We start from the raw sequence: 113,591 nt of genomic DNA, 5'->3' as shown, positions 1-113,591 counted from the left end.
AGTTATCAGTCCAGTTCCACTGACCAGAACGACAAAGCGGTGTGGGCGCTCGGCGGCCGATGCACGAGCTTCGAGGCGTCCGTGGGTAAGAACACGGATTCTTCCGGTGGCGGCACCGGGCGTTTCGTGGTGATCGGTGACGACCGTGAGCTCTTTTCGGCCGAGGTGGGTCCCAACGACCCGGCGGCAGAGGTGCGGGTGGACATCACCGGAGTGATCCGGCTGACGCTGTTCGACACTCGTCGCCTCCAAGACGCGACCAATGCGTGGGGCAGACCACGGGTGTTGTGCGCGACCGCTCCAGGCACCCCGCGTTGACCGAGTTCTCGTGCAGCACTATGGCAATTCGCATCGAACCGGGGAACCCAGGTGAGCAACGAAATCGACCCGCAAGGCTCTGAGCCCGGCTATGCGACAGACGTAAAACGTTCCGACGGTGTCCTGGTCGGTGCGGGGGTCCAGTTCAATCTCTTCCAGCGCGACGCGGACTCCGGCCTGAAGCTCACCTGGCTCGGGCTCCTCGCCGCTGTCGTCGTAGTGCTGCTCGCTGCCTCCAGCGTGTTCGCGGCGTCCATCGCGCTGACGTCCACCGACGAATCGCTCGGGCCTCCAGAGGTTCTGCTGGAGCCGAACGATCTGCAGGGCGCCAATCCGTTCATGCCGGCGCCGCCCACGGTGTACCGACCGGCAGACGGTATGCCGGCGATCGAGCTGCCCAGCACGACCGGATCCGCTGCCGCCAAGCCATATTCGGGAGATCTGGCCGGGTTGTATGCCGCGCCGAGGGACCAGGCGCTGACCGACCGGGATGAAATGAGCGCCTTCTACAGTGCGAATCCGGAGCAAGCTCGTCGCGTGGCCACCGCGCTCAGCGCCGATTCGTCCCTCGCCTGGTCGGGTGGCAGGCAGCTCTCGGGATCGGATCTGGCGCGGTTCTTGCGGGAGTTGACACCGGCGCTGCTGCGGATCGATCTACGCGTGACCAACTATGCGCTCGTGGAAGGCAATTCGGTGGCACACCAGTCGATCCTGCAGGCGGGCACCGCGGTTCTGGTCGACGCTCGCGGGGTGCCGCGGTTTCGCACTCTCAGCGGATCGCCCTTGACGTTGCCGGCAGCGCTGCCGCATTCGCCGGTATTCACCGGAGCGCCGTGGGCGGGCTTCGAGGCGAAGAAAGTGGGAGCCGTGTCACCGTGTGCCACGGCACTGAGCCGAATCACCCTGATCGACACCGCGACCGGGCTCCCCTTCGACCGGCCGGTCGGGACCGTCGGCGCCGACGATGCCGACCACGTGCAGTGGTCCAGCACCGGCACCTCATCGCCCACGTCGAACCCGCCCGCGCCCAGTACCCGGACACCGGCCATGACCTCCCGGCCCAGCGCGCCGGCCGGCCCCCTGGACCTCTCGGGAGTGTGGGTCCTGCAAAGCTCGTCGCCCACCGGCGGCGGCACCACCATCCTCGGAACGATGCGTCGGACTCCCGGGGGATTCACCTTCCATAAGGAGGAGACCGTCTCGGGTGCGTTTTTCTCCTGGGATTGCAGTCTGCCGGATCGGATGGGCGAATCGGTGACGATGGACTGTCGTAACAGCGGGACGATCGACGGGAAGACCTACGCCACCGACTGGGGTGGCAGCGGCCGGCTGGTGATCGTTCCGTGGGGTGCCGTCACGAAGTTCCGATTCGACGGCACGAGCAGTCCCACAACCGCGGGTTGGGAGCAGTTCACAGTAACGATCGCGCCGCAGTAGGACGCGGTTTACCCGATATTGAATTGCCGGCCGTTCTCACCTATCTGCACGCCGCGGGCATCGGTGAGTTTGACGTTGTACGTCGCGCCCTTCTTACGGCGTTTGGTCTCGGTGGGCTCGGCGCCATCAGGAGGCGCGGGCACCGACTCCGCCGGCGCCGGCGTGCGGGTCTGCGGATCATGTTGCGCAGCAAGCGGTGCCGCGATGGCAGCGGCGATACCCGACCCGTCGAATGCTATTCGGCGTTCCGCGGCGAACTTTGCGACAGCGCGGGCCGCGAGGCGCAGAAACCATGATTTGTCCTGCTCCCTGGTCGAGGTTCGGCCGAGGAACAGCAGCGCGCACCCGGCCAGCGACAAGAAGGTCTGTTCACGCCACCGCTGCTCCAGGCCGGATTCTCGTATCCACGCCCTGGTCTCGGCATCCACGCCCTGCACCAGGGCGCTCAGCCAGCCGGGCAGCAGATGCCCGGGGCCGTTGATCGGATCGAGGAGCAGTTCGATCAGGGCGCTGTGCTGGGCCGGCGCGATGGTTTCCATGGTTCGTGCGATGACATAGAGAACCAGATGAACGGGATCACGGGTCAACGGTCCGACGCTCTCGTACAGCGCGGTATCGATGAGGAAATAGGTGGTCACGTCGACCCGCGGCCGGACCTGGACCAGCGCGTTGTCGGTATGCAGGTCGCCGTGGCAGCGACCTACGAGCGGAGCGATCGAGACGTCGGTGAGCAGCCGGCCCTGTGCCACGGCGAAAGGGTTGGGCAACAGGACGGATTCGCCCTCGACCCGAATCATGTCGGTTTGGTGGTCGCGCGCCCATGACTCGAGCCGTCCGCCCGGGTCGAGTTGGTCGAAGATATGCCTGCCCAGGAAGGTGGCCGGGTCCCACTCCTGGTGCGGCGGAACGAACGGCGGCCCGGCCCACTCGCCCAGCACCCCGGCTACGATCGCGCGGCAGGTGTCGGTGAACGTGCCAGGGGTGCAGGTGATTTCGTCGTACTCCTGCGGATCGTTCTCGCCCGCCACACCGAGCATCCGGCGCAACAGCACTGTCAGGACCTCGGTGCTCTCCAAACTGTGCGCCGCGATCCGCTGAAAGGTGATCCAGCGATGACCGGATGGCACCGGAATGGCATCGTGAAAGAAGGTGCTCAAATGGTCGGCCGCGAACGCCGAATGATCGAGTTCGGCCTGCCGATGCCGCGCGAACTCCATCGATACGAGCGAGTCTTTCGGTGCGGAAAGCACTTTCAGCACGAGCATGGTGGCCTTGCTGGTATGGCTGTCGATTTCGCAGACCACGGCCACCGGTTGCCGGCTGCGGCCGTTGACCAGCCAGCGGTCGAGTTTGTAATAGCGCCGGTGCAGTTCGGCCCATGCGGCCAATACCTCGGCTACATCGCGCTCGAGACCGTCGTACAGCGCCGGGTCGAGTCCGCGATTCTGCTCGGTCATGTGGCCTCCGAATGGTGGGATGCGGGCGGAGCGGTGGAATCCTCGAGAGCTGCGACTTCCGCCTCGACGAGTGCCAGGCGGTGGCAGGCCTCGATGGTCGTCGGATGGGTGGCGCCGAACAGCCGGCGGGCCGCCCCCACAACGGCAACAGCCACTTCCGTCGCGTCCGCGGACCGGCCGGTATCCCGCAGCACATCGATGAGCGCGGCACCTACCGCGAGCGTTCGCGGATGGTCCAGCCCCCGTACTCGCTGGTTCGCGGGCCAGAGGCGGCGCAACTCCGCCTCGGCCTCGGCGGGCCGACCGTGGGCGTGCAGCAGTTCCGCGTGATATTGGCGGGTGGAGAGGGTGGAGGGATGTTCCGGTCCCAGCACGTCCGTGCGAGCCGAGAGCACCTCGGCGTACATCGTCTCCGCTCGTATCCCATCACCTTCAGCGCGCAGGAGGTCCGCGATGCCCTGCCGGCTGGTGAGTGTGTCCGGGTCCCGCTCGCCGAGGATCTGCAGACGAAGCTGATAGGTCTGGTGTAGTAGTCGCCGCGCTTGCTCGAACTCACCCAACCGACGCAGCGTGCGTGCCAGGTAGTGCTGTGTGTTCAGGGTGTCGGGATCGCGCGGCCCGAGGCTCGCCTGGCGCCGCGCGAGTACCGAGCGGTACAGCTCCTCGGCCTCGCGGTAGCGGCCCTGGTCGTAGCGCAGCCGTGCGAAATTGTGGTCGATGTCCAATCGCAGCGGATCGGTGTCGATCAGCCGGTCGGCCGCCAACCGCTGTACCAGACCGAATGTGCTCGCGGACTGTTCGCGCAGTCCGCTGGCGCGCAGGAACTGGGCCGCGTCACCCCCGAGCGCGAGTGCCGCTCGAACCGCCGCCGACGCGCTCGGCACGACCGTGAGCAGATCCAGCGGCGCGGTGCAGTGGGCCAGCAGCGAACGCCATTTGCGCCAGGTCGCAGGCGATTTCGGGTGCGCATTGCGCAGCGCCGCGCGCAACAGCGTGGTGCTGGTTGCGAGATATACCGCGGCCATCGACCCCGACATGACGTCTTGACGGGCCATGTCGCGGACCAGCGGGTGTAGTTCGAGTGACTCGGGTGCGCGGTCGCCGGTGTCGGCGACCTCGTTGAGGGTGATCAGTCCCAGATCGTCGAGGGCGCGCAACGCCTGCCAGATACCACGCGCGGTGATGCCATCGAACAGCTCTGTGCCAGAAAGATATTCGTCGACCAGGAGTTCACTGTAAGGCAGGGGTTCGGTGCCGAAGCAGGCCAGAGTTCCGAGTAGCGAGTCAGCCCGCCGCACGCCACGACGCGCGAGGAGATCGAGCGACAGCCGCCAACTGCTCCCGATCACCATGCGCTCGTCGACCCGGTCGTGATCCGGCATGAGAACTCGATATCCGCTCTGCTGCAGCACGCCTCGATACTCTCGGTAGGTCTGCGGCAACGCGGTTGCGCCCAGCTTGCTGGGGATACTCTGCGACTCGGCAAGATACCTGCCGGCCAGCATGAGGGCCAGGGGTAGACCACCAAGCCGTTCGGAGAGCTCCGCCGCGTTCGTGGGATCGTCCATGCCGGTGAGTTCGTCCAGTACCCGAGCACCCTCCGCGTCGGTCAGTCCACTCAGGCGATGAAAACGCAGCCACGGCGGAAGCGGCGTGCCCCACATCGCTTGGTCGCCGTCGCGGGTGGTGACGATGACGGTGCCGTGGTCGCCGTCGACCGGGCGCAGCCAGCCGGTGCCGTCACCGATCCGGCCGCCGGGCAGGGCCAGGACCTCGTGCGGATCATCGACATTGTCGAGTACCAGCAACCAGCGGTGCGGCAGCTCGCCGAGGCAGCGCCAGAGAATATCCGGTGGGCTGCCGCCTTCCGAAAGGTAGCCGGCAGCGCCGAGTTGCACAGTGAGCGCGTGCATTCCGGCAGCTAGGGTCGCCGAGTCAGCTCCGGCTATCCAGAACGTCGCGACCCCCGTGGCCAAGGCGTGATCGGCGACGGTCAGGGCAGCCATGCTCTTGCCGCAACCGCCGAGACCTTGTAACACATGAACACGGGGCGACGTCTCGGCTTGCGGTGCGCCGGCGACCGAGTGGTCGAGGTGTTCGACCAATTCGTCCCGCCCGCGTACGCGCGGCTCGACCTCGAGCCGGTCCACCGGCGCTCGGGTGGAGACGAGGAGTCGCGCCGGGCTGTCGGAATCGTCGGTCTCGGCGGCGTCCGTGGAACCGTCACGAATGCGCCAGTACGCTTCTCGCCACTGTCGGATATCCAGGGGATCGACGATGCCGAGCACCGTGAGCAAAGTGACCAGGGAGTCCGCAGGTTGCAGCGCGGGAAGATGCGCGCCGGCGAAGTAGCCGCCGAGAGTGCTGACCGGTAGCCCGACCCTGGTGGCGACCTGCCGGACGGTCTGCCCGCTGCGCTGTCTGGCACGTGTCAGCTGGCGGCCGAACTCGCGGCGCGTGCTGATGCGGCGCGGGTCCGGTGGCGCGAGGCCGTGCGGGTCTCTCCGACTCAACGCCACCTCCCTTCATCCCGCCGCCACGGTAGCCGGATCCAGTGCTGTCCAGGCGTACGACGTTGTCCGAACTTGGCCGAGATTCGGATCGATCCCGCATCGCGGGCTGTCTCATTGATGCGGAGCAGGATACGCCCGAGCAACCGCTGCCTCGACGGGATTCCAGAGATGCGACGAGCTGCGGGCTGCAACCCGCCTGGTGCAGGCCGATCGTCAAATCCGCGCCGAGTCCCGGTGATTCGCATGGGATCGAGGGGTCGATCGGCCGCGCACCTGTCGGCCGCCCCGGAGTTCTGCTGCCGTTCGAACGAAGACAAACTTTCCTAGGAGTTTCAATGTCCCGCAAGCACAAATATGCGGATTCCCACATCTCTGTCGTCACCCGCCTGTCAGCGGACCGATTCGCGCACATCACCAAAGACGTCGTCGACGCCGCCAAAACGCTCGGTGTCGGCGCGGTGCGGTTCGAAGGCGCCGACCGCGGCCGGACGAACTTCTCGGTACGCACCATGGCCGGCTTCTACGAACTGATGACCTTCCACGTGACGATCGCCGACACCAGCGGTGGATCGTCGGGCCGCAGCCACATCGACACCTATAAGACGACGCAGCAGACCTACATGTTCATTCCGCTCTCGCCGAAGTCCATGAACGGCTACTCCGTCTATCGCAAGTTCATGAACGAAGTACGGGCCGCAGTCCTGCGGGAGGACCCCGGCGCGCAGATCACCATCACCGAACGGAGCGCGTGAGTCCGATGGAATTCGTGATCATTCTCGTCGGTCTGGCCCTGGGCGGCCTGAGTGTCTGGGGCACCATCAGCTTCTGGACCGATGGCAAATACAAGCGAAATCGGCCCGGTCCCACGCTGTCCGGATTCCGCTCCGATGATGACGCCGAAAGGGACCGCTGACACATGGAATTCGTCATCGGCCTGCTCATCGCCTGGGCCATTCCGAAAGCGGACCGGGCCCGCAAGAAGATCAACGGCCTGACCGGGCCCGCCCTCGACCTCGCCATCGATCGGGTCTGGAATCTGGTCACCGCGGAGCTGGGCGGGCGCCATCCCGAGATTGCGCAGCTGATCACCGAGGCGCGAGCCGGCACGGTGGCGCCGCGGACCCGGGCCGCGGCCCAGCGCGCTCTGGACGAGGCGGCCTTGGCGAATCCGGACTTCGCCGCCGCCCTCCGTGCCGCCGTCGCCCCGCCGCCCGCCCCCGCGGCCTCCGCGTCCCGGCGCAAGCCGGGTCAGTTCGCGGGGGTCTCGATGGACGGGACGACGGTCGCCGGATCGGTCACCGTCACCAGCAACAACAAGATCGCCAACTACGCCAAGAACCATCCGGGCACTTTCCTGGCGGGGGTACTCGCCGCGCTCGTACTGGCGGCCCTGCTGATCGCCAAGGCAGCCGGGCTGGATCTCGGCGGAAACTCCACGGTGGCACAGGATCCGACGGCGACCCTCCGAAATCCGGGCTCACTCGACGGCGTCGGCACGGCTACCGCCACCACGCGTCCGTCAACTCCCACCGACTCCTCGGCGATCGTCGGTTCCTGGGCGGCTTCGGACGCGACCGGCACCAAGACCTTCACCAGCAGCGGCGGCCGGTGCGACGGTTTCTACTACAGCCAGGGTCGAATCCTTGACATCGGTGGCCCGATGACCTGCGTGATCTCCGAACGACCGAACGGGCAGGGTCGCTATTCCCTGGTCGTCACCCAATCGCCGAATCGGAGCACATACACCATCGAATTCCGTGGCGCCGACCACGCGATCGTCTACGACTCCACGGGCGCCAGGCTCTACGAGCTCGAAAGATTCTGACCATAACGAGAAAGGCTCGCACTCTGTCGAGTGCGAGCCTTTTCGTAGTAGCGGGGACAGGATTTGAACCTGCGACCTCTGGGTTATGAGCCCAGCGAGCTACCGAGCTGCTCCACCCCGCGTCGGGTATTCACAACCTTACACACGGGGCGGCGTCAGCGCCTAATCGCCTGGTCGGGCGGTGTTTCAGCCGAACTGGATGCCTTGGGCCAGGGGCAGATCGGCGGAGTAGTTGATCGTGTTGGTGGCCCGGCGCATGTAGGCCTTCCAGGAATCCGAACCGGATTCGCGGCCGCCGCCGGTCTGCTTCTCGCCGCCGAACGCGCCGCCGATCTCCGCGCCGGAGGTGCCGATGTTGACGTTGGCGATGCCGCAGTCGGATCCGTTCGCGGCCAGGAACCGCTCCGCCTCGCGCTGGTCGGTGGTGAAGATCGAGGACGAAAGGCCCTGTGGCACTCCGTTATGCAGCTCGATGGCGTGGTCGAGGTCCTGATAGGTCAGCACGTAGAGGATGGGGGCGAAGGTCTCCTCGCGCACCACCGCGGTCTGCGCGGGCATCCGGACGACGGCGGGGCGGACGTAGAAGGAGTCGGTGCCGAAGTCGTCGACTCGGGTACCGCCGCAGACCAATTCGCCGCCGTCGGCCAGCGCGCGATCGAGTGCGGCCCGCATCCCGTCGTAGGAGCGCTGATTGATCAGCGGGCCCACGAGCACCCCTTCCTCGAGCGGATTACCCACCTGGAGTTGGTCGTAGGCCTTCGCGATCCGGTCCAGCAGCGGACCCGCCACATCGGCGTGCGCGATCAGCCGCCGCAGCGTGGTGCAGCGCTGCCCGGCGGTGCCCGCCGCGGCGAACACGATGCCGCGCGCCGCGAGTTCCAGATCGGCGGACGGGGTGACGATCGCCGCATTGTTGCCACCGAGCTCGAGCAGGCACCGCCCGAACCGCGCCGCCACCCGCGGCGCGACCGTCCGGCCCATCCGTACCGAGCCGGTCGCGCTCACCAGCGCCACCCGTTCGTCGTCGACCAGCCGCGCGCCTACCGCGCCGTCGCCCTGAATCAGTTGGTGCACTTCGGGATCCGCGCCGACGTCGACGGCGGCCCGGCGCAGCAGGGTGTGGCAGGCCAGGGCGGTCAGCGGTGTCGTCTCGGAGGGCTTCCACACCACGGTGTCGCCACAGACCAGCGCCAACGCGGTATTCCAGGCCCACACCGCGACCGGGAAGTTGAACGCCGAGATCACGCCGACCACACCGAGCGGATGCCAGGTTTCCATCAGCCGGTGCCCGGGGCGTTCGGAGGGCATCGTGTAGCCGTAGAGCTGACGTGAGAGACCGATCGCGAATTCGCAGATGTCGATCATTTCCTGCACTTCACCGACGGCTTCGGGCCCGATCTTGCCCGCCTCCAGGGTGACCAATTCGCCGAGTTCGGTCTTGTGCTCGGTGAGCAACTCGGCCAGGCGGCGCACCAGGGCCGCCCGCACCGGCGCGGGCACCGTGCGCCACTCCCGAAATGCGTTGGCGGCCCGGTCGATTGCGGCGTCGACCGCGTCGAGCGAGTCGGCCGGCAGCGTCAACAGCGCGCCGCCGGTGATCGGTGTGCGCGCCGACAGTGCTCCGGGGGCGGGGATTTCGGCCCCGAATCCACGCAGCAGCGCCGTCGCGCGCTCGGACAGTTCCTTGGTGAGCTGATCACCGCTGGTATTCGTCATCGTTTGCTCCGCTGTAGCCTTCTGTCGCGCAGTCGCCTTTTCGCGCCCCGAGTAGCGCCCGCCGGGTTAGCCTTCCCTGATGGCGGATACACCGGCAAGACCCGTACTCGATGACACTGATCGACTGCTGATTCGTGAACTGATGGCCGATGGCCGGGCCACCCTGTCGAACCTGGCCGAGAAGGCCAGTTTGTCGGTGTCCGCGGTGCAATCCCGGGTGCGGCGACTCGAGGCTCGCGGGGTGATACGCGGGTACAGCGCACACGTCGATCCGGAAGCACTGGGCCAGCTGCTCTCGGCATTTGTCGCGATCACTCCTCTCGACCCTTCGCAACCCGATGACGCGCCTGCCGTCCTGCAACATATCCCTGGAATCGAGGCTTGCCACTCCGTGGCGGGTGACGAGAGTTACGTGTTGCTGGTCCGGGTGGCCTCACCACGGCACTTGGAGCAGCTGCTGCAGGAGATCAGGGCGACCGCCAACGTCAGAACTCGAAGCACCATCATTCTGCAGACATTCTACGACAGGTAGCGGTTTACGGTAATAAGTCCGGAATGTTGTAGATCCTGATGGATTTTTTACGTACGCTACCGGTGTGACCCTCGAACTGGAGCGAACCCGAGGCGCGGTCACCCCCGCCATCCGGGTACATGAGATCTTGTCGGCGCACATCCTCGCCGACGGCTTCGACCTGGTGCTCGATCTGGCGAACTCGCGCGGCTGCCGCCTCGTCGACGAACGCGACGGCACCACCTACCTCGACATGTTCGGCTTCTTCGCCTCGAACGCGCTCGGCATGAACCATCCGGCCCTGGCCGATGATGCCGAGTTCCGGGCGGAGCTGACCACCGCCGCGCTGAACAAGCCGAGCAACTCCGACATCTACACCGTCGAGATGGCCCGCTTCGTGGCCGCCTTCGCGCGGGTGCTGGGTGATCCGCGGTTGCCGCACCTGTTCTTCATCGACGGCGGCGGCCTCGCGGTGGAGAACGCCCTCAAGGTCGCTTTCGACTGGAAGAGCAGGCACAACGAAAGCCACGGCCGCCCAGCCGAACTCGGCACCAAGGTGCTGCACCTGACGGGTGCGTTCCACGGCCGCACCGGCTACACCATGTCGCTGACCAACACCGACCCGGTGAAGACGGCGCGCTTCCCGAAGTTCGACTGGCCGCGCCTGGACACCCCGTACCTGGCCGACGGCCGCGAGATCGAGCTCACCGAGGCGCACGCACTGGCGCAGGCGGCGCGCGCGTTCGCCGAAAACCCGCACGACATAGCGTGTTTCATCGCCGAGCCGATCCAAGGTGAGGGCGGCGACCGGCATATGCGGCCGGAGTTCCTGCGCGCCATGCAGCAGCTCTGCCACGACAACGACGCGCTGTTCATCCTCGACGAGGTGCAGACCGGCGTCGGCATGACCGGAACCACCTGGGCCTACCAGCAATTGGGCCTGGCGCCCGATGTCGTCGCCTTCGGCAAGAAGACCCAGGTCTGCGGCGTGATGGCCGGCGGGCGGGTCGACGAGGTGGCGGAGAACGTGTTCGCGGTCAGCTCCCGGCTCAATTCCACCTGGGGCGGCAACCTCACCGACATGGTGCGCACCCGGCGGATTCTCGAGGTGCTGGAAGCGGACGATCTGATCGCGCGCTCCCAGGAACTGGGCGCGCACCTGCTGCGTCGGCTGGAGCAGCTGGCCGCGGACCACCCGCGGATCACCGAACCGCGCGGCCGCGGGCTGATGTGTGCGGTCACCGTCGACGCCGCGGACGTGCGCGACGAAATCCTGACGGCGCTGCGCGAGCGCGAGCACGTGCTGATTCTCGGCACCGGTGAGCGCGGTATCCGTTTCCGTCCAGCGCTGACTGTCACGACGGCCGAACTGGATGCGGCGGTGGATGCTCTCGATCGGGTGCTTTCCGACCTCTAAGAGGCAGTCAGCGTGGCACCTCCCGCGCACGTCCGAATCTGTTGCCGGGCCACCACTTCAACGGGCGCACGCGAGTTGTGCGCCAGCGGTCAGATCTCGAGATCAGCCCACGGGATTCGGATGGGAAAGGGGAATTCGGTGATGATCCCGTCGGGCTGATCGGCGGGAGTCCACTCGCCGGTGACGACGTAGTTCGCCGATCGCAATGGCCGTACGCCGTCGGGCAACTGCCCGTGCCCGGTTTCCAGGGCAAATGACCGTACGACGCCGATTGCGGGCGCGGGACGAGCCAGGTCGACCTCCCAGTAGTAAGGGATACCGGCCTGGGCGTATCGAGCCTTCTTCGCCTCGATGTCGGTCTGGGTGTTCGACGGCGAATGAACTTCTCCGACGAGCACCACGTCCCTCGCGCGGATGTCCGAATAGGGGGCCTCGAGGCACCGGTAAACCAGGAAATCTGGGGTGACGAAGTCCGACTTCCCGCTGTCGCCGAAGAACACGTTGGTCTCCAGGGACACTCGCCAGCAGCGATCCGTGTGGTTGCCCATGTCGTCGCGGGCGCTGCGCCGTAATGCGCTGCGAAACTCCGCCGAATAGTCTTGGTGTTCGGCGGGGCCTCGGCGAACCCAGATCACCTTGCCGTTCCAGAGCTCGATCTGCTGCGCGATCTCCGTTGGCAATAGCTCCAAGTCTTCCCAGGTCATGTACTCCGGGAGGTTGGGTTGGGGGCTGTGCGGGATCGCCATAGCGTCATGCTATCCGCAGGCCCAGGGCGCCCTGCGCGAATCGGCGGACCGTGGTGAGGCCGGCGTCCAGGGCCGCGCCGTACCCCTCCCGGGCCCAGCCGGTGAGCTCGGCCTCGCCCTCGGCGGTGGGGGTGACGCCGATTTCGGCGACCATCTCGGCGGTGGTGGGTTCGCAGACCGCCCAGGAGTAGTGGATCTCGTTGTCCCACTGGGTGGCACGACGGGTGACGTAGTCGGGGTCGGTGATGCCGCCGGCGGCGAGGGCGGGGCGGTCGTCGATGCGCTCGTCGGCGCGCAGGGCGCGCAGATACCAGCTGCCGGCGTTGATCTCGATGGGTTCCATCAGTTCTTGTCTCCGTTACGGTGATTGCCGAAGAGCAGGGCTCCGCAGAGCGGTATGGCCAGGAACCACAGCCAACTACCGGTGGTGAAGAACAGGATAACCGCGAGGATCGGGACGACGGCCATGATCCGCTCCGGCCATTCGTCCAGGAAACCGGACCGTTTCTTGGCGGGTGCCTTGCTCAGGTCGACCGGCTCGGCCGGTAGGTCGGCGAAGATCGGCGCCAGCTCGCCGCGGGTGCGCGCGGCCGCCACGACGGCGCTGCGCTCGTCGAATTCCGCCACACTGAGCCGCCCGGCCGCGAAATGATCGGACAGCCGCTGCAACGCCTGTTCGCGTTCGACGGTGCCGATGCGGACTTCGGGAACCTCGCTCATAGGAAAAGGCTAGCGCTCCGCCGCCGCGACCAGGTCCGCGGAATCGCCGATATGCCGCAATCCGGGTAGGTACATTCGAATCGGGAAGCGTGGACGGTGAGCGAGCGGGTAGCTCCTCGGTGAGAAGTTTGCGCGAGGAGCTCTGCCATGGGGGATATGTCCTTCGGCCCGTACGTATTGCAGCGCCCGCTGGGCCGGGGCGGCACCGGACAGGTCTGGCTGGCCCACGACTCCGCGACCGAACGCCTTGTCGCACTGAAGATCTTGGCGCCCGAGCTCAGCTTCGACGCGAACTACCGGCAGCGTTTCGAGCGCGAGGCGCACGCGGCCGCGGCCCTGCGCAATCCGCACGTGGTGCCGATCCATCGCTTCGGCGAAATCGACGACCGGCTCTACATCGACATGGAGCTGATCGAGGGCGCGGATGTGGCGACGCTGCTGGCCTGCGACGGGGCGATGACGCCCGCGGTGGCCGTCGAATTGGTCACCCAGGTCGCGGCGGCATTGGACGCGGCGCACCGGACCGGGCTGGTGCACCGCGATGTCAAACCCTCCAACGTCGTCGTGAACCGGGATGGGTTCGCCTATCTGATCGACTTCGGTACCGCGCACCGTTCCGGGCAGACGGCCATCACCGGCACCGGGCGGGTCATCGGCACGCTGGCCTATCTGGCGCCGGAACGGTTCACCGGTACCGGGGACGCGGGCTGTGATGTCTACGCGCTGGCCTGTGTGCTCTACGAATGTCTCACCGCGCGAAGGCCGTTCGGTGACACCGATCCGGCGCAGCAGTTGCACGCGCATTTGCGCACCCCGCCGCCGCGCGCCGCGGACCGAAATCCCGCCGTGCCCGCTGCTTTGGACGCGGTGATCGCCTGCGGGATGGCCAAGCAACCGGACGAAAGGTTCAGCAGCGCGGGGGAACTGGCGCGAGCCGCGCAGGCTGCGATCGGGGCGAATACCGGGGAGACGACGACGGCATTGGCGGCGGTCGTCGCGCCGTTCCTGACCTCGCGGGTGCCGGAGGAGGTGCGGTTGTCCTGGCCGGATCCGATCACGCCGGCGACGGATGTGCATGTGCCCGCGGGGATCGCGGTGCGGCCGCGGGACGCTACTGCGCCGAGTGAACTTCCGCCGAGTGATCCTCCGGAAGCGGGGGATTTTCCGAAAGTGGGGGAGTCTCCGGAATCGCTGGAACTCTTGGAATCGTTGGAGCCTTCGGGTTCGAGCGTACTTCCGGGTTCGGGCAGGCGATCGAAGTCGAGCGGACCTTCTGACTCGACCGGGCAAGTACCGGGGCCGCGCCGGGTTGGACGGGAGTGGCTGCTGGCCGGTGTGACGGTGGCGCTGCTGGTGGCTGCGGGTGCGGTGCTCTGGTCGTCCGAACAGCCCGATGAAGTCGCTGAAACAAGCTCTGCGGCAACCTCTTCCGAGCTTCCGCCGGTGCGCGAGCCCGCGCCGATGGGGGCCGCGCCCTGGTCCGCGCCGACCACCGTGCGTGCTCCGATGCGATATTCGGAGCCGGTGGTCACGCTGTCGTCCACGCCGTCGCCGCTGCCGCGGTCGACCGCGCCGGTGGTACCGGCCATCGGTCAGCCGTGCGATCCGGCGTTCGACACCCAGGGCATCTCGGCCGAGGGGATTCCGCTGTCCTGCAGTGAGATCGGGGGCAAGATCGCGATCTGGTCGCTGGTGCCCACCCTGGTGGAGTCGACGAACAACGGCAAGCCGATCGAGATCAAGCCCGACAATAGCGGCCACGGCAACGGGCACGGCAACAACGGGAACGGCAACGGCAAGCCGAAACCGCGGAAATAGGGCGTCGGCCAGGTCACAACTGTTTGTGCTATTCGTTGTGACCTACCGGGGTTACGCTCCGAAGGAGGCCGGGCGGGCCGCCGGACCGGCTGTAGCGAGCACGGGAGGTTTGGCGCATGGGCGCTGTTCGATTCGGCCCCTACCGGCTGGAACGGCTGCTCGGCAAGGGCGGCATGGGCGAGGTGTGGCTCGCCGCCACCGGCACCGGCCACCACGTCGCCCTGAAACTCCTTGCCGCGGAACATGCCAGGGACGCCGGATATCGCGTCCGATTCACCCGCGAGGCCGAACTGGCCACCGCCCTCAGTGATCCGCACATCGTGCCGATCCACGCGCACGGCGCGATCGACGGGCGCCTGTTCATCGAGATGGCGTTCATCGACGGCGTCGACCTGGCCGGGCGGCTGGCTCACGGTCCGCTGCCGGTGCGCACGGCGATCGATATCGTCGGCCAGATCGCGTCCGCGCTGGACACCGCGCACCGGATCGGCCTGGTGCACCGCGACATCAAGCCGTCCAACATCCTGGTGCTGCCGGACGATTTCGCCTACCTCATCGACTTCGGCCTCGCCCGCAGCCAGGGCGCGAGCTCGGTCACCGCCACCGGCATGGCCATCGGCACCCTGGCCTACATGGCCCCGGAGCGTTTCACGGGCGCCGCGGACGCCCGCTCGGATGTCTACTCGCTGGCCTGTGTGCTCTACGAATGCCTCACCGGCACCCGCCCGTTCGGCGACACCGACGCGGCCCAGCAGATGCACGCACACCTAATGGCGCCCCCGCCGCGCATCGCGCTGTCCAACCCGGCGATCCCGGCGCTGCTCGATGTCGTCATCGCCAAGGGCATGGCCAAGGACCCCGCCGACCGCTACGCCGCCGCCGGCGAGTTCGCCGCCGCCGCGTCCGCCGCACTGGATCCCGACAGCCACCGCGGCCCACACCCGACAAAGGTGCTCCCCACACCGGGTCTGCCCCCGACCAAGCGGGAGACCATCGTGCGGCAGGTGCCTACATCGAGCCCGCCCCGACCGGCACACCCCAGCCCGCCGCGGGGACAGGACCGCCCGCCTGCCCGGTCCGTTCCGGGTGAGCGCGTCGCGCAGGCCAACCGGGCGCCGTCGCGGGTCAATCCCATTCCCGCCGCCAGTGCTGCGCCTGCCGGCGGCAATGCCGCAGCTGTGGCAGGTGAGCGAGTTGCGCAGCGGGGCAAGCCGTCGACCAAGGCGTTGCCCGCCGTCGGCCCAGCGCTGACGCGGGCTCACCTGCCTGGCGGCGAGGCGGAAGCCCAGTCGGCGGCAGGGAAGGGGCGGCGGTGGTATCTGCGGCGCAAGGCTGTCGCGGCTCCGTCTTCCCGTTCGGCTGGGGCCGCGCAGCAGGTCCGGTCCGGGCCGTCCGCGCTGGTGGCTCGGCCCACGCTTGTGGGGCCGTCGCCGCTGGTGGGGACGCCCGCGCTGTGGGCTCCGCAGCAGCCGGGGCGGCTGGCGAAACCAGGGCAGTCCGCGGTCCGGCCCGCACCCTCGGCACGGTCCGCGGCGCTGCGTGGGCGTGGGCAGATGTGGCCGTCACGGGGGCCGGGTGCTCCGGTGGTGCCGCCGCGGCCGGTCCGCCGGCGCAAAAAGAAGGGCGGCGTGCTTCGCAAGACCATCGGGGCGCTGGTGGTGATCTTCCTCGCGCCCTTCGCCTTTGCCGCGGGCTGTTTCGCGCTGATCACCAGCGGCAACAACTCCGGGGGGAGCGGCGCGACCGTCGCCAACCCGCCCGCGATCTCCGAGCCGACACCGGAACCGGAGTCACGCCCTGAGCCGGACACCGCGCCCGCGGGCACCGCCGTGCGCGACGGCAAGTTCGAATTCGCGGTCACCGACGTCGAATCCGGGGTCCGCAGGGTCGGCACGCAAACCGCCGCCGGTTCCTTCGTGATCGTCACCCTGACCGTGCGCAACATCTCCGACGAACCGAAGTGGTTCACTCCGTTCGGCCAGAAACTGGTCTGCACCGACGGCACCGAACTCGACCCCCACCTCCTCGCCACCTTCCTCCAGGGCAACGGCACCCACCGCAACACGATCAAGCTCGAAGCGGGCGAAACCACCACGGGCCGCGTCGTCTTCGACGTCCCCCGCTCCACCACCCCGACCCATCTGGCCCTGCACGACTCCCCCTTCTCCGGCGGCGTCTCGGTCACCCTCGGCTGAACCAGCCGGTCCTCGGACCCGCGACTGCACAGCGGCGCAAGCGAAATCGCCCGTTCGATGGGGCGGGTGAGGTGGCGAGGCTCTGGCAGTCAGGGAGCAGAGACCGTCAGGCGGCGCGCACCGTCTCACTGAGCGCATCCAGCACCGCGTGACGCCCGATCTCCAGGGCGGCGGTGAGCAGATCTGTGTCGCGGGAGGCGCTGGCTATGTCGGGGGAGCCGGCGGGTGGGTGGATTTGCAGAGCGGAGGAGCCGAGGCCGGCGAGGAATTCGTCTTCGACGGACTGCTGGTCGGGGCGGGTGATCCAGGCGCGGTAGGCGCCGGGGGCCCGCAGACGGAGGTAGCTGCCGCCGACGACCTGGTGTAGTCGCGGGGTGGACGGGCGGTGCTCGTCGACGCGGCGGGTGCGGAGTACCAGGGCGTGGGTCGCGCCGTCGCGTACGGCGAGGCGGATCGGCACCGACTCGGCGATACCGCCGTCGAGGTAGTGCGAATCGGCCAGCGGGACGGGCGGACCGGCCAGGATCGGCAGGCCGGCCGAGGCGCGGAGCGCGGTCTGGAGGGTGAGTTTGTCGGAGATGAACGGGTGCAGGTCCACCGCGAGACCGGAGCGGATGTCGGTGGCGACGGGGTGGAAGGTGGTGGGGTTGGCCAGGATCGCCGGGAAGTCCATCGGCTCGATCCCGTCGTAGACCTGGTCGACCAGGAAGTGCAGGTCGAACGCGCGCCGTCCGCGCAGCATCCGTGCCGAGTCGACGGTGCGCCGCAGGATGGCAGGGTCGGTCCAGGTTCGCATGCCGGGCACCACCCGGCCGCTGAGGAACCAGGCGCCGTTGAGCGCACCGGCCGAGGTGCCGTACACCCCGTCGAAGATGCCGCCCAGTCCGAGCTCCTCCAGGGCGCACACCATGCCGCCCGCGTAGACGCCGCGACTGCCGCCGCCTTCGATGACGAGTACCAGCCGGTTCCCGTCCGCGCGACTACCCGAGGCACTGCGCCCTCGGATCACCTCGGCAACATTAGAGCTGGTCACCCGACCACCATACGACAGGACGCAGCGGCGGGCTCGGGGGCGGCGAACGCGAAGCGGGCGCGGACGATGTCGCCCACGCCCGCTTCGCGGTTAGAACTGGATCGCTACTTGATCTCCGCGAGGACCGTGCCCTGCGTGATCGCGGCACCCGCCGCCACGGACAGGCCGGTAACCACGCCCGCCTTGTGCGCGTTGACCGGGTTCTCCATCTTCATGGCCTCGAGCACCACGATCAGATCGCCCGCCTCGACGGACTGGCCCTCTTCGACGGCGACCTTGACCACGGTGCCCTGCATGGGCGCGGTGACCGCGTCACCGGAGGCCGCACCGGCGCCCGCGCCGCCCCGCTTGCGCGGCTTGGGCTTCTTGCGGATCGCGCCGGCGCCGTTGGCCGCGCCACCGCCGCCACCGACGGTGAAGTTACCGGGCAGCGACACCTCGACGCGGCGCCCACCGACCTCGACGACGACCTTCTGCCGGGGCAGATCCTCGTCCTCGTCCTCGGCGACCGCACCCGGGGTGAACGGCTCGACGCTGTTGACCCACTCGTTCTCGATCCACTTGGTGTAGACGTCGAACTTCTCGCCGTCGCCGATGAACGCGGGATCGGAGACGATGGCCCGGTGGAACGGGATGACCGTGGCCAGGCCGTCGACCTCGAACTCGGCCAGCGCGCGGCGGGCCCGCTCGAGGGCCTGGTCGCGGTTCTCGCCGGTGACGATCAGCTTGGCCAGCATGGAGTCGAACTGGCCGCCGATCACGCTGCCCTGCACCACGCCGGAGTCCACGCGCACGCCGGGGCCGGTCGGCTCCTTGTACACCGAGACCGGGCCGGGGGCGGGCAGGAAGCCGCGGCCGGCGTCCTCACCGTTGATGCGGAACTCGAAGGAGTGGCCGCGCGGGGTCGGGTCTTCCTTGATCGAGAGCTCGTGGCCCTCGGCGATGCGGAACTGCTGGCGCACCAGGTCGATGCCCGCGGTCTCCTCGGTGACCGGGTGCTCGACCTGCAGGCGGGTGTTCACCTCGAGGAAGGAGACGGTCTCGCCCTGCACCAGGTACTCCACGGTGCCGGCGCCGTAGTAACCGGCTTCCTTGCAGATGGCCTTGGCCGAGGCGTGGATCTTGGACCGCACGTCGTCGGACAGGAACGGGGCGGGGGCTTCCTCGACCAGCTTCTGGAAGCGGCGCTGCAGCGAGCAGTCGCGGGTGCCCGCGACCACGACGTTGCCGTGCTTGTCGGCGATGACCTGCGCCTCGACGTGGCGGGCCTTGTCCAGGTACTGCTCGACGAAGCATTCGCCGCGGCCGAAGGCGGCGATCGCCTCGCGGGTGGCGGACTCGAACAGCTCGGGGATCTCCTCGATGGTGTGCGCGACCTTCATGCCGCGGCCACCGCCGCCGAAGGCGGCCTTGATCGCGACCGGCACGCCGTATTCCTTGGCGAACGCGACGACCTCGTCGGCGTTCTTGACCGGGTCCTTGGTGCCCGCGGCCATCGGCGCGCTGGCGCGCTCGGCGATGTGGCGGGCGGTGACCTTGTCGCCCAGGTCGCGGATGGACTGCGGGGACGGGCCGATCCAGATCAGCCCGGCGTCGATGACAGCCTGGGCGAACTCGGCGTTCTCGGAGAGGAATCCGTAGCCGGGGTGGATGGCGTCGGCGCCGGACTTGGCGGCGGCGTCGAGGATCTTGTCGAACACGAGGTACGACTCGGCCGAAGTCTGGCCACCCAGGGCGAAGGCTTCATCGGCGAGCTTCACGAAGGGGGCATCGGCATCGGGTTCCGCGTAGACCGCGACGCTACCGATGCCGGCATCCTTGGCCGCCCGGATCACGCGCACGGCGATCTCGCCTCGATTAGCTACGAGTACCTTCGTGATTCGCGCGCTGGCATGGCTGGGCACTGAGCCTCCTGGTTTGCAATCTTTGGTCGCTTCGCGGGGATGGGTCGCTGCGCAGGCTTTCCGCTCCCGTGTGTCGACAACTTACGTCTCGGGCGAGTGTAGGCAGTCTGCCAATAGATCCCGAACTCGGATAGCCCTACTCGACAGTAGGTCGCACATCACACCAGCGCATCAGGTATGAGGCCCCGTAGGAGGCCGCAGCCGCCTACCGGCGCTTGGCGATGGCCTTCGGCGCGGCCGGAACCTCGCCCGGTTCGGCCCCTTTGGCGATGGGCATCCGGACCGAGTTCCCCCACTCCGCCCAGGACCCGTCGTAGTTGCGCACGGTGCCGAATCCCAGCAGGTAGGTGAGGACGAACCAGCTCAGGCTGGAGCGCTCGCCGACCCGGCTGTAGACGATGAGATCGTCGGAATCGGCCAGGCCGTCGTAGATCTCGCCGAGTTCGGCGCGCGAGCGGAACCGCCCGCCGGCGCCGATGGCCCGGGTCCATTCGATATTGCGCGCGGTGGGGATGTGGCCGTCGCGCAGTGCGGCGGCCTCGGGGCTGTCCGGTTTCGGCGCGGCCTCGCCGGCGTATTCGGCCGGGGCGCGCACGTCGAGCAGGCCCTTGCGCGCGAACCGCCCGGCGGCCGGCGGGCCCAGGTGCGCGAGCACGTCGTCGCGGAAGGCGCGCGCGAGGCTGTCCTCGCGCTGCACCTCGGGGTAGTCGCTGCGCACCGGATAGGTCACATCGAAGGTGGTGTCGCGCTCCTCGGACAGCCAGGCCGCGCGGCCGCCGTCGAGCAGGCGCACGTCCGCGTGGCCGAACAGCGTGAACAGCCAGAGTGTGTGCGCCGCCTGCGCGTTGTCCCGGTCGCCGTAGAGCACCACGGTATCGTCGCGCTGGATTCCCTTGGCGCGCATCAGCTCGGTGAATCGGTCGCCGTCGATGTAGTCGCGGGTGACCGGATCGCTCAGGTCGCCTCGCCAGTCGATCTTGATCGCGCCGGGAACGTGACCGATGTCATACAGCAGCACGTCTTCGTTCGACTCGATGATCTTCAGGCCCGGCGCGCCGATGTTTGCCGACAGCCACTCTGTGGTTACTAGTCGGTGAGGATGTGCGTAACTTGCGAGGTTGGGCGCGGAGTCCGGGGCGACGGGCACGATGTGGGTCCTTCATGCGAGGTAGGCGGCGGTTTCGACGTTTCGTGCTGCATAACGATGGTAAGTGTGTCGTGTAGGTGAATCTCGTTTCAGATCACAAATCGGCTGAATGGGCGAATAAATCGCACCCACATCCGATAAAGTCTCCCGGGAGGAGGGGTGAGCTATGTCCGATTCGTGGCCGCGACGGCGACTGCTCGCGATCCTACGTGGCGCCAGTGAGCCTCTCGATGCTCAGGAACTGGCCAGAATCACCGGACAGCACGTCACCACCGTCCGTTTCCACCTGGATGTGCTCACCAAGGAATCCCTGGTCCGCCAGTTCCAGCAACCGCCGCGCGGCCGGGGCCGCCCCCGCATCGGCTACAGCGCCGTGCAGAGCTCGGTGGGCTACCAGGAGCTGGCCCAGGTGCTGGCCGACCAGCTCGGCAACGACCCGCGCCGCCGCTCCGAGGCCGCGATCACCGCGGGCCGGGCCTGGGGCGCCAAGCTCGACGCCGGCGACCATCGGGTGGATTCCCTGGAGGACGCCAAAGACGTCACCATGACCTTGCTCTCGGAGCTCGGCTTCGCCCCGGAACGGGATCCGGCCGCCGAGGCCGAGGATCAGGTGCTGATCCGCATGACGGCCTGCCCGCTGCGCGATCTGGCCCGGACGCACTCCGAGGTGGTGTGCGGCGTGCACCTGGGCTTGATCGAGGAAGTGCTGGACCGCAACGGCGGCCGGGGCGCGATCGGCGCCCGGCTGCTGCCGTTCGTGGAGCCGGAACTGTGTGTGGCCCGGCTGGAGCTGCTCGCGCGCCGTGAGGCGACGCCGGTGGCCGTCGGGGCCGACGGCGGGGCCGAGGAACCGACGCTGGCGGCGCCGTCAGCGAGCCGGGTGGCTCCACAGCTGCGCAACGGAGACCCCAATGTCGCCAAGCAGTCGGCGCAGCAGTGGTAATCCGATCCCGATGACGCTGGACGGATCGCCTTCGATCCGGTCCACGAACCAGCCGCCCATGCCGTCGAGGGTGAACGCGCCCGCGACCTGCAACGGTTCGCCGGTGGCGATGTAGGCGTCGAGTTCGGCGGGCTCCGGCTTGGCGAAATGCACGGTGGTGGCGCTGCAATCGACCGCGACGGCGGTGATCGCGCCGTCCTCGATCCGCAGCACGCAGTGCCCGGTCAGCAGATCGGCGCTGCGCCCGGCCATGTCGGCCCAGCGAGCCCGCGCGACCTCCGGGGTGTGCGGCTTGCCCTGCAGGACGCCGTCGACGAGCAGCATCGAATCACAGCCGACGAGAACGCAATTCGCGGGGATATCGGCGGCAGCGGCCACCGACTCGGCTTTCGCGCGCGCCAGTTCCACGACCACGACTTCGGGAGCCGAGTCGGCGGGCAATGCGGCGGCGACGGCATCCTCATCGACGTCGGAAACCCGCACGATCGGGTCTATGCCCGCGGCGCGGAGCACTTCCCGGCGTGCGGGTGACGCGGAACCTAGTACGAGCTGCAGCTCGCTCAACGCAGGTGTGACAGTTGCGGATAGGCGTAAGGAGAGAACGGCGACGTTCCACGGTGCAGCAGAGTGGGACGGCCCCACAGATCCTGCGGCCCGGAGTCGGCCGGCCCGCCACCGTTGGCGGCCGCGGTGAGCACGCAGACCAGTGCCGCGAGCTCGGCATCGGTCGGCGCACCCTTCACGACGCGGAACAGCGGCTGTTCGGTCGCGCCCGGGACCTCGGCGACGACCACCTCGGCCTCGTCCGCGATCGGTTCGACGGTGAGGTCCAACTCGACGGCGGTCAACACATCTTCTTCTGCCACAGTCGTCACAGTGCCAGATCCTCTCTGTAGCTTCTCGCAGGCGTATCGCGAAATCTGTATCGCGTTACTACAGCGGGATGTTGCCGTGCTTCTTCGGCGGCAGGGTCACCATCTTGCGTTCCAGCAACCGCAGCGCCGACACGATCTGACCGCGCGTGTGCGAGGGCGGGATCACCGCGTCGACGTAACCGCGTTCGGCGGCGACGTACGGGTTCACCAAGGTGTCTTCGTACTCATTCTGCAACTCGAGGCGCAGGGCGTCCACGTCACCGCCGTTCTTGGCGGCCTCGGAGAGCTGCTTGCGATACACGAATCCGACTGCGCCGGAAGCGCCCATGACGGCGATCTGCGCGGTGGGCCAGGCCAGGTTGACGTCGGCGCCCATGTGCTTGGAGCCCATCACGTCGTACGCGCCGCCGTAGGCCTTGCGGGTGATGATCGTGATTTTGCCCACAGTGGCCTCACCGTAGGCGTAGAGCAGCTTGGCGCCGCGCCGGATGATGCCGTTGTACTCCTGGCCGGTGCCGGGCAGGAAGCCGGGCACGTCGACCAGGGTGATGATCGGGATGTTGAAGGCGTCGCAGGTGCGCACGAAGCGCGCGGCCTTCTCCGAGGCGTCGATGTCGAGGCAGCCCGCGAACTGGGTGGGCTGGTTGGCGACGATGCCGACGCTGCGGCCGTCGACCCGGCCGAAGCCGATGATGATGTTCATCGCGCGCTCGGCCTGCACCTCGAGGAACTCGTCGTCGTCGAGCAGCCGGCGGATGACCTCGTGCATGTCATAGGGCTGGTTGGGCGAGTCCGGGATGATGGTGTCGAGCTCGCGGTCCTCTTCGGTCAGCGAATCCTCGATGGCGCCGGCGATCGGATCGGTGGCCGGGAAGCGCGGCGCTTCGGCGCGGTTGTTGCTCGGCAGGTAGGACAGCAGATCCTTGACGTAGTCCAGGGCGTCCTGCTCGCCGGAGGCGACGTAGTGCGCCACACCGGATTTCGTCATGTGGGTGTGCGCGCCGCCCAGGTCCTCCATGGTGACGTCTTCGCCGGTGACGGTCTTGATCACGTCCGGGCCGGTGACGAACATCTGCGAGGTGCCATCGACCATGACGACGAAGTCGGTGAGCGCGGGGGAGTAGACGTGCCCGCCCGCGGCCGGCCCCATGATCAGCGAGATCTGCGGGATCACGCCGGAGGCCTGGATGTTGCGGTGGAAGATCTCGCCGTAGAGGCCGAGCGAGACGACGCCCTCCTGGATGCGCGCGCCGGCGCCCTCGTTGATGCCGACGAGCGGACGGCCGGTCTTGATGGCCAGGTCCATCACCTTGACGATCTTCTCGCCGTAGACCTCGCCGAGGCTGCCGCCGAAGACGGTGACGTCCTGGCTGAAGATGCAGACGTCGCGGCCGTCGATGGTGCCGTAGCCGGTGACCACGCCGTCGCCGAGCGGACGGTTGCTCTCCAGGCCGAAGTTCACGCTGCGATGACGGGCCAGTGCGTCGAGTTCGACGAAGGAACCCTCGTCGAGCAGCGCCAGGATGCGTTCGCGGGCGGTCATTTTGCCCTTGGCGTGCACCTTGTCGACCGCGGCCTCACCCATCGGGTGCTTGGCTTCGTCCAGACGATTCCGCAGGTCGGCCAGCTTCCCGGCGGTGGTGTGGATATCGGGGGAGTCCGCCGGTTCTTGCGCGGACTGCTGCTGGACACTCGTCATGGGTCCGGAGTGTAACCAGTGACAGCCGTCCTCCGTAACCGGAGTGCTGCTACCCGCGAGTATAAAAAGCGCAGCTAGATCATGTTCTCGGCCTATCAAAAGAGCAAAGTTCCTGGTCGTCCGGTAGCACGAGTAGCGTTGCCGGTTGTGCAGACGCCTTCCGTGGATTCCGTGCAGCGCCCGCCCCTGGATGTCGAGCGGCTGCGCCGCGCGCTCGCCGAGACGCCGGAGCTGTCCTTCTTCTCTCAGCTCGAGGTAGTGGAGTCGACGGGATCGACCAACGCCGATCTGATCGCGCGCGCGGGCGAGCCCGGTATCGATCAGTCGGTGCTGCTCGCCGAGGCGCAGGAGGCCGGGCGGGGGCGGCACGCGCGCGCCTGGGTCAGCCCGCCGCGGGCACAGATCTCGATGTCGGTGCTGGTGCGATTGCGGGGCATCGCGCCGGAGGTGCTCGGCTGGCTGCCGTTGCTGACCGGTGTCGTGGTGGTGGACGCGTTGCGCGCGACCGCGGGCGTGGACGCGAACCTGAAGTGGCCCAACGATGTGCTGATCGGCGGCCGCAAGGTGTCGGGGATCCTGGCCGAGGTGGCCACCGGCGGCGGCGAGCCGGTCGTGGTGGTCGGCGTCGGCATCAATGTCAGCCTCACCGAGACCGAACTGCCGGTGCCGCACGCGACTTCGCTGCTGCTGGCCGGTGCGGCCGAACTCGATCGCACGGTTCTGGTGCGGTCGCTGCTCACCGAATTCGCCCGGCGCTTCGCCGACTGGCGCGCCGCGGGCTGGGACACCACCGGCCTGATCGAGGCCTACCGCGCGCGCTGCGCCACCATCGGCGCCGAGGTCCGGGCCGAGCTGCCCGGCGGTGAGGTGCTGACCGGCGTGGCCGCCGGCATCGACGACCACGGCCGCCTGGTGATCGGCGACCGGGCCGTCTCGGCGGGCGACGTCACCCACCTGCGCGCGGAGTACTGAGTCTCAGGAGACAGGCAGCAGGCCGCGGGACGCCTCGCGGGCGAGCATGCGGTCGCGTTGCTCCTCGAACTTGATCACGTCGCCGGCCAGCTTCTCCAGGAACACGGCCAGGTCGTCGCGCGCTTGCTCGCCGCGCGGGCCGAAGTCGGTGCGCTCGAAGACGTCCCACTTCTTCAGCACCGGCTGCACCACTTCCTCGAGGTGCTGGCGCAGGTCGTAGATGCCGTGCTTGGCCATCAGCACGCCGTTGCGCCGGAAGTTGGGCATGCCGTATCCGGGCATGACGAAGTGCTGCAGGATCAGCGAGATCGCCTCCATGGCCTGGTCCGGCACCAGGTCCAGACCGGCCGAGCACAGGTTGCGGTAGAAGATCATGTGCAGGTTCTCGTCGGCGGCGATGCGCTGCAGCATGCGGTCCGCGATCGGGTCGTCGCAGGCGCGCCCGGTGTTGCGGTGGCTGACGCGGGTGGCCAGTTCCTGGAAGGTCACATAGGCGACGTTGACCAGGAAGCCGCCCCAGTTGTCCGGGGAGTGCACGCCGTTGGTCATGTGCACCATGCGCGCGTTCTCCAGCGCGACCGGATCCACGCCACGGGTCACGACCAGGTAGTCGCGCATCACGATGCCGTGCCGGTTCTCCTCGGCGGTCCAGCGGCCGACCCAGGTGCGCCAGGCGCCACCGTTGCCGAAGTGCTCGGCGATCTCGCGGTGGTAGGAGGGCAGGTTGTCCTCGGTCAGCAGGTTGGTGATCATGGCCGCCTTGGCGACCTCGCTGAGCTGGGATTGTTCGGGGTCCCAATCGATTCCGCCCATGGCGGCGAAGTTGCGGCCCTGGTCCCACGGGACGTAGTCGTGCGGATGCCAGTCCTTGGTCATCGACAGGTGCCGGTTCAGGTTTTCCTCGGCGACCGGTTCCAATTCGGTCAGGATTTCCAGCTGGGTCAGGTCCCTGGTCACACACGCCTCCACGGTCGTTGTCGAGCATGGCTTTACGAAGCAGGACAGAGCTAAGACAGAACTAGAGCCAAAGAAGTGCGATAACTTGCCGATGCGAATGAGATCGACCCACGCAGGCTGACGATTGTGCAGCACGCCGGGCTCGGTGTCAGGCATTCTGGCATCTTCGAGCGGTAGGGTTCGACCATGGGTTCCCCTGAGGAGGCGCTGGCCCCGGACGAGCGGCTTATCCTGCACCGGCATCCGCATTGGAAGATGCTGTTCTGGCCCATCGTGACGCTCGTCGTCGCCACGGCACTCGCCGGATTCGTTGGGGGACTTGCCTCCCGGAAGGCCGAGGGCTCCGCGCGCACGGTCGCGCTGCTGGTGATCTTCGTACTGTGGGTCGCGATTCTGGCGTGGCGCACGGTCGCGCCGATCCTGCGCTGGAGGTCGACGCACTTCCTGGTGACGCAGCGCCGCGTGCTGGTGCGCCAGGGTGTGCTCACGCACTCCGGCATCGACATTCCGATGAGCCGCATCTCGAGCGTGCAGTTCCGGCACGGGCTGTTCGACCGGTTGCTGGGCACCGGCACCCTGATCATCGGGTCCTCCTCGGAGGAGCCGCTGGAGTTCGACGACATCCCGCAGGTTCAGCAGGTGCACAATCTGCTCTATCACCAGGTCTTCGATGAGGAGCGCCACACGAGCCACGGGCAGTGGGGACCGTAACCTAGTCCCATGACCGCCGTACTGCTGGCCGAGGACGACGAGGCCATCGCCGCACCGCTTTCCCGTGCACTGGGACGTGAGGGGTACTCGGTCACTGTCGAGAGCTTCGGCCCCAACGTGCTGCGCCGCGCGCTGGAGGGCGGCCACGATCTGCTCATTCTCGATCTCGGCCTGCCCGGCATGGACGGGCTCGAGGTGTGCCGCCAGGTGCGCGCCCGCGGCGCCGATCTCGCGGTGCTGATGCTCACCGCGCGCACCGACGAGGTGGATTTCGTCGTCGGGCTGGACGCCGGCGCCGACGACTACGTCGGGAAGCCGTTCCGGCTCGCCGAACTGCTGGCCCGGGTGCGAGCCCTGTTGCGCCGCAGCGGAATCGGGGACGAGGCGGTCGAGGTGGGCGGGATCCGGCTGGAGCCGGCCGCGCGCCGGGTGCTGGTCAACGGCGCCGAAATCGGTTTGGCCAACAAGGAATACGAGCTGCTGAAGGTGCTCATCGACCGGGCCGGTCAGGTGGTGCCGCGCGAGACCATCCTGCGCGAGGTGTGGGGTGACGCGGAACTGCGCGGCTCCAAGACCTTGGATATGCACATGTCCTGGCTGCGTCGCAAGATCGGCGACGAGGGGCCGATGGCGGAGCGGCGCATCGTCACCGTGCGCGGTGTCGGATTCCGTCTGAACACCGACTGACGTGCGGCGTCGAATCCTGCGGTCGATGCTGACCGTGCTGACCATCACCACGGTGGTGCTCGGGGTGCCGCTGACCTACACCGCGTGGCTGTGGGTGGAGGACATCACCCGCACCGACCTGCGCGGCCGGCTGGACCGGATCGCGGTCGAGGTGATCGCGCAGGAGCAGGCCGACGGCCTGGTGCGCGGCGGGCTCGATATCCGCACCGTGCGCCCGCTGGTGCCCAAGGAGGGCAAGCTCACGATCGTCTACCCGACCCCGCAGGACAGCGCCTCGCGCATCGACATCGGGGCCGACGAGGTCGAGGACCCGCTGATGGAGTCCCTGGCCATGGGCACCTCGGGGTCGCTGCGCCTGGAGGTGCCCGCCGCGCCGATGCACGCCAAGCAGCGGCAGGCGGTCGCGGCGGTGGCGCTGGCCGTGCTGGCCTCGCTGGGGGCCGCCGTGGCGGTCGCGGTGGTGACCGCGCGCCGGGTGGCCGATCCGCTGCGGGACGTGGCGGCGCGGGCCGCGCGATTGGCGATGGGCGATTTCCGGCCCGACCCGCGCCGGCACGGCATCGCCGAACTGGATCGGGTCTCCGACGTGCTCGACTCCGCGACCGTGGAGATCGCCGGCCGGTTGCAGCGCGAGCACGCGCTGGTCGCGGACGTCTCGCATCAGCTGCGGTCCCGGCTCACCGCGGTGCGGTTGCGCCTGGACGAGTTGTCCACGCACACCGACCCCGAGGTGGTGCACGAGGCCGAGGAGGCGATGGCCCAGGTCGACCGGCTCACCGAGGCCATCGACGACCTGGTGCGCGCTTCCCGCGACGAGGACGCCGCGGACCGCGATCCGATCCCGGTGATGGACGAACTGCGCGGCGTCGTCGCCGAGTGGCGGCATCCGTTCAGCGAGGCGGGCCGGACGCTGGTGCTCACCGGTGACAAGAACCTGACCGCGCCGATCACCGCGCAGCGGCTGCGCGAGGCGGTCGCGGTGCTGGTCGACAACGCCCTGATGCACGGCGGCGGGACCTGCACGGTGTCCGTGCGCACGGTCCGGCCGTCGGGTCTGGCGGGCGAGGACTCGGGTAGGCGTGAGCCGCTGGTGTGCGTGGAGGTCGCCGACGAGGGCGAGGGCGTGCGCGACGAGCTGGCGCCGCACATCTTCGATCGGGGATTCTCGGCCGGCGGGTCGACCGGAGTGGGGCTGGCCCTGGCCCGGGCGCTCATCGAGGCGGACGGCGGGCGACTGGAATTGCAGCGGCGCCGGCCCGCGCTGTTCGCGGTCTTCCTGGGGGCTTCGGCACCCCGGATCGCCTCGAACGCGGTGATCGCCGAGCCGCGTTAGCTGTGGCCGAGCTGCTCTTCCTCGAACAGGAACTCGTCCTCGAGTTCCTCGACCAGGTTGTTCATCTCGTCCGGGAAGACCCAGCGCCGCATGGCCCAGAAACGGAACGCCATCTGCAGCAGGTTGCCGATGATGAAGGCGCTGATGAAGTCGGCGATGTTCTCGACCATCAGGCTGACCGCGGGAACGCGCAGGTCGAAGACGTAGCTGGAGACCCAGAGCGGCAGGAAGCTCAGGACGACGCCGACACCGCTGACGGCGAAGAACAGGGCCGCTTCATGGTGGCGTTCGCGCCCGCCGCGGTTCCGGAAGGACCACTCGCGATTGAGGATGTAGGACGCGATCACGGCGATGACGCCGGAGATGATCTTGGCGGTGACCGGCTTTTCGGTGAGCACGGTGAGCTTGAGGAAGTAGAAGATGCCGCTGTCGATGACGAAGGTGATGCCTCCGACGATGGCGAACTTGATCAGCTCGTGGTGGCGGAAAGCGATCTCCGCCAGGGGTCTGGGGAGAACGTTGACCACGCCGTCGACGAATGACACAAGGATCGAGTGTACCGGTAGCGATCATTCATCCCCTACATGACAAGATCCTATGACGTGACTCCCGCACGATTCTCCGATCAATCTGCTATGCCCACCGTCACCATGGTCGGTGGCGGTCAGCTCGCTCGGATGACACATCAGGCCGCGATCGCGCTCGGCCAGCGGCTCCGCGTGCTCGCCGAGCATCCCGACGATCCCGCCGCGCAGGTCAGCCCCGAGGTCGTGCTGGGCAGCCACACCGACCTGGCCGCGCTGCGCAAGGCCGCGACCGGGTCGCACGCGCTCACCTTCGATCACGAGGGTGTGCCCACCGAGCACCTCGAAGCGCTGGTCGCCGAGGGCGTGAACGTGCAGCCGCCGCCGTCGGCGCTGGTGTTCGCCCAGGACAAGCTGGCCATGCGGATCAAGCTGTCCGGGCTCGGTCTGCCGGTGCCCGCCTTCGCCGAGGTGAACACGGTGCAGGATGCGGTGCGCTTCGGTGACGAGCACGGCTGGCCGTTCGTGCTGAAGGCGGTGCGCGGCGGGTACGACGGGCGCGGGGTGTGGATGCCCGCGGACGCTGTCGAAACCGAGACCATAGTGACCGAGCAGCTCGCGCGTGGCGCGCAGTTGCTGGCCGAGGCCAAGGTCGACCTGAAGCGTGAGTTGTCGGCCATGGTGGCGCGGTCGCCGTACGGGCAGGCGGCGACCTGGCCGGTGGTGGAGACCGTGCAGCGCAACGGTCAGTGCGCGGTCGTCATCGCGCCCGCGCCCGGCCTGTCCGAGGACCTGGAGCTGCGCGCGGAGTCGCTGGCGCTGAGCCTGGCCAAGGAGCTCGGCGTGGTCGGCGCGATGGCCGTGGAGCTGTTCGAAACCCACGACGGCGAACTGCTGATCAACGAGCTGGCGATGCGCCCGCACAACTCCGGCCACTGGGGCATGGACGGCGCCCGGACCGGTCAGTTCGAGCAGCATCTGCGCGCCGTACTGGACTATCCGCTCGGCGACACCAGCCCGCTCGCGCCGGTCACCGTGATGGCGAACATTCTCGGCGCGCCCGAGGCGCCCACGATGTCGATGGACGAGCGCCTGCATCACCTGTTCGCGCGGCTGCCGCAGGCGAAGGTGCACATGTACGGCAAGAGCGAACGCCCGGACCGCAAGATCGGGCACGTCAACGTGCTCGGCGACGATGTCGCGGTGGTGCGGGAGCAGGCAGAGCGGGCGGCGCACTGGATGTCGCACGCGGTTTGGACCGACGGATGGGACCCCCACCAGTGAGCACTCTTGGACCGCAGGTCGGCTTGATCATGGGCAGCGACTCCGACTGGCCCACCATGGAGGCCGCCGCGGAAGCGCTGGCCGAGTTCGGTATTCGCTTCGAGGTCGGCGTGGTTTCCGCGCACCGCACCCCGCAGCGCATGCTCGACTACGCCCGCGAGGCCGCCGGTCGCGGCGTCCAGGTCATCATCGCCGGCGCGGGCGGTGCCGCCCACCTGCCCGGCATGGTCGCCTCGGCCACCCCGCTCCCGGTCATCGGCGTCCCCGTCCCCCTGAAGTACCTCGACGGCATGGACTCCCTGCTCTCCATCGTCCAGATGCCCGCCGGCGTCCCCGTCGCCACCGTCTCCATCGGCGGCGCCCGCAACGCCGGCCTGCTCGCCGTCCGCATCCTCGCCGCCCACGACCCAGCCCTCCGCACCCGCATGGAGCAGTTCCAAGCGGGTTTGGAGAAGATGGTCATCGAGAAGGACCAGGCCCTGCGCGCCAAACTCCTGGGCTAGCCGCTACTCCGGAGCGCGGCGGCGGATTCCACCAAACCGGCGCGTTCGAGGTAGTCGAGCACAACATCGACGGTTTCCGGTGGGTTGATCCGCGAGTTCGCGATCTGCTGGATACACGCCCGCACTACCCAGTCGTGACGATCGATCTGATCGAGTAGAAAGTCGTCGGGGCTCTTGGCTTCGAGATTCCACGCTGCGAGTTGTTTGGCGGGGAAGTCGGAGAGGTTGGACGTGACGATGAGCTGTGCCCGGCACTTGATCGCGGCGGCGAGTACATGCCTGTCGTCGGGGTCGGGTAATTCCAGGCCGTCGATCAACGGTTCGAAGTCCTCGACCAGGCAATTCTTTACCCCGACAATCATCAGCTGCCGCAATCGTCGCAGCTTCGCGGACGGAACTTCCGGGTGGTTCACGGCCCTTGCTCGCAGCATCTCGTCCAGTATCAGGTTCGTCCACTTACCTTGAACCACACCGGTTCTCGCAAGTCGGATCAACAGATCCCGCATTGTGTTGCCGTAAAGAACATTCGCGTCGTAGACCACGATGGGCGGCATGCTCAGATGCCCCCCAGTTCTTGGCCGAGGGCCGTGAGTTCGTCAGCGGCAGCTAGGGTCTCGGCATCACTTCGGCGCTTGTATTCCTTCATATCGTTGTAGCGAACCCGGCGATGGCGTCCGACCAACCGGAAGGGAATCTCGCCTGCTTCGAGCAGGCCGATCAGGTACGGGCGGGAGACGTTGAGCATGTCGGCGGCCTGCTGGGTGGTGAGTTCGGCATGCGAGGGAACGATCGACACGCCGTTGCCCGCGGCGGCCTGGGTGAGGATGAACGCCAGCAGACTCACTACCTCGCGGGGCAGGACCAACGGTTCTGGTTTGTCGGTCGCGACGGTGACTTCGATGTTCTGCTCGTCCGGGTGTTGCCTGAGGTAGTTCTCGAGCCCCTGTACCGCGCGGGCGGCGATCTCGGGTTCGATTTCGCCTGGATCAGCACGTTCGGTCATATGCATGGTCATCGCGGACTCCTCGGCTCGGTCGGCTGTTATTCGAATTATACGAAATAATCGCAATAAACGAAGCGAGTTTTCCGGGGCAACGAGTTGTGTTGGGCGGACACGCCCGGGGCGCTCGCTACGCTCGAGCTGTGGCGACTGAGGAGACGGTGCGAGAGCGTGGTGAGGAGGCCGCGCAGTTCCGGCTGGCGGTGGTGGATCAGGCGCTGCGGTTGTTCGCCGAGAAGGGGTATGAGGCGACGACGGTCGACGAGATCGCGGAGGCGGCGGGGATCAGCCGGCGGACGTTTTTCCGGCAGTTCCGGTCGAAAGAGGATGTGATCTTCGCTGATCACGAGTCGCAGTTGGCTCGGGCGGCGGCGGATTTGGCTGCGGCGCAAGGGGATCCGTGGGATGCGGTGTGCGCGGCGGTGGTGGGGGTGTTCGAGCGTTTCACGCAGTGGCGCGAGATCGCGGCCCGGCGGTATCGGGTGGTGCGGCGGGTGCCGGCGTTGCGGGAGCGCGAGATCGTGACGGTGTTCCGCTACGAGCGGCTGTTCACCGACTATCTGCGCGAGCGGCTGCCGGAGGCGCCGGATCTGGCGCGGGTGCAGTTCACGGCGGCGGTGACGGCGACGCACAACTATCTGCTGCGGCGGATGGTGCGCGGGGAGTCCGATGCCGGGGCCGCGGATTTGCGGGTGGAGCTGGCGGCGATTCCGCGTGGCCCGGGTGCCGCGCGTACCGCCGACGAACTGGTGGTCGCGGTCTTTCCGCGGGACATGTCGTCCCGGCAGATAGCCGATCTTGTCGCCCGCAAGCTGAGTACGCTGGAAACCGAATAAACGTGTGAAGTGACACTCGGTGCCACGGAGTATCTGCACGTAGCGCCGAAGCAAAGGCGTATACTCGAACCCAATGTGGCACTCAGTGCCGACATCGGATTCACGACACAGCCAGGAGTGTGCCCCCATGGCGGGAAACCCGGATTTCGACCTGTTCAAGCTCGAGGACTTCCACGACGAACTGCGCGGGGCCATCCGCGGCCTGTCGGAGAAGGAAATCGCCCCGCACGCCAAGGACGTCGACGGTAATGCCCGCTTCCCGGAGGAGGCGCTGACCGCGCTGAACGCGGCCGGCTTCAACGCCGTGCACGTGCCCGAAGCCTACGGCGGCCAGGGCGCCGACTCCGTCGCCACCTGCATCGTGATCGAAGAGGTCGCCCGCGTCTGCGGTTCCTCCTCGCTGATCCCGGCGGTCAACAAGCTCGGCACCATGGGCCTGATCCTCAACGGCTCCGAAGAGCTGAAGGCCAAGGTTCTCGCCGATCTCGTCGACGGCAAGATGGCCTCCTACGCGCTGTCCGAGCGCGAGGCCGGCTCCGACGCCGCCTCCATGCGCACCCGCGCCAAGCAGGACGGTGAGGGCTGGATCCTCAACGGCTCCAAGTGCTGGATCACCAACGGCGGCAAGTCCGATTGGTACACCGTCATGGCCGTCTCCGACGCCGACAAGGGCGCCAACGGCATCTCCGCGTTCATGGTGCACAAGGACGACGAGGGCTTCGTCGTCGGCCCGCTCGAGCACAAGCTGGGCATCAAGGGTTCCCCGACCGCCGAGCTGTACTTCGAGAACTGCAAGATCCCGGGCGACCGCATCATCGGCGAGCCGGGCACCGGCTTCAAGACCGCGCTGCAGACCCTGGACCACACCCGCCCGACCATCGGCGCGCAGGCCGTCGGCCTCGCGCAGGGCGCCCTGGACGCCGCGATCGCTTACACCAAGGACCGCAAGCAGTTCGGCAAGACCATCGCCAGCTTCCAGAACACCGAGTTCATGCTGGCCGACATGGCCATGAAGATCGAGGCCGCCCGCCTGATGGTCTACACCTCGGCCGCCCGCGCCGAGCGTGGCGAGAAGAACCTCGGCTTCATCTCCGCGGCCGCCAAGTGCTTCGCCTCCGATGTGGCCATGGAGGTCACCACCAACGCGGTGCAGCTGTTCGGCGGCGCCGGCTACACCACCGACTTCCCGGTGGAGCGCATGATGCGCGACGCGAAGATCACCCAGATCTACGAGGGCACCAACCAGATCCAGCGCGTCGTCATGTCGCGCGCGCTGCTGCGCGGCTGAGCAAACCGGCTTTCCGGCCGGGTGGCCCGAGGCGATTTCGTCTCGGGCCACCCGGCTTTTTTGTGCCCGGATCCCGAATGTTGCTCGAGCGCAATATTTTCGATGCCGATAAGTTCTTCGTTCGTGTCCTTCGAGAGAAGCGCGAAGACAATGGCTTACCGCATCGGCGGCGCGGTAAACCCGTGTGCGATTCGGGAATGCGGCAGAAAATGACCTTGACGGCGAGATGGCCTGTCACCTGGCACTTTTGAGTATTTCGAAAATATCGGCGCGTGCGTTACAGATTCGGATCAGCGAATTTGCGAAGCCACTTGCCCCCAGAATTAGGGACGGATAATGGCTGTGAATAGGCGTCGGAAGGGTGGATACTCGACTTCGTAACGTGACGAGGTGACGCATGGCCAAGATCGTTATCGGACCGCGGTCGGGGATGAATTGGATCCCGCTGTCCAGGAACGAAATATCGTGCCCATTCACGAGAACGACGATGGATATTGTCCGCGGGTGGGCCGAAGATCATCTGACCGGGCACACGCCCGCGCTCGGCCGGGACGGGCCGGTCTGCCCGTATGTCGGGCCCGCCATCCGGCGCGACCTGATGTGGATCGGCCAGGTCCAGGGGGCACGGCCGAAACCCGCGTTCGTGCGGCGGGTACTCGCCGACGCGCTCGAGTTGTTTCCGGAGCTGCCGCCGACCGAAGGCGGGGCGGCGGTGCTGCGCACCCTGATCACCGTGCTGCCCGACCTGACGGACTACACGCTCATCGATGAGCTGCACGCGGAACTCAAGACCGGCTTCGTCGAGCACGGCGCCATGCTCGGCCAGTTCTATCCCGGCTGCGATCAGCCCGGCTTGTGGAACAAGGACTTCCATCCGCTGGATTCGCCGATCCCGATGCTGGTGGTGCGGACCATGATGACCACCGATTTCCCGTTCCTGCTGGCGCGGCCGGAATGGATGACGGCTTACGTCAAGAAGTTCGCGCCCAGCCTGCCCGCCCATGTGCGGCACGCCGTGGTCAGCCGGCTGATCGCGCCTCCGGGCGTCGACATCCCGGCCTATGAGTTGCGGCCCGAGTCCGAGCCGGCCACCGCCGCGCCCGGCCGCGCCAATGGCAAACCGGTCCCGGCGGGACCGCGTCGCGCCGACTAGTTCTGGGGGAACACCTGATGACGCAAGGACTTTCGCCCGCTCGGGGCTCGGCTGCCGAAGTTCGCGCCGAATTTCCGCTGGGGCCCGCCCAGCTCGGCTTCTGGTATGCCCAGCAGCTCGATCCGCAGGTGCCGCTGTATGAGGCGCAGTACCTGGAGATGCGCGGGCCGCTGGAGGTGGACGTGCTGCTGCGGGCCATCCGCCGGGCGGGGTCCGAGCTGGGTTCGGTGCTGGTGCGCGTGGTGCAGCGCGCGGACGGTCCGCATCAGGTGGTGGACCTGCGGCAGGAGCCGCTGGTCGGCTATCGGGATCTGCGGACCGCCGCCGATCCCGAGGCCGCGGCCATGGCCTGGATGCGCGCCGATGTCGCTGCGCCGATCGATCTTTCGGCGGATCGGCTGGCACTGATCACGGTGTTGCGGGTCGGCCCGGAGCGGGTGCTGTCGTACTCGCGTATCCATCATGTGGCACTCGACGGGTTCGGCTCGGTGACGATGTTGTACCGGGTGGCCGAGCTCTACAACGCCGAACTGGCAGGCGTCGAGCCCAAACCTGCTGTGGCAGCGGACCTTTATCAGGTGCACCGCGCGGAGCTGGACTATCGCGCCTCGGGCAGATTCGACTCCGACGCCGCCTACTGGGCGCAGCGGATCGCCGGGATGCCCGAGCGCTGCAGTCTGGTCGAGGCGGCGGCGCCCGCGCAGGCACTGGCGCGACAGGCCCGAATGACGCTGTCGCAGCGGCATACCGAGCAACTGGTGGCCGCGGGGGAGCGGTTCGGCACGGGCACGCCCGCCTTGGTGATGGCCGCGCTCGCGGTGTACTACGGCCGGTTGACCGGCCTGCCGGAAGTGGTGATCAACCTCGCGGTCTCCGGTCGCACCACGGCTCTGCTGCGGCGCTCCGGCGGGATGCTCGCCAATATGGTGCCCTTGCGCCTGGAAGTCACCGAGCGCCGCACTGTCGGCGAGGTACTCGACGCCCTCCGGCTCGAAGTCTCGGGAGCCCTGCGGCATCAGCGTTTTCGCTATGAGGAGATGCGCGGGACCGCCGATCCGGCGGCGGGCGGACGCGGGGTCGTCGGGCCGGTCGTGAACATCGCGCTCTTCCCGGCCGAGGTCGACTTCACCGGTGTCGGCACCGACCTGCATATTCTTACCTCGGGGCCGATCGAAGATCTCTTCGTCAACTTCTACCAGCACGGCGCGCACAGTTCGCTCCATCTTGATTTCCATGCCAATCCGGAACTGTACGAACAGGATTCGCTGGACCGGCATCATCAGCGCTTCCTGCGGATGTTCCAGGCGTTGCTCGTCGCGCCGCCGGAAACCCCGCTCCGAGAGCTGAACTGCTTCCTGGACGACGAACTTCCATTGCTCGAAGGGTGGAGCGGTGGCCCGGCGCCCGCGCCGAAACTGCTTCCCGAGCTGCTGAACGAGGGCATGCGCGCGGTGGGCCGGCACGCTCCGGCGGTGGTCACACCCGGGGCAGGCCGGGCTCTCACTTACGCCGGGCTCGATGACCAGGCCGATCGTCTCGCCTGCTTCCTCGCCGAGTGCGGAGCGGGCCCGGAGTCCAGCGTGCTTGTCGCGCTGCCTCGATCGGTGGACAGCGTTGTCGCGTTCTGGGGTGTGGCGCGCTCCGGGGCCGCCTACGTGCCGGTCGGCACGGGTAACCCGGTCGAGCGAGTTGCGCGGATGGCCGCCGAATCCGGTGCGCGTCTGGGGATTACGGTGTCCGCGCACCGTGCGGCCCTACCTCCGGGCGTGCGGTGGATCCTGCTCGACGAGCTGGATTTGCCCTACGGCGAGAATGTCTCCTGGCGACCGCCCGCGATGCACCCCGCGCACCCGGCCTACATCGTCTTCACCTCCGGCTCGACGGGTGTGCCGAAGGGCGTCACGGTAACTCACGCGGGCCTGGCCGGACTCGTTGCCGCCGTGCGCGATTCCTATCGAGCCGTGCCGGGCTCCCGGGTACTGCACTGTCTCAACCCGAGTTTCGATGCGGCACTACTGGAACTGCTGGTGGCCTACACCGCCGGGGCGACCCTGGTGATCGCCGAAGGCGAGGTACTGACCGGCTCCGATTTGGCCGCCGTGATCGCCGACAACGCCGTCACCCACCTGTGTTCCACACCGGCGGTGCTGGCCACCCTGCCCGAGGGTGCGCTGGACGGCATCCAGGCGGTCTCCACCGGCGGCGAGGCCTGCCCACCGGAGGTGGTGGCCCGTTTCGCCGCGGATCGCCGGTTGCTGAATTCCTACGGCCCCTCCGAGTCGACCATCGCCGCGACCTTCACCGAACCCATGGCGGTGCACCGGCTCTCGGGCCTCGGCAATCCGGTGCCCGGGATGAGCATGCTGGTCCTGGACCGCAGGCTGCGCCCGGTCCCGCTCGGCATGCCGGGCGAGCTGTACCTGGCCGGGGCGGCCCTGGCCCGCGGATACGCGGGCCGCACCGGGCTGACCGCCGAACGGTTCACGGCAAATCCCTTCGGCGCACCCGGCGCCCGCATGTACCGCACCGGTGACCTGGTCCGCTGGCACGCCCATCAGGGAAGTGCGCCGATCCTGGAGTATCTGGGGCGCACCGACTTCCAGGTGAAGCTGCGCGGTGTGCGGGTGGAACCCGGTGAGGTGGACGCGGTGCTGACCGCCCATCCCGAGGTGGAAGCCGCGGTGACGGTGCCGTGGGCCGGTACGGCCGAACGGATGGTGCTGGCCTCCTACGTAGTACCGCAGGCGGACAACCGAATCGATGTCGCGGCGCTGCGCGAGTTCTGCGGGCGCAGCCTGCCCGCGCACATGGTGCCCAGCACGATCACCGTGCTGACGGTGCTCCCGCTGACCGGCAACGGCAAACTGGACCGCCGCGCGCTGCCCGCACCGGAGATCCGGTCCGGCCGCTACCGCCCACCGGTCACCCGCACCGAACGCGCCATCGCCGACACCTTCGGTGAACTCCTCGGCGTTCCACGCGTCGGCCGGGACGACAACTTCTTCGCGCTCGGCGGCAATTCGCTGCTCGCGATTCGATGCGTGGCCCGGCTCGGCGCGGAACTCAGCACCCGGATCTCGGTCCGGACGGTCTTCGACGCACCCACGGTGGCCGAACTCGCGCGGGCCGCGCACGGCGGCGCCCGCCCGGCGGGCACGCGCCCCGGCCCACGCACCCGGCCTGCCCATATCCCGCTGTCCGCGGCACAGCGCCGCATGTGGTTCCTCAACCGATACGACCCCGAATCGCCCATCTACAACGTGCCCGTCGCCGTGCGGCTTTCGGGGCGCCTGGATCCGGAGATCCTGCACTGCGCGATCATCGACGTGCTGGACCGCCACGAGGCGCTGCGCACCATCTACCCGGTCGGCCCCGACGGCGAGCCCTACCAGCGCGTGCTCCCGAAAGCCGATGTCGGCATGCCTATTTCGGAGATCGACCCGGCACAGCTCGCGGACAAACTGGCCCGCGTGACCGGCATAGGCTTCGACCTGACCACTGACCTGCCGGTGCGTCTCGCCTTGCTGCGGGTAGCCCCTCGCGAATCGGTCCTGGTGGTCGTGCTCCACCACATCACCTCCGACGGATGGTCATTGGCGCCGATGACCCGGGATCTCATGGTCGCCTTCGCCGCCCGCCGCGACGGTAGCGCGCCGCAATGGCCCTCGCTGCCGATGCAATACGCCGACTACGCACTGTGGCAGCAGGAATTACTGGGCGCGGACAGCGATCCGGCGAGCGTGGCGAATCGGCAACTCGACTACTGGCGCACCGCCTTGGACGGCGTGCCCGCAGTATCAGCACTGCCCAGCGATCACCCACGGCCACCGGTCCTGACCCATCGCGCGGGCCGTGTCGAATTCCGGATCGGTGCGACCGTGCGACAGCGGATCGAGCGCACCGGCCGCTGGTACGGGGCCAGCACCTTCATGGTCGCCCACGCCGCGCTCGCGGTGCTGCTGGACCGGCTCGCCGACGGGTCCGAGGTGCCCATCGGGTCGGTGGTCGCGGGCCGCGGCGATGGCGAATTGGACGACCTGGTCGGCCTGTTCGTCAACACGCTGGTGCTGCGCAGCCGGATCGAGCCCGGCCAGAGCTTCGAAAGCGTGCTCGCGGCCATCAAGAACATCGACCTCGACGCGTTCGCCCATGCCGACCTGCCCTTCGAACGGCTGGTGGAACATCTCGCCCCGGCCCGCTCTACCGCGCACCACCCGCTGTTCCAGGTGCTGCTGGTGTTCCAGAACTTCGACCGGGAACCGGTCAGCCTGCCCGGCATCGATATCCAGCCCCTCGAACAGCCCACGGTGGGAGCGAAATTCGACCTGGAGTGGATGCTGGCGGAGGAGGTCGACGAGCACGGCGCACCCGCCGGCCTGACCGGCAGCCTCACCTTCGCACGCGACCTGTTCGAGTCCGCGACCGCGCAAACCATGGCGGACCGGTTCGTCCATCTGCTCGACGTGCTCACCGCGAATCCGGCCCTGGTCGTTGCCGATCTGGACGTCACCGCGCCACCTGGGACCGTCGTCTATCCCGCGCCACCGATCACGATGCGCCGCAACGACCTTCCGTATCGGCCGCCCGTCGGACCGGCCGAACAGGCGATCGTGGCGGCGTTCGAAGCGGTGCTCGGCGCGGAGCGGGTGGGCCTGGACGACAACTTCTTCGAACTCGGCGGCACGTCCATGGTCGCCACCCGCCTGATCACCGAAATCCGTGCGCGTCTGGGTTTCCCGATGCCGATGCAATGGATGTTCGGCGATCCGACGCCCGGCGCGCTGGCGCGGCGCCTGACCGAGGAACGCCCGGAGGTGGATCCGGCGTGGCGCACCGTGCTGCCGCTGCGTCCGCGCGGCACCGGACCGGCGCTGTTCTGTATCCACCCCGCCATCGGATTGGCGTGGGGCTATGCGGGTTTGCTGCAATATCTGGGCGGGGACTATCCCGTGTACGGCATGCAGTCGCCCGGGATTCGCGGCCCGGAACCGGAACAGCCCTTGGCGGCGCGCATCACCTTTTACGCCGACGAGATCCAGCGCACCCAGCCCGCCGGCCCCTATCGCCTGTTCGGCTACTCCGCGGGCGCGCCCATCGCGCACGCGCTCGCGGTGGAGTTGCAACGGCGGGGTGAGCGGGTCTCGACCCTGGTCCTGATGGACGGTCGCGCCGACCCCGAACCCGAGAGCGCCGAGTATCTGGCGCCGCCGGAAGTGCTGCTGGTGGAATTCGGCGGCCTCGATCCGGCCGAGATCGGCTACACCCCGGGTGCGGCCGACCACGCGCCGCCCACCCCGGGCCGGTTGGGCCCGCTGACCGCCCGCGCCGCCGAACTACTGCACGAATCGGCGAGCACGTTGTCCGCGCTGACCGCCGAAGACCTGGAAAACCTCTACACCGACTACCGGAACCTGATCCGCCAGGCCGCCGCCTACCGCCCCGAACCGTTCGAGGGCGACCTGATCTTCTTCAGCAGCAACAACGCGCACCCCGACTACACCCCCAACGTCGTCACCTGGCGCCCGTACATCACCGGCGAGATCATCGATCATCAGACCGGCTTCGAGCACCACCGGATGACCACCTCCGAAGCCAACGCCGTCATCGGCCCGCTCCTCGCGGCCCACCTGACGGGGCCGATCAGCTGAGCAGGTCGGCGTATTCCTTGTGCTCGACGATGTACTTCTCGACGTACCAGCAGGTCGGGATGACGGAGTAGCCCTCCGTGCGCGATTCCCGCAGCGCGTAGTCGACCACCTTGGCGGCCACGCCCTGGCCGCGGAACTCGGGGAAGGTCATGGTGTGGTGGAAGTCGCGAACCTTCGCGTCCTCACGGTCGGCGTAGTCGGCGTACCCGGCGAGGGTGTCGTCGATGTAGATCTCGAAACGGGTGTCGGCGACATTGTGCTCGAGCCTGGTGGTCATAAGTTGAGCGAACTCCTTCGCGGACGGGTTTGTTCCGTGAGTGTAGTCAGAGGATGGAACCCGGATTGAGGATGCCGTGCGGGTCCAGGGCGTCCTTGATCCGGCGGGTCAGATCCATCACATCCGGGCCGAGCTGATTCGGCAGCCAGGCCTTCTTGAGCCGGCCGACGCCGTGTTCGCCGGTGATGGTGCCGCCGAGTTCGATGGCGAGATCCATGATTTCCCCGAAGGCGCGGTGCGCTCGCGCGGTGTTGTCGGCGTCGGCGGGGTCGTGCACGATCAGCGGGTGCGTGTTGCCGTCGCCGGCGTGCGCGATTACCGAGACCAGCACCTCGTTGCGGGCCGCGATGTCGGCGATGCCGGTGACCAGATCGCCGAGCCGGGGCAGCGGCACGCCGACGTCCTCGAGCAGCAGCGGGCCGATCTTCTCCACCGCCGGGATAGCGAAACGCCTTGCGGCGGTAAAGGCTTCGCCTTCGTCGGGATCATCGGTGCGGAAAACCTCGGTGGCGCCGGCCCGTTCGCAGGCCTCGAGCATGAGCTGGGCCTCCCGGGCGGCGTATTCGCCGGGCGCGTCCGAGCGGGCGACCAGGAGCGCGGCGGCGTTGCGGTCCAAGCCCATTCGCATCTCGTCCTCGACCGCGTTGATCGCGACGGCGTCCATGAATTCGAGCATGGACGGCCGCAGCGAACCGGTGATGTCGAGGATGGCGGCGGTGGCCGCGGTGAGTGTCGCGAAGGTCGCGACCACGGTGCTCTGCGGCGGCTGCGCGGGCAGCAGGCGCAGCGTCAGCTCGGTGATGATGCCGAGGGTGCCCTCGCTGCCGACGAACAGCTTGGTCAGCGACAGACCGGCCGAATCCTTCAGCCGCGGCCCGCCGAGCCGCACCACCGTGCCGTCGGCGAGCACGACCTCCATGCCGAGCACGTAATCGGTGGTCACGCCGTATTTCACGCAGCACAGGCCGCCCGCGTTGGTGGCGGCGTTGCCGCCGATGGAGCAGAACTCGAACGAGGACGGGTCCGGCGGATACCAGAGGCCGTGCGCGGCGACCGCCTGTTTCACCTCGGCGTTGAACAACCCCGGCTGCACCACCGCGGTCCGGGTGACCGGGTCGACGCTGAGATCGCGCATCCGCTCGGTGGACAGCACGATCCCGCCGTCCAGCGCGGTCGAGCCGCCGGACAGGCCCGAGCCCGCTCCGCGCGGCACCACCGGCACGCCGTGCTCGCTCGCCCAGCGCAGGGTGGTGACCACGTCGGCGGTCGTGCGGGCGCGCACCACCGCCAGCGCCGTGCCGGCGTCGGGGTCCAGCGCCCGGTCCTGCCGATAGGAGGCGAGCAGATCCGGGTCGGTGAGCACCGTGCCCTCGGGGAGCCGGTCGATGAGGTCATGCAGGTCCACGAGTCAACGCTAGCCGCCCGCGCGCAGACCGCGGGATTGAGGGCTTACCAGCGCCGGGCGGCGCGATTAGGGTGGGTCCGGGATGTGATGTCGGACGGTCCCGGTGGGTACGCCGGAGCACCGCTGGGTCAGAATTCCGGTGCAGGGGTCGGGGACCGCTGATCGAGAGTGTGGCGCGGAGCGCGCCGCCGCCGGAGGGGACGTTTGTTATGCCAGTCGAATCGCCGCGGTATCGCGAGCTGATCGCCGCGCTGTTCGCCGACGAGTTCGCCGAGCGCGAGGTCGACGTGCCGGAGTTGCGGCGCATCCACGCCGGCCGGTTCGGCGAGTGGCTGACCGCCCTGGATCGCTCCGGCCTGTTCGACAAGGACGCGCTCGCGGCCGTGGAAGCGCAGTGGCGCGCCGACCCGGCGGTGCTGCTGGACGCGCTGCTCAGCGCCGCCGATGACGTGACCCGGCGGCGCTGGCTGCTGGCCTGGTCGGCGCTGGATCGGCCGGAGCCGCTGGGGCAGATCGGCTGAGCCGGGGTTTGCTCGCCGCTCACCTTCTCGTCATCTGACGCTGGCACCGTGGTCGTGTGCTCGATACGACCACTCCCAGCACCGGCGCGGACCGGTTCACCCGGTTCTGCGCGGCGGTGGTCGCGCGGCTGCCGTTCGGGCTCAGTCGCCTTGTCGCCCCGACCTTCCTGGGCTTCGCGCTGATCAACAGCTTCACCTTCGCGGTGGATCTGGCGCTGCTCACGCTGTGCCGCGGTGGTTTGGGTCTGCCGCTGTGGTTTTCGATCACCGTGGGCTATCTGTGCGCGTTCGGATTGGCGTTCGTGCTGAACCGCACCTTCAATTTTCACTCGCACGCGCCGGTGGGCCGGCAGGCGGCGGTCTACCTCGTGGTCGTGATCGTCAACTATCTGGCGTTCATCCTCGGCGTCGGCGCCGGTCTGACCGCGCTCGGCCTGGACTACCACCTGTCCCGGCTGCTGGCGGGCGCCTGCGAGGCGGTCTATATGTATACGGCGCTGCGCTGGGTGGTGTTCCGGCGCTAGGGAAGTACCTCCGGGTGACCCCCGTCGACAACGACGACGCTGTCGTCGGTGAGTGCCCAGTGCGCGATACCCGCGGCCGTGTAATCCGCGACCAAGCGCTTGCCGAGATCGTCGGGGTCCAGGGCCGAGCCCACGTGCGGGACGATCCGATGGTCGACCAAACCCAGCCCGTCCCACCGGGTTTCGATGCCGCAGGCCGGCCCGACCTCGGCCGGATCGTCGGTGGATTCCAGGCCGTGCAGATCCGGGGTCAGCAGGCAGGCGCCCGCGCTGTACCCGGCGTAGGCCAGCGCGTCCTCGGCCAGCAGCCGCGGCAGCACGACATCGGCGCCGCTGCGCGCGAATTGGGCGCGCAGCACGAAGGTGTTGCCGCCGCGCACCCACAGCAGCGGGAACTCGCGCAGCGCCCGCTCCAATTCCGCTGGGCGCGCGATGAATTCGCGCAGATCCAGCACCTCGGGTGCGTATCCGAGCCTGCGCAGCGGGACGAAATCGCTGGTGACCGCGGCGTCCCAGGCGTCCGGCCAGGCGTCACAGGCGTTGGGAATCACCGCGACCCGGCCGGGCGCGCCCACCAGGGCGGCCAGCCGATCGGCGTGCGCCCCGAATCGATAGCCGGCCAGGAACAGCCGCATCAGAGCGTGAAGGCCAGACTGCGGACCAGCCGGTTCCCCAACTCCTCGTCACCGGCGATCTCGATCGCGTCCAGGTGCGCGCCAGCTATGGTGCGGCCGCCGCCCAGGCGCGCGAAAAGCCCGGAGTCCAAACGGATCTGGACGGTCGGCGGCTCGTCGAAGGCCTGCACGAACCCGGCCCGGCCGTCCACGACCGCGATGCGCAGCGTGCGCGTCTGCGGGCCGGTCAGCTCGAACAGCACCCGGGAGCCGTCCGGCGCCTTGCCGAACTTGCCGACCGCGCGCGGCACCGACACCAGGAACTCCTCGAATGCCGCCGCGCCCCGCTTGCCGCCCTCCTCGACGCGGACGCCGAGCGCGTCGGCCACGTCGAGTTCGTGCATCCAGCAGTCGAACAGCCGCACCCGCATGAACCGGCCGTAGGGCACCTGCCCGATCGGCGAGGGTGTCGGCGTCGACCATTCCTCGTCGGTCAGCTCCGCCAGCGCCCGGCGCCGCCGGTCGGTGACCTCGCCGAACAGTTCCAGCAGCCGGGCGCCGGGCAGCGGCCGCAGCCGGTCGACCCAGATCTCGTTCAGCACGGCGACCTCGTTGCGCACGTGCGGCAGCGTGCGCACATCGGTCTTGGGCCGCATCGGATCGTGAGCCGGCGGCTGCTCGCCGAGCAGCCAGGATTCGGTGCCGGTGACGTGCGCGACGACGTCGAACACCGTCCAGCCCGGCAGCGGCGACGGTGTGCGCCAGCGCTCTTCGGGCAGCTCCGTGACCAGCGCGGCGATCGCGTCCCACTGCTGGCCCAGCAGTGTGGTCAGCTCGGCTCGATCCAGCGTCATGCCTGGGTTCCTTCCACAGGGTCGGTGTCTTCGGTCGGCAGCGCGGCGATTCCGGCGCGGATCGCGGCGGCGGTGCCCACCGGATCGTGCGGGCGGCGCAGCAGCAGGCCCTTGGCGAAACTCAGCTTGTCGCCGTGGCGGCGGGGGACGACGTGCAGGTGCACGTGCGCCACGGTCTGGAAGGCGGCTTTGCCGTCGTTCATCACCAGGTTCGCGCCGTCGGCGGCGAGGGTGCTGCGGCGCATGGCCAGCGCCAGCCGGTGCCCGGCCCGGAAGATGTGTGCCCCGGTGTCGGCGTCGAGGGCATCGAGTTCGGCGGCATGGACTTTGGGAATGATCAAGGTGTGCCCGCGGGCGATCGGCCGGATGTCGAGGAACGCGCAGAGCGTGTCGTCCTCGTAGACCTTGGTCGCCGGCGCGGTGCCCGCCACGATGCGGCAGAAGACGCAGTCCTTCACGGCCCAGACCATACGGCGTACGACGACAACCCGACAGTCCCGGCATGATGCGCGTCACGCTGTATGGTGCTGACCTGGCGAACCGTCCGGTCAGCGGTTTCCGGACACCGCTTGTGACGGGCATCTCAACTACCCTCACTGCAACCCGGGTACAGTTGCGAGGATTTGGGCGAACTTACTCACAAGTAGCATCGTCCAGCCCTCGTTCGCCGGCGCCGTTGCCCACCAGAGACGCGTCGTCGGGTGACGCTGAGCCAGTTCGAGTAAGGAAGTCTGACAAGTGGAGACAACGCAAAACGTAGGCGATTCGTCGCCGCGCGGAGCGCGTGTCGGAGTCGTTCGCGAATCCACCGCGGGCGAACGACGTGTCGCATTGGTGCCCAAGATCATTCCGGCGCTGCTGAAGCAGGGCGTCGAGGTCATCGTGGAGGCCGGCGCCGGCGTCGGCGCGCTCATCCCCGACGAGGCCTATGTCGCGGCCGGGGCCAGCATCGGTGATCCCTGGTCGGCCGAGGTGGTCGTCAAGGTCGCTCCGCCGACCGACGCCGAGGTGGCCAAGCTGTCCGACGGGCAGACGCTGATCGGGTTCCTCGCCCCGCGCAACGCCGAGAATCAGATCGGCGCGCTGAAAACCGCGGGCGTGCAAGCCTTCGCGGTCGAGGCGATCCCGCGTATCTCGCGCGCGCAGGTGCTGGACGCCCTGTCCTCCCAGGCCAACGTCGCCGGCTACAAGGCCGTGCTGCTCGCGGCCTCGGAATCGACCCGCTTCTTCCCGATGCTCACCACCGCCGCCGGCACCGTGAAGCCCGCGACCGTGCTGGTGCTCGGCGTCGGCGTGGCCGGCCTGCAGGCGCTGGCCACGGCCAAGCGTCTCGGCGGGCGCACCACCGGCTACGACGTGCGGCCCGAGGTCGCCGATCAGGTGCGTTCGGTCGGTGCGCAGTGGCTCGATCTCGGCATCGACGCCGCCGGTGACGGCGGCTACGCCCGCGAGCTCACCGACGAGGAAAAGGCCAAGCAGCAACAGGCTTTGGAGGACGCGATCAAGGGCTTCGACGTGGTGATCACCACCGCGCTCGTCCCGGGTCGCCCCGCGCCGCGCCTGGTCACCGCCGGAGCGGTGGAGGGCATGAAGCCCGGCAGCGTGATCGTCGACCTGGCCGGTGAGACCGGCGGCAACTGCGAGCTGACCGAACCCGGCCAGACCGTGGTCAAGCACGGCGTCACCATCTGCTCGCCGCTGAACCTGCCCGCCACCATGCCCGAGCATGCCAGCGAGCTGTACTCGAAAAACATCGCGGCCCTGCTGGAACTGATGCTGGTGGACGGCAAGCTCGCCCCCGACTTCGGCGACCAGGTGCTCGCGGATTCCTGCGTGACTCGTGAGGTGGAAGCCTGATGTACACCGGACTTCTGGCCAATATCGCGATCCTGGTGCTGTCCGGGTTCGTGGGCTTCGCCGTCATCTCCAAGGTGCCCAACACCCTGCACACCCCGCTGATGTCGGGCACCAACGCCATTCACGGCATCGTCGTGCTCGGCGCGCTGGTCACCCTGGGCAAGGTGGAGGATCCCTCCCTCGGCATCCAGATCATTCTGTTCGTGGCCGTGGTCTTCGGAACCCTGAACGTCATCGGTGGTTTCGTGGTGACCGACCGCATGCTCGGCATGTTCAAGGGCAAGAAGGCCGCCCCGGTCGAGAAGGCGGAGAAGTAAGCCATGGACAACCTCGTCAATATTCTCTACATCATCTCCTTCGGCATGTTCATCTACGGCCTGATGGGCCTGACCGGGCCGAAGACCGCCGTGCGCGGCAACTGGATCGCCGCGGTGGGCATGTTCCTCGCGGTGGTCGCCACCCTGATCGCGGTGCGCGACACCAACAACTGGATTCTGATCGTCGCGGGCCTGGTGGTCGGTGTCGCGCTCGGCGTGCCCCCGGCCCAGCGCACCAAGATGACCGCGATGCCGCAGCTGGTCGCCGCGTTCAACGGCGTCGGCGGTGGCACCGTCGCGCTCATCGCGTGGGCCGAGTTCCTCGACACCAGCGGCTTCTCCGCGTTCAAGCACGGCGAAGAGCCGACCGTGCACATCATCGTCGGTTCGCTGTTCGCGGCGATCATCGGCTCGATCTCGTTCTGGGGCTCGCTGATCGCCTTCGGCAAGCTGCAGGAGATCCTGCCCGGCAGCCCGATCGGTGTCGGCAAGCTGCAGCAGCCGCTGAACCTGCTGCTGCTCATCGTGTCCGTGGCCGCCGCGGTGGTCATCGGCATCGGCGCCTCCGGTGACGGCGCGCCGTGGTGGTGGATGGTCCTGCTGCTGGTCGCGGCCGGCATTCTCGGCCTGATGGTGGTGCTGCCGATCGGCGGCGCCGACATGCCCGTGGTCATCTCCCTGCTCAACGCGCTGACCGGTTTGTCGGCCGCCGCGGCGGGTCTGGCGCTGAACAACACCGCGATGATCGTGGCGGGCATGATCGTCGGCGCGTCCGGCACCATCCTGACCAACCTGATGGCCAAGGCGATGAACCGGTCCATTCCGGCGATCGTGGCCGGTGGTTTCGGTGGCGGCGGCACCGCGCCCGGCGCCTCCGACGGCGAGGCCAAGACGGCCAAGGCCACCTCCGCGGCCGATGCCGCGATCCAGATGGCCTACGCCAACCAGGTCATCGTGGTGCCCGGCTACGGCATGGCCGTCGCCCAGGCCCAGCACGCGGTCAAGGAGATGGCGGCCCTGCTCGAAGCCAAGGGCGTCGAGGTCAAGTACGCCATTCACCCCGTCGCCGGCCGCATGCCCGGGCACATGAACGTGCTGCTGGCCGAGGCCGAGGTGTCCTATGACGCGATGAAGGAAATGGACGACATCAACGGCGAATTCGGCCGTACCGATGTGGCCCTGGTGATCGGCGCCAACGACGTCACCAACCCGGCCGCGCGCGAAGACGCCTCCTCCCCGATCTACGGCATGCCCGTGCTGAACGTGGATCAGGCCAAGAGCGTCATCGTGCTGAAGCGTTCGATGAACTCCGGGTTCGCCGGTATCGACAACCCGCTGTTCTACGCGGACACCACCTCGATGCTGTTCGGTGACGCGAAGAAATCCGTCGGTGCGGTCACCGAGGAACTGAAAGCGCTGTAGTTCGTTTGTTGCCGGGCGGCCCTTCGCTTTCGTGAGCGGAGGGCCGCTCTGGTGTGTAGGAGAGTTGCCCGAGGAACGTATGACCTATCCGCCGAATTACGGCCCGCCGAATTACGGGCCGCCGCCGGGATATCCGCCCGCGCGCCCACCCGCATTTCCGCCACCGCCCGACACCCGGGCCAAGGTGATCAGCTGGGTGAAGGTGCTCATACCGGCGGTGGTGCTGTTCCTCATCGCGGGCGTGGTCTGGTTCGTGTTCCGGACCGGAACCCAGGCCGAGGTCGGGCAGTGCGGCAAGCTGTCGGGCAGTAGCGCCGCGGCGGAATTCGAGCCCGCCGACTGCGCCGACCCCGAAGCCAACTACGTGGTGGCCGAGAAGTTCGAGGGCGCCGACGCGGCCTGCGCCACCAGGGATTACACCAGCTACTACCTGCCGAGCGGCAACACCTACACCCTCTGCCTGCGCCTGAACGCCGCCGAGGGTGACTGCTTCAGCGGCTCCCCGGGCCGCGCGAGCACGAAGGTGGAGTGCACCGCCTCCGCCGACTTCCGGGTCTCCCGGGTCGTCCGCGGCGAGGCCGCCAGCTCGGCCTGCGGCCCCGTCGGCTCCGACGAGAACACCATCGTCTATCCGAAGCCCGAGCCGCTCACCCTCTGCCTGGTCGCCGCGAAGTAGCGCTCAGGCGCTGACCCGGGATTTCGGCGGGGCCACCACACCGGCCTGCCAGCTGCACAGCAGTAGCAGCACCAGGGGAGCGGCGAGGGCGGTGGTGAGCGGGACCAACGCGGTGAGCCAGCCGATCACGGCCGGGCCGGCGAGCAGGCCCAGGTAGCCCAGGCTGAAGACGCGCGACATGTCGGTCGCGGCGGTGCTGGAGCCCAAATTTCCCGCAGTGGTGAATATCTGGGGGATGCCGCCGGACAGGCCGATGCCGCACAGGGCCCAGCCCAGCAGGGTGAGCGGGATCCAGGGCGAGACGATGACGAGGCCGAGCCCGAGCGCGCAGATCAGGCTGCCGTAGCGCACCACGGCGACCCGGCCGAAGGTCCCCGCGATGCGATCGGTGGCGAGCCGGCCCGCGGTCATCGTGAAGGAGAACGCCGCGAAAGCCAGTGCGGCGGTGGACTCGTCGGCATCGAGATGCTCGCGGACCTGCAGGGCGCTCCAGTCCGCCGCCGCGCCTTCGCAGAGCAGCAGGACGAAGGCGATCAGCGCCAGCGCCATCACCTTCCGGGTGCGTTCCGGCACCCGGCCCCAGCCGGTCGTGGACTGGGGTTGCGGGGCCGGCGCCGCATCGGCCGGAGCGTCCGCGAGGTCGCTCGCCGCGGTGTCGCGGAGCAGCAGGGGCAACAGCGCCGCGGTCAGCACCAGGCAGACGACCGAGGAGACGCCGAGGGTCAGGCGCACGTCCCAGTCCGCGCGCTGGGCGGCGGCCCCGAGCACCGAGCCGAGGAATCCGCCCCCGGAGAACAGGGCGTGGAAGGCCGACATGATCGGCCGGCCGTAGGCCCGTTCCACATGCACCGCTTGGGTATTCATCGACACGTCGAGCGCGCCGTTGCCGAAACCGAAGCAGGCCAGCGCGACCGCCAGGGCGATCGGCCCGGTGGCCAGGCCGGGCCCGATCACCGTCAGCGCGGTGATCGCGGCGGCGGCCCCGACCAGCGTGCGGCTGCCGAACCGGTCGGCCAGCGGCCCGGCGATCCGCATGCCGATGATCCCCGCGCCCGCCAGCATCAGGATGAAGGTGCCGAGGGTGGATTTCGCGACGCCGGTCCGGTCCGTGATCACCGGGATGTGCACCACCCACAGCGCGAGCAGGAACCCGTTGAGCGCGAAGACGGTGAACACCGCCGCTCGCGCTCGCCGCAGCTGCGGACCGACCGTCGAATCCAACATCACTCGACGGTACCGACTCCCGATGCGCACCGGGGGTCAGTTCACCGCCGCCTCTTCGACCGACCACGCCCCGCTCGCCGCGGCCTCGGCGGCATAGTCGCGGAAGTCCTTGGGGGCGCGGCCGAGTGCGCGTTGCACACCGTCGGTGGTGGCGGAGTTGCGGCCGTCCAGGATGGTGCCGAACAGGTAGTCCAGCAGGCTGACGACATCGGCGGGCACCTGGTACTCGGTCAGCCCGCCGACGAACTCGGTGCGGGTGATCGGAATGTAGGCGATCTCGCGCCCGAGGGCCTCGGCGATCTCGGCGGTGGCCTGGGCGAAGGACAGGGCGCGCGGACCGGTGAGTTCATAGAGTTCCCCGGTGTGCCCGGCCTCGGTGAGTGCGGCGACCGCGACGTCGGCGATGTCGTCGGCGTGCACGAACGGCTCCGGCACATCCCCGTTCGGCAGGGCGACTTGCCCGGCCAGGATGTAGTCGGTGAACGCGCCCTCGCTGAAGTTCTGGGCGAAGAAGCTGCAGCGCACGATGGTCCAGTCCAGGCCGGAGTGCCGCACGATCTCCTCGCACTCCACCGCCTCGGGTTCGCCGCGCCCGGAGAGCAGCACCAGCTTGCGCACGCCGCTCCGCTTCGCGGCGACGCTGAAGGCCTGGATGACGTCGGGCGCGCCGGGCACGGCCAGATCGGGCTGGAAGGCGAGGTAGACCGAGTCGATACCGGCCAGCGCGGCCGACCAGGTGTTGCGGTCGGTCCAATCGAAGGGGATCTCGGCGGTGCGGGAGCCGATCCGGACCGGATGCCCGGCCTGCTGCAGGCGGGCGGCCACGCGGCCACCGGTCTTGCCGGTGCCGCCGGTGACGAGGATGCGGGGCTGGTTTGCGTCGTGGAATGTCATGACTCGATTACATCCGCGCAGGCCGAGACTCTACATAGTTCAGCCGCTCATGATCATGCGCCGGCGTCTAAGCTGGAATCGTGGATGCGCTCGCCAGCCTGCTCGAAGGTCCACGCGCCCGAGGTGCGTTCGTCATGTGTTCGCTGCTGAATCCGCCGTGGGCGCTGCGAGTCCAGGACGAGGCCCCGTTGACGGTGGTGTCGCTGATCCGCGGCACCGCCTGGATCGTGCCCGATGTGCCGGCCAGGGGCGCGAATGCCGGTGCCGCCGCGGCCAACCCGCGCCAGCTCACCGCCGGTGATGTCGCGATCTTCCGGGGCCCGCAGCCGTATACCTTCGCCGACGATCCCGCCACCGCGCCGCAGGTCATCATCCACCCCGGTCAGATCACCAAGTCCCCGGAGGGCGAGATCCTCTGCGAGACATACAGTCTCGGTACCCGGCAGTGGGGCACCGACCCGAACGGGTCCACCATGGCGATCACCGGCACCTATGAGTCGGCGGGCGCGGCCAGCCAGCGGCTGCTGCGCGCATTGCCGCCGGTCATCGTGCTGCCGCACGGCGATCTCGACGGCCGCCTGCTCGAACTGCTCGCCGACGAGGCGACCAAGGACGAACCGGCCCAGACCGCGGTGCTCGACCGCCTGCTCGACCTGGTCCTGATCGCCGCCCTGCGGGCCTGGTTCGCGCGCAACGACGCCCCGGCCTGGTACCACGCCTACAGCGATCCGCTGGTCGGCAAGGCCCTGCGCCTGTTGCAGCACAATCCGGCGCACGGCTGGACGGTCGCCAGCCTGGCCGAGGCCGTCGGGGTGTCGCGCGCCGCGCTGGCCCGCCGCTTCACCGATCTGGTCGGGGAGCCGCCGATGGCGTTCCTCACCGAATGGCGCCTCGCCCTCGCGGCCGACCTGCTGCAGGAGTCGGATTCGACCATCGAGTCGATCGCGGGCAAGGTCGGATACGGCAGTGCCTTCGCTCTCAGCGCGGCGTTCAAACGGCACTTCGGGGTGAGCCCGCGTGACCACCGGCAGGGGAATTCGGCGGCTCAGCTATCGTCGGCCGGGTGAACAAGCAGTATCCGGTCTTGTGGCCGATGCCGACGCGGTGGGCCGACAACGATCACTACGGCCACGTCAACAACGTGACCTACTACTCGTACTTCGACACCGCGGTCAACGCGTGGCTGATGCAGGCCACCGGCACCGATATCCGCGACCTGCCCGCGCTCGGCGTGGTCGCGCAGACCTCCTGCCAGTACCTGGGCTCGATCAGCTTCCCGGACCAGTTGCAGGTCGGCCTGCGCATCTCCCGCCTCGGCCGCTCCAGCATCACCTATGACCTGGCCATCTTCCGCGACGCCGACGGCACGCTGGAACTCGCCGCGACGGGCAGCTTCGTGCACGTCTACGTGGATTCGGACACGCGCAAGCCGATCGAGATCCCGGAGCTCATCCGCACCGCCGCGGCCACGCTGGTCGTCGCGGACGACGACTAGCCCACCAGCATCGCCTGGAAGCGCCGCATGCCGTCCAGCCAGCGGTCGTAGTCGGAACCCTTGTGGCGGTACATCTTCAGCACCTCCGGGTGCGGCAGGATCAGGAACGTCTCCTCGGCCACCCCCGCGATCACGGCGTCGGCGACCTGCTCCGGCGTGAGCACGGCCCCGGCGGTTTTCACGGCCTTGACCGCGAGTTCGGCGGCTTCCGGATGGTCCGGGATCAGGTCGCCGTGCAGCAGCCGGGTGTCCACGCCCATCGGGCAGACGCAGCTGACGCGAATCCCCTTGTCCCCGTAGGTGACCGACAGCCACTCGGCGAACCCGACGGCGGCGTGCTTGGTGACCGAGTACGGGGCCGAACCGATCTGGGTGAGCAGGCCCGCGGCCGAGGCCGTGCTGACGAAGTACCCGCTGCCGCGCTCCAGCCAGCCGGGCGTGAGCAGGCGGGCGGCGCGCACATGGGCGAGCACGTTGACTTCCAGTGCGGCCGACCACTGTTCGTCGGTGCTGTCCAGCCCCGGCCCGCCGCCGATGCCCGCGTTCGCGAAATACAGATCCACCGGCCCGAATTCGGCCTCGGCCCGCGTGATGAGTTCCTGGATCACCCGATCCTGGGTCACGTCGCCGCCGACAGCCACGGCGTTCGCGCCGATCGACGCCGCGACCCGCTCCGCGTTGGCCGCGTCCAGATCGGCGACGACTACCCGGGCCCCGCCGTCGGCCAGCCGCCGCGCGAGCGCCGCCCCGATCCCCGCGCCGCCCCCGGTAACAATCGCAACCTTGCCCGAAATCTCCATTCCCGCACCCTAGCGCCCGGGAGTTTCCGGGTGCGGGGCATCACGCCTCGGGAAATCGCGCCACGATCTCGTACAGCGCCGGGTTCGCGGTGGCGTACGCCGGTGCGGCCGACAGCCGCTGCTGGAAGGCCGGATTCGCGCCCGCCGCCCGCCAGGCATCGGCGCTGTCCCAGTGCGCCACGTTCACCAGCGCGAACTGTGCGCCCGGCTCGGTCGTCCGGTGCAGCCGGTTGTCCCGGAAACCCGATGCGTGCGACATCAACTCGGCGCGCCCGTGCCAGTGCGCGATGAATTCCTCGACCTTCTCGGTCGGCAGTTCGAAGGCATTGACGAAGGTGATTCCGTCCCCCTGCGGCGCCGCGTCCGAACGATATTCGGCGGCCACCTCGTAGGTGCTGCCCTGGACGATCGCGTACTCGCCGGACGACTGCGCCGAGGCCTGAAACCTGTTGTCCGCCAAGGCCGCGTCCCGGTCCGCGCGCGAGGCCCACTCGGCCACCATGACGAGCGGCAGCGGGCCGTCCTGCAGCGCCCGGTGTAGCCGCGCGCTGCGAAAACCCTTGGCCTTACTCGCGATTGCGGCGCGCTCGCGCCACTGCGCGGCGAAGTCGTCGAACCGGTCGGCGGGCAACCGGGTCGTGTCGATCACGATGAACGAAGCACTCATACCGTCATCTTGGAACCTCGAGGACGCTCGAGGTCAAGGTGTATCGCGATTTCCGCCGGAGGCGATGCGGTCCAGCAGGGGCGCGGTGCGCGGACCCACCAGTTCCCGCATCACCAGCGCCATGTTGGTGCGTTCCACGCCGGGGATCTTGAGGATCTGGCCCGCGATCCGGTACAGGTCGTCGGCGTCGCGCGCCACCACCCGCACCGTCAGATCGGTCAGGCCGGTCATGCCGCACACCTCGGTGACCTCGGGCACCTCCGCCAGTGCCTCCACCACGGCGTCGAGCTGATGCTGGTCGACGACGACCGCGACGAACGCCGACAGCGGATAGCCGAGGGCGCGCGGGCGGACCCGGCGTTCGAAGCTGCCGAGCACTCCGCTGGCCTCCCAGCGCGCCAGCCGGGCCTGCACGGTGTTGCGGGACAGGCCGAGCCGGGTCGCCAGCTCCACGCCGGTCGCGCGCGGGTTGGCCACCAGCTCGAGTAGGAGCCGGGCGTCGGTGGCGTCCAAAGTGGGGTCGGCGGGTTCTCTACTGGACATATGCGCAGTATGACATCAGGTCCCGCGCGACTATTGGGCATTCTGCTCAGAGCGATCATGGCCACTTGCGCACTTCGCCAGGTCAGGCATGCTGTGAGGTAGAGCACACAATGCTCGGCTCTGTTGGTAGGAGGCGATCCCTTTGCCGGAGCGGCCCGCGTACCCGGTCCAGCTGATCCAGCCCGACGGCCGCCGCGTCTTCGACCGGGAGCATGCCGCTCTCGTCGCCGATATCGGCCCCGAGCGGTTGCGCGCGCTGTACGAGGACATGGTCGTCAGCCGCCGCATCGATACCGAGGCGACCGCGCTGCAACGGCAGGGCCAGCTGGGATTGTGGCCCCCGCTGCTCGGCCAGGAAGCCGCCCAGGTCGGCTCGGCCCGTGCCCTGCACCCCGACGACTACGTGTTCTGTAGCTATCGCGAAGCCGCCGTCGCCTACTGCCGCGGCGTCGATCCGGGTGAGCTGACCCGGCTCTGGCGCGGCGCTGCCCACTACTGCTGGGATCCGGACGCGGTGCGCATGACCAACCCGAACATCGTGGTGGGCGCGCAGGGCCTGCACGCCACCGGATACGCCTACGCCGCCCACCTGGACGGCGCGGAGATCGCGACCATCGCCTACTTCGGCGACGGCGGCAGCAGCCAGGGCGATATCGCCGAGGCGCTGGGTTTCGCGTCGAGCTGGAGCGCGCCGGTGGTCTTCTTCTGCCAGAACAACGGCTGGGCGATCAGTGCCCCGGTCCGGGTGCAGAGCGCGACCCCGATCGTGCGGCGCGCCTACGGTTACGGCATCCCCGGAGTGCAGGTCGACGGCAACGACGTGCTCGCGGTGCTGGCGGTGACCCGGCAGGCGGTCGCGCGGGCGCGCAGCGGCGGCGGCCCCTCGTTCATCGAGGCCCTGACCTACCGGATCGGTCCGCACACCACCGCCGACGACCCCACCCGCTACCGCGCCGCCGCGGAGACCGAGGAGTGGCGGCGGCGCGATCCGATCGACCGGGTGCGCCGGCTGCTCGAACGAGAAGACCTGTACGACAGCGACTTCGAGCGCCAGGTCGCCGACCGGGCCGCCGCGGTCGCACATCGGGTGCGCACCGCCACCATCGAGATGCCCGATCCGGAACCGGCGCGGCTGTTCGACCACGTCTATTCGACCCCGCATCCGCTCATCGCCGAGGAGCGGCGGGCGTACCTGGAGTACCTGGCCGGCGATCCCGGGGAGGCACCTGTGCACGAAGGAGTCCGCGCATGATCACCACCTTTGCCGCCGCGCTCAACGCCGGTCTGCGCAAAGCCCTGGAGGACGACCCGAAAGTCCTGCTGATGGGGGAGGACATCGGCCGCCTCGGCGGCGTGTTCCGGGTGACCGACACGCTGCAGAAGGACTTCGGCGGCAACCGGGTGGTGGACACGCCGCTGGCCGAATCCGGCATCATCGGAACGGCTTTCGGCATGGCACTGCGCGGGTACCGGCCGGTGTGCGAGATCCAGTTCGACGGATTCGTCTACCCGGCCTTCGATCAGATCGTCTCCCAGGTCGCCAAGATCCACTACCGGACGCAGGGAAAAGTGAAGGCCCCCTTGACGATCCGCATTCCGTTCGGCGGCGGTATCGGTTCGGTGGAGCATCACTCGGAATCGCCGGAAGCCTATTTCGCGCACACCGCCGGGCTGCGCGTGGTCGCGCCGAGCAACCCCGGCGACGCGTATCACCTTGTCCGCCAGGCGATCGCCCTGGACGACCCGGTCATCTTCTTCGAACCCAAGCGGCGCTACTGGGACAAGGCCGACGTCGATTTCGGCGCCCCGCCGGAGTTGCCGATGGACCGGGCCCGGGTGTGCGCGGTGGGGACCGACGCCACCCTCGTCGCCTACGGCGGTACCGTCGCCACCGCGCTCACCTCGGCGAAAATTGCTGCGGAAGAAGGCCATTCGCTGGAAGTGATCGATCTGCGCAGTCTGTCGCCGATCGATTTCGACACCATCGAGGCCTCGGTGGCCAAGACCGGACGGCTCATCGTGGTGCACGAGGCACCGGTCTTCGGCGGCCTCGGTGCCGAGATCGCGGCCCGGATCACCGAGCGCTGCTTCTATCACCTGGAGGCGCCGGTACTCCGCGTCGGCGGGTTCGACATCCCCTACCCCCCGGCTAAGCTCGAAAAACACCATCTGCCCGATCCCGATCGCATCCTGGCCGCGGTCGACCGCTCGCTCGCCGCCTGAGAGGTGTCACCAGTGCCCGACGACAGCCACGTCCTGGAATTCCGGCTACCGGATCTCGGTGAGGGCCTCGCCGACGCCGAATTGCAGTCCTGGGCAGTGGCGGTCGGCGACACGGTCGAGCTGAATCAGACCATCGCGGAGGTGGAGACGGCCAAGGCCGTGGTGGCGCTGCCCTCGCCGTTCGCCGGGGTGGTCGTCGAGTTGCTGGCCGAGCCGGGGGACACGGTCGAGGTCGGCGCCCCGCTCATCCGCGTGCGCAGCGCGGAGGGCAAGCCCGCGGAGCGGACGTCGGTATTGGTGGGATACGGGCCCGAGGGTGAGGCGGTCTCGCGCCGCCGTAAGCCCGCGGCTACGGCGAAAGAGGCTGTCGCCGAACCGGAATCACCCGGGGAAGTACGCGCGGCGGCGACCCCCGCCGCGCGCAAGCTGGCCAAGGAGCTGGGCATCGACCTCTGGTACATCGCGGGCTCCGGGCCCGAGGGCGCGGTCACCGTCGAGGACGTGCGCACGGCCGTCCCCGTCTCCCAGCCCCGCAAGCCCGCCGCCCACGGCACCGCCGACCCCGCCGGCCACCGCACCGGCGCCCAGCGGAACGGCGGTCTCATCCGGCCGCCCGACCGCGAGCAGCGCACCCCGATCGGCGGCGTGCGCAAACGCACCGCGGCCGCCATGGTGGCCAGCGCCCGCACCATCCCGCAGGCCAGCACCTTCGTCACCCTGGACTGCACCGCGTCGATGGAAATGCTGGACCACCTGCGCACCACCAAGGCCTTCACCGGCTTGACCCTGACTCCGTTGACGCTGGTCGCCAAGGCCGTCCTGGTGGCGATCACCGACTTCCCGGCGATCAACGCCTCCTGGGACGAAGCCGACCAGCACATCATCACCAAGCACTATGTGAACCTGGGCGTCGCCGTCGCCACCGACCGCGGGCTGCTGGTACCCAACCTCAAGGACGCCGAGTCGGCCAGCCTGCGTGATCTGTGCAAGGAATTCGGCTGGCTCGCCGAGACCGCGCGTTCCGGCAGCGCCACACCGGTCGACCTGCGCGGCGGCACCTTCACCATCACCAATGTCGGCGTCTTCGGCGTGGATGTCGGTGTCCCGCTGGTCAACCCGGGCGAAGCCGCCATCCTCTGCCTCGGTTCGATCAGCAAGCGCCCCTGGGTCGTCCGCGACGAACTGGCCGTCCGCTGGGTGACCACCCTGGGCCTGAGCTTCGATCACCGCATGGTCGACGGCGAACTGGCGGCCCGGTTCCTCGCGACCGTCGCGGGCCTGCTCGAGGATCCCCTCACCCTGCTCAGCCGCAGCTAGCTTTGGTCTACCTGCACATCCGCGAGCGGGTGTGCAGGTAGCACCTCCAGTGTGCGATCCCACACCGCCGTCCGTGGTGATGTCACCTGGGGGAAACAAGAAACGTGCGCTGCGCGTAACTCGTGCCCGTTACCACTTGTCTATGGCAGAAGCAGCACATCCCGTGGACACCCGGTTGCCGTTCGGGCGGCAACTGGCGTTCGGCATCCAGCACGTCCTGATCATGTACACCGGGTGCATCACGGTGCCGCTGGTCTTCGGTGCTGCGGCCGGGCTGGACCGGGCGACCGTGGCGCTGCTGATCAGTGCCGACCTGCTGGTCGCCGGCATCATCACGGTGATCCAGAGTCTCGGCGTCGGCAAGCTCGCGGGCGCGCGCCTGCCGATCATCTGCGGGGCGACCTTCGTCGGGCTGAACCCGATGATCCTGATCGCCAAGGAGTACGGGCTGCAGGCGGTCTACGGGTCGATGCTGGTGGGCGGTGTCGTCGGTGTCGCGCTGGCCTATCCGTTCGCGAAGGTGGTGCGGTTCTTCCCACCGCTGGTGACCGGGACGGTGCTCACCGTCGTCGGCGTCTCGCTGATCGGGGTGGCCGGTGGATTGATCATCGGCACCAATCCCAAGGCGCCGAGCTTCGCCTCGCCGTCGCATATCGGCCTGGCCGCCGTGGTGGTGCTGATCGCGGTCGGCTTCATCTGTCTCGGGCGCGGGGTGTGGTCGCAGCTGGGCGTGCTCATCGCGCTGGTCGTCGGCATCGTGATCGCGATCCCGATGGGGTTGGTCAGTGCCGAGGGCATCGGCGACACCGCGTGGCTCGGAGTGCCGCAGCCGTTCCATTTCGGGGCGCCCGAGTTCCCGGTGACCGCGGTGGTGGCGATGAGCATCGTCATGGCGGTGGTGTTCGCCGAGTCCACGGCCAGCATGCTCGCGCTCAGCGAGATCACCGGCAAGCCGATCAGCAACGGCGATCTGGCCCGCGGCCTGGTCGGCGACGGGCTCTCCGGTGTGCTCGGCGGCATCTTCACCGCGTTCGTCGACACCATCTTCAATCAGAACGTGGGTTCGGTGGCCGCCACCCGCGTCTTCAGCCGATACGTGACCGCCGTCAGCGGCCTGATCCTGATCGTGCTCGGCGTGGTGCCGCGGATCGGCGCGGTGGTGGCGGCGGTGCCCAAGCCGGTGGTCGGCGGTGTCGGGCTGGTGCTGTTCGCGACGGTCACCGTGGTCGGCATCCAAACGCTGCTCCGGGCCGATCTGTCCGATCGGATCAACGCCACCATCGTCGCCGCGGCCGTCGGCGTCGGGCTGCTGCCGGAAATGGCGGGCGAGATGTTCGCCAAGTTCCCCTCGTCCGCGCAGATCCTGCTGACCAGCGGCGTAACCCTGGGCGCGGGTACGGCTTTCGCCCTGAATCTGCTCTTTAATCACACCCGGCTGGGCAGCCGGGCCCGCGGTGCGACCGAGGTGAAACCGGCGGTGGCCACCGCCGAGCCGGTACCGGTCACGAACGCGGGGTGAGCAGCTTTCGCACGACGAGACCGGCGAGCAGCGCCCAGAACGCCGCGCCGACACCGAGGAATCCGACACCGGAGGCCGCGATCAGGAACGTGACGATCCCGGCCTCACGGTGTTCCTCGGCGCGCAGCGCCCCCGCGAGCGCGGCCGCCAAGGTGCCGAGCAAAGCAAGTCCCGCAACGGTTTCCAGGGTGCCGCGCGGCGCGGCGGCCACCACCGCGACCAGTGCGGCCGAGCCGAGCGCCAGCAGCAGATAGGCGCCGCCCGCCGAACAGGCGGCGATCCAGCGGCGTTTCGGATCCGGATGCGCGGCGGGCGCCGCGGACAGGGCCGCGCTGATCGCGGCCAGGTTGATCGCGTGCCCGCCCGCCGGCGCGCCGAGCACGGTCCCCAGGCCGGTGACCGTCATGGCCGAGCGCCACGGCACCTGATAGCCGAACGACTTCATCACCGCGGTCCCCGGAATGTTCTGCGAGGCCATGGTGACGATGTACAGCGGAATCGCGACCCCGATCATGGCCTGCCAATTCCAGTGCGGCAGCGTGAATTCCACGGTCGGCACCAGCGCCGAGAGGGCCAGGCGCCGGTCCTCGACCGCGATGCTGATCCCGGCCCCGATCGCCGCGGTGACGAAGGCCGCGAGCACCGCCCAGCGCTTGGCGTAGCGCTGGAGCACCAGCCACACCACGATCACCGGCACCACCACCGCCGGACTCGTCCGCACCGCCTGCACCGGCGCCAGGCACATCGGCAGCAGCACCCCGGCCAGCATCGCCTGCGCGATCTCGACCGGAATCGCCGCGACCAGATCGCCGAGCCGCTGCCACCACCCGGTGATCACGATGAGCACCCCGGTCAGGGCGAACGCGCCCACCGCCGCGGCCCAACCCCCGGCCACCACACCGGTACTCGCGAGCAGCGCCGCACCCGGCGTCGACCAGGCCAGCGTGATCGGCATCCGATAGCGGTAACTCAGCAGCACGATCCCGACCGCCTGCGTCACGCACAGCGCGAGCAAGCCCGACGCCGCCTGCGCCGACGTCGCGCCCACCGCCGTCAGTCCGGCCAGCACCACCGCGAACGAACTGGTGAACCCGACCAGCGCGGTCACCACCCCGGCGCCCAGCGGCTGCCCCAGCCCGACCTCGGCGACGGGCGGATCGGCTGCTTCGACCGGCGGAGAAACCTTGGACATTGCCCGAATCCTGCCCCCGCGCCGCCGCCCTGTCCCCGTCCAATCCGGCGAAACTGGCCTGAAACCGGTGGTCAGGTGCGGGCGGGCCGATCGGGACGCCCGCGGCGAGCCGGGGACGTAGCATCGGGGCGTAAGCAGTGGGGTATCGCGGAATTCGACACGAGGAGCTGGGTTGGTCGCCGTACTGATTTCGCCGGTTGAGCTTCGAGAAGCATTGGCGGACAAGCGGGTCCGGTTATTGGATGTGCGCTGGGCGCTGGGCGACCCGGACGGCCCGCAGCACTATCTGGACGGCCACATTCCCGGCGCGGTCTTCGTCGATCTGGAAACCGAACTGGCCGCACCGGCCTCGCCCGCCCGCGGCCGGCACCCGCTGCCCGAGCTGGCGCGGTTGCAGAATTGCGCGCGCAGCTGGGGCATTCGCGCCGGTGACGCCGTGGTCGTCTACGACGCGACCGGCGGCATGGCGGCGGCCCGCGCCTGGTGGCTGCTGCGCTGGGCGGGCCTGGCCGACGTCCGCATCCTCGACGGCGGGCTGCCCGCCTGGGAGCAGTCGGGCGGCGAACTGGCCCGGGGCACCGAGCCCGATCCGGAGCCCGGCGATGTCACCCTGAGCCCGGGCCATCTGCCCGTGGTCGACGCCGACGCCGTCGCGAGCTGGGACGGCCTGCTGCTCGACGCGCGGGCCGGCGAGCGCTACCGCGGCGAGGTCGAGCCGGTGGACCCGCGCGCCGGGCACGTCCCGGGCGCGGTCAGCGCCCCGACCGCCGAGAACCTGGACGGCGCCGGGCGTTTCCGCAGCACCGACCAGCTGCGCGAGCGGTTCGGGAACCTGGGTTCCGGCCCGGTCGCGGTCTACTGCGGTTCCGGCGTCACCGCCGCCCATCAGATCGCGGCGCTGGCGGCGGCGGGCATCGAGGCGGCTCTGTACCCGGGCTCGTGGTCGCAGTGGTCCAACGATCCGAAGCGCCCGGTCGCGGTCGGGGCCGAATAGCCGCTGATCACGGGCAGGTGCGGGCGACCCGGGCCAGCGCCGCGTTGTCGGCGGCGGTGATGGGCAGGTCGTACCGCACCGCCGCGGTCAGATACTTGCCCGCGTAGAAGCAGTGAACGGCCCGGGCGGGCGGCAGCCACGCCGACGGCGTGCTGTCGCCCTTGGACTGATTCACCCCGGCGGCGGTAGCCAGCAGATTGACCTCGACATCGTTGGCGAACGCCACCCGCCGCTCGGCCGGCCAGCTCGAGGCTCCCATATCCCAGGCGGCGGCCAGCGCGTAGACGTGATCGATCTGGATCGCGCGCGCGTCTTCCTTGCGGAAGTCGGCGCGGCGCCCGGTGTAGGGATCGTCAAGGGCACCCGACAGCACCACGCAATCCCGGGTGCCCGGCCGGAATGTCACCGCCGCGAGCTGTTTCGCCAGCACGTTGTTGCGGGTATCGCAGCCGTCGTGCCCGCTCGGCCCGTCGTAGTCATCGGTCCAGGACTCCCCGAAGACACAGCCCTGCCCCGATCGGCAACCCCGTTCGTAGCCACCGGGATGCGGGCGCTGCGCGATCACCCGCACCGAGGCGAGCAACTGCTCGACGTGTGCCCGGGTGGGGCTGCCGGGCGCGACGGGGTCATCGCCGAGGCCGGCGCAACCGGCGAGGACGAGCGACAACGCCACCAGCAGCCACCCGCGAATGCCCACGCACGCAGTTGTACGCCGCGGCACCGACACACACCGGCCGGCGGCGCGGCGCTGCCGGACCGTTCACAACCAGGCGCGGGTGAGCAGTTCGTCTTCGGCCGCTTCGACCGCGCGCGGCGGGAAGCGGGTGGCCGCGATGGTCTGATGCCGGGACCCGTCGTGCCCGATCACCCACGAGCCGCCGCGTTCCTGGCATTCGGCGATCTTCGCGAATGTCGTGAGCAAGAAGGTGATGGCGTCCGCCGGCGCGGGTGTGCGGGCCAGGCGCTGGGATTCACCGGGACGGGAGAGATCCAGCCAGACGCCGGATTGACCGTCCAAGCGCATGCCGACGATTTTTCCGGCATCGACAAAGGTGAATTTGCGCCGCTCCCACGGAGTAGTCGGCGTGAAGCTCTGCTCGAGAACTTGGAGCAGAATCGTCATGCTGCTGCCCTGCCTTTCTAGGCTGGGGGATTACCGCGAATTTGCGGTTCTGATGCTATGACCAGGGGATATTCCAGTATGGGCCGCCGGGGCGGATTAATCCAGAGCCGCCACAGATCGGCTGTCGGTGCCACCTGATTGGATGAGCGGATGCTGCACGGGCTGTGGTCGCCGGGTTCCGGGTTGCTGCTGTGGTCCGACGCGGCGGTACCCGGGGATTTGCCGGATCCTCTGGGCAGTGTGCTGCGCTCGTCGAAGTGGCGCCATCGCGCCGAGGTGCTGCTCGACGGTGAGCGCGAGAAAGTCCAGGCGCACGCCATGGCGCCGTCCGCGGCGGTGGCCGCGCTCCGCCAGCGGCTCCCGGCCGCCGAGGTCGCCGGGGATCTGCGATTCCTCGCCCACGTCGCCCTCGGGATCGAACGGTGGGCCCGCGCCGGGCGAGTGGTGCCCGAACTGCGCCGCGAAGACGGCCAGTGGTGGGTGCGCTGGCGCCTGATCGGCGGCGCCCGCCAGCGGGCCTGGCTCGCGGAATTGGCGGTCGCCATGCCCGCCGCGCTGCGCGTCGCGGGCCGCCCGGCCGCCGTGCTGGACGACCTCGTCGCCGAACTCACCGACCCGATCGTCAGCGAACTCCTCGACGCGCCCGCCCCGGCGCATCCGCTGCTGGCCGCGCTGATCGGCGATACGGAGCTGGAAACCGGCAGCCATCAGCTCTCGGAACTGCTGGAGCGCTGGCGAGCCAGCCTGACCGTGGACGAACCCGAACTGGTGCTGCGCCTGCTCGAACCCGACGGCGACGACGAGGCCGAACTCACGCTGTGGCGGCTGGAAGTCTGCCTGCGCACCGAGGGCGAGGCCCCGGCTCCCGTTCCGCTGCACGGCGATCCGAGCCTGGTGCACGCCGCGGCCGAGAAACTGGGCGAGGCGCGCCGGGTCTATCCGCGCCTGCGCGACCTGCCCACCGACAGTCACACCATGGATCTGCTGCTGCCCACCGCCGTGGTGGCCGACCTGGTCGAGCACGGCGCGCACGCCCTGCGTGCCGCGGGTGTCAAGCTGCTGCTGCCCCGGGCCTGGAACATCACCGAACCGACCATGCGCCTGCAGGTTTCGAGCGCGGTCCCCGCCGCGGAGAGCACCGTCGGCATGCGCGGGCTGGTCTCCTATCGCTGGGAATTGGCGCTCGGCGACACGGTGCTCACCAAGGCCGAGATGGAGCGCCTGGTGCGCTCAAAATCCGATCTGGTGCAGCTGCGCGGCGAATGGGTGCAGGCCGACCACAAGGTGCTGGCCGCCGCGGCCCGCTATGTCGCCGCGCATACCGACACCTCACCGGTCACCCTGGCCGACATGCTCGGTGAACTCGCGAGCGGGCATGTCGCCCAGGTGCCGCTCACCGAGGTGACGGCCACCGGCTGGGCCGCGGAAATCCTGGACCGCAGCCACGATCCGGAGCCCATCGCCGCGCCGGCCGGCCTGAAGGCGCAGCTGCGCCCGTATCAGGAGCGGGGCCTGTCCTGGCTGGTCACCATGAACCGCATGGGCTGCGGTGCCGTCCTCGCCGACGACATGGGGCTCGGCAAGACCGTTCAGGTGCTGGCCCTGCTGGTGCACGAGCGCGAAAACGCCGCGGCGCAAGCACAACCGGGCCCGACCCTGCTGGTGTGCCCGATGTCGGTGGTCGGCAACTGGCAGCGGGAGGCGGAGCGCTTCGCCCCGGGGCTGCGGGTGCTCGTGCACCACGGCGTCGGTCGCCGCGCGGGCGCGGAGCTGGATTCGGCTGTCGCGGAGGCGGATCTGGTGATCACCACCTACGCGCTGCTGGCACGCGACGTCGAGGAGTTCCGCCGCCAGCCCTGGGAGCGGATCGTGCTGGACGAGGCGCAGCACATCAAGAACGCCAACACCCGCCAGGCCCGTGCCGCGCGCACCCTGCCGGCCCGGCACCGCCTGGCGCTCACCGGAACCCCGGTGGAGAACCGGCTCGAAGAGCTGCGCTCCATCCTGGATTTCGCGCAGCCCAAACTGCTGGGCACCGCGCAGACCTTCCGGGCCCGCTTCGCCGTCCCGATCGAGCGCGAACGCGACCAGAACGCGATCTCCCGCCTGCGCTACCTCACCCAGCCGTTCGTGCTGCGCCGGGTGAAGACCGATCCCGCCGTCATCTCCGATCTGCCGGACAAGCTGGAGATGACGGTGCGCGCCAACCTGACCGTGGAGCAGGCCGCGCTGTATCAGGCCGTCGTCCAGGACATGCTGGAGAAGATCAAGAGCGCCAAGGGCATGGCGCGCAAGGGCGCGGTGCTCGGCGCGCTGACCCGGCTCAAGCAGGTCTGCAACCATCCGGCGCACTTCCTGGGCGACGGTTCCGGCGTGCTGCTGCGCGGCAACCACCGCTCCGGCAAGCTCGCGCTGGTCGAGGACGTGCTGGATGCCGTGCTCGCCGACGGCGAGAAGGCGTTGCTGTTCACCCAGTTCCGCGAGTTCGGCGAGATCATCGCCCCGTACCTGGCCGAGCGGTTCGGCACCGAGATCCCGTTCCTGCACGGCGGCGTGCCGAAGAAGCGGCGCGACACCATGGTCGAGCGCTTCCAGTCCGACGACGGCCCGCCGCTGATGCTGCTCTCGCTCAAGGCCGGCGGCACCGGCCTGAACCTCACCGCCGCGAATCATGTTGTGCACCTGGACCGCTGGTGGAACCCCGCGGTCGAGAACCAGGCCACCGACCGCGCCTACCGGATCGGGCAGCAGCGCAACGTGCAGGTGCGCAAACTGGTCTGCGTCGACACCATCGAGGAGCGGATCGACGAAATGATCAACGGCAAGCGGGATCTGGCCGAGCTGGCGGTCGGCGCGGGGGAGAACTGGATCACCGAGCTTAGCACCGACGAGCTGCGCGAGCTGTTCACCCTGGGCGCGGAGGCGGTCGGCGAATGAGCCCCTTCGAGGATTACAGCAAGTACGGCAAGCGTCGCCCGGTCCGGGGCGGCGTCGAAGCCCGCAGTCGCCGTGGCGGATTCGGCCGCACCTGGTGGGGCAAGGCGCTGATCGACGCGGTCGAGGCGATGGCCGAACCGGGGCGGTTGGCCCGGGGCCGCACCTACGCCCGCTCCGGGCAGGTGGTGAGCTATCGCATCGAGCCGGGTGCGGTGACCGCGGAAGTACAAGGCAGCCAGCCGCGCCCGTTCACCGCGGTGTTCACCGTCCGCCCGCTGCGCGAGGAGGAGCTCGACCTGCTGATCGACACCATCCGCACCGCGCCGGGCATGCTCGCCGACATCGCCTCCGGCGCGCTGCCCACCGGCCTGGGGCCCATGCTGCTCCCGACCACCGCGGCCGACCTGGACTTCGAATGCACCTGCCCGGATCCGGGCTGGCCCTGCAAGCACGTGGCCGCGGTCTGCTATCTGCTCGCCGAGCGCCTCGACGAGCACCCCCGCGAGATCCTGACCTTGCGCGGCCTGGACCTGAACACCTTGATCTCCGGTATCGAACGCGATCAGCAGCCGGTCGCGTCGACGGACCCCTACGGCGACAACGCGGTACTGCCGGAGCTGCCGAAACTCGAATTCCGCTCGGCCCTGGACGATCTCGATCCCACGCTGCTGCGCCGCGCGCTGCGCATGAGCAGTGAGGACGAACCGGAGGCCGCGGCCGGTCTGCGCGAGCTGCGCGCCCTCTACGCCCTGCTGGATCGCTGAGGGGCCGGCCCTGGGACGCCAGGCCCGGGCATCGTGAGTCTGCGGATTCCCGATGCGGGCAGTGGACCTGGCGTCCGTGGGATGGCGTACGCACTCACTGGGGCAAGTGATTGCTCGCCAGGCACCCGGAGCCGAGGCCGACTACGCTTCCCGGGCTTTGTCTGGCTGGATCCCTGCCCGGTGCGATGTGGGCCGGGACTTCCCGACGCCGGGTGCCATGTCTCAGTGTGCGCCGCCGACGCGGGCCGGGAACTGCCCGATTACTGTCCATTCGCTGCCCTTGCACCGTCCTTACGCGCGGGCCCGGCGCTGACAATGATCGCGAAACAGCCCGTGGCCAGCCCGGATGTAGCGCGGGGCGAATTCGGGCAATATCGGCGCGCGATCCAGTAGGCGCCCGCGGACGCGGCGCAGCCGTCCGGGCGGAACGGCCACTGGGTGTTCGAGCAACTCCGGAGCACGCCTGCCGCTCCGGACCACGGGGATGTCCTAGATTGGAGAGTATGGCGGGCAAGTCCTCATGGCCGGCGCGCTGCGCGCGGATCCCGGCGTGAGTGCGCGCCAGGCGCGCTGGGCGCCGGATGATCTGGACGCGCCGGTGCCGCTGACCCGGCCGGTGCGGCGCGTGGTCTCCCTGGTGCCCTCGCTCACCGAGTCGGTGGCGCACACCTGCCCGGAGCTGCTGGTGGGGGCCACCGAATGGTGCACGCATCCGGCCGATCTCGGGGTCGAGCGGGTGCGCGGGACCAAGAATCCCGATGTGCGCCGCATCGTCGAGCTCGCTCCCGACGTGGTGCTGTGCAATCAGGAGGAGAACCGCCGGATCGATGTCGAACGATTGCGGGATGCGGGAATCCCGGTGTGGGTCACCAGGATCCAGACCGTCGACGAGGCCGTCGGCTCGCTCACCCGGATGTTCGCCGAAGCGCTCGGTGTCGCGGTGCCCGGGTGGCTCACCGAGGCCGGAAAGACCTGGGCCACACCGCCGACCGGCCCCGCCCGGAAAGCCGTCATCCCGATCTGGCGGAACCCGTGGATGGTCGTCGGCCGCGACACCTTCACCGCGGATCTGGCCGGTCGCCTCGGCCTCGAGCTGGTGCACGCGAGCCACCCCGATCGCTATCCGCGCGTCACCGACGGCGAACTCACTCGCGACGTCGATCTCGCGGTGCTCCCCGACGAGCCGTACGTCTTCACCGAAACCGACGGTCCCGACGCCTTTCCCGGTATCCCGGTCGCCTTGGTCGCCGGCCGCGACCTCACCTGGTACGGACCGTCGCTGACCACGGCCCGCGCCACACTTACCGCGCAACTCGCCGCCGCCGACGTGCGCTGACCTGCAATCCCGGCCCGCACTCGCCGCGGCGCGCGCACACTGGAATCATGTTCCGGCACCGTCCCGGACGTCTCGCCGCCCTCTGGCACCGGGTGTTCGAGTACGCCGCGCCCTGGCTCGCGATCCTGCTGTTCGGCACGTTCCTGGCGGTGCTGGCCGCCTTCCTGCTGGTGCCGGGTCCCAGCATCGGCGCGCGCCTGCTCGCCCTGCTCTGCGCGGGTCATCAAATCCTGCTGTGGGGCGTCTATTTCAGCGTCGTGGAGCTGGCGGACAACCAATCCGTGTGGGGCACCGCGATAGTCCCGCGCAAACGCCTGCGCACCGAGATCATCCTGGCCACCGTGTTCTGGTCGAACCTGGTGCTGATCAGCGGCGTGCTGTGGCTGCTGGTGACCTCGCTGGTCGCCTAGAGCGCCAGGCGGTACACCCGCTGCGCCGTGCCGCGGAAGACCTGCTCGAGCTCGGCGGGCCCGCCGCCGTGCGCCGTCACCGCCTCGGCGATGGTCTGCACGCTGTTGGCGATGCTGGTGATCGGCTTGTCCACGGGGAAATTCGAGCCCCACAGCATTCGTTCGGCGCCGAAGACGGTGAGCGCGTGCTCCAGCAGCGGCCCGACCCGGTCGAGCAGGTCGGCGACCGAGGTGGACGTACCGCGCGGCGGCACCGGATGCCCCAGGATCGGCATCATCGCGCCGCTGCACTTGGCCACGACATTGGCGTGGTCGGCCAGTTCGGCGAAATCGTCGCGCCAGCGCAGGAACAGCTCGCGCCGCCGGCTCGGGTTGGCGCCGGTGTGCTTGCCGACCGGCCCGAAAATCCCGGCGGGCGTGCCCAGGTGGTCGATGACGATCGGCACCTCGGGGTAGCGCTTGGCCAGCGCCGTGACATCGGGGATCGCGTGCGAGTACACCCAGGCGTCGAAGGACAGCCCGCGTTCGGCCAGCCGGGCGAAGCCGTCCAGGAAAGCCGGTGCGGCGAGGGCGCTCTCGGTCTTGCAGAAGGAGCGGACGCCCGGATCGGGATGGTGACCGACCATGGTGCGGATGCCCCGGAACAGGGGCGACGCGGCCTGGTGCGCGTCGAGCAGCTCGGCGAATCCCGGTGCGGCGGGGTCGGCGTTGCCGATGATCGCGCGCAGCGGAACCGCCTGCGCGGTCGGCAGATTCGCGACCCAGCGGGTCTCGTCGGCCTTGGCCAGCGGCCCCTTGCCGGACCACTCGACCTCCATGTGCAGGAAGTCGTCGATCGGCACCTCGGCCACATCGGCCTGATAGTCCGGCGGCAGGTACTTGTCCAGGTAGGCCGTGGGATCACCGGAGAACTCGCGGTCCCGGCGCGGCGCGAGCTTCATCGCCGTGTCCACCGAAATCGGCAGATACCGGAAGATTTTCGCGAATCCGCCGAAATCCCGGGGCGTGCTGAACGGGTCCCACTGGTGCACGTGCGCGTCGAATATCCGAATGCCTGCTAGATCCATGTCCGCCGTCCTACCACCGATGGCCCGATCTTCGCGATTGTCACACGCCCGCTCAGACGTTGCGGCGGTATTGGCCGCCCACGCGGAAGAAGGTATCGGTGATCTGCTGCAGGGTGCAGACGCGGGCGGCGTCCATGAGCACCTCGAAGATGTTGTCGTCGGTGCGCGCCACGGCCTCCAGCCGGGCCAGCGCCGCGTGCGCCTGATCCCGGTGCCGGTGCTGGAAGTCGCGCACCCGTTCGAGTTGTGATTGCTTCTCCGCCTCGGTGCCGCGGGCCAGTTCGATCACGTGGTGTGGTTCGCCGTGCGGGTTGCGGAAGGTGTTGACGCCCACGATCGGCAGCGAACCATCGTGTTTGCGCTGCTCGTAGCGCATGGATTCATCCTGGATCTTGCCGCGCTGGTAGCCCGTCTCCATCGCGCCGAGCACGCCGCCGCGCTCGTTGATCCGCTCGAATTCGCTCAGCACCGCCTCCTCGACCAGGTCGGTGAGCTCCTCGATCAGGAAGCTGCCCTGCAGCGGGTTCTCGTTCATCGCCAGGCCCCACTCGCGGTTGATGATCAGCTGGATCGCCAGCGCGCGGCGCACCGATTCCTCGGTGGGCGTGGTCACCGCCTCGTCATAGGCGTTGGTGTGCAGGCTGTTGCAGTTGTCGTAGAGGGCGATGAGCGCCTGCAGGGTGGTGCGAATGTCGTTGAAGTTCATCTCCTGCGCGTGCAGCGACCGGCCCGAGGTCTGGATGTGGTACTTCAGCTTCTGCGAACGGTCGTCGGCGCCGTAGCGATCGCGCAGGGCGATCGCCCAGATCCGCCGTGCCACCCGGCCGATCACCGAGTACTCCGGGTCCATGCCGTTGGAGAAGAAGAACGACAGGTTCGGCGCGAAGTCGTCGATGCGCATGCCGCGCGCGAGATAGGCCTCCACGTAGGTGAATCCGTTGGCCAGAGTGAAGGCCAGCTGGCTGATCGGGTTCGCCCCGGCCTCGGCGATGTGATAGCCGGAGATGGAGACCGAGTAGAAGTTGCGAACGCTGTTGCGCACGAACCACTCCTGGATGTCGGCCATCATCCGCAGGCTGAACTCGGTGGAGAAGATGCAGGTGTTCTGGCCCTGGTCTTCCTTGAGGATGTCGGCCTGCACGGTGCCGCGCACCGTCGCCAGGGTGCGGGCGCGGACCTCGGCGGCCTCCTCGGGCGTCGGCTCCCGGCTCGCCGTGGCCGTAAAGCGTTCCAGGTCACGATCTATCGCGGTGTTGAGGAAGTAGGCCAGGATGGTGGGCGCCGGACCGTTGATCGTCATCGACACCGAGGTGGCCGGCGCGGTCAGGTCGAAGCCGTCGTAGAGCGCCGCCATGTCCTCGAGCGAGGCGATGGACACCCCCGAGGTGCCGACCTTGCCGTAGATGTCGGGTCGTTCGGCCGGATCGTGGCCGTAGAGCGTCACCGAATCGAACGCGGTGGACAGCCTTTTCGCCGCGGCGTGCTCGCTGAGCACCTTGAAGCGTCGGTTGGTGCGGAACGGATCGCCCTCGCCGGCGAACATGCGAGCCGGATCCTCACCGTCGCGTTTGAACGGGAAGACGCCCGCGGTGAAGGGGAATCGCCCCGGCAGATGTTCCGCGCGCAGGAAGCGCAGCAGCTCACCGTGATCGGTGAACCGGGGCAGCGCGACCCGCGGAATGCTGTTGCCGGACAGCGTTTCACGACGCAGCGCGGTGCGGATTTCCTTGTCCCGCACGTGGTTGACCTGTTCCGCGCCCCGGTAGGACTCGGCGAGCGCGGGCCATCCCGCGAGCAATTCGGCGTCGGCGGTGCCGAGATCCGCTCTGGCCCGCGCCACCAGTTCGGTCAGCTCCGCGTTCTCCGTCAGTTCCGCCGCCACCAGCTCCAGCCGCTGAACCCGCTGTGCGGCAACGACTCGGCGCGCGGTCTCCGCGTGATAGTCGCGCACGGTCTCCGCGATCTCGGCCAGGTAGCGCACCCGCGCCGGCGGAATGATCTGCGCGAAGCGCGTGGACGCGCGGGTGTGCACGCGGGGGAGCACCCCCGGTTCCAGCACCAGCCCCTTCGCGCTCAGCAACTCGCTCAGGTGCTGGTACAGCGCGGTCACACCGTCGTCGTTGAAAGTCGCCGCGCTGGTGCCGAAGACCGGCATATCTTCGGGCATGGCGGTGAAGTCCTCGCGATTGCGCACCAGCTGTCGGGAGACATCCCGCAGCGCGTCCGCGGCCCCGCGGCGTTCGAACTTGTTGATCGCCACCGCATCCGCGAAGTCCAGCATGTCGATCTTCTCCAGCTGGGAGGCCGCGCCGAACTCCGGAGTCATCACATACAGCGACACGTCGACGTGGTCGGTGACCGCCGCGTCGCCCTGCCCCATGCCCGGGGTCTCCAGGATCACCAGGTCGTAACCCGCTGCCTTGCAGGCGTTGACGATCCCGCCGATGTTCTCCGGCAGTTCCCGCCCGCCGCGGGTGGCCAGGGAGCGGAAGAAGATGTGGTCGCCGTCCAGGGCGTTCATCCGGATTCGGTCGCCGAGCAGCGCGCCGCCGCCGCGCCGCCGGGTCGGATCCACGGCCAGGATCGCCACCCGCAGCTTGTCCTGCTGATCCGACCGCAGCCGGCGCACCAATTCGTCGGTGAGCGAGGACTTTCCGGAGCCGCCGGTGCCGGTGATCCCCAGGACGGGGACCGTTCGCGCGGCGGCGGCCTCGTCCAGGGCCTGGCGATCCGGCGCGGGCAGGGTGTCCTGTTGCAGGCAGGTGATGGCCCGGGCCAGCGCGGCGCGTTCCCCGGTGAGCACCGCGGCCAGGTCGGGCGGCCGCTCGGCCAGGTCGTGATCACAGTCCCGGATCAGCTGATTGATCATGCCGGGCAGACCGAGTCGCTGCCCGTCCTCGGGGGAGAAGATGGTGACTCCGGCGGCGGCCAGGCGCTCGATCTCCTCGGCGACGATGACCCCGCCACCGCCGCCGTAGATCCGGACGTGCCCGGCGCCCGCCTTGCGCAGGGCGTCGGCCAGGTATTCGAAGTACTCGACGTGCCCGCCCTGATACGAGCTCACCGCGACGCCTTGCACGTCCTCGGTGAGCACCGCGTCCACCACCTCGCTGACCGCTCGGTTGTGGCCCAGATGGATCACCTCGCCGCCCTGGGACTGCAGGATCCGCCGCATGATGTTGATCGCGGCGTCGTGCCCGTCGAACAGGGCGGCCGAGGTCACGAAGCGGACGGGGTGCTTGGGCTGGTGCAGATCGGCCACGGCTGCCTCCGAGAGTGCGATGCGCGTCCAATACTAGGACGTCCAACTAAGCCTACGGTGATGCACGTCACTCCGCTAGCGGCGCGCGGAGATCACTTCGGAGTGCTGTGGGTCACAACGATCGATTTACTTGGATGTCCAACTATAGGATGGCCGCATATCAGCCACGCCCGGCTGAACAGCGTCGTCAACGAGACAGGACTGGCATGGTTCGCGAACTCACGCACTTCATCGGTGGGCAGCACGTCCCCGGCACCTCCGGCAACTTCGGCGACGTGTTCGATCCGAACATCGGCCAGGTGCAGGCCCGGGTGCCGCTGGCGAGTAAGGCCGAGGTCGAGGCGGCCATCGCGAATGCCGAAGCGGCGCAGCGGGTCTGGGCCGCCTACAATCCGCAGAAGCGGGCGCGCGTGCTGATGAAGTTCCTGACCCTGGTGCAGGACGAGATGGATTCGCTGGCCGCGCTGCTCTCCTCGGAGCACGGCAAGACCATCCCCGACGCCAAGGGTGACATCCAGCGCGGCCTCGAGGTGATCGAATTCGCCTGCGGCATACCGCATCTGCTCAAGGGCGAGTACACCGAATCGGCCGGCACCGGCATCGATGTGTACTCCATGCGGCAGCCGCTGGGCGTCGTCGCGGGCATCACCCCGTTCAACTTCCCGGCCATGATCCCGCTGTGGAAGGCCGGCCCGGCGCTGGCCACCGGCAACGCGTTCATCCTCAAGCCGTCCGAGCGTGATCCCTCGGTGCCGCTGCGCCTGGCCGAGCTGTTCCTCGAGGCCGGGTTGCCCCCCGGCGTGTTCAACGTGGTCAACGGTGACAAGGAAGCCGTCGACACGCTGCTGCACGACCCGCGCATCAAGGCCGTCGGGTTCGTCGGCTCCACCCCGATCGCGCAGTACATCTACGAGACCGCCTCCGCCAACGGCAAGCGCGCGCAGTGCTTCGGCGGCGCCAAGAACCACGCCATCGTGCTGCCCGACGCCGACCTCGACGACGTCGCCGATCAGCTGATCGGCGCGGGCTACGGCTCGGCGGGCGAGCGCTGCATGGCCATCTCGGTGGCGGTGCCGGTGGGCCAGGAGACCGCGGATCGCCTGCGCGAGAAGCTGATCGAGCGGGTGAGCAAGCTCAATGTCGGCCGCTCCGACGATCCGGGCGCGGATTTCGGCCCGCTGGTCGGGCGGGACGGCGTGGACCGCGTCAACTCCTATGTCCAGATCGGTGTCGACGAAGGGGCCGAACTGGTCATCGACGGGCGCGGCCTGACGGTCGAGGGCGGCGAGGACGGCTACTTCGCCGGCGCGACGCTGTTCGACAACGTCACCCCGGAGATGCGGATTTACAAGGAGGAGATCTTCGGACCGGTGCTCGCGATCGTGCGGGCCAAGGACTACGAAGAGGGCCTGCGCCTGGCCAACGAGCACGAATACGGCAACGGCGTCGCCATCTTCACCCGGGACGGCGATGCCGCCCGCGACTTCGCGGCGCGGGTCCAGGTCGGCATGGTCGGCATCAACGTGCCGATTCCGGTGCCGATCGCCTACCACACCTTCGGCGGCTGGAAGCGGTCCGGTTTCGGCGATCTGAACCAGCACGGCCCGGATTCCATCCGCTTCTACACCAAGACCAAGACCGTCACCCAGCGCTGGCCTTCCGGCATGAAGGAGTCCAACGCGTTCGTCATCCCGACGATGGACTGACCGATGTTCGAACTGGACGACGACGAGAAGGCGATCCGCGACACCGCGCGCGGCTTCGCCGATGAGTTCCTGGCGCCGAACGCGCTGGAATGGGATGAGCAGAAGCACTTTCCGGTCGACGTGCTGCGCAAGGCGGGCCCGCTCGGGCTCGGCGGCATCTACGTCGGCGAGGACGTCGGCGGCTCGGGCCTGCGCCGGCTGGACGCCGTGCGCATCTTCGAGCAGCTGGCCACCGGCTGCCCGGCCATCGCCGCCTACATCTCCATCCACAACATGGCGACCTGGATGATCGACAGCTACGGCAACGCCGAGCAGCGCAATCAGTGGCTGCCGCGGTTGACGTCGATGGATCTGCTGGCCAGCTACGCGCTGACCGAACCGGGCGTCGGCTCGGACGCGGCGGCGTTGAGCACCAAGGCGGTACGCGACGGCGAGGACTACATCCTCAACGGCGTCAAGCAATTCATCTCCGGCGCCGGGGCCAACGACGTCTACGTGCTCATGGTGCGCACGGGCGAGCAAGGGGCGCGCGGCATCTCGGCCTTCATCGTGCCCGCCGATACGCCCGGCCTCTCGGTCGGGCCGAACGAGCGCAAGATGGGCTGGAACGCACAGCCCACCCGCCAGGTGATCCTCGAGGACGCCCGGGTGCCCGCCGCGAACCGGCTCGGCGCCGAGGGTGACGGCTTCCGGATCGCCATGAACGGGCTCAACGGCGGCCGGCTCAATATCGCGGCCTGCTCGGTCGGCGGCGCGCAGGCGGCGCTGGACAAGACCGTGCCGTACCTGGCCCAGCGCAACGCCTTCGGGCAGGCGCTGCTGAAGAATCCGGCGTTGCAGTTCCAGCTCGCCGATATGCGCACCGAGTTGGAGGCGGCCCGCACCCTGCTCTGGCGCGCGGCGGGCGCACTCGACGCCGACGCGCCCGACAAGGTCGAGTTGTGCGCGATGGCCAAGCGTTTCGCCACCGACGCCGGTTTCGAGGTCGCCAACAAGGCCCTGCAACTGCACGGTGGCTACGGTTACCTGGCCGAATACGGCCTGGAGAAGATCGTCCGGGATCTGCGCGTGCACCAGATCCTCGAAGGAACCAACGAGATCATGCGGGTGGTTGTCGCCCGCGCGGTAGTAGGAGCGGCATGACCGAGGTACTCATCGAAAAGCGCGACGGGCTGGGCCTGATCACGCTGAATCGGCCCAAGGCCATCAACGCGCTGAATCATCCGATGGCGCTGGAGATTCTGGCCGCACTGCGGGCCTGGTCGACCGACGACGAGGTACGCACCGTCGTGGTGACCGGCGCGGGGGAGCGCGGATTGTGCGCGGGCGGCGATATCGTCGCCATTCACTCCGACGCCAAGTCCGGTGCGGCCGGGGCGGATTCGCCGACCGGGGTCTTCTGGCGCGACGAGTACATCCTCAACGCGCTGATCGGGAGCTACCCGAAGCCGTACCTGGTCGTCATGGACGGCATCGTGATGGGCGGCGGTGTCGGCCTGTCCGGGCACGGCAGCCACCGGATCGTCACCGAGCGCTCCAAGATCGGCATGCCGGAGGTCGGCATCGGCTTCATCCCCGATGTCGGTGGCACCTACCTGCTTGCGCGCACCCCGGGTGAGCTCGGCACGCACGTCGCGCTGACCACCGCGCGGATGACCGCCGGCGACGCCATCGCCGCGGGTTTCGCGGACTACTTCGTGGCCTCGGAAAACCTGCCGGCCCTGCTGGATACGCTGCGCACCGAGACCGCGGAGATCGCGATCGCCAAGTTCGCCACGGCCGCACCGGAATCCGGGCTGGTGGCGCAGCAGGAGTGGATCGACGCCTGCTACAGCGCCGGCACGGTCGAGGAGATCGTGGCGCGCTTGCAGGCGAGCCCGGTGCCCGAGGCCGAGCAGGCCGCGGCCGATATCCTCGCGAAATCGCCGGTGGCCTTGAAGGTCACGTTGCGTTCGCTGCGCCGGGCGCGCGAACTGGCGAGCCTGGCGGCGGTGCTGAACGAGGAGTACCGCGTCTCCATCGCCGCGCTGTCCTCGCATGATCTGGTCGAGGGCATCCGCGCCCAGGTCATCGACAAGGACCGCAACCCGCAGTGGTCGCCCGCCACCCTGGCCGAGGTGACCGATGCGCAGGTCGACGCCTACTTCGCCGAATTGGGTTCCGAGGAACTGGGGTTGAACGCATGAGCAAGAAGATCGGTTTCCTGGGTCTGGGCCACATGGGCGGCCCGATGGCGGCCAACCTGGTGCGGGCGGGCTATGACGTGCTCGCCTTCGACCCGGTGCCCGCCGCGCAGGCGCAGGCGCGCGAAGACGGTGCCACCGTGGTGGATTCGGCCGTCGCCGCCGTCGCCGAGCGCGACATCGTCATCACCATGCTGCCCAACGGCAAGCTGGTGCTCGACGTCTACGCCGAGACGCTGCCGGTCGCGGCCCCCGGCACGCTGTTCATCGACTGTTCCACCATCGATGTCGCCGATGCCGCGGCGGCGGCCGAGCGTGCGGTGGCAGCCGGGCATCGGGCGCTGGACGCTCCGGTCTCCGGTGGCGTCGGCGGTGCGGTCGCGGGCACGCTGACCTTCATGGTCGGCGGCACGGCCGACGCGTTCGACGCCGGCCTGGGCGTGCTGGAGATCATGGGTGGCAAGGTCGTGCACTGCGGCTCCTCCGGCGTCGGGCAGGCCGCGAAGATCTGCAACAACATGCTGCTCGGCATCTCCATGGTCGCGCTCTCCGAAGCCCTCGTGCTCGGCGAGAAGCTGGGGCTGACCCACGAGAAGTTCTTCGACGTGGTCTCCACGGCCTCGGGCCAGTCCTGGTCGCTGACCAGCTACTGCCCGGTGCCCGGCCCGGTCCCGGCCAGCCCCGCCAACAACGACTACCAGCCGGGTTTCGCCACCGCGCTGATGACCAAGGACCTGGGCCTGGCCGCGAACGCGCTGGCGGCCAACGGCGTCGACGGGCAGATCGGTCAGCTCGCCGCCGAGATCTACAACCGGTTCAACCAGGAACAATCGGGCAAGGACTTCTCGGCTATCGTGACGGACATTCGCAAGCGATCCGGAGGAGAACAGGCGTGACCGACTTCGAGACCATTCTGCTGGAGCGCAAGGGCCGCGTCGCCCTGCTCACGCTCAACCGGCCGAAGGCCCTCAATGCGCTGAACTCGCAGGTCCTCGCCGATATCTCGCAGGCGCTGGACGAGCTCGAGCAGGACAGCGGAATCGGCGCGGTCGTGCTCACCGGCTCCGACCGGGCCTTCGCGGCGGGCGCCGACATCAAGGAGATGCAGACCAAGTCCTACATGGACATGTTCCTGGCCGATCACTTCGCCGGCTGGGACCGGCTGGTCGCCTTCCGCAAGCCCATCATCGCGGCGGTCGCCGGCTACGCCCTGGGCGGCGGCTGCGAACTGGCCATGATGTGTGACCTGCTGATCGCGGCCGACACGGCCAAGTTCGGCCAGCCCGAGATCAAGCTCGGCGTCATCCCCGGCATGGGCGGCTCCCAGCGCCTGACCCGCGCCGTCGGCAAGGCCAAGGCCATGGACCTGATCCTGACCGGCCGCAACATGGACGCCGAGGAAGCCGAGCGCGCGGGCCTGGTCTCGCGCATCGTCCCGGCCGCCGAGCTCGTCAGCACCGCGCTGGAGGTGGCCGAGACGATCGCCTCGATGTCGCTGCCGTCGGTCATGATCGCCAAGGAGGCCGTCGACCGCTCCTTCGAGACCACCCTCACCGAGGGCCTGCGCTTCGAACGCCGGGTCTTCCACTCGCTGTTCGCGACCGAGGATCAGAAGGAAGGCATGAACGCCTTCGTCGAGAAGCGGCCGGCCGACTTCGACCACCGCTAGCGGAAGGAACTCGCGGGCGGGGTGCCCACCATCTCCGCGGGGGTGGGGGAGGTGCCGTCCTGGCTGGAGGACGTGTCACGGTCCATCACCAGCACGCCGGCGATGGTGGCGCCCAGGGTGGCCGTAACCGCCAGGGCGGCAATGAGTTTGCGGCGATCGACGGTGGCCGTGGTGAGGTGGCCGAGGCGGGCGCGGGTGGTGCGCAATTCCGCGGCGGGGCGCCCGGTGGCCAGCAGCACCGCGCCCCGCGCGGACACCGACTCGGGCTCCGGGTCGTAGATCAACGGCAGGTCGATCGCCGCCGCGAGCATGTCCTGCACGCTCGGGCTGCGTGTGCAACCGCCCAGCAGCACCACGGCCGCGGGCGGGGCCTCGGTCGACTCGATCGTCTGGTGCACGAACGACACCGAGTGATGGATGCCCGCCGCGCACAATTCGGTGATGTCGCTGCGGGTGAGCACGGCCCGCCCGCCGGAGGTGGCGTCCATCGCGGTGACCACGCGGTCGGTGCTCAGCGCCTCGCGGTGCCGGCGGCAGCTGAGCTTGTCGGTCAGGACGCCGTCGCGGGCCAGCTGCCAGCGCAGCAGCGCGTCGAAACCGTCGCCGCCGAGCACGGTGCTGCGTCTGCTGGACAGCACCGAATCGGTCCGGCAATCCACGTGTGTGATGGTCAGCCCCGAACTGCCGAGGTCGTAGAGCAGTACCGTGCCGTCCTCGGGCAGGCGGCCGGTGAAGCGCAGATACCGCAGCTGGGCAAGCGTTTCGGAGACGACGGTGACCGGAAGATAGCCCGCGGCGGCCCGGATGGCGTCGGCGTGCAGCGGACACCGGCAGGTGACCGCCGTGCCGGTGATCAACTCGTCGCGCCGGTCGGCGGATCGGCGCATCTGCCGGATCGCCTCGAAGACGGCCTCTTCCACGCCGCCACCGGCCCGGCGAGGCACCCGGCAGCGGTCGATCGGCGGGAGATGCGGCTGATCGGAATGTGTCAGTACCGCGCGGGCGCCACCAGCGCCTGCCGATACCCCCAAGACCAGCACCATATGCTCCATGGTGGACCTTTTCCGGGCCGCTGCCAAGGTGGGAGCGGGTGAATTCGCTAGTCGGATGCCGGAACGTTACGGACACGCCGATACGGCCGCGTAGGGGACTGTCCAGTCCGGTTGCCGGTCAACGATCCTGGGCGGTCCAGCGCGCCTGTTCGTCCCCGGTGTCGAAATCACCGGCGGCGTGGCGGAACTCGGCCAGCAGTTGCAGCAGCGTATGCAGGCGATCCGGCGGCAGGCCGGGTTGCGCGAACACCTTCGCGTTGAGTTGCTCGGTCGCCTCGGCGACGAGTTCGCGGCCCGCCTCGGTGATTTCGATCAGGGTGGCGCGGCGGTCGCTGGGGTGTGGAACGCGTTGCACCAACCGGGCCGCTTCCAGGCGATCGACGGTATTGGTGACGCTGGTGGGGTGCACCTGTAGCCGCGCGCTGGCCTTGGCCATCGGCAGCGCGCCGGTTTTGCTGAAGCTCAGCAGGGCGAGCAGCTCGTAGCGCGAGAACGTCAGACCGGTTGGTTTCAACGCTTCGTCGACCCGGGCCATCACGATCTGCTGCGCGCGCACCAGCGAGGTCACCGCGGCCATGCCGTCGGCCACCGCGCCCCAGCCGTGGCCGACCCACTGACGGTGGGCCTCCTCGATCGGATCGAGCGGAAGCGGGCGTGGCCGGGACATGGTCTCGATCATTCCATGTCGTCGTGAGATTCGAATCAGGGTGAGCGCAACGGTGGGCCGCGGCGGCCCGGAACGGCATGGTTATAGACGAGGCGGGCGTGGCTGAGAGGTTTAGGCAGCGGTCTGCAAAGCCGTTTACGTGGGTTCGATTCCCGCCGCTCGCTCTAGAGGGATTTCCGCAAACCGGAGAAATCCCGCAGCACAACATGATTGCGGTCGGCGCACGAGCCGAGGGTGTAGAACGGCTGCAAGCCGAAGAACTCACCGCGGGTGATTCCGCTCCAGCGGCGGGCGCCCGCGGTGCGGGTCTTGTAGAAATTGACCATGTACCCGCCCTCGTAGACCCGCAGCAGGCTGTAGCCGCCCGGGTATTCCTTCACCGCGGCCACCTCCAGGAACTCCACGGCGCACTCGGTATCCGGCCGGGTCCGGCGATTGCGGTGCGTGTGGCCGCTGTGGTGCAGGAAAACCCCCGGCGTCCGCGCGTAGAGCGCCTGCAACTCGGCGCTGTCGGGTTGGTTCAGGATGAAACCGGGGCCCGCGATATTGCTGAATCCGGATTCCGAGGTCACCGGATGGTGGCCGAACAGCACTGTCGGCCGATCCGGATCGGCGCGCAGAATTTCGGTGAGCCGCTCGAATTGCGGGCGCTCTATTCGCCCGCCCGCCGCGTCGAGATCGCTGGTGTCCAATCCGATCAGGCGCAGGCCGCCGAGGTCGTGCTCGAGCAGGTGCTGGCGCGCGGTGAATTCCGGGCCCCAGCAATCGAAATGGTCGCCCAGTGGCGCGCAGGAGCGATGATCGTCGCCGATATGCGGCCGGTCGTGATTACCGCGCACCGCCAGATAGTCGCGGCCGTGCGCGCCCCACCGGTCGAGCAGGCGGCGGACTCCGGTCACCTCCGCCGCGGTCGCCTCCGCGGTCAGATCGCCGGCGAGCAGCAACCGCTCGGCATTGCGATCGGGCTTGCGCAGATCCTCCAGCAGCGCGCCCAGCATCACCTCCGGATACGGCGGCAGATCCGGCGCCTGCCGGAAGCCGGGCGGAAACTGCCCGACGATCAGCCCGCTCACCGATTCGCCGTAGTGCACATCGTTGGCCAGCGCCACCGTGCGCACCAGGCGGCCGGGCGGCGGCACCAGCGTAGTGAATTCGCCGATGGCCTCGGGGGTTCCGGGTGTGATCGTGGCCGGGTTCAGACCGGGTATGGCGCGCACACCGTCCGACCACGCCTCGAAGCGGTAGGTGCGCCCGGGCTCGAGGCCGTGAATCTCCGCGTAGTGGAACGGCGTTCGCCCGGGCTCGGCATGCACCTGCACCGGCGCGCGCGGCGAATCCGCGGGCCCGATCCGGACCTCGCCGCCGGCGTCGACGGGGAACAGGCCGATCGCGTCGGTTGTGCCCGTCGTCCAGGTCAGTACCACCGAGGTATCGGTGACCGTGACCACCTCGAGGTCCGTCGCCACCATCGGATTCCATTGCGCCCGTGCCGGACTCGCGGCCATCGGCCCGGTGGCCGAGAGCAGCGCGGCCAGCCCGAGGGCGCCCAGGAAGGTCCGGCGCGAGGGACCGCAGCAGGTCATGCGGGAAAGAGTACCGGCGCTCCAGGATGACTCGCCGGGAATGATGTGCCAGGGTAATCCGGTGCGACAGCGGCGAGGGGAGAGTGGGTCGACACGACCCGTCTCAGGGGTAACCCCTGGGTTGAGCAAATCGGTTGGGCACAGCGTCCGAAACCAGTCGGCACGCTCCGCGTGCAGGGTGGTCCGGAGGACGAAGGGTTCTGGTCGCCTCGCCGCCGTCGCATTCCCTGCTTCATGAGCGCAGCGGTCCCACCCGGGCTGGCCCGGGAACTGGCCGGCTGCTTCGAATTCCTCGACGCCGAATGGAGCCGGTCGGCGCTGGCCGAAGCGTTCGCCGAGATCGTCGAGCCGGAGCGGGCGGAGGAACTGGCCCGCCGGGTGACCGAGCTGATGCCGACCGAACCGCTCGATCCGATCGGAACGCTGCGCCGCCTGCTCGGCGAGTTGCCGAAATTGGCGACGATCGTCGTGCCGTTCGACTTCGAGGTCCCTGAAAAGCCATCCACGCCACTGCGTTTCGGTGCGGTCGAGATTCCCGATCTGGCTGCGCTCGCCTTGCTGCTCAATGTCACCCCCGCCGAACTCGAGTGGTTCGCCGATCACGGGTGCTGGCTGCGCCGCGCCACCCAGCCGCTGACCCACTACCGCTACCGCCTGCTGCCGAAGGCGCACGGTGTCCGCCTGGTCGAAGCGCCGAAGGTTCGCCTGCGCGAAATCCAGCGCCGCATCCTGCATCGCGTGCTCGACGGCATCCCGGCGCACGACGCCTGTCACGGATTCGAGAAGGGCCGCAGCGCAACCACATTCGCCGCACCGCACGCCGGTGCGGAGGTGGTCGTGCGGCTGGACCTGCGCGACTTCTTCACCAGCGTCGGCGTCGAACGAGTGCGCGCCGTCTTCGCCGCGTGCGGGTACACCCCGGCCGTAGCCCAGGTCCTGGCCGACCTGTGCACCACCGCCACCCCGCCCACCGAACTGCGCGCCCTCGACTTCGATCAGCGAAACCTGCTGCGCACCCGGCACTTACCGCAGGGCGCCCCGACCTCGCCCCGCCTGGCCAACCTCATCGCCCACGGCCTGGACCGTCGCCTGGCCGGCTACGCGGGCAAGCACGGTCTCGAATACACCCGCTACGCCGACGATCTCGCGATCTCCGGAAAATCCGATCTGGACACTGCCCAAATGATCTGGATGGCAACGACGATCGCGAAATCCGAGGGCTTCGCGATCCGCCCCGCCAAAACCCGCATCCGCCGCCCGCACCAGCGCCAAGTGCTGGCCGGCCTGGTCGTCAACCACCACCCCGCCGTCCCCCGCGACCGCTACGACACCCTGCGCGCCCTGCTGCACAACTGCCTGCGCACCGGCCCCGCCGCCCAGAACCACGACGACCACACCGACTTCCGCGCCCACGTCTACGGCCTGATCTCCTGGATCGGCGAAACCAGCCCGACCCGCCGCACCAAACTCCTGGCCATGGCCGGCGAAATCGACTGGTCGAAATAGCCACCAGATCTCAGAGCGATCGGACACAGAGCAACAATGTTCGCCCAGCACTGACCCACCACAGCCGATCGCGGGAGGGGGTCCGGGGGCGAAGCCCTCGGGCCGGGGCGTGGGGGCTCGGCCCCCACAAATTCGACGAAAACGAGAACGGCTCATGCTCTCCATGAGCATGAGCCACCTACGAGTTGAAGTGCCCTCGGCAGGAATCGAACCTGCGGCCTTCTGCTCCGGAGGCAGACGCTCTATCCCCTGAGCTACGAGGGCGGGATAGTTCTCGACCGGGCCGCGGGGCGGTCCGATCGGGCGGGGAAAGCGTATCGCATCCCTGGCCCACCGCCAAAAAGCAGGGTGGGCCGGGGAGTTCGCGATCAGTTGAGGGGCAGGGGTGTGCTGCCGCGCGTGCTGAGCATGCGGGTGATGAGCTGGGCTTCGTTCTGCTGCGTGCCGCTCATGGTTTCGGCCAGGGTGCGCACGGCGGTGGTTTCCGCGTGCTGGGCGGCGTACTCGATCATCGACAGCCCGCCCTGGTGGTGCCGCAGCATCAGGCGCAGGAACATGGTGTCCAGTTCAGGCCCGGGGACCTGCCGCAGGGCCGCCAATTCCGCGGCAGTGGCCATGCCGGGCATGGTCGCGGACGGTCCGGTGTGCTGGGCGGCGGTGTTCGCGCCGCCGTGGTGCCCGGCGGACGGTTCGGTCATCCAGGCCATGAAGCCGTCGACGCTCTGCGCGGGTTTGCCCCACAGCTGCAACCAGCCCTGCATGCGGCCGACCTGGGCCTGCTGGGTGGTCATGATGTCGTAGGCGAGGCGGCGCACGTCGGTGTCGGTGGAGCGCAGCAAGGCCACGCCCGCCATTTCCACCGCCTGCGCGTGGTGTGCGGACATGTCCTGGGTGAAGCCGATGTCCACCGCGCCCGGATCGGGTTCGGACGCGCCGTCGAGGGGGATACGCGCCAGCGTGCCGACGGCGAAACCGAGCAGGATCGCCCCGAGGACGCCCAGGACCAGCAGCGCGGTCCGCTGACCACGCACCTGGCTCCGGAATCCGGGCTCGGTTTCGCTGTCGGTGCTCATCTACTGCGTCGCCGGCGGGGTCACGGGCTCGACCGGCGGCACGGCGGGCGCGGTGGGCACGGCCGGAACCGTGGGCACCCCGGGCAGGCCGGGGATGTTCGGCACACCGGGGATGGCGGGCTGTCCGGCGCCGCCGAGCTCACTCTGGTCGGACTGGATCCCGGCGCCGTCGACGGGCACCGCGTCGGGACCCGGGGGAGCCGGGTCGAACGGCGCGGGGTTGTCGCGGTCGAAGTACGGGTTGGAGCAGTCCGCGCCGATCTCGGGGTAGACGCCGTAGGCGTTCTGACGCAGCGCGGTGATGAACTGCCCGACCCGCTTGTCGTTCGGATCGTCCAGCTTCAGCTGATGACCCCAGGATTGCAGCGAAACCGCCGAATCCAGGCCCGGGTACGGCGACATCATCGTGTACTGCTTGCCCTCGACCTTGCGCGCGAGCGCATCGAGCCCGCTCGCGTCGACCTTGTCGGGGTTGTAGGTGATCCACACCGCCCCGTGCTCGAGCGAGTGCACCGCGTTCTCGGTCCGGATCGGCTTGCTGTAGACCACGCCGGTGCAGGCGGCCCAGGACGAGTCGTGCGGTCCGCCGTAGGCCGGGCTGGTGTCGTAGGCGACGCGCTGGTTGGGCTGGATGTGCTTGCCCGCGCCCTGCGCGTAGTCCTTCTTGACGACGCCCGGGATCTGGTCGGACGGGTCCTTCTTCTCGGCGCTCGGGGTGTATTTCTCGAGCTCGGCCTGCTCGCGGTACTTCGGGACCAGGCTGTAGGCCAGGACACCGACCAATGCGATGATTACCGCGGCGGCACCGATGGACAGCCATGGAATTTGGCGCTTCTGTCGAAGTTGGCCTTTGCCGCCCCCCTTGCGGAGGGAAGGTGAGGCCTTCCCGGCGGCTCGGACGGCCTTGGCCGATTTCGAGGCGCTGTTACTACTCGGCATCGCTCGTTGTGCTCTCTCGACGTGATGATTCCGCTGTCCTGCGCGGTGCCCGCCCGAAGGTGTTCACCTGCCCAGACCATAGGATAGTTACTCGTGACTCCAGCTGACCTTGCATCTCTCCTCCGCGCAACCGCCGCGAAGGTGCTTGCCGAACGTGGACTGGACCCTGCGGTCCTGCCCGACGAGGTCAGTGTGGAGCGCCCCCGTAATCCGGAACACGGTGACTATGCCACGAATTTGGCGATGCAGGTTGCCAAGAAAGTGGGAACCAACCCGCGTGAGCTCGCGACCTGGGTTGCCAGTGCCCTTGCCGAAGCCGACGGCGTGGACGCCGCGGACGTCGCCGGTCCGGGCTTCCTGAACATCCGGCTGGCCGCCGCCGCGCAGGGCGCGATCGTGGCGAAGATCCTGGAGGCGGGCGCCGCCTACGGCACCGCCGAGTCGCTGACCGGCACCCAGATCAACCTGGAATTCGTCTCGGCGAACCCGACCGGCCCGATCCACCTCGGCGGCACCCGCTGGGCCGCCGTCGGTGACGCGCTGGGCCGGGTTCTGTCCGCGCAGGGCGCCGCGGTCACCCGGGAGTACTACTTCAACGACGCCGGCGCCCAGATCGACCGGTTCGCCAATTCCCTGGTCGCGGCCGCGACCGGCGCACCGACGCCGCAGGACGGGTACGCGGGCGCCTACATCACCGAGATCGCGGACGCGATCGTGGCGCAGCACCCGGACGCTGCGAGCCTGCCCGAGCGGGAACGGCACGAACTGTTCCGGGGCGAAGGCGTCCAGATGATGTTCGCCCACATCAAGCGGACGCTGCACGATTTCGGCTGCGACTTCGACGTCTACTTCAACGAGAGCTCGCTGTTCGCCTCCGGCGCGGTCGACAAGGCCGTCGCCGACCTGAAGGCCTCGGGCAATCTGTACGAGAAGGACGGCGCCTGGTGGATCGCCAGCACCGAATACGGCGACGACAAGGACCGCGTCGTCCTCAAGAGCGACGGCACCTCCGCCTACATCGCCGGTGACATCGCCTACTTCCAGAACAAGCGGGCGCGCGGCTTCGACCTGTGCATCTACATGCTCGGCGCGGATCACCACGGCTACATCGGCCGGTTGAAGGCCGCCGCCGCCGCGTTCGGCGACAACCCGGACACCGTCGAGGTGCTGATCGGCCAGATGGTGAATCTGGTGCGCGACGGTGCCGCGGTGAAGATGAGCAAGCGCGCGGGCACGGTGATCACCCTGGACGATCTGGTGGAGGCCATCGGCGTCGACGCTTCCCGCTACTCGCTGGTCCGCTCCTCGGTGAACTCGAGCATCGACATCGACCTGGACCTGTGGACCAAGCAGGAGAGCGTCAACCCGGTCTACTACGTGCAATACGCGCACGCCCGCACCTGCAGCATCACCCGGAACTCCGCGGAATTCGAATTCGCCGCGGTGCCGGTGGATCTGGGCCTGCTGACCGCCGAGCGCGAGACCAAGCTGATCGGCGTCCTGGGCGAGTTCCCGCGGGTGCTGACCGCCGCCGCCGAGATGCGGGAACCGCATCGCGTCGTGCGCTACCTGGAAGAACTGGCCGGTGCCTACCACCCGTTCCAGTCCGACGACGACATGCGCGTGCTGCCCAAGGGCGACGAACCCGTCACCCCGCGGCACGCGGCCCGGCTGGAACTGGTCAAGGCGACCCGGCAGGTGCTGGCCAACGGCCTCGCCCTGCTCGGTGTGAGCGCACCGGAGCGGATGTGAACGTCCACCTATCGAGCTGCGTGCGCGCACTCGCGAACCCCCGAAAGGATACGAAGTGAGCGGCGCACATCCCGCTGGTCCCCGGCATGCCGAAATCCCGCACGCCCCGAATCTCCCGGAGCGTCCGAGCGATCCGAAGCAGATGATCGCGCTGCCCGCGAATGTGTGGCCCCGCAACGCTTCTCGCGGTGCCGACGGCGCCGTCAGCCTGGCCGGTGTGCCGGTGGCCGAGCTCGCGGAACAGTTCGGCACCCCGCTGTTCGTGGTCGACGAGGACGACTTCCGGTCCCGCTGCCGCGATATGGTGCGCGCCTTCGGCGCCAACGCCCGGGTGCACTACGCCTCCAAGGCTTTTCTGTGCGGTGAGATCGCGCGCTGGATCCGCGACGAGGGCCTGTCCCTGGACGTGTGCTCGGGCGGCGAGCTCGCCATCGCGCTGCACGCCGGTTTCCCGGCGGAGCGCATCGCGTTGCACGGCAACAACAAATCCGTCGCCGAACTCGAGGCCGCGGTCGCCGCGGGCGTGGGCCACGTCGTGGTCGACTCGCTGATCGAGATCGAGCGCCTGGAGGCCGTCGCGGCCGCGGCCGGTGTGGTTCAGGACGTCCTGGTCCGCGTCACCGTCGGCGTGGAAGCCCATACCCACGAATACATCTCGACCGCGCACGAGGATCAGAAGTTCGGCTTCTCGATCGCCGGCGGCGACGCGATGGAGGCCCTGGCCCGGGTCTTCGACGCCGACGCCCTGCGCCTGGTCGGGTTGCACTCCCACATCGGCTCGCAGATCTTCGAGATCGACGGCTTCGAGATCGCCGCCCGCCGCATGCTCGGCCTGCTGCGCGAGGCCATCGAGAAGTTCGGCGTCGAGCGCACCGCGCAGATCGCGACGCTGGATCTCGGTGGCGGCCTTGGTATTTCGTACCTGCCGAATGATGATCCGCCGCCGCTGGACGAGTTCGCGGCCAAGCTGCGCGGCCTGGTCGAGACCGAAGCCGCGCACGCCGGGCTGCCCACCCCGAAGATCGCGGTGGAACCGGGCCGCGCCATCGCCGGGCCGGGCACCGTGACCCTCTACGAGGTCGGCACCATCAAGGACGTCTCGCTGGACGGCGGCAATCGCCGCCGCTACGTCAGCGTCGACGGCGGCATGAGCGACAACATCCGGCCCGCGCTCTACCAGGCCGATTACGACTGCCGCCTGGTCTCGCGGTCCTCAGACGCACCGGCCGTGGTCGCGCGGGTCGTCGGAAAGCATTGCGAGAGTGGCGATATCGTCATTCGGGATACCTGGATGCCGGCCGATGTCGGCCCCGGCGATCTGATCGCCGTCGCGGCGACCGGTGCGTACTGCTATTCGATGTCGAGCCGATACAACCAGTTGACCCGTCCGGCGGTGGTCGCCGTCCGGGATGGTCAGCCGCGTTTGATTCTGCGCCGGGAAACGGTGGCGGATTTGCTCAGCCTGGAGGTGGAACAGTGACCGAACAGAGAAGCGGGACCTGGGGTACCGATCATCCGATCGGTGTCGCGGTACTCGGGATGGGCAATGTCGGTACCGAGGTCGTGCGAATTCTGCGCGACCACGCCGAGGACCTGCGCTCCCGCGTGGGCGCGCCGGTGCTGCTGCGCGGCGTCGCCGTGCGCAACCTGGAGCGCGACCGCGGCCTGCCGGCCGAGCTGCTGACCACCGACGCCGAGGCTCTGGTCGCCCGCCCCGATGTCGACCTGGTGGTCGAGGTCATGGGCGGCATCGATCCGGCGCGCGCGCTGATCCTGTCCGCCCTGAACGCCGGTAAGTCGGTGATCTCGGCGAACAAGGCACTGCTTGCCGACTACACCGGTGAGCTCGCCGCGGCCGCCGAACGCAACCGCGCCGACCTGTACTTCGAGGCCGCGGTCGCGGGCGCCATCCCGGTGGTGCGCCCGCTCATCCAGTCGCTGTCCGGCGACCGGGTGAACAAGATCGTCGGCATCGTCAACGGCACCACCAACTTCATCCTCTCCGCGATGGACGAGACCGGCGCCGACTACGAGGTCACGCTCAAAGAGGCGACCCGCCTGGGTTACGCCGAGGCCGACCCGACCGCCGACGTCGAGGGCTATGACGCCGCCTCCAAGGCCGCCATCCTGGCCTCGCTGGCCTTCCATACCCGCGTCACCGCCGCCGATGTGTACCGCGAGGGCATCTCCAAGATCACCTCCGAGGATCTGGAAACCGCCTCCGCGCTGGATTGCACGGTCAAACTGCTGGCGATCTGTGAACGCATCCCCGGTAACCCGCCCGCGGCCGAGGGCGGCAAGGATCGCATCTCGGTCCGCGTCTACCCGGCGCTGATCCCGCGCAAGCACCCGCTGGCCGCGGTCAACGGCGCGTTCAACGCCGTGGTCGTCGAGGCGGAGAACGCCGGCCGGCTGATGTTCTACGGGCAGGGCGCCGGCGGCGCCCCGACCGCGTCCGCGGTGCTCGGCGACCTGGTGATGGCCGCGCGCAACAAGTTCTACGGTGGCCGCGCTCCGGGCGAATCGGTTTATGCTGAGCTGCCGATCGCGCCGATCGGTGACACACCGGCCCGCTACCACGTGAACCTGCAGGTCGAAGACATTCCGGGCGTCCTGGCAAAGGTCGCGGGGGAGTTCGCCAACCATGGGGTTAGCATCTCCACCGTCCGCCAAGCCGGGCACGGGGAGGGTGCGCGCCTGGTCGTGGTCACCCATCACGCCCTGGAGTCGGCGCTCGCGGAGACCGTCGCCGCGCTGGCGGAGATGGAATCCGTCACATCCGTGACCAGCGTTTTGAGATTGGAAGGCACCGAGGAATGAGCATCCCCGTCGCACCGCAGTCGAAGGTGCACTCGCGCTGGCCGGGTCTGATCGCGGCTTACCGTGATCGCCTGGAGGGTGCTGCCGATTGGGAGCCCGTCACCCTGTTCGAGGGCGGCACCCCGCTGGTCCCGGCACCGCACCTGTCCGAGCTGACCGGGTGCGAGGTGTATCTCAAGGTCGAGGGCGCGAACCCGACCGGTTCCTTCAAGGACCGCGGCATGACCATGGCGATGACCGATGCCAAGTACCGCGGCCAGAAGGCCGTGCTGTGCGCGTCCACCGGCAACACCTCGGCGTCGGCCGCCGCCTACGCCACCCGGGCCGGCATGAGCTGCGCGGTGCTGATCCCGCAGGGCAAGATCGCGATGGGCAAGCTGGCCCAGGCGGTCATGCTCGGCGCCAAGATCATCCAGGTGGACGGCAACTTCGACGACTGCCTGGAGCTGGCCCGCAAGGTCACCTCGGACTTCCCCGAGGTCGGCCTGGTGAACTCGGTCAACCCGGCGCGCATCGAGGGCCAGAAGACCGCGGCCTTCGAGATCTGCGATGTGCTCGGCCGGGCGCCCGACGTGCACGCGCTGCCCGTGGGCAACGCCGGCAACATCACCGCGTACTGGCGCGGCTACCGCGAGTACTACGCCGACGGCATCACCACCCGCCTGCCGCGCATGCTCGGCGTGCAGGCCGCCGGTGCCGCCCCGCTGGTCAACGGTGCCCCGGTGTCGCACCCGGAGACCATCGCCACCGCCATCCGGATCGGGGCGCCCGCGTCCTGGAACGGTGCGATGGAAGCCAAGACGCAGTCCGAGGGCGCCTTCCGCGCGGCCACCGACGACGAGATCTTGGAGGCATACCGCCTGGTCGCGGCCACCGAGGGAGTGTTCGTCGAACCCGCTTCGGCCGCTTCGGTCGCCGGTGTGCTCGCCGCCCGCCGGGAAGGCTGGCTGGATTCCGGGCTGACCGTGGTCTGCACCGTCACCGGCAACGGCCTCAAGGACCCCGATACCGCGCTGCTCGGCATGCCGCAGGTGCAGGCCCTCGCGGTGGATCCGGTCGCGATCGCCCACGAACTCGAGCTGGCCTGAGTTGAATTCGCGCGACACCCAACTGGCGCCGGAGTCCGAGCTGGAATCGGCTCGGGCCCGGACGCTGCCCGCCGGAATCGCCGTCACCGCACGTGTTCCGGCGTCTACCGCCAATCTCGGCCCCGGATTCGATTCGCTGGGAATGGCTTTGGGCATCTACGACGTGATCGAGGTGCGCACCACCGATTCCGGACTGAAGATCCGGGTCGAGGGTGAGGGCGCCGATGACGTGCCCTGGGGCCCTTCACATCTCGTCGTGCGCGCGATCGAGCGTGGCCTGGAGGCCGCCGGCGTCTGGGCCGACGGCCTCGATGTGGTGTGCCACAACGCGATTCCGCATTCCCGTGGCCTGGGTTCCTCGGCCTCCGCGGTGGTCGGCGGCCTGGCCGCAGGTAGCGCGCTGGCCGCGAAACTCGACCCCGAATTGGCGCTGGACCTCGAGCAACTGGTGCAGCTGTCCTCGGAATTCGAGGGCCACCCGGACAACGCGGCGGCCAGCGTGCTCGGCGGCGCCGTAGTTTCCTGGACCGAGTCCGCGGCGGCCGACAGTGTGCACGGCCGCTGCTATCGCGCTGTGCGCCTGGACGTGCATTCCGGGCTCCGTCCGGTGGTGCTGATTCCCGAGGTGCGCTCCTCCACGGCGCATACCAGGGGTTTGCTGCCCGAGACGGTGCCGCACGGCGACGCCGCCTTCAATGTCAGCCGGGCCGCGCTCGCGGTCGTAGCCCTCACGCAGCGCCCTGACCTGCTGATGTCGGCCACGATGGACCGTTTGCACCAGGCCCAGCGGGCGCCCGCGCTGCCGGTGACCACCGCCTGGATCGCGCGTTTGCGGGAAGCCGGAATTCCGGCCACCGTTTCCGGCGCCGGGCCCACCGTGCTGGCCTTGTGTACCAGCGAATTCCCCGCGGAATTGGCCGAATTGGCGGCCGCGGAGGGCCTGCGCGTGGTCGAGCCTGGACTCGCCGAAGGAGTCCAGGTCAGCTAACGGCGAGTCTGTCTTGCCGAGCTTCACACTATCCAGCTATCCTGGGCAAGTCCGTACATCGTGCGCATCAGACGCCGGTGCTTCATCAGGGCAATCGCTCCAGCAGGCTCCAGGCTCGAGCCTCCAGGCCATGGAGGTGCTGCGTAGCTGCGCAACTGGAATGATCTCTCCCACCTTTTTGGAGTTGGGCCCTGCACAACCGGTGGGGCAGGTGATTTACGGCAGCCGAGTCCGGCACAGTGCCCGGACTGCGGGACGAAACCCTCGAATCAGCACACGGCAGTCGAGGGAAGGAAAGGATTTCCGTGACAGATACGGACCTGCTCGCGACACCCGGGGTGGAAACCAACCCAAGTAACTCGGGTCGCGAAAGTGAATCCGGAACGATTTCGAAGATGAGCGAACACACCGACGTCGCACGATCGGGGCTGACTGGAATGTTGTTGCCGCAGTTGCGCCAGCTTGCGGGGGAGCTCGGAATCCGAGGAACCTCCGGAATGCGCAAGGGCGATTTGATCGCCGCCATCAAGGAAAATCAATCCGGAAAGGCGCCCGCCAAAGCCGAGAAGGCCGAAAAGGCCCCGCGCGGCGAGGCGAAGGCTGTCCAGGCGACCCTCGACGTGACGCCTGCCGCCGAGGCCGCACCGGCGAAGGCCGTCAAGGCCACCGCTCCCGAAGCCGCCGCCGAGCCCGAGAACGCTCCGGCGAAGGCCGCGAAGACCGACACTGCTCCGGCGGATGCCGCGGCGGGCGAAGCCTCCGACGATGCCGGTCGGGAATCCGGCCAGCGGGGCCGGGGTCGGCAGCGGCGCGGCCGTGACCAGGCGCGATCCGGCGGCGAGAACGCCGAGGCGCGTGGTGACGAGCCGAAGCAGGATGCCGACCAGGGCGAGCGTCGCCGGGAGCGCAACCAGCAGGGTGAGCGCAATCAGTCCGGTGAGCGCAACCAGGGCGATCGCAACCAGAACGGAAATGGCAACGGCGGCAATCGCGGTGGCGAGAACCGTGGCGGCGAGAACCGTGGCGGCGACAATCGGGGTGGCGAGAACCGTGGCGGCGACAACCGGGGCGGCGACAGCCGGGACAACCGTGGCGGTGACGACGAAGAAGGCGGCCGCGGCCGCCGGGGCCGTCGCTTCCGCGAGCGGCGTCGTGGACGCGACCGCGACGGTGGCCCCGCCACCGGTGGCGGCGAGGCGCGCGAGTTCGAAATCCGCGAGGACGACGTGCTGCAGCCGGTCGCCGGCATCCTCGACGTGCTGGACAACTACGCGTTCGTCCGCACCTCGGGCTACCTGGCCGGGCCGAACGACGTCTACGTGTCGATGAACCTGGTGCGTAAGAACGGCCTGCGCCGCGGTGACGCGATCACCGGTGCGGTCCGTGCGGCGCGCGACGGTGAGCAGAGCAACCAGCGGCAGAAGTTCGATCCGCTGGTGCGTTTGGACACGGTGAACGGCAGCGATGTCGACAGCGCCAAGCGGCGTCCCGAGTTCAACAAGCTCACCCCGCTCTACCCGAACCAGCGGCTGCGCCTGGAGACTCAGCAGAACAAGCTGACCACCCGGGTGATCGACCTGATCATGCCGATCGGTAAGGGTCAGCGTGCGCTGATCGTGTCCCCGCCCAAGGCGGGTAAGACCACGATCATGCAGGACATCGCGAACGCGATCGCCATCAACAACCCCGAGGTCTACCTCATGGTTGTGCTGGTCGACGAGCGTCCCGAAGAGGTCACCGACATGCAGCGTTCGGTGAAGGGTGAGGTCATCGCCTCCACCTTCGACCGGCCGCCGCTGGATCACACCTCGGTCGCCGAGCTGGCCATCGAGCGCGCCAAGCGCCTGGTGGAAATGGGCAAAGACGTTGTCGTGCTGCTCGACTCGATCACTCGATTGGGCCGTGCCTACAACAACTCCTCGCCGGCCTCGGGTCGTATCCTCTCCGGTGGTGTCGACTCGACCGCGCTGTACCCGCCCAAGCGGTTCCTCGGCGCGGCGCGCAATATCGAGAACGGCGGCTCCCTGACGATCATCGCCACCGCCATGGTGGAGACCGGTTCCACCGGTGACACGGTGATCTTCGAGGAGTTCAAGGGCACCGGCAACGCCGAGCTCAAGCTGGACCGCAAGATCGCGGAACGGCGCGTGTTCCCCGCGGTGGACGTCAATCCGTCCGGTACCCGCAAGGACGAGCTACTGCTCAGCCCGGACGAGGCGGCCGTGCTGCACAAGCTGCGCCGCGTACTGTCCGGCCTGGATTCGCATCAGGCGATCGATCTGCTGATCGACCGTCTGAAGAAGTCCAAGAACAACCTCGAGTTCCTGATGCAGGTTTCGAAGAACGCGCCCGGTGGCGCGATCGACGAGTAGCACGAATTCGACTGTCGCCGAGAGGGTCTCGCTCACGCGAGGCCCTTTCGGCGTATTCGGACGGAAGAAGAAGAGGCCGATCAGCGCGGCGCCGGAAATCATGAAGCCGACCAGCAGGGCGGCGGGCGGCACACTGCCGCCGCCGGCATCCGGGTAGTAGGCGACCGTCTCCGCTGTCGCATAGGTGGCGTCGGTATCGGGTACCGCGAGCCAGCCCCCCACGACAGCGAGGGTCAGTAGCGCCAGGACCGCGGCGGCGATTCTGCTGCTCATGGTGTTCCCTCCCTCTGTCCTCGGCACGGCGGTGTGCACTTGTCTGCCAGTTCCCCAAACTCTATGAACAACCGTGTTCGCATTCTTGAGTAGCGAACTACCCGTCTTAGGGTCCCGTAGAAGCGCCCCGATCGCGTGCCCGCAGTTCTTGGGGCGTGCGGGGGCACCGGGAATAGACCGGGGGCAAGGGGCGTTTTGGCAGCGTAGTGGCGGTTCTGGCATACTGAACCGCTGTGCGTCTGCCCATCGGCAGACAATCCCGCCTAGTCGGCTCCGGTTCACGCTCCTTCGCGGGCGACCCGGCGGCCATTTCGAAAGGACACCCATGAAGGCAGGAATCCACCCGACCTACGTCGACACCACCGTCGTCTGTGGTTGTGGCAACACCTTCCAGACTCGCTCCACCAAGGAGTCCGGACACATCACCGTCGAGGTCTGCTCGCAGTGCCACCCGTTCTACACCGGCAAGCAGAAGATCCTCGACACCGGCGGCCGCGTGGCCCGCTTCGAGGCTCGCTACGGCAAGCGTCCCGGCAAGAAGGCCGATGCCGAGGCCGACGCCTCCTAGCTTCCTCATCGACGCCCGGTTCTGCGCTGCAGACCGGGCGTCGGTGCATTTCCGGTGCCCGAACCCCAGGAATAGACAAAGGAAGCACAATCATGACGCAGCCGTCCGCGATCGACGACATTCTGGCCGAGTACCAGGGCCTGGAGACGCAGTTGGCCGATCCGTCGCTGCACAACGACGCGGGTGCCGCGCGCCGGGTCGGTAAGCGATTCGCCGAGCTGGCCCCGGTGATGACCACCTACAACAAGCTGAAGTCCACCAAGGACGATCTCGCCGCCGCCCAGGAGCTGGCCGCCGACGACGCGGCCTTCGCCGCCGAGGTGCCCGAGCTGGAGCAGCAGGTCGAGGAGCTGGAGCAGGCCCTGGCCGACCTGCTCGCCCCGCGCGACCCGCACGACGGCGACGACGTGGTGCTCGAGGTCAAGTCCGGCGAAGGCGGCGAGGAATCCGCGCTGTTCGCCGCCGACCTCGCCCGCATGTACATCCGCTACGCCGAACGGCACGGCTGGAAGGTGGAGGTGCTCGACGCCACCATCACCGAGCTGGGCGGATACAAGGAAGCCACGCTCTCGATCAAGAGCAAGGACGCCGCCCGCGACGGTGTCTGGTCGCGGTTCAAGTTCGAAGGCGGCGTGCACCGCGTGCAGCGCGTTCCCGTCACCGAATCGCAGGGCCGTATCCACACCTCCGCCGCCGGCGTGCTCATCTACCCCGAACCCGACGAGGTCGAGGAGGTGCAGATCGACGAAACCGATCTGCGCATCGACGTCTACCGGTCCTCGGGCAAGGGCGGTCAGGGCGTCAACACCACCGACTCCGCGGTGCGCATCACGCACCTGCCCTCCGGCATCGTCGTGACCTGCCAGAACGAGCGTTCGCAGCTGCAGAACAAGGCCCGCGCCATGCAGGTGCTCGCGGCCCGGTTGCAGGCGCTCGCGGAGGAGCAGGCCGACCAGGAGGCCGCGGCCGGCCGGGCCAGTCAGATCCGCACCGTCGACCGCTCCGAGCGGATCCGCACCTACAACTTCCCGGAGAACCGCATCGCCGACCACCGCGTCGGCTTCAAAGCGCACAACCTGGACGCCGTCCTGGGCGGCGACATGGACGCGCTGCTGGACGCGCTCGGCAAGGCGGACCGCGAAGCCCGGATGGCGGCGGAGTAGAGGTGAGCGCGGTCGAGCGCACCGCGGCGCCGCTGCTGCCCGCGATCCACGCGGCGGCGCAGACCTTGCAGGCCGCGGGCCTGCACAGCCCGCGGGCCGACGCCGAGCAGCTCGCGGCGCACCTGCTCGGAGTGCAGCGCTCCCGCCTGGTGCTCTCACCGCCGCTCGACCCGGAGCAACTGGCCGCCTACCGCGCGCTCGTCGACCAGCGCGCGCGGCACATCCCGCTGCAACACCTCACCGGTGTCGCCGCCATGGGCGCGATCGACCTGGCCGTCGGCCCCGGCGTCTTCGTGCCCCGTCCCGAGACCGAGTTGCTGTTCGCCTGGGCTCTGGCCTACCTGGAGACGGTGCCGCACGACCGCCAGCCGATCGTCGTCGACCTCTGCACCGGCTCCGGCGCATTGGCCCTGGCCATCGCCAACGCCCGGCCCGACGCCCAGGTACACGCGGTCGAACTCGACCCCGACGCCCTGACCTGGGCCCGCCGCAACGCGGCCACCCGCAGCTCCGCCGGAGACACCCCGATCACCCTGCACGCCGCCGACGTCACCGACCCGGCCCTACTGCCCGCCCTCACCGGCCGCGTCGACCTCATCGTCGCCAACCCGCCCTACATCCCCGCCGACGCGCCTCTGGATCCCGAAGTGGCAGACCACGATCCACACCGCGCCCTCTTCGCGGGCCCCGACGGCCTGGACGTCATCCGCCCGATGATCCCCGTCCTCACCCGCCTCCTGCGCCCCCACGGCGCCGTCGGCATCGAACACGACGACACCAACGGCACCGCCACCGCCACCCTCCTCACCGAAACCGGCGAGTACACCGACATCGCCGAACACCTGGACCTCGCGGAAAAGCCCCGCTTCGTCGTAGCGACCCGCACCTGAGCGCGACACCCTCACCGAAACCCAGTTCCCAGATAGCGACCCCGTCGCCCGGCGTTCGAGTGCGCCCAGGCCGATCGCGCCGGAACCCTATTTCATGGTGGTGACCTGTGCACTCCACACTCGCGCGCGAACACGACGGCGTCGAAGCCCAGCCTCGTGGTAGCAACCTGTCCGCCCCGCGTCCGAACGCGATCGCGTCGCCCCCAACCCGGGGGCTTTGTTACCGCATTCCCTCTGTTTTCGAGCGCAGCGAGCCCGATCACCGGTTCGCGGCCCGTCTCGCATCCGAGCAGCCGAAAGCGCATGCGCCGCAGGCGCAAGTCTCGGCTGCTCGGATGCGAGACAGCGGGGGGCCGCGAACACCCAGCGCCGCAGGCGCTGGCTAAAAGACACTGTGACAGGATGGGCGCGTGAGTACCGTCTACGACTGCGCGGATCCCGACTCGCGCGCCGCCGGACTGTCCGCAGCGACGAGCGCCCTGAAGTCCGGGCGGCTGGTGGTGCTGCCTACCGACACCCTGTACGGCCTGGCTGCCGATGCTTTCGACTCGACCGCGGTGAGTTCGCTGCTCGCGGCCAAGCGTCGTGGGCGGGACATGCCGGTGCCGGTGCTGGTCGGTTCCTGGCACACCATCGATGGCCTGGTGTTCTCGGTGCGGCCGCAGGCCCGGGAGCTGATCCGGGCGTTCTGGCCGGGCGGCCTGAGTCTCGTTGTGCAACAGGCTCCTTCGCTGGCCTGGGACCTAGGTGACACCCGCGGCACGGTGATGCTGCGGATGCCGCTGCACCCGGTCGCGCTGGAGTTGCTGCGTGAGGTGGGTCCGCTGGCGGTGTCCAGCGCCAACGTCTCCGGGCAGCCGCCGGCCAAGACCGCCGCCGAGGCGCGTGATCAGCTGGGTTCGCTGGTCGGCGTGTATCTCGATGGCGGCCCGGCCGAGCATGCCGTGGCCTCCACCATCGTCGATCTGACCGCCGATCAGCCCCGGATCTTGCGCGTGGGCGCGGTGCCGGTCGCCGAGATCGCCGAGGTGCTCGGGATGAAGCCGGACGAACTCACCAGTCCCGCTGCCCGGTGATCGGATGAATGCTGTTGTGCCGCTGCGCGAGCTCCTGCTCGTGCTGCTCATCTCGGCCACGGTCACGTTCCTGGCCACCGGCGGAATCCGGACGCTCGCGATCGCCTTCGGCGCGGTCGCGGTGCCCCGCGAGCGCGATGTGCACGTCAAGCCGATCCCGCGGATGGGCGGTGTCGGCATGTATATCGGGCTGGTTTCCGCCGTGCTTTTCGCCCACCAATTGCCCGCGCTGCGGCGGGGTTTCGACTATGCGCCCGATATTCCGGCGGTGCTGGTCGCAGCTACGCTCATCGTGGTCGTCGGGATTGTCGACGATCGCTGGGGCCTGGACGCGCTGACGAAGTTCGCCGGTCAGGTCACCGCCGCCGGTGTGATGGCGGTAATGGGGCTGAGCTGGTACTCCATTTACAACGTCTTCACGAATTCGACCGTTCTGCTGGACGCGCTGCAGGGCGGTCTGGTGACGGTCGGCGTGACGGTCACGCTGGTGAATGCCATGAACTTCGTCGACGGTCTCGACGGCTTGGCGGCCGGGCTCGGATTGATTTGCGCGGGTGCGGTGTTCGTGTTTGCTGTCGGGTTGATGAATGAGCAGGGCGGCTCGGTCGACACCTATCCGCCGGCGCTGCTGGCCGCCGCCCTCGCGGGCGCGTGCCTCGGATTTCTGCCGCACAATTTCTCGCCGGCCCGAATATTCATGGGTGATTCCGGGTCGATGCTGATCGGTTTGGTGCTGGCCGCGGTTTCCACCAGTGCCTCCGGCCGGATTCCGCTCCAGGGTTTCGGTACGCGCGACATCGTCGGCTTGTTGTCGCCGCTGTTGCTGGTCGGCGCGGTGATGTTCATTCCGGTGCTGGATCTGGTGCTGGCGATCGTGCGCCGGGTGCGGGCCGGCGTGAGCTTTTCCACTCCGGACAAAATGCATCTGCATCATCGTTTGCTGCAGATCGGGCATTCGCAGCGCCGCGTAGTCCTGCTCATCTATTTATGGGTCGGGGTGCTCGCGTTCGGCGCGGTCGGCAGTTCTCTGATGGATCGCACGGTGGTGGTTCTGGTGATGGCTGCCGGATTGCTGTTCGCCCTGGTGGTGACCGCGGTCCCGGGTCTGCGCCGTACCGGCGCAGCCGCCGAGCCGCAGCCGCCCGGGTAAAGTCCGGGTCGTGACTTTCACCCCCAATCCCATCCCCGGCCCCGACGCTCCGTTGCGGTCCGCGCTTCGCTACGGGCTGATCGGGTTGGCCGTTCTGGTCGTGCTCGCCGTCGCCATCGGTACCGCGACGGCGGGTCTGCCCGGCCTGTGGGGCGCCCTGATCGGCGCCGCCATCGGCGGTGGATTCATCCTGACGACGGCCGCCGTCGTGCTGTTCGGCGCGAAGCTGCCGCCGAGCACCGCCGGCCTGATCATCCTGGTCAGCTGGGTCGGCAAGCTGCTCGTGGTGCTCGTGGTGGTGGCCGTGCTGCAGCAGTTCGACTTCTACAACCGGGTGGCGCTGTTCCTCACCGTGGTGGGCGCGCTGTTGATCGTGCTCGGGGCCGAGACGTACGGCGTTCTGCGCCAAAAGGTTCCGTACGTGACGACCACCGCGGGCGACTCCGATACCAGTGAGTAGGAAAATTACTCACCCCCCTACACAGCGTCGTAGATAACTTGGTAAAGTGTTGGTAAGCAAGCACCCAAGGCAGGGGGGGTCACCATGACCCCGCCAAGTGCCGCTATGCTTACTGCCGTACCGAGCCCGGAGGGCTTCGGTTCTGCATGTCGACGATGTCGCCGACACACGTACAGACGCCCAAGCGGTTTGCCGCTCAGCTGCTGACGAACTTCGAGCCGACCTAGTCGACCCAAATTGATCGTCAATGTCCGATCGAACCGCGGGATATGACCGTACCCGCGGCCCGAACACGGGAGAGAACGCTGAGCGTCACCACTTTGGCGGCGGGCGAGTTTCATCCGCCCTCGCTAGATGACTTCTTCCCTGATGCTGTCCTGTTCCAGGGAACCATCTTCGAACTCGACCGTCTGATGCTGGTACGCATCTTGATGACGGCGCTGCTAATCGGGTTCATGGTGCTGGCATTCCGCAGCCCGAAGATCGTCCCGCGCGGTCTGCAGAACGTCGCCGAATACGGTCTTGTCTTCGTCAAGGAGCAGATCTGCGACGAGGTTCTCGGTAAGGAATCCGGCCGCAAGTTCTTCCCGCTCATCGCGACGATCTTCTTCACGGTCCTCTTTCTGAACTTCTCCGGTGTCATTCCGGGTCTGAACATCTCGTCGAACGCCCGAATCGGCATGCCGCTGGTACTGGCTGTACTCGCCTACCTCACGTTCAACTACGTGGGTATCAAGAAGTACGGCTTCCTCAAGTACATGCGCAGCTCCATCGTGGTTCCGAATGTTCCGCCCGCGCTGCATCTGCTGCTGATCCCGATCGAGTTCATCTCGACCTTCGTGCTCCGGCCGTTCACCCTGACCGTCCGACTCATGGCGAACATGCTGGCGGGCCACATCATGCTGGTCCTGTTCTTCAGCGCGACGCAGTTCTTCCTCTTCGACGCCGCGGCGTGGATGAAGATCTTCTCGCCGTTCTCGCTGCTGGCCGGCCTCGGATTCACGCTGTTCGAACTGCTGGTGGTCTTCCTGCAGGCGTACGTCTTCGCCTTGCTGACCGCCGTCTACATCGGGCTCGCGCAGCACGCAGATTCACACTGACCAACTACTAACTGGATACCTGCTCCCCGCCGTCCGGCGGTGTGTGCAACAGAAAGGGAATGGAAGACTCATGAGCCTCGCGTACTTGGCCCAGGAAGCCGCCACCTCCGGCGAGAAGATCAAGGGCTACGGCGCCATCGGCTACGGCCTGGCTGCCATCGGCCCCGGCATCGGCGTCGGCATCGTGGTCGGTAAGGCCATCGAGGGCATCGCCCGCCAGCCCGAGCTCCAGGGCACGATCCGGACCAACATGTTCCTCGGTATCGCGTTCACCGAGGCGCTGGCCCTGATCGGTCTCGTCGCCGGCTTCATCTTCTGATTGCCATGACCGGCATGACTGTGCTCGCGGAAACCGCGGGGGAGGATCGTAATCCCCTCGTTCCCGAGCTGTATGACATCTTTTGGTCGGCAGTCTGCCTGCTCGTGATCGGCATCGTCTTCTACAAGTACGTCGTTCCTCGCCTGATGAAGGTGCTGGACGAGCGTGCCGAGAAGATCGAGGGCGGCATCGCCCGCGCCGAGGTCGCGCAGGAAGAAGCTCAGCAGACACTCGAGCAGTACAAGCAGCAGTTGGCCGACGCTCGCCTGGAAGCCGCGCGCATCCGTGAGGAAGCCCGCACTCAGGGGCAGGACATCCTCGCGCAGATGCGCACGGAGGCCCAGGCCGAGAGCGATCGCATCGTGGCCGCCGGCCACAGCCAGCTGGAAGCCCAGCGCCAGCAGATCCAGAACGAGCTTCGCTCCGAGGTCGGCCGTACGGCCGTCGACTTGGCCGAGAAGGTTATCGGTCAGTCGGTTTCGGACGAAGCCAAGCAGGCGGCATCGATCGAGCGGTTCCTTACCGAACTCGACGAGTCGAATGCCGGCATCGGGGTCGGAAGGTAACGACGCGAAAGTGAGAAGCATGTACGCAGCGAGCCGTGAGGCGAGCGCCCGGTCCCGAGAGGCGCTTCGGGCCGCTCTGACCGGAAGCGACAGCGTTGCAGCCACGACGGGCTCCGAGCTGTTCGCCGTTGTCGCCGTGCTGGACGAACAGCGTTCGCTGCGTGTTGCGCTCGCGGACGTGTCGGTGCCCGGTTCGGCGCGTGCCGAGCTGAGCGAACGGGTCTTCGGCGGCAAGGTCAGTCCTGCCACACAGGCAGTACTGACCACCGCCGTGGCCCAGGACTGGTCCCGCACCGCCGATCTGGTCGACACCCTGGTGTTGCTCGGCCAGGAAGCGCTGCTGGAGTCGGCCGCCGACAGCGGCAAGCTCGGCGCGGTGGAGGACGAGCTGTTCCGGCTCGGCCGGATCATCGCCGACAGCCCCGACCTGGAGCAGGCACTGTCGGATCGCGGGAAGCCGGCTCAGGCCAAGCGCGAACTGATTGCCCGGTTGCTGAACGGTAAGGCCTCCGACATCACGGTCGGCCTCGCCGAACAGGCCGTCGCCCGGCAGAAGACCAGCATCGGTGACGCGTTCGACGCGCTGTCCGACTTGGCGGCCGCCCGGCGCGAACAGGTTGTCGCGCATGTGCAGGCCGCGATCGAACTGACCCAGGAGCAGCGGGACCGGCTGGCCGGCTCCCTGCAGCGCATCTACGGCAAATCGGTCGCGGTGCACGTCGAGGTCGATCCGGAACTGCTGAGCGGACTTGTCGTCCGCGTCGGCGACGACGTGATCGACGGCAGCGCCATCGGCCGACTGGAGCGGCTGCGCCGCGAACTGGCCTAGCCAGTAGCGGCGCCCCACCCCCCGACATTCGAGACCAAGCGAGAGCAGGAAGAACATGGCGGAGCTGACGATCTCCTCCGACGAGATCCGTAGCGCGATCGAGAGCTACACCCAGAGCTACACCCCCGAGACCTCCATCGAAGAAGTCGGTGTGGTTACCGACGCGAGTGACGGCATCGCGCACGTCTCCGGCCTGCCTTCGGCAATGGCCAACGAGCTGCTCGAATTCCCGGGCGGCGTACTCGGCGTCGCGTTGAACCTCGAGGACCGCGAGATCGGTGCGGTCATCCTCGGCGAGTTCGCCGAGCTCGAAGAGGGCCAGGAAGTCAAGCGCACGGGTGACGTGCTCTCGGTTCCGGTCGGCGACAACTTCCTCGGTCGCGTGGTCAACCCGCTCGGCCAGCCGATCGACGGCCTCGGCGACATCGAGTCCGACGAGCGTCGCGTGCTCGAGCTGCAGGCCGCTTCCGTGCTGGAGCGTCAGCCGGTCGAGGAGCCGATGGCCACCGGCATCACCGCCATCGACGCCCTGACCGCCATCGGCCGCGGCCAGCGTCAGCTGATCATCGGTGACCGCAAGACCGGCAAGACCGCGGTCTGCATCGACGCCATCCTGAACCAGAAGGCGAACTGGGAGTCCGGTGACCCCAGCAAGCAGATGCGCTGCATCTACGTCGCCATCGGTCAGAAGGGTTCCACCATCGCGGGCGTCAAGGCCGCGCTGGAGGAGCACGGCGCGATGGAGTACACCACCATCGTCGCGGCCCCGGCCTCCGACTCCGCCGGCTTCAAGTGGCTGGCCCCCTACACCGGTTCGGCCATCGGCCAGCACTGGATGTACCAGGGCAAGCACGTTCTGATCGTGTTCGACGATCTGACCAAGCAGGCCGAGGCCTACCGCGCCATCTCGCTGCTGCTGCGCCGCCCGCCGGGCCGCGAGGCCTACCCGGGTGACGTCTTCTACCTGCACTCCCGTCTGCTGGAGCGTTGCGCGAAGCTGTCCGACGCCATGGGCGCGGGCTCGATGACCGGTCTGCCGATCATCGAGACCAAGGCCGGTGACGTCTCGGCGTTCATCCCGACCAACGTCATCTCCATCACCGACGGCCAGGTCTTCCTCGAGTCCGACCTGTTCAACAAGGGTGTCCGTCCGGCGATCAACGTCGGTACCTCGGTCTCCCGTGTCGGTGGCGCCGCTCAGACCAAGGCCATGAAGAAGGTCGCCGGTTCGCTGCGTCTGGAGCTGGCCCAGTTCCGTGAGCTGGAGGCGTTCTCCGCCTTCGCCTCCGACCTGGATGCCGCCTCCAAGGCTCAGCTCGAGCGCGGTGCCCGCTGGGTCGAGCTGCTCAAGCAGAACCAGTACTCGCCGGTCTCGGTCGAGGACCAGGTCATCTCGATCTTCCTGGTGGACAAGGGCTACTACGACTCGGTTCCGGTCGGCGACATCCGTCGCTTCAGCCGCGAGCTGCTCGAAGACCTGCACCGCAACGCCCAGGACGCGTTCGACTCGCTGCAGGGTGGCTCCAAGCCGCTCGACGGCGATGCGGCCGAGGCCATCAAGTCGGGCACCGACAAGTTCAAGGCGGGCTTCCTGGCTTCCGACGGCAGTCGCGTCGTGAACGAGGCGGAAGCCGGCGAGCTCGACCACGAAGAGGTCGAGAAGCTGTCGGTTACCCGCAAGCACGTCGAGAAGTAAGTCGGACGAGCTAATGCGCTATTCGGAACTGGCGAATGAAGGGAGGGTGACCAATGGCAAGCTTGCGTGAATTGCGCTCCCGCATTCGCAGTGTGAATTCGACCAAGAAGATCACCAAGGCCCAAGAGCTGATCGCGACCTCGCGAATCACCAAGGCTCAGGCCCGGGTCGCGGCCGCCAAGCCGTACGCCGAGGAGATCACCAAGGCACTGGCCGAGCTGGCGAGCGCGTCGAAGAACCTGGCGCACCCGCTGCTGACCGAGCGGGAAAACCCGCGCCGGGCAGCGGTTCTGGTGATCAGCAGTGACCGCGGCATGTGCGGCGGTTACAACTCGAACGTCTTCCGGCGTGCCGAAGAGCTGATGACCACCTTGCGCAACGAGGGCAAGGAGCCGGTGCTGTATGTGATGGGCAACAAGGGCCTCACGTACTACACCTTCCGCAGCCGCCCGCCGTTGGCCGCGTGGACCGGGTTCTCGCAGCAGCCGAACTACAGCGATGCCTCGGCCGCGTGCAACCACCTGGTGGAGGCCTTCATGGCCGGCGCCGAAGGCGAGGTTGCCGCACCCAACGGTGAGGGCACCATCGCCGGTGTCGACGAACTCCATGTCGTCTACACCCGGTTCGTCTCGATGCTGACGCAGACCCCGGAGGTGCGCCGCCTGGCGCCGATCCAGGTCAGCTTCATCGAGGAGAGCTTCGATCTGGGCGAGGACAGCTTCTCGGATTCCGAGACCGCTGACATCAAGGCCCAGTACGAATTCGAGCCCGACGCCGATGTGCTGCTGGCGGCCCTGCTGCCGAAGTACGTCAACACGCGTATCTACTCATCGTTGCTCGAGGCAGCGGCATCCGAGTCCGCGGCTCGGCGCACCGCAATGAAGGCCGCCACCGACAACGCCAACGAGCTGGCCAGCGTGCTGCAGCGCGAGGCGAACTCGGTGCGTCAGGCCCAGATCACGCAGGAAATCAGCGAAATCGTGGGTGGCGTTAACGCGCTGGCCGCGAGCGGCGACCGCGACTAAAGCGCAGGAAGAGAAACTAACCAATGACCGCAGCTGTCTCTCAAGACAACACGGCTCGGACCGGCGGCACCGCAGGCCGCGTCGTCCGGGTCATCGGACCCGTCGTGGACGTCGAGTTCCCGCGTGGATCGATCCCTGAGCTGTTCAACGCTCTGCACGCCGAGATCACGCTTCCCTCGGTGGCCAAGACCCTGACCCTCGAGGTCGCTCAGCACCTCGGCGACGGCATCGTTCGCTGCATCTCGATGCAGCCGACCGACGGCCTGGTCCGTGGCGCGAGCGTCTCCGACACCGGCAAGCCGATCTCGGTGCCCGTCGGTGACATCGTCAAGGGCCACGTCTTCAACGCCCTCGGTGACTGCCTCGACAGCCCGGGCCTGGGCCGCGACGGCGAGCAGTGGGGCATCCACCGCAAGCCCCCGTCATTCGATCAGCTCGAAGGCAAGACCGAGCTGCTCGAGACCGGCATCAAGGTCATCGACCTGCTGACCCCGTACGTCAAGGGCGGCAAGATCGGTCTGTTCGGTGGTGCCGGTGTCGGCAAGACCGTGCTGATCCAGGAGATGATCACCCGTATCGCTCGCGAGTTCTCCGGCACCTCGGTGTTCGCGGGCGTCGGTGAGCGTACTCGTGAGGGCACCGACCTCCACCTGGAAATGGAAGAGATGGGCGTCCTGCAGGACACCGCCCTCGTCTTCGGCCAGATGGACGAGCCGCCGGGCACGCGTATGCGCGTCGCCCTGTCGGCCCTGACCATGGCCGAGTACTTCCGCGACGTGCAGCACCAGGACGTGCTGCTGTTCATCGACAACATCTTCCGCTTCACCCAGGCCGGTTCCGAGGTCTCGACCCTGCTGGGTCGTATGCCCTCCGCCGTGGGTTACCAGCCGACGCTGGCGGACGAGATGGGTGAGCTCCAGGAGCGCATCACCTCGACCCGTGGCCGTTCGATCACCTCGCTGCAGGCGATCTACGTCCCCGCCGACGACTACACCGACCCGGCGCCCGCCACCACCTTCGCCCACCTGGACGCGACGACCGAGCTTTCCCGCCCGATCTCGCAGAAGGGTATCTACCCGGCCGTCGACCCGCTGACCTCGACCTCTCGTATCCTCGAGGCTTCGATCGTCGGCGACCGGCACTTCGCGGTGGCGAACGAGGTCAAGCGGATCCTGCAGAAGTACAAGGAACTGCAGGACATCATCGCCATCCTCGGCATGGACGAGCTCTCCGAAGAGGACAAGGTCCTCGTCGGCCGCGCCCGTCGCCTGGAGAAGTTCCTCGGCCAGAACTTCATCGTGGCCGAGAAGTTCACCGGTCAGGTGGGCTCGGTCGTGCCGCTGGAGCAGACCATCGACGACTTCGATCGGGTTTGCAAGGGCGAGTTCGACCACTTCCCGGAGCAGGCGTTCAACTCCTGCGGTGGTCTCGATGACGTCGAGGCGGCCGCGAAGAAGATCGCCGGAAAGTAGTCCACGATGGCTGAGTCCAGCAAGGACATGTCCGTTGATCTCGTCGCCGTCGAACGCAGGCTCTGGTCCGGCCAGGCCTCGTTCGTCAGCGCGCAGACCACCGAGGGCCAGATCGGCATCATGCCGGGCCACGAGCCGCTGCTCGGCCAGTTGGTCGAGGGTGGCACCGTGACCATCGTCCCGGTCGACGGTGAGCGGATTGTCGCGGCCGTGCACGGCGGGTTCTTCTCCGTCACGGCCAACACGGTCCGCGTGCTGGCCGAGTCGGCCGAGTTCGCCGGTGAGGTCGATGTCGACGCGGCCCGCAAGGTGCTCGCCGACGCCGAGGCCTCCGAGGAGGACCGGACGGTGGCTCAGGCTCAGGTGCGCGCGGTCGAAGCGCTCGCCGAGCACTGACGAGTACTCGGTAATTTCATAAAGCTGGTCGGCGGCGAAGGTTATCTTCGCCGCCGACAATGCTTTTCGGGCCGGACTTGGCTACCCCCTGGTCGCCCGTTTGTAGACTCGTGTTTGAATATCGCAACGGATGGGTAACGGAGACCTCACAAGGTCGCCGGGCGAAAGGACGAACCGCATTGCAGACCGGGATGGTTGTTCTGATCACCCTGGTATTGCTGCTGGTCGCTCTCGCCCTGATTTCCAGCTATCGCCTCATCATGTTGCGCCGCGGCGGCACCTCCGCCCTCCTACGCGTGCTGCCCGCCAGCGGTGGCCAGGGCTGGCGGCACGGCCTGATCCGCTACGACGAGGATCGCCTCGTCTTCTACAAACTCACCAGCCTGAAGCTGGGCCCGGATTCGGTTATCCGGCGGCAGGGCATCGAAATCGGCGAGCGGCGCGGCCCCGTCGGTGACGAGTACGACATCATGACCGACGAAATCATCGTCACCGGCGTCTCGGATACCCGCGGCGGCTACGAGATCGCCCTGGACCGCGGCGCCCGTGCGGCCTTCCTGTCCTGGGTGGAATCGCGCCCGTCGGACCGCACCCGCCGCCTGGGCGGGCTCTGAACCGGCCGGCAACTACGCTGGATCCCGTGAACGTGCACCTGACGCGGATCTACACGCGTACCGGCGATGACGGAACCACCGGCCTCAGCGATTTCTCCCGGGTCTCCAAGAACGACCCCCGCCTGGCGGCCTACGCCGACTGCGACGAGACCAACGCCGCCCTCGGGGTGGCCGTGGCCCTGGGCGATCCCGCGCCCGAGATCCTGCGGGTCCTGCGGCAGGTGCAGAACGACCTGTTCGACGCCGGCGCCGACCTGTCCACCCCGGTGGTGGCCGAGCCCAAGTATCCGCCGCTGCGCATCACCCAGGCCTATATCGATCGGCTGGAAGGCTGGTGCGACGAGTTCAACGCCGAACTGGCCCCGCTGAACTCGTTCATCCTGCCCGGCGGCACGCCGCTGGCCGCGCTGCTGCACACCGCGCGCACGGTCGCCCGGCGGGCCGAACGGTCGGCCTGGGCGGCCATGGACGCCCATCCGGAGGACACCAGCCCGCTGCCCGCGCGCTACCTCAACCGGCTCTCGGACCTGCTGTTCATTCTCAGCCGGGTCACCAACCCGGGTGGCGACGTGCTGTGGAAGCCGGGCGGCGAGAAGTAGTCCTGCCCCCGGAACACCGAAGGGCCCCTTCATCCCGCGCGGATGAAGGGGCCCTTCGGCGTTCGTCAGCTGCTGATGTTCGCGCTGACGATGTCCTCGGAGAGCGGCGCGATCGCCGTGATGATCTGTTCGACGGTGTCCTCGGCGACTCCGGCGCCGCTGAGCGCACCGATGAGGTGCCCGGCGACCAGGTCGAAGTGCTTCTGCGCGATGCCGCGACCCTGGTGCACGTCGCGCATCGGGGCGCCGGTGTAGGTCTCCGGTCCGCCGAGGGCGGCGGCGAAGAACTCGACCTGCAAGCCCTTGAGCCGGGTCATGTTCACGCCGGTGAAGAAGCCGGCCAGTTCTTCGTCGGCCAGTACCCGGACATAGAAATCGTCGACGACAGCGGTGAGGGCCTCGCCGCCACCGATCTCTTCGTAAATGGAATCCGCCATTTCAGGCTTTCCCTTCTCACTCGTCGTAGCCGTCTCGAACCTCGGCCACGAATCGAAAAGCACTGTAACGCAACAGATTTCATTGCGCAGCGCAGGTTTATCCGGGTTGCTGCCGGTAGTCCTCTCCGGCAGTCAGCTGCGACTGGTTCCAGTAGGACACCGGGGCGGGCTTTTCCACGGCTTCCACCGGGGTGGAGATCTCGGCCTGCACCGGACGCGACGCCTTCTGCTGCTGCGCGGCTTTCGGCTCGCCCAGCTTGTCGATCTCGGTGAACAGCGCCTCGACGATGGTGTGCATCTGCTTCTGCGCGATCTGCGCGTAGGTGCGGATGTACTCGATCTCCGCGGGCGCCGGCTCCGGTGCGCCCTTGGGCACATTCGTCAGCGAGGCGATCCCGTCGGCCGCCTGCGCCGCCGACTCCTGGGCCTGGCGCAGGATGTCCGCGTACTGCTGCCGCGCCGCCGCGACCAGCTCGCGCGCGTAGACCTCGGCCTCGGCCACGGTCGACTCGGCCGACAGCTGCGCCTGGCTGAGCATGTTCACCGCGCGGATGTTCACGCCGAGCAGGTCGTGCTGGGCTTCCTCGCGCAGCTGGTGGTTCTCCCGGCGCACCGAGGCCAGGTCGGACCGCAGCTGCTCCACGGTGAACGTGTCCGCGGGGGTCGAGGACTTGTACATGGACAGCTGGCGTTCCAGGTCGGCGACCCGGGAGGCGAGGTAGTCGTTGTCGGACAGCAGCGACTTGTCCCCGCTGAACTCCAGCTGCTGGGTGATCCGCTTGTTGGTGGCGGTGAGCCGCGACACCTCCCGCGCCACCCGCTCCAGGAATTCCTCGACCTGGTTCTCGTCGTATCCGCGCCGGCCCAGCGCGGATCTCTTGAATTTCGCTTTCTCGATATCGCGTGGCTTCAGCGCCATGTGGTCACCTCGGGTCTTGGAAAGGCGCTACCGGTTCCCGCCGGAGCTGTGTCGGGACTGGTCATCGCCACGGCGTCGGCGGCGGCCGGTTCCGGCTCCGCGACCGTGTCGAACTGTTCGAATCGAATGTCCGTGCGCGCCATGCCCGCCGCGGTCAGCTCGGCGGTGGCGTGCTCGACCATCGGGGTGGAGCCGCACACCAGCGCGGTGAAGCCGTCCCAGTGATTGCTCTGCGCGGCGACGGCGCCGACGACGCCCTTGGCACCGGGATAGGTCGGATCCTCGGAGACGACCGGGGTGTAGCGGAACCACGGCCGGGTGTCGGCCATCTCACTGAGGAAGTGGTGCTCGTACAGGTTCCATTGCGTCCGAACGCCGTGGAACAGATGCACGTTCGTGGTCCGCCCGGTTTCACGCCAGTCCGCGTCGAGTTGCTCGATGACCGCGCTCATCGGCGCCAGGCCGGTGCCGCCGGCGATCATCAGCAGGTCGCGCGGCAGGTCCTCGGACACGGTGAGCGCGGTACCGATCGGCGCACCGAGCCGCAGGCTGTCACCGGGCCGGATCTCGCGGGCCAGTGCCGCGCTGACCTGCCCGCCGGCGACGATCTGCACATTGAGGTCGATGGTGCCGTCGGCCCGCGGCGCGTTCGCCGGGGTGTAGTAGCGCCACAGTTTGGGGCGCTGCGGAATCTCCACGGCCATCGACTGCCCGGCCACGTAGGGGTAGGGCTCGGTCGGGCGAATTCGCAGCACCGCGACATCGATGCTGCGCCGGTCGGTGCCGATGACCTCGGCCTCCCACCAGGCGGGCGCGTTCGCCTCGTCGTCCTCGGCGGCGACCACCATCAGCTTGGCGACGACGCCGTAGGCATCGGCCCAGTCCGAGGCCAGGCTGTCGGTCCACGCGGCGCCGAGGAAGTACTGCAGGGTGGCCAGCAGTGAGGCGCCGGCGGCGGGGTAGTGATCGGCGATGACCTCGAACTTGCGGTGGTCACGGCCTAGTTGCTGCACGAAGCTGGGATCGGCGGCGATCTTGTCCACACTGCTGACGATGCGGCCGAGCGCGGCGAAGAACTTGCCGCGCTGGTCGGCCATCGAGACCGGGAACATGGCGCGGACATCGGGATGCGCCATGAACAGATGTGAGTAGAAGTACAGGACCGCTTCGTCGCCGACCTTCTCGACGTCGCGCCAGCTCGCTTGGAGCGCGGGGATATCCATAGCGCCTCAGCAGGCCGGGGATAGGGAAGCGCCGGGCCGCACTGCTCGGCCCGGTTTGCCGGTGATCAACGGAAAACTCCTCGATCCTGTGGTGTCGATAGGGGTTTCGACCTCGGCCGACACCAGGGTGGGCGCAAATGCGCCGCGGGTTGGTCTGTCGACAACGAGCGAACTGACTGGGCGGTAGCGTAATCGAAAGGAACGGGTATCGCAGAACGAGAGCCCCGGATTTACCGTCCCTTCAGCCTATCGGTGAAGGAGCGCATTCCACGCAAACCGCTCAGCCGTGCACCGGGATCGCGTACACACGCGTGAGTAGGTGCGGGGATGGATAAGCTAGCCCCGTGAGTGAGCGAAGCGAGGGAACCATCGGCATTGCGCCCTCCGGCACGCCGGGACCCAGCACCTGCGAGGTAATGGCGTGAGTGAGCGGTTCATGGTCACCGGCGGCAATCGGCTCGTCGGCGAGGTCACGGTGGGTGGCGCGAAGAACAGCGTCCTCAAGCTGATGGCCGCTGCCCTGCTGGCGGAGGGCACGTCGACGATCACCAACTGCCCGGACATCCTCGATGTGCCGCTGATGGCCGAGGTCCTGCGGGGCCTGGGCTGCGAGGTCACCATTACCGACGAAGCCCCGGGCGATCGTTCGGTCGTGACCATCACCACCCCGGCCGAGCCGAAGTATCACGCCGATTTCCCCGCGGTCACCCAGTTCCGGGCCTCGGTCTGTGTCCTCGGTCCGCTGATGGCCCGCTGCAAGCGCGCCGTGGTCGCGCTGCCCGGCGGTGACGCCATCGGCTCGCGCCCCCTCGACATGCACCAGACCGGTCTGCGTCTGCTCGGCGCGACCAGCGAGATCGAGCACGGCTGTGTGGTGGCCCAGGCCGATCACCTGCAGGGCGCGCGGATCCGGCTCGACTTCCCGTCGGTGGGTGCGACGGAGAACATCCTGATGGCGGCCGTGCTCGCCGAGGGGGAGACGGTCATCGACAACGCGGCGCGCGAGCCCGACATCGTCGATCTGTGCAACATGCTGGTGCGGATGGGCGCGCGCGTCAGCGGCGCCGGCACCTCGGTGCTGACGATCCAGGGCGTGAAGAGCCTCGAGCCGACCGATCACCGCGTCATCGGCGACCGCATCGTCGCCGCCACCTGGGGTATCGCCGCGTCCATGACGATGGGCGATGTGAAGGTGACAGGTGTGAATCCCAAGCACCTTTCGCTGGTGCTGGACAAGCTGCGCTCCGCCGGCGCGCGAATCTCCTTCGACGTGGACGGTTTTCGCGTGGTGCAGCAGGAGCGGCCGCGCGCGGTCAACTTCTCCACGCTGCCGTTCCCGGGTTTCCCGACCGATCTGCAGCCGATGGCCATCGGCCTGGCCGCGATCGCCGACGGCACCTCGATGATCACCGAGAACATCTTCGAAGCGCGGTTCCGCTTCGTGGAGGAGATGATCCGCCTGGGCGCCGATGCCCGCACCGACGGGCATCACGCTGTGGTGCGCGGGATTCCGCGGTTGTCGAGTGCGCCGGTGTGGTCCTCCGATATCCGCGCCGGCGCCGGTCTGGTGCTCGCGGGTCTGTGCGCCGACGGGGTGACCGAGGTGCACGATGTCTTCCATATCGACCGCGGTTACCCCAACTTCGTGGAGAAGTTGCAGGCGCTCGGCGGACAGGTGGAACGCGTCGGAGCCGCGAATTAGCCTGCTGACCAGGCGATTTGACATTGATCATCGCGCCACGTAACTTTTATCGAGTCAGAGCGACACGGACACCAACCCGGGGCTGAGGCGGAGACGCCAAGCGAGGGACACGAGGTCGTACGAGGAGCGCCTGACGATCACACTAGTTCGACTGCGACCCCGGATTTGGTTCTGGGCGACTGGCTGAGCTAAGCTGTTCAAGTTGCCTCACTGAAACCCCCCGAGAGATCGAGTGGCGGATGTGTGTGCGTGTGTTCTTTGAGAACTCAATAGTGTGTCGATGAATGTCAGTGCCAATAATTTATTGGTGCC

At 68.4% G+C, this 113,591-nt stretch carries 105 protein-coding genes and 3 tRNA genes (1 of these 108 running past the window's edge); 67 read left to right on the top strand and 41 right to left on the bottom strand.

Features of this window, described 5'->3' with window-relative positions:
- Together AB0H76_RS36035 and AB0H76_RS36030 are read left to right on the top strand one after the other, a co-directional pair.
- A protein-coding gene (locus tag AB0H76_RS36035; protein ID WP_357331673.1) for an NPCBM/NEW2 domain-containing protein crosses the window boundary here: on the top strand, window positions 1-318 show its final stretch. It extends 492 nt beyond the left edge of the window; 318 of the gene's 810 nt are visible here — the last part of the coding sequence; its start codon lies beyond the left edge, outside the window; the stop codon is at window positions 316-318.
- 51 nt (window positions 319-369) lie between these two features.
- Complete coding sequence (locus AB0H76_RS36030) at window positions 370-1,755, top strand: DUF6777 domain-containing protein (protein ID WP_357331671.1); 1,386 nt, start codon at window positions 370-372, stop codon at window positions 1,753-1,755.
- Between the two features lie 8 nt (window positions 1,756-1,763).
- Here the strand turns inward: AB0H76_RS36030 and AB0H76_RS36025 are convergent, their stop codons facing one another.
- Both AB0H76_RS36025 and AB0H76_RS36020 read right to left on the bottom strand, forming a co-directional pair.
- Window positions 1,764-3,212, bottom strand: coding sequence for a hypothetical protein (locus AB0H76_RS36025; protein ID WP_357331670.1), 1,449 nt, complete (start codon window positions 3,210-3,212; stop codon window positions 1,764-1,766).
- Window positions 3,209-5,725 (bottom strand): helix-turn-helix transcriptional regulator, encoded by a 2,517-nt coding sequence (locus tag AB0H76_RS36020; RefSeq protein WP_357331668.1) that lies wholly within the window; start codon window positions 5,723-5,725, stop codon window positions 3,209-3,211. Before AB0H76_RS36020 ends, AB0H76_RS36025 begins: the two co-directional genes overlap by 4 nt.
- 335 nt (window positions 5,726-6,060) lie before the next feature.
- On the opposite strand from AB0H76_RS36020, the gene AB0H76_RS36015 reads away from it, so the two are divergent.
- The 3 genes from AB0H76_RS36015 to AB0H76_RS36005 are packed head-to-tail and all read left to right on the top strand — an operon-like array spanning window position 6,061 to window position 7,550.
- Window positions 6,061-6,477 carry a hypothetical protein gene (locus AB0H76_RS36015; RefSeq protein WP_357331666.1) on the top strand — a complete coding sequence of 139 codons (417 nt, stop codon included), beginning with the start codon at window positions 6,061-6,063 and terminating at the stop codon, window positions 6,475-6,477.
- Complete coding sequence (locus AB0H76_RS36010) at window positions 6,474-6,638, top strand: hypothetical protein (RefSeq protein WP_357331664.1); 165 nt, start codon at window positions 6,474-6,476, stop codon at window positions 6,636-6,638. The genes AB0H76_RS36015 and AB0H76_RS36010 overlap by 4 nt, the downstream gene beginning before the upstream one ends.
- Before the next feature lie 3 nt (window positions 6,639-6,641).
- Window positions 6,642-7,550 carry a hypothetical protein gene (locus AB0H76_RS36005; protein ID WP_357331662.1) on the top strand — a complete coding sequence of 303 codons (909 nt, stop codon included), beginning with the start codon at window positions 6,642-6,644 and terminating at the stop codon, window positions 7,548-7,550.
- A 48-nt stretch (window positions 7,551-7,598) separates the two neighbouring features.
- Here the strand turns inward: AB0H76_RS36005 and AB0H76_RS36000 are convergent.
- Window positions 7,599-7,672 (bottom strand) — tRNA-Met (locus AB0H76_RS36000).
- A 64-nt stretch (window positions 7,673-7,736) separates the two neighbouring features.
- Entirely contained in the window at window positions 7,737-9,266 is a 1,530-nt protein-coding gene (locus AB0H76_RS35995) for an aldehyde dehydrogenase family protein (RefSeq protein WP_357331660.1), read from the bottom strand.
- A 79-nt stretch (window positions 9,267-9,345) separates the two neighbouring features.
- Between AB0H76_RS35995 and AB0H76_RS35990 the strand changes: the two genes are divergently transcribed.
- Together AB0H76_RS35990 and lat are read left to right on the top strand one after the other, a co-directional pair.
- Window positions 9,346-9,798 carry an Lrp/AsnC family transcriptional regulator gene (locus tag AB0H76_RS35990; RefSeq protein WP_194817557.1) on the top strand — a complete coding sequence of 151 codons (453 nt, stop codon included), beginning with the start codon at window positions 9,346-9,348 and terminating at the stop codon, window positions 9,796-9,798.
- 64 nt (window positions 9,799-9,862) lie between these two features.
- Window positions 9,863-11,194 carry an L-lysine 6-transaminase gene (gene lat, locus AB0H76_RS35985; RefSeq protein ID WP_357331658.1) on the top strand — a complete coding sequence of 444 codons (1,332 nt, stop codon included), beginning with the start codon at window positions 9,863-9,865 and terminating at the stop codon, window positions 11,192-11,194.
- 89 nt (window positions 11,195-11,283) lie between these two features.
- Here the strand turns inward: lat and AB0H76_RS35980 are convergent, their stop codons facing one another.
- The 3 genes from AB0H76_RS35980 to AB0H76_RS35970 are packed head-to-tail and all read right to left on the bottom strand — an operon-like array spanning window position 11,284 to window position 12,660.
- Window positions 11,284-11,940 carry a Uma2 family endonuclease gene (locus AB0H76_RS35980; RefSeq protein WP_357331656.1) on the bottom strand — a complete coding sequence of 219 codons (657 nt, stop codon included), beginning with the start codon at window positions 11,938-11,940 and terminating at the stop codon, window positions 11,284-11,286.
- Between the two features lie 4 nt (window positions 11,941-11,944).
- Entirely contained in the window at window positions 11,945-12,283 is a 339-nt protein-coding gene (locus AB0H76_RS35975) for a hypothetical protein (RefSeq protein WP_357331655.1), read from the bottom strand.
- Window positions 12,283-12,660, bottom strand: a complete 378-nt coding sequence (locus AB0H76_RS35970; protein WP_357331653.1) for a DUF1707 domain-containing protein — start codon at window positions 12,658-12,660, stop codon at window positions 12,283-12,285. Before AB0H76_RS35970 ends, AB0H76_RS35975 begins: the two co-directional genes overlap by 1 nt.
- Before the next feature lie 147 nt (window positions 12,661-12,807).
- On the opposite strand from AB0H76_RS35970, the gene AB0H76_RS35965 reads away from it, so the two are divergent.
- Window positions 12,808-14,478, top strand: coding sequence for a protein kinase (locus AB0H76_RS35965; RefSeq protein WP_357331651.1), 1,671 nt, complete (start codon window positions 12,808-12,810; stop codon window positions 14,476-14,478).
- Between the two features lie 116 nt (window positions 14,479-14,594).
- Window positions 14,595-16,673, top strand: coding sequence for a protein kinase (locus AB0H76_RS35960; RefSeq protein ID WP_357331649.1), 2,079 nt, complete (start codon window positions 14,595-14,597; stop codon window positions 16,671-16,673).
- Between the two features lie 106 nt (window positions 16,674-16,779).
- Here the strand turns inward: AB0H76_RS35960 and AB0H76_RS35955 are convergent, their stop codons facing one another.
- The 3 genes from AB0H76_RS35955 to AB0H76_RS35945 form a co-directional block, all read right to left on the bottom strand.
- Entirely contained in the window at window positions 16,780-17,706 is a 927-nt protein-coding gene (locus AB0H76_RS35955) for a patatin family protein (RefSeq protein ID WP_357331647.1), read from the bottom strand.
- 104 nt (window positions 17,707-17,810) lie between these two features.
- Complete coding sequence (locus tag AB0H76_RS35950) at window positions 17,811-19,610, bottom strand: acetyl/propionyl/methylcrotonyl-CoA carboxylase subunit alpha (RefSeq protein WP_357331645.1); 1,800 nt, start codon at window positions 19,608-19,610, stop codon at window positions 17,811-17,813.
- A gap of 205 nt (window positions 19,611-19,815) precedes the next feature.
- Complete coding sequence (locus AB0H76_RS35945; protein WP_357331644.1) at window positions 19,816-20,757, bottom strand: sulfurtransferase; 942 nt, start codon at window positions 20,755-20,757, stop codon at window positions 19,816-19,818.
- Between the two features lie 166 nt (window positions 20,758-20,923).
- Between AB0H76_RS35945 and AB0H76_RS35940 the strand changes: the two genes are divergently transcribed.
- Window positions 20,924-21,700 (top strand): transcriptional regulator, encoded by a 777-nt coding sequence (locus tag AB0H76_RS35940; protein WP_357331642.1) that lies wholly within the window; start codon window positions 20,924-20,926, stop codon window positions 21,698-21,700.
- Here the strand turns inward: AB0H76_RS35940 and AB0H76_RS35935 are convergent.
- Genes AB0H76_RS35935 through AB0H76_RS35925 form a run of 3 tightly spaced genes read right to left on the bottom strand, consistent with a single transcriptional unit; the run spans window position 21,626 to window position 24,274 of the window.
- On the bottom strand, window positions 21,626-22,255 hold the full coding sequence (locus AB0H76_RS35935) for a nucleoside triphosphate pyrophosphatase (protein ID WP_357332206.1): 630 nt from the start codon (window positions 22,253-22,255) through the stop codon (window positions 21,626-21,628). The genes AB0H76_RS35940 and AB0H76_RS35935 overlap by 75 nt on opposite strands.
- Before the next feature lie 5 nt (window positions 22,256-22,260).
- Window positions 22,261-22,575, bottom strand: coding sequence for an acyl-CoA carboxylase subunit epsilon (locus tag AB0H76_RS35930; RefSeq protein WP_357331640.1), 315 nt, complete (start codon window positions 22,573-22,575; stop codon window positions 22,261-22,263).
- Between the two features lie 58 nt (window positions 22,576-22,633).
- Entirely contained in the window at window positions 22,634-24,274 is a 1,641-nt protein-coding gene (locus tag AB0H76_RS35925; RefSeq protein ID WP_357331638.1) for an acyl-CoA carboxylase subunit beta, read from the bottom strand.
- Between the two features lie 147 nt (window positions 24,275-24,421).
- On the opposite strand from AB0H76_RS35925, the gene AB0H76_RS35920 reads away from it, so the two are divergent.
- Window positions 24,422-25,246 carry a biotin--[acetyl-CoA-carboxylase] ligase gene (locus AB0H76_RS35920; RefSeq protein WP_357331636.1) on the top strand — a complete coding sequence of 275 codons (825 nt, stop codon included), beginning with the start codon at window positions 24,422-24,424 and terminating at the stop codon, window positions 25,244-25,246.
- 3 nt (window positions 25,247-25,249) lie between these two features.
- Here the strand turns inward: AB0H76_RS35920 and AB0H76_RS35915 are convergent, their stop codons facing one another.
- Window positions 25,250-26,203 (bottom strand): acyl-ACP desaturase, encoded by a 954-nt coding sequence (locus tag AB0H76_RS35915; RefSeq protein WP_357331634.1) that lies wholly within the window; start codon window positions 26,201-26,203, stop codon window positions 25,250-25,252.
- Between the two features lie 186 nt (window positions 26,204-26,389).
- Here AB0H76_RS35915 and AB0H76_RS35910 point away from each other — a divergent pair, with 186 nt between their 5' ends.
- The 3 genes from AB0H76_RS35910 to AB0H76_RS35900 are packed head-to-tail and all read left to right on the top strand — an operon-like array spanning window position 26,390 to window position 28,934.
- Window positions 26,390-26,914 carry a PH domain-containing protein gene (locus tag AB0H76_RS35910; RefSeq protein ID WP_357331632.1) on the top strand — a complete coding sequence of 175 codons (525 nt, stop codon included), beginning with the start codon at window positions 26,390-26,392 and terminating at the stop codon, window positions 26,912-26,914.
- 9 nt (window positions 26,915-26,923) lie between these two features.
- On the top strand, window positions 26,924-27,601 hold the full coding sequence (locus AB0H76_RS35905) for a response regulator transcription factor (RefSeq protein ID WP_357331630.1): 678 nt from the start codon (window positions 26,924-26,926) through the stop codon (window positions 27,599-27,601).
- Between the two features lies 1 nt (window position 27,602).
- Window positions 27,603-28,934 (top strand): HAMP domain-containing sensor histidine kinase, encoded by a 1,332-nt coding sequence (locus AB0H76_RS35900; RefSeq protein WP_357331628.1) that lies wholly within the window; start codon window positions 27,603-27,605, stop codon window positions 28,932-28,934.
- Here AB0H76_RS35900 and AB0H76_RS35895 read toward each other — a convergent pair.
- A complete protein-coding gene (locus tag AB0H76_RS35895) occupies window positions 28,931-29,479 on the bottom strand; it encodes a GtrA family protein (protein WP_357331626.1) in 549 nt (182 codons plus the stop codon). The two genes, AB0H76_RS35900 and AB0H76_RS35895, sit on opposite strands and share 4 nt — an antisense overlap.
- Window positions 29,480-29,518: 39 nt before the next feature.
- Here AB0H76_RS35895 and AB0H76_RS35890 point away from each other — a divergent pair, with 39 nt between their 5' ends.
- Both AB0H76_RS35890 and purE read left to right on the top strand, forming a co-directional pair.
- Complete coding sequence (locus tag AB0H76_RS35890; RefSeq protein ID WP_357331624.1) at window positions 29,519-30,742, top strand: 5-(carboxyamino)imidazole ribonucleotide synthase; 1,224 nt, start codon at window positions 29,519-29,521, stop codon at window positions 30,740-30,742.
- Window positions 30,739-31,245 (top strand): 5-(carboxyamino)imidazole ribonucleotide mutase, encoded by a 507-nt coding sequence (purE, locus tag AB0H76_RS35885; RefSeq protein ID WP_357331622.1) that lies wholly within the window; start codon window positions 30,739-30,741, stop codon window positions 31,243-31,245. The genes AB0H76_RS35890 and purE overlap by 4 nt, the downstream gene beginning before the upstream one ends.
- On the opposite strand, the gene AB0H76_RS35880 is transcribed toward purE, so the two are convergent.
- Entirely contained in the window at window positions 31,242-31,799 is a 558-nt protein-coding gene (locus tag AB0H76_RS35880) for a PIN domain-containing protein (RefSeq protein ID WP_357331620.1), read from the bottom strand. The genes purE and AB0H76_RS35880 overlap by 4 nt on opposite strands.
- Before the next feature lie 2 nt (window positions 31,800-31,801).
- Window positions 31,802-32,260, bottom strand: coding sequence for an excisionase family DNA-binding protein (locus tag AB0H76_RS35875; RefSeq protein WP_357331618.1), 459 nt, complete (start codon window positions 32,258-32,260; stop codon window positions 31,802-31,804).
- A gap of 128 nt (window positions 32,261-32,388) precedes the next feature.
- Here AB0H76_RS35875 and AB0H76_RS35870 point away from each other — a divergent pair, with 128 nt between their 5' ends.
- The 4 genes from AB0H76_RS35870 to AB0H76_RS35855 all read left to right on the top strand — a co-directional run bounded on the left by AB0H76_RS35870 (window position 32,389) and on the right by AB0H76_RS35855 (window position 41,170).
- The gene (locus AB0H76_RS35870; protein WP_357331616.1) at window positions 32,389-33,081 is read left to right on the top strand and encodes a TetR family transcriptional regulator; all 693 of its coding nucleotides are present in this window, start codon (window positions 32,389-32,391) and stop codon (window positions 33,079-33,081) included.
- Window positions 33,082-33,208: 127 nt separating this feature from the next.
- Window positions 33,209-34,369, top strand: a complete 1,161-nt coding sequence (locus AB0H76_RS35865) for an acyl-CoA dehydrogenase family protein (protein WP_357331614.1) — start codon at window positions 33,209-33,211, stop codon at window positions 34,367-34,369.
- Between the two features lie 487 nt (window positions 34,370-34,856).
- The gene (locus AB0H76_RS35860) at window positions 34,857-35,522 is read left to right on the top strand and encodes a DUF6875 domain-containing protein (RefSeq protein WP_357331612.1); all 666 of its coding nucleotides are present in this window, start codon (window positions 34,857-34,859) and stop codon (window positions 35,520-35,522) included.
- A gap of 17 nt (window positions 35,523-35,539) precedes the next feature.
- Window positions 35,540-41,170 (top strand): amino acid adenylation domain-containing protein, encoded by a 5,631-nt coding sequence (locus AB0H76_RS35855; protein ID WP_357331610.1) that lies wholly within the window; start codon window positions 35,540-35,542, stop codon window positions 41,168-41,170.
- Here the strand turns inward: AB0H76_RS35855 and AB0H76_RS35850 are convergent.
- Together AB0H76_RS35850 and AB0H76_RS35845 are read right to left on the bottom strand one after the other, a co-directional pair.
- Window positions 41,163-41,447, bottom strand: a complete 285-nt coding sequence (locus AB0H76_RS35850) for a GNAT family N-acetyltransferase (protein WP_357331608.1) — start codon at window positions 41,445-41,447, stop codon at window positions 41,163-41,165. The genes AB0H76_RS35855 and AB0H76_RS35850 overlap by 8 nt on opposite strands.
- Window positions 41,448-41,493: 46 nt before the next feature.
- Window positions 41,494-42,852, bottom strand: a complete 1,359-nt coding sequence (locus AB0H76_RS35845) for an FAD-linked oxidase C-terminal domain-containing protein (RefSeq protein ID WP_357331606.1) — start codon at window positions 42,850-42,852, stop codon at window positions 41,494-41,496.
- Between the two features lie 209 nt (window positions 42,853-43,061).
- Between AB0H76_RS35845 and AB0H76_RS35840 the strand changes: the two genes are divergently transcribed.
- Window positions 43,062-43,373, top strand: coding sequence for a hypothetical protein (locus AB0H76_RS35840; RefSeq protein WP_357331604.1), 312 nt, complete (start codon window positions 43,062-43,064; stop codon window positions 43,371-43,373).
- 56 nt (window positions 43,374-43,429) lie between these two features.
- A complete protein-coding gene (locus AB0H76_RS35835) occupies window positions 43,430-43,897 on the top strand; it encodes a GtrA family protein (protein WP_357331602.1) in 468 nt (155 codons plus the stop codon).
- On the opposite strand, the gene AB0H76_RS35830 is transcribed toward AB0H76_RS35835, so the two are convergent.
- The 3 genes from AB0H76_RS35830 to AB0H76_RS35820 are packed head-to-tail and all read right to left on the bottom strand — an operon-like array spanning window position 43,894 to window position 45,823.
- Window positions 43,894-44,532 carry a Type 1 glutamine amidotransferase-like domain-containing protein gene (locus AB0H76_RS35830; protein ID WP_357331600.1) on the bottom strand — a complete coding sequence of 213 codons (639 nt, stop codon included), beginning with the start codon at window positions 44,530-44,532 and terminating at the stop codon, window positions 43,894-43,896. The genes AB0H76_RS35835 and AB0H76_RS35830 overlap by 4 nt on opposite strands.
- Window positions 44,532-45,365 (bottom strand): maleylpyruvate isomerase family mycothiol-dependent enzyme, encoded by an 834-nt coding sequence (locus AB0H76_RS35825; RefSeq protein WP_357331599.1) that lies wholly within the window; start codon window positions 45,363-45,365, stop codon window positions 44,532-44,534. The genes AB0H76_RS35830 and AB0H76_RS35825 overlap by 1 nt, the downstream gene beginning before the upstream one ends.
- Window positions 45,362-45,823, bottom strand: coding sequence for an HIT domain-containing protein (locus AB0H76_RS35820; protein ID WP_357331597.1), 462 nt, complete (start codon window positions 45,821-45,823; stop codon window positions 45,362-45,364). Before AB0H76_RS35820 ends, AB0H76_RS35825 begins: the two co-directional genes overlap by 4 nt.
- Window positions 45,824-46,103: 280 nt before the next feature.
- On the opposite strand from AB0H76_RS35820, the gene AB0H76_RS35815 reads away from it, so the two are divergent.
- From AB0H76_RS35815 to AB0H76_RS35800, 4 genes are all read left to right on the top strand, one after another.
- A complete protein-coding gene (locus AB0H76_RS35815; RefSeq protein WP_357331595.1) occupies window positions 46,104-47,222 on the top strand; it encodes a Re/Si-specific NAD(P)(+) transhydrogenase subunit alpha in 1,119 nt (372 codons plus the stop codon).
- The gene (locus tag AB0H76_RS35810) at window positions 47,222-47,539 is read left to right on the top strand and encodes an NAD(P) transhydrogenase subunit alpha (protein ID WP_357331593.1); all 318 of its coding nucleotides are present in this window, start codon (window positions 47,222-47,224) and stop codon (window positions 47,537-47,539) included. Before AB0H76_RS35815 ends, AB0H76_RS35810 begins: the two co-directional genes overlap by 1 nt.
- A 3-nt stretch (window positions 47,540-47,542) precedes the next feature.
- Window positions 47,543-48,961, top strand: coding sequence for an NAD(P)(+) transhydrogenase (Re/Si-specific) subunit beta (locus AB0H76_RS35805; protein ID WP_357331592.1), 1,419 nt, complete (start codon window positions 47,543-47,545; stop codon window positions 48,959-48,961).
- Window positions 48,962-49,025: 64 nt separating this feature from the next.
- Complete coding sequence (locus tag AB0H76_RS35800) at window positions 49,026-49,637, top strand: hypothetical protein (RefSeq protein ID WP_357331590.1); 612 nt, start codon at window positions 49,026-49,028, stop codon at window positions 49,635-49,637.
- Window positions 49,638-49,640: 3 nt separating this feature from the next.
- On the opposite strand, the gene AB0H76_RS35795 is transcribed toward AB0H76_RS35800, so the two are convergent.
- Both AB0H76_RS35795 and AB0H76_RS35790 read right to left on the bottom strand, forming a co-directional pair.
- Complete coding sequence (locus tag AB0H76_RS35795) at window positions 49,641-50,861, bottom strand: MFS transporter (protein ID WP_357331588.1); 1,221 nt, start codon at window positions 50,859-50,861, stop codon at window positions 49,641-49,643.
- Between the two features lie 36 nt (window positions 50,862-50,897).
- The gene (locus AB0H76_RS35790) at window positions 50,898-51,755 is read right to left on the bottom strand and encodes an NAD(P)H-binding protein (RefSeq protein ID WP_357331586.1); all 858 of its coding nucleotides are present in this window, start codon (window positions 51,753-51,755) and stop codon (window positions 50,898-50,900) included.
- 80 nt (window positions 51,756-51,835) lie between these two features.
- Between AB0H76_RS35790 and AB0H76_RS35785 the strand changes: the two genes are divergently transcribed.
- Together AB0H76_RS35785 and AB0H76_RS35780 are read left to right on the top strand one after the other, a co-directional pair.
- Complete coding sequence (locus tag AB0H76_RS35785) at window positions 51,836-52,822, top strand: AraC family transcriptional regulator (protein ID WP_357331584.1); 987 nt, start codon at window positions 51,836-51,838, stop codon at window positions 52,820-52,822.
- A gap of 26 nt (window positions 52,823-52,848) precedes the next feature.
- Entirely contained in the window at window positions 52,849-53,250 is a 402-nt protein-coding gene (locus AB0H76_RS35780) for a thioesterase family protein (RefSeq protein ID WP_357332204.1), read from the top strand.
- Here AB0H76_RS35780 and AB0H76_RS35775 read toward each other — a convergent pair.
- The 3 genes from AB0H76_RS35775 to AB0H76_RS35765 are packed head-to-tail and all read right to left on the bottom strand — an operon-like array spanning window position 53,247 to window position 55,260.
- A complete protein-coding gene (locus AB0H76_RS35775; protein ID WP_357331582.1) occupies window positions 53,247-54,050 on the bottom strand; it encodes an SDR family oxidoreductase in 804 nt (267 codons plus the stop codon). The genes AB0H76_RS35780 and AB0H76_RS35775 overlap by 4 nt on opposite strands.
- 40 nt (window positions 54,051-54,090) lie before the next feature.
- Window positions 54,091-54,717, bottom strand: coding sequence for an antibiotic biosynthesis monooxygenase family protein (locus AB0H76_RS35770; RefSeq protein WP_357331580.1), 627 nt, complete (start codon window positions 54,715-54,717; stop codon window positions 54,091-54,093).
- Window positions 54,718-54,750: 33 nt separating this feature from the next.
- Window positions 54,751-55,260: an Lrp/AsnC family transcriptional regulator gene (locus AB0H76_RS35765; protein ID WP_357331578.1), complete on the bottom strand. Its 510-nt coding sequence runs from the start codon at window positions 55,258-55,260 to the stop codon at window positions 54,751-54,753.
- A 142-nt stretch (window positions 55,261-55,402) separates the two neighbouring features.
- Here AB0H76_RS35765 and pdhA point away from each other — a divergent pair, with 142 nt between their 5' ends.
- The 4 genes from pdhA (at window position 55,403) to AB0H76_RS35745 (ending at window position 60,319) form a co-directional block, all read left to right on the top strand.
- Window positions 55,403-56,512, top strand: a complete 1,110-nt coding sequence (gene pdhA, locus AB0H76_RS35760; protein WP_357331576.1) for a pyruvate dehydrogenase (acetyl-transferring) E1 component subunit alpha — start codon at window positions 55,403-55,405, stop codon at window positions 56,510-56,512.
- Window positions 56,509-57,483: an alpha-ketoacid dehydrogenase subunit beta gene (locus tag AB0H76_RS35755; RefSeq protein WP_357331574.1), complete on the top strand. Its 975-nt coding sequence runs from the start codon at window positions 56,509-56,511 to the stop codon at window positions 57,481-57,483. The genes pdhA and AB0H76_RS35755 overlap by 4 nt, the downstream gene beginning before the upstream one ends.
- Before the next feature lie 12 nt (window positions 57,484-57,495).
- Window positions 57,496-58,800 (top strand): dihydrolipoamide acetyltransferase family protein, encoded by a 1,305-nt coding sequence (locus tag AB0H76_RS35750; protein WP_357331572.1) that lies wholly within the window; start codon window positions 57,496-57,498, stop codon window positions 58,798-58,800.
- A 142-nt stretch (window positions 58,801-58,942) separates the two neighbouring features.
- Window positions 58,943-60,319 (top strand): nucleobase:cation symporter-2 family protein, encoded by a 1,377-nt coding sequence (locus tag AB0H76_RS35745; protein WP_357331570.1) that lies wholly within the window; start codon window positions 58,943-58,945, stop codon window positions 60,317-60,319.
- Here the strand turns inward: AB0H76_RS35745 and AB0H76_RS35740 are convergent.
- Window positions 60,303-61,511: a benzoate/H(+) symporter BenE family transporter gene (locus tag AB0H76_RS35740; RefSeq protein WP_357331568.1), complete on the bottom strand. Its 1,209-nt coding sequence runs from the start codon at window positions 61,509-61,511 to the stop codon at window positions 60,303-60,305. The genes AB0H76_RS35745 and AB0H76_RS35740 overlap by 17 nt on opposite strands.
- A 184-nt stretch (window positions 61,512-61,695) precedes the next feature.
- Here AB0H76_RS35740 and AB0H76_RS35735 point away from each other — a divergent pair, with 184 nt between their 5' ends.
- Window positions 61,696-62,505, top strand: a complete 810-nt coding sequence (locus tag AB0H76_RS35735) for a sulfurtransferase (protein ID WP_357332202.1) — start codon at window positions 61,696-61,698, stop codon at window positions 62,503-62,505.
- A gap of 7 nt (window positions 62,506-62,512) precedes the next feature.
- Here the strand turns inward: AB0H76_RS35735 and AB0H76_RS35730 are convergent, their stop codons facing one another.
- Both AB0H76_RS35730 and AB0H76_RS35725 read right to left on the bottom strand, forming a co-directional pair.
- Window positions 62,513-63,202: an HNH endonuclease family protein gene (locus AB0H76_RS35730; protein WP_357331566.1), complete on the bottom strand. Its 690-nt coding sequence runs from the start codon at window positions 63,200-63,202 to the stop codon at window positions 62,513-62,515.
- Between the two features lie 63 nt (window positions 63,203-63,265).
- A complete protein-coding gene (locus tag AB0H76_RS35725; RefSeq protein ID WP_357331564.1) occupies window positions 63,266-63,628 on the bottom strand; it encodes a hypothetical protein in 363 nt (120 codons plus the stop codon).
- A gap of 150 nt (window positions 63,629-63,778) precedes the next feature.
- Here AB0H76_RS35725 and AB0H76_RS35720 point away from each other — a divergent pair, with 150 nt between their 5' ends.
- The 4 genes from AB0H76_RS35720 to AB0H76_RS35705 all read left to right on the top strand — a co-directional run bounded on the left by AB0H76_RS35720 (window position 63,779) and on the right by AB0H76_RS35705 (window position 69,075).
- Window positions 63,779-66,565 carry a DEAD/DEAH box helicase gene (locus AB0H76_RS35720; RefSeq protein ID WP_357331562.1) on the top strand — a complete coding sequence of 929 codons (2,787 nt, stop codon included), beginning with the start codon at window positions 63,779-63,781 and terminating at the stop codon, window positions 66,563-66,565.
- Window positions 66,562-67,329: an SWIM zinc finger family protein gene (locus AB0H76_RS35715; protein ID WP_357331560.1), complete on the top strand. Its 768-nt coding sequence runs from the start codon at window positions 66,562-66,564 to the stop codon at window positions 67,327-67,329. Before AB0H76_RS35720 ends, AB0H76_RS35715 begins: the two co-directional genes overlap by 4 nt.
- Window positions 67,330-67,879: 550 nt before the next feature.
- Entirely contained in the window at window positions 67,880-68,665 is a 786-nt protein-coding gene (locus AB0H76_RS35710) for a helical backbone metal receptor (protein WP_357331558.1), read from the top strand.
- A 47-nt stretch (window positions 68,666-68,712) separates the two neighbouring features.
- Window positions 68,713-69,075 (top strand): hypothetical protein, encoded by a 363-nt coding sequence (locus AB0H76_RS35705; RefSeq protein ID WP_357331556.1) that lies wholly within the window; start codon window positions 68,713-68,715, stop codon window positions 69,073-69,075.
- Here AB0H76_RS35705 and AB0H76_RS35700 read toward each other — a convergent pair.
- Together AB0H76_RS35700 and icmF are read right to left on the bottom strand one after the other, a co-directional pair.
- Window positions 69,072-70,142 carry an amidohydrolase family protein gene (locus AB0H76_RS35700; protein ID WP_357331554.1) on the bottom strand — a complete coding sequence of 357 codons (1,071 nt, stop codon included), beginning with the start codon at window positions 70,140-70,142 and terminating at the stop codon, window positions 69,072-69,074. The genes AB0H76_RS35705 and AB0H76_RS35700 overlap by 4 nt on opposite strands.
- A gap of 52 nt (window positions 70,143-70,194) precedes the next feature.
- On the bottom strand, window positions 70,195-73,404 hold the full coding sequence (icmF, locus tag AB0H76_RS35695) for a fused isobutyryl-CoA mutase/GTPase IcmF (protein WP_357331552.1): 3,210 nt from the start codon (window positions 73,402-73,404) through the stop codon (window positions 70,195-70,197).
- A gap of 206 nt (window positions 73,405-73,610) precedes the next feature.
- Between icmF and AB0H76_RS35690 the strand changes: the two genes are divergently transcribed.
- From AB0H76_RS35690 to AB0H76_RS35670, 5 genes are read left to right on the top strand one after another with little or no spacing between them, the layout of a single operon-like run.
- Complete coding sequence (locus AB0H76_RS35690) at window positions 73,611-75,110, top strand: CoA-acylating methylmalonate-semialdehyde dehydrogenase (protein WP_357331550.1); 1,500 nt, start codon at window positions 73,611-73,613, stop codon at window positions 75,108-75,110.
- A 3-nt stretch (window positions 75,111-75,113) separates the two neighbouring features.
- Entirely contained in the window at window positions 75,114-76,253 is a 1,140-nt protein-coding gene (locus AB0H76_RS35685; protein ID WP_357331548.1) for an acyl-CoA dehydrogenase family protein, read from the top strand.
- On the top strand, window positions 76,250-77,296 hold the full coding sequence (locus AB0H76_RS35680; protein ID WP_357331546.1) for an enoyl-CoA hydratase/isomerase family protein: 1,047 nt from the start codon (window positions 76,250-76,252) through the stop codon (window positions 77,294-77,296). Before AB0H76_RS35685 ends, AB0H76_RS35680 begins: the two co-directional genes overlap by 4 nt.
- The gene (mmsB, locus tag AB0H76_RS35675) at window positions 77,293-78,189 is read left to right on the top strand and encodes a 3-hydroxyisobutyrate dehydrogenase (RefSeq protein WP_357331544.1); all 897 of its coding nucleotides are present in this window, start codon (window positions 77,293-77,295) and stop codon (window positions 78,187-78,189) included. Before AB0H76_RS35680 ends, mmsB begins: the two co-directional genes overlap by 4 nt.
- Window positions 78,186-78,962: an enoyl-CoA hydratase gene (locus AB0H76_RS35670; RefSeq protein ID WP_357331542.1), complete on the top strand. Its 777-nt coding sequence runs from the start codon at window positions 78,186-78,188 to the stop codon at window positions 78,960-78,962. Before mmsB ends, AB0H76_RS35670 begins: the two co-directional genes overlap by 4 nt.
- Here the strand turns inward: AB0H76_RS35670 and AB0H76_RS35665 are convergent.
- On the bottom strand, window positions 78,959-80,005 hold the full coding sequence (locus tag AB0H76_RS35665) for a hypothetical protein (RefSeq protein WP_357331540.1): 1,047 nt from the start codon (window positions 80,003-80,005) through the stop codon (window positions 78,959-78,961). The genes AB0H76_RS35670 and AB0H76_RS35665 overlap by 4 nt on opposite strands.
- A gap of 127 nt (window positions 80,006-80,132) precedes the next feature.
- A complete protein-coding gene (locus tag AB0H76_RS35660; protein WP_357331538.1) occupies window positions 80,133-80,681 on the bottom strand; it encodes a MarR family transcriptional regulator in 549 nt (182 codons plus the stop codon).
- A 92-nt stretch (window positions 80,682-80,773) separates the two neighbouring features.
- On the opposite strand from AB0H76_RS35660, the gene AB0H76_RS35655 reads away from it, so the two are divergent.
- A tRNA-Cys gene (locus tag AB0H76_RS35655) sits at window positions 80,774-80,845 on the top strand.
- Here AB0H76_RS35655 and AB0H76_RS35650 read toward each other — a convergent pair.
- On the bottom strand, window positions 80,846-82,264 hold the full coding sequence (locus tag AB0H76_RS35650; RefSeq protein WP_357331536.1) for a metallophosphoesterase: 1,419 nt from the start codon (window positions 82,262-82,264) through the stop codon (window positions 80,846-80,848).
- Window positions 82,265-82,498: 234 nt separating this feature from the next.
- Between AB0H76_RS35650 and AB0H76_RS35645 the strand changes: the two genes are divergently transcribed.
- The gene (locus AB0H76_RS35645) at window positions 82,499-83,770 is read left to right on the top strand and encodes a reverse transcriptase family protein (protein ID WP_357331534.1); all 1,272 of its coding nucleotides are present in this window, start codon (window positions 82,499-82,501) and stop codon (window positions 83,768-83,770) included.
- Between the two features lie 191 nt (window positions 83,771-83,961).
- On the opposite strand, the gene AB0H76_RS35640 is transcribed toward AB0H76_RS35645, so the two are convergent.
- From AB0H76_RS35640 to AB0H76_RS35630, 3 genes are all read right to left on the bottom strand, one after another.
- Window positions 83,962-84,034, bottom strand: a tRNA-Arg gene (locus AB0H76_RS35640).
- 104 nt (window positions 84,035-84,138) lie between these two features.
- Entirely contained in the window at window positions 84,139-84,843 is a 705-nt protein-coding gene (locus tag AB0H76_RS35635) for a DUF305 domain-containing protein (RefSeq protein WP_357331532.1), read from the bottom strand.
- The gene (locus tag AB0H76_RS35630; protein WP_357331530.1) at window positions 84,844-85,782 is read right to left on the bottom strand and encodes a DUF3105 domain-containing protein; all 939 of its coding nucleotides are present in this window, start codon (window positions 85,780-85,782) and stop codon (window positions 84,844-84,846) included.
- Between the two features lie 93 nt (window positions 85,783-85,875).
- On the opposite strand from AB0H76_RS35630, the gene argS reads away from it, so the two are divergent.
- From argS to AB0H76_RS35520, 22 genes are all read left to right on the top strand, one after another.
- Window positions 85,876-87,534, top strand: coding sequence for an arginine--tRNA ligase (gene argS, locus AB0H76_RS35625; RefSeq protein ID WP_357331528.1), 1,659 nt, complete (start codon window positions 85,876-85,878; stop codon window positions 87,532-87,534).
- A 55-nt stretch (window positions 87,535-87,589) separates the two neighbouring features.
- Complete coding sequence (lysA, locus tag AB0H76_RS35620; RefSeq protein WP_357331526.1) at window positions 87,590-89,014, top strand: diaminopimelate decarboxylase; 1,425 nt, start codon at window positions 87,590-87,592, stop codon at window positions 89,012-89,014.
- The gene (locus AB0H76_RS35615) at window positions 89,011-90,354 is read left to right on the top strand and encodes a homoserine dehydrogenase (RefSeq protein ID WP_357331524.1); all 1,344 of its coding nucleotides are present in this window, start codon (window positions 89,011-89,013) and stop codon (window positions 90,352-90,354) included. The genes lysA and AB0H76_RS35615 overlap by 4 nt, the downstream gene beginning before the upstream one ends.
- A complete protein-coding gene (gene thrC, locus AB0H76_RS35610; protein WP_357331522.1) occupies window positions 90,351-91,442 on the top strand; it encodes a threonine synthase in 1,092 nt (363 codons plus the stop codon). The genes AB0H76_RS35615 and thrC overlap by 4 nt, the downstream gene beginning before the upstream one ends.
- A 40-nt stretch (window positions 91,443-91,482) precedes the next feature.
- Window positions 91,483-92,430 (top strand): homoserine kinase, encoded by a 948-nt coding sequence (thrB, locus tag AB0H76_RS35605; protein WP_357332201.1) that lies wholly within the window; start codon window positions 91,483-91,485, stop codon window positions 92,428-92,430.
- Between the two features lie 305 nt (window positions 92,431-92,735).
- Window positions 92,736-94,802, top strand: a complete 2,067-nt coding sequence (rho, locus tag AB0H76_RS35600; protein ID WP_357331520.1) for a transcription termination factor Rho — start codon at window positions 92,736-92,738, stop codon at window positions 94,800-94,802.
- A 598-nt stretch (window positions 94,803-95,400) separates the two neighbouring features.
- Window positions 95,401-95,643 carry a 50S ribosomal protein L31 gene (rpmE, locus tag AB0H76_RS35595; RefSeq protein WP_357331518.1) on the top strand — a complete coding sequence of 81 codons (243 nt, stop codon included), beginning with the start codon at window positions 95,401-95,403 and terminating at the stop codon, window positions 95,641-95,643.
- Window positions 95,644-95,735: 92 nt separating this feature from the next.
- Window positions 95,736-96,806, top strand: a complete 1,071-nt coding sequence (gene prfA / locus AB0H76_RS35590; RefSeq protein ID WP_357331516.1) for a peptide chain release factor 1 — start codon at window positions 95,736-95,738, stop codon at window positions 96,804-96,806.
- A 32-nt stretch (window positions 96,807-96,838) separates the two neighbouring features.
- Window positions 96,839-97,696, top strand: coding sequence for a peptide chain release factor N(5)-glutamine methyltransferase (gene prmC / locus AB0H76_RS35585; protein ID WP_357332199.1), 858 nt, complete (start codon window positions 96,839-96,841; stop codon window positions 97,694-97,696).
- Between the two features lie 410 nt (window positions 97,697-98,106).
- Window positions 98,107-98,772 carry an L-threonylcarbamoyladenylate synthase gene (locus tag AB0H76_RS35580; RefSeq protein ID WP_357331514.1) on the top strand — a complete coding sequence of 222 codons (666 nt, stop codon included), beginning with the start codon at window positions 98,107-98,109 and terminating at the stop codon, window positions 98,770-98,772.
- Between the two features lie 4 nt (window positions 98,773-98,776).
- The gene (locus tag AB0H76_RS35575; RefSeq protein WP_357331512.1) at window positions 98,777-99,922 is read left to right on the top strand and encodes an MraY family glycosyltransferase; all 1,146 of its coding nucleotides are present in this window, start codon (window positions 98,777-98,779) and stop codon (window positions 99,920-99,922) included.
- Between the two features lie 10 nt (window positions 99,923-99,932).
- The gene (locus AB0H76_RS35570; protein WP_357331510.1) at window positions 99,933-100,382 is read left to right on the top strand and encodes a hypothetical protein; all 450 of its coding nucleotides are present in this window, start codon (window positions 99,933-99,935) and stop codon (window positions 100,380-100,382) included.
- Between the two features lie 269 nt (window positions 100,383-100,651).
- Window positions 100,652-101,482: a F0F1 ATP synthase subunit A gene (atpB, locus tag AB0H76_RS35565; protein ID WP_357331508.1), complete on the top strand. Its 831-nt coding sequence runs from the start codon at window positions 100,652-100,654 to the stop codon at window positions 101,480-101,482.
- A 70-nt stretch (window positions 101,483-101,552) separates the two neighbouring features.
- Window positions 101,553-101,801, top strand: coding sequence for an ATP synthase F0 subunit C (locus tag AB0H76_RS35560; protein WP_357331506.1), 249 nt, complete (start codon window positions 101,553-101,555; stop codon window positions 101,799-101,801).
- Window positions 101,802-101,806: 5 nt separating this feature from the next.
- Window positions 101,807-102,367, top strand: a complete 561-nt coding sequence (locus tag AB0H76_RS35555; RefSeq protein WP_357331504.1) for a F0F1 ATP synthase subunit B — start codon at window positions 101,807-101,809, stop codon at window positions 102,365-102,367.
- Between the two features lie 19 nt (window positions 102,368-102,386).
- The gene (locus AB0H76_RS35550; RefSeq protein WP_357331502.1) at window positions 102,387-103,196 is read left to right on the top strand and encodes a F0F1 ATP synthase subunit delta; all 810 of its coding nucleotides are present in this window, start codon (window positions 102,387-102,389) and stop codon (window positions 103,194-103,196) included.
- A gap of 55 nt (window positions 103,197-103,251) precedes the next feature.
- The gene (gene atpA / locus AB0H76_RS35545; protein ID WP_357331500.1) at window positions 103,252-104,892 is read left to right on the top strand and encodes a F0F1 ATP synthase subunit alpha; all 1,641 of its coding nucleotides are present in this window, start codon (window positions 103,252-103,254) and stop codon (window positions 104,890-104,892) included.
- Between the two features lie 53 nt (window positions 104,893-104,945).
- Window positions 104,946-105,917, top strand: coding sequence for a F0F1 ATP synthase subunit gamma (locus AB0H76_RS35540; RefSeq protein ID WP_357331498.1), 972 nt, complete (start codon window positions 104,946-104,948; stop codon window positions 105,915-105,917).
- Between the two features lie 23 nt (window positions 105,918-105,940).
- Window positions 105,941-107,389, top strand: a complete 1,449-nt coding sequence (gene atpD, locus AB0H76_RS35535) for a F0F1 ATP synthase subunit beta (RefSeq protein ID WP_357331496.1) — start codon at window positions 105,941-105,943, stop codon at window positions 107,387-107,389.
- A gap of 6 nt (window positions 107,390-107,395) precedes the next feature.
- A complete protein-coding gene (locus tag AB0H76_RS35530; protein WP_357331494.1) occupies window positions 107,396-107,785 on the top strand; it encodes a F0F1 ATP synthase subunit epsilon in 390 nt (129 codons plus the stop codon).
- 191 nt (window positions 107,786-107,976) lie between these two features.
- Window positions 107,977-108,399 carry a DUF2550 domain-containing protein gene (locus AB0H76_RS35525; RefSeq protein WP_357331492.1) on the top strand — a complete coding sequence of 141 codons (423 nt, stop codon included), beginning with the start codon at window positions 107,977-107,979 and terminating at the stop codon, window positions 108,397-108,399.
- 26 nt (window positions 108,400-108,425) lie between these two features.
- The gene (locus AB0H76_RS35520) at window positions 108,426-108,998 is read left to right on the top strand and encodes a cob(I)yrinic acid a,c-diamide adenosyltransferase (protein WP_357331490.1); all 573 of its coding nucleotides are present in this window, start codon (window positions 108,426-108,428) and stop codon (window positions 108,996-108,998) included.
- A 65-nt stretch (window positions 108,999-109,063) separates the two neighbouring features.
- Here AB0H76_RS35520 and AB0H76_RS35515 read toward each other — a convergent pair whose 3' ends face one another.
- The 3 genes from AB0H76_RS35515 to AB0H76_RS35505 all read right to left on the bottom strand — a co-directional run bounded on the left by AB0H76_RS35515 (window position 109,064) and on the right by AB0H76_RS35505 (window position 111,577).
- Window positions 109,064-109,435: a group 1 truncated hemoglobin gene (locus AB0H76_RS35515; RefSeq protein WP_357331488.1), complete on the bottom strand. Its 372-nt coding sequence runs from the start codon at window positions 109,433-109,435 to the stop codon at window positions 109,064-109,066.
- A 97-nt stretch (window positions 109,436-109,532) separates the two neighbouring features.
- Window positions 109,533-110,354 carry a DivIVA domain-containing protein gene (locus AB0H76_RS35510; RefSeq protein WP_357331486.1) on the bottom strand — a complete coding sequence of 274 codons (822 nt, stop codon included), beginning with the start codon at window positions 110,352-110,354 and terminating at the stop codon, window positions 109,533-109,535.
- On the bottom strand, window positions 110,345-111,577 hold the full coding sequence (locus AB0H76_RS35505) for an FAD-binding oxidoreductase (RefSeq protein WP_357331484.1): 1,233 nt from the start codon (window positions 111,575-111,577) through the stop codon (window positions 110,345-110,347). Before AB0H76_RS35505 ends, AB0H76_RS35510 begins: the two co-directional genes overlap by 10 nt.
- Window positions 111,578-111,998: 421 nt before the next feature.
- Between AB0H76_RS35505 and murA the strand changes: the two genes are divergently transcribed.
- Window positions 111,999-113,279, top strand: a complete 1,281-nt coding sequence (gene murA, locus AB0H76_RS35500) for a UDP-N-acetylglucosamine 1-carboxyvinyltransferase (protein ID WP_357331482.1) — start codon at window positions 111,999-112,001, stop codon at window positions 113,277-113,279.
- Window positions 113,280-113,591: the final 312 nt, after the last annotated feature.

The organism is Nocardia sp. NPDC050712 (assembly GCF_040654295.1).
Lineage (GTDB): Bacteria > Actinomycetota > Actinomycetes > Mycobacteriales > Mycobacteriaceae > Nocardia.
Note: the sequence above shows the minus strand (reverse complement) of the source record. Positions and strands in the feature narration are given on the sequence as shown.

What these genes read in the sequence shown, in the direction of transcription:
- AB0H76_RS35560 (WP_357331506.1), top strand. Translation starts at nt 101,553, where the DNA reads ATGAGCCTCGCGTACTTGGCCCAGGAAGCCGCCACCTCCGGCGAGAAG.
- AB0H76_RS35660 (WP_357331538.1), bottom strand. Translation starts at nt 80,681, where the DNA reads ATGTCCCGGCCACGCCCGCTTCCGCTCGATCCGATCGAGGAGGCCCAC.
- AB0H76_RS35910 (WP_357331632.1), top strand. Translation starts at nt 26,390, where the DNA reads ATGGGTTCCCCTGAGGAGGCGCTGGCCCCGGACGAGCGGCTTATCCTG.
- AB0H76_RS35645 (WP_357331534.1), top strand. Translation starts at nt 82,499, where the DNA reads ATGAGCGCAGCGGTCCCACCCGGGCTGGCCCGGGAACTGGCCGGCTGC.
- AB0H76_RS35795 (WP_357331588.1), bottom strand. Translation starts at nt 50,861, where the DNA reads ATGTTGGATTCGACGGTCGGTCCGCAGCTGCGGCGAGCGCGAGCGGCG.
- AB0H76_RS35780 (WP_357332204.1), top strand. Translation starts at nt 52,849, where the DNA reads ATGCCGACGCGGTGGGCCGACAACGATCACTACGGCCACGTCAACAAC.
- AB0H76_RS35650 (WP_357331536.1), bottom strand. Translation starts at nt 82,264, where the DNA reads ATGACCTGCTGCGGTCCCTCGCGCCGGACCTTCCTGGGCGCCCTCGGG.
- mmsB (WP_357331544.1), top strand. Translation starts at nt 77,293, where the DNA reads ATGAGCAAGAAGATCGGTTTCCTGGGTCTGGGCCACATGGGCGGCCCG.
- prfA (WP_357331516.1), top strand. Translation starts at nt 95,736, where the DNA reads ATGACGCAGCCGTCCGCGATCGACGACATTCTGGCCGAGTACCAGGGC.
- rpmE (WP_357331518.1), top strand. Translation starts at nt 95,401, where the DNA reads ATGAAGGCAGGAATCCACCCGACCTACGTCGACACCACCGTCGTCTGT.
- AB0H76_RS35630 (WP_357331530.1), bottom strand. Translation starts at nt 85,782, where the DNA reads ATGCCGAGTAGTAACAGCGCCTCGAAATCGGCCAAGGCCGTCCGAGCC.
- AB0H76_RS35970 (WP_357331653.1), bottom strand. Translation starts at nt 12,660, where the DNA reads ATGAGCGAGGTTCCCGAAGTCCGCATCGGCACCGTCGAACGCGAACAG.
- AB0H76_RS35960 (WP_357331649.1), top strand. Translation starts at nt 14,595, where the DNA reads ATGGGCGCTGTTCGATTCGGCCCCTACCGGCTGGAACGGCTGCTCGGC.
- AB0H76_RS35940 (WP_357331642.1), top strand. Translation starts at nt 20,924, where the DNA reads ATGTCCGATTCGTGGCCGCGACGGCGACTGCTCGCGATCCTACGTGGC.
- AB0H76_RS35700 (WP_357331554.1), bottom strand. Translation starts at nt 70,142, where the DNA reads ATGGATCTAGCAGGCATTCGGATATTCGACGCGCACGTGCACCAGTGG.
- AB0H76_RS35965 (WP_357331651.1), top strand. Translation starts at nt 12,808, where the DNA reads ATGGGGGATATGTCCTTCGGCCCGTACGTATTGCAGCGCCCGCTGGGC.
- AB0H76_RS35805 (WP_357331592.1), top strand. Translation starts at nt 47,543, where the DNA reads ATGGACAACCTCGTCAATATTCTCTACATCATCTCCTTCGGCATGTTC.
- AB0H76_RS35665 (WP_357331540.1), bottom strand. Translation starts at nt 80,005, where the DNA reads ATGGTGCTGGTCTTGGGGGTATCGGCAGGCGCTGGTGGCGCCCGCGCG.
- atpA (WP_357331500.1), top strand. Translation starts at nt 103,252, where the DNA reads ATGGCGGAGCTGACGATCTCCTCCGACGAGATCCGTAGCGCGATCGAG.
- AB0H76_RS35685 (WP_357331548.1), top strand. Translation starts at nt 75,114, where the DNA reads ATGTTCGAACTGGACGACGACGAGAAGGCGATCCGCGACACCGCGCGC.
- AB0H76_RS35880 (WP_357331620.1), bottom strand. Translation starts at nt 31,799, where the DNA reads ATGCCGCCCATCGTGGTCTACGACGCGAATGTTCTTTACGGCAACACA.
- AB0H76_RS35875 (WP_357331618.1), bottom strand. Translation starts at nt 32,260, where the DNA reads ATGACCATGCATATGACCGAACGTGCTGATCCAGGCGAAATCGAACCC.
- AB0H76_RS35810 (WP_357331593.1), top strand. Translation starts at nt 47,222, where the DNA reads ATGTACACCGGACTTCTGGCCAATATCGCGATCCTGGTGCTGTCCGGG.
- AB0H76_RS35705 (WP_357331556.1), top strand. Translation starts at nt 68,713, where the DNA reads ATGTTCCGGCACCGTCCCGGACGTCTCGCCGCCCTCTGGCACCGGGTG.
- AB0H76_RS35825 (WP_357331599.1), bottom strand. Translation starts at nt 45,365, where the DNA reads ATGACGCTGGATCGAGCCGAGCTGACCACACTGCTGGGCCAGCAGTGG.
- AB0H76_RS35555 (WP_357331504.1), top strand. Translation starts at nt 101,807, where the DNA reads ATGACCGGCATGACTGTGCTCGCGGAAACCGCGGGGGAGGATCGTAAT.
- AB0H76_RS35755 (WP_357331574.1), top strand. Translation starts at nt 56,509, where the DNA reads ATGATCACCACCTTTGCCGCCGCGCTCAACGCCGGTCTGCGCAAAGCC.
- AB0H76_RS35550 (WP_357331502.1), top strand. Translation starts at nt 102,387, where the DNA reads ATGTACGCAGCGAGCCGTGAGGCGAGCGCCCGGTCCCGAGAGGCGCTT.
- AB0H76_RS36025 (WP_357331670.1), bottom strand. Translation starts at nt 3,212, where the DNA reads ATGACCGAGCAGAATCGCGGACTCGACCCGGCGCTGTACGACGGTCTC.
- AB0H76_RS35855 (WP_357331610.1), top strand. Translation starts at nt 35,540, where the DNA reads ATGACGCAAGGACTTTCGCCCGCTCGGGGCTCGGCTGCCGAAGTTCGC.
- AB0H76_RS35575 (WP_357331512.1), top strand. Translation starts at nt 98,777, where the DNA reads ATGAATGCTGTTGTGCCGCTGCGCGAGCTCCTGCTCGTGCTGCTCATC.
- AB0H76_RS35925 (WP_357331638.1), bottom strand. Translation starts at nt 24,274, where the DNA reads ATGACGAGTGTCCAGCAGCAGTCCGCGCAAGAACCGGCGGACTCCCCC.
- AB0H76_RS35680 (WP_357331546.1), top strand. Translation starts at nt 76,250, where the DNA reads ATGACCGAGGTACTCATCGAAAAGCGCGACGGGCTGGGCCTGATCACG.
- AB0H76_RS35860 (WP_357331612.1), top strand. Translation starts at nt 34,857, where the DNA reads ATGGATATTGTCCGCGGGTGGGCCGAAGATCATCTGACCGGGCACACG.
- AB0H76_RS35635 (WP_357331532.1), bottom strand. Translation starts at nt 84,843, where the DNA reads ATGAGCACCGACAGCGAAACCGAGCCCGGATTCCGGAGCCAGGTGCGT.
- AB0H76_RS35790 (WP_357331586.1), bottom strand. Translation starts at nt 51,755, where the DNA reads ATGACATTCCACGACGCAAACCAGCCCCGCATCCTCGTCACCGGCGGC.
- AB0H76_RS35515 (WP_357331488.1), bottom strand. Translation starts at nt 109,435, where the DNA reads ATGGCGGATTCCATTTACGAAGAGATCGGTGGCGGCGAGGCCCTCACC.
- AB0H76_RS36005 (WP_357331662.1), top strand. Translation starts at nt 6,642, where the DNA reads ATGGAATTCGTCATCGGCCTGCTCATCGCCTGGGCCATTCCGAAAGCG.
- AB0H76_RS35720 (WP_357331562.1), top strand. Translation starts at nt 63,779, where the DNA reads ATGCTGCACGGGCTGTGGTCGCCGGGTTCCGGGTTGCTGCTGTGGTCC.
- AB0H76_RS35725 (WP_357331564.1), bottom strand. Translation starts at nt 63,628, where the DNA reads ATGACGATTCTGCTCCAAGTTCTCGAGCAGAGCTTCACGCCGACTACT.
- AB0H76_RS36015 (WP_357331666.1), top strand. Translation starts at nt 6,061, where the DNA reads ATGTCCCGCAAGCACAAATATGCGGATTCCCACATCTCTGTCGTCACC.
- AB0H76_RS35525 (WP_357331492.1), top strand. Translation starts at nt 107,977, where the DNA reads ATGGTTGTTCTGATCACCCTGGTATTGCTGCTGGTCGCTCTCGCCCTG.
- AB0H76_RS35715 (WP_357331560.1), top strand. Translation starts at nt 66,562, where the DNA reads ATGAGCCCCTTCGAGGATTACAGCAAGTACGGCAAGCGTCGCCCGGTC.
- atpB (WP_357331508.1), top strand. Translation starts at nt 100,652, where the DNA reads ATGACCGTACCCGCGGCCCGAACACGGGAGAGAACGCTGAGCGTCACC.
- AB0H76_RS35530 (WP_357331494.1), top strand. Translation starts at nt 107,396, where the DNA reads ATGGCTGAGTCCAGCAAGGACATGTCCGTTGATCTCGTCGCCGTCGAA.
- AB0H76_RS35905 (WP_357331630.1), top strand. Translation starts at nt 26,924, where the DNA reads ATGACCGCCGTACTGCTGGCCGAGGACGACGAGGCCATCGCCGCACCG.
- AB0H76_RS35980 (WP_357331656.1), bottom strand. Translation starts at nt 11,940, where the DNA reads ATGGCGATCCCGCACAGCCCCCAACCCAACCTCCCGGAGTACATGACC.
- AB0H76_RS35740 (WP_357331568.1), bottom strand. Translation starts at nt 61,511, where the DNA reads ATGTCCAAGGTTTCTCCGCCGGTCGAAGCAGCCGATCCGCCCGTCGCC.
- AB0H76_RS35990 (WP_194817557.1), top strand. Translation starts at nt 9,346, where the DNA reads ATGGCGGATACACCGGCAAGACCCGTACTCGATGACACTGATCGACTG.
- AB0H76_RS35745 (WP_357331570.1), top strand. Translation starts at nt 58,943, where the DNA reads ATGGCAGAAGCAGCACATCCCGTGGACACCCGGTTGCCGTTCGGGCGG.
- AB0H76_RS35690 (WP_357331550.1), top strand. Translation starts at nt 73,611, where the DNA reads ATGGTTCGCGAACTCACGCACTTCATCGGTGGGCAGCACGTCCCCGGC.
- AB0H76_RS35995 (WP_357331660.1), bottom strand. Translation starts at nt 9,266, where the DNA reads ATGACGAATACCAGCGGTGATCAGCTCACCAAGGAACTGTCCGAGCGC.
- AB0H76_RS35830 (WP_357331600.1), bottom strand. Translation starts at nt 44,532, where the DNA reads ATGCGGCTGTTCCTGGCCGGCTATCGATTCGGGGCGCACGCCGATCGG.
- AB0H76_RS35840 (WP_357331604.1), top strand. Translation starts at nt 43,062, where the DNA reads ATGCCAGTCGAATCGCCGCGGTATCGCGAGCTGATCGCCGCGCTGTTC.
- atpD (WP_357331496.1), top strand. Translation starts at nt 105,941, where the DNA reads ATGACCGCAGCTGTCTCTCAAGACAACACGGCTCGGACCGGCGGCACC.
- AB0H76_RS35765 (WP_357331578.1), bottom strand. Translation starts at nt 55,260, where the DNA reads ATGTCCAGTAGAGAACCCGCCGACCCCACTTTGGACGCCACCGACGCC.
- AB0H76_RS35890 (WP_357331624.1), top strand. Translation starts at nt 29,519, where the DNA reads ATGACAAGATCCTATGACGTGACTCCCGCACGATTCTCCGATCAATCT.
- thrC (WP_357331522.1), top strand. Translation starts at nt 90,351, where the DNA reads ATGAGCATCCCCGTCGCACCGCAGTCGAAGGTGCACTCGCGCTGGCCG.
- AB0H76_RS35775 (WP_357331582.1), bottom strand. Translation starts at nt 54,050, where the DNA reads ATGGAGATTTCGGGCAAGGTTGCGATTGTTACCGGGGGCGGCGCGGGG.
- AB0H76_RS35770 (WP_357331580.1), bottom strand. Translation starts at nt 54,717, where the DNA reads ATGAGTGCTTCGTTCATCGTGATCGACACGACCCGGTTGCCCGCCGAC.
- AB0H76_RS35505 (WP_357331484.1), bottom strand. Translation starts at nt 111,577, where the DNA reads ATGGATATCCCCGCGCTCCAAGCGAGCTGGCGCGACGTCGAGAAGGTC.
- AB0H76_RS35850 (WP_357331608.1), bottom strand. Translation starts at nt 41,447, where the DNA reads ATGACCACCAGGCTCGAGCACAATGTCGCCGACACCCGTTTCGAGATC.
- AB0H76_RS35540 (WP_357331498.1), top strand. Translation starts at nt 104,946, where the DNA reads ATGGCAAGCTTGCGTGAATTGCGCTCCCGCATTCGCAGTGTGAATTCG.
- AB0H76_RS35510 (WP_357331486.1), bottom strand. Translation starts at nt 110,354, where the DNA reads ATGGCGCTGAAGCCACGCGATATCGAGAAAGCGAAATTCAAGAGATCC.
- AB0H76_RS35865 (WP_357331614.1), top strand. Translation starts at nt 33,209, where the DNA reads ATGGCGGGAAACCCGGATTTCGACCTGTTCAAGCTCGAGGACTTCCAC.
- AB0H76_RS35975 (WP_357331655.1), bottom strand. Translation starts at nt 12,283, where the DNA reads ATGGAACCCATCGAGATCAACGCCGGCAGCTGGTATCTGCGCGCCCTG.